A 115,343-nucleotide genomic window follows, 5' to 3' on the forward strand; every position below is an offset into this window, starting at 1 on the left:
GTTGTAGACGCCCTGCGTCTTCGCGTACGTCCAGTTCTCGATGTTGTAGTCGTTGTAGCAGAGCTTGACCGACGGGTCGGCGGCCCGCGCGGTGCGGAACGCCACCTCGATCCAGTCGTTGCCGGTGGACTGCAGGTTCGACGACCGGCGGCCGCCGTTCTCGGCGAACGCCTCGTTGACCACGTCCCAGTAGGCCAGCTTGCCCCGGTAGTGGGCCATCACGCCGTTGATGTGATCGATCATCGCCTGGCGCAGGGCGCTGCCGCTGAGGGTGCCCCAGAACCGGGGCTGCTGGGCGTGCCAGGCCAGGGTATGACCCCGGACCCGCATGCCGTGCTGGACGGCCCAGTTGTAGATCGCGTCACCGGCGGCGAAGGTGAACTGGCCCCGGTTGGGCTCGGTCGCGTCGGGCTTCATCTCGTTGACGGCGGTCATCATGTCGAACTCGCGGTTCGCGATCGTGAGGAACCCCGAGTCGTTGAGGCGGTCGCCGCCCATCGCGGCGCCGAAGTACCGGCCACTGCGTTCGGCGGCGGCCTTCAACGTGGTTCCGGGCGGGCCGCTCAGATCGGCATGGGCCAGGGTGGCCACGGCCACCGAGGCGGTGGCGGCCACCACGGCGACGGCGCCGGCAGCCAACAACCTGAGCCGACCAGGGGTTCGGGATCTCGGCTGGGCAGGAGCTTCGTTCATCTGTGCGCTTCCTTCTTGATGTCGTGCCTGATTGCGTGCGGTGCTTCGCCGGCCTCAGCTCGCGGCGACGATCTTCCAGCGCTGGTTGGCGCTGGTGGAATCGCCGTACTGGCCGGCGCTCGCCCCGTTCGCCGTCCGGCCCATGCCGTCGAGATAGAGGCCGGTGGCCCGGTTCCGCAGCCGTACGTTGTTCGCGTCGGTGACCACCGTCCACTGCTGATTGGCCGAGGTTCCGCCGGTGTACTGGCCGGCGGCGCTGCCGTTGGCGGTCCGGCCCATGCCGTCGAAGTACAGCCCGGTGCCCACATTCCTGATCCGCACGTAGGTGCCCGCATTCTCGACCACCCACTGCTGATTGGGCCCGGTGGCGGCGGACCCCTGGCCGACGTCGGAGCCGGCCGTGGTGCGGCCCAGGCCGTCGGCGTACCGGCCGGTGGCGGCGTTGACGATCCGGACCGTCGTGCTGCCGCCGGTGCCGATTCCCCAGGCGTACTGCAGGCGGTTCAGGCCGGAGGGATTGGTGAGCGTCAGGTTCAGGTTCGATCCGCTGCCGCTGCGCTTGGTCAGGCTGTACCAGTCGCCGTCGCGCAGGCCGGGCCAGTAGACGCTGCCGACGCCGAGTTCACGTAGCTTGCCGCTGACACCCCGGAGGTAGTCGGCGAAGAACGATCCGCTCGGGATGTTGTAGTCGATGGTGTCGTAGGAGACCCCGTTCTTGCTGCCCGGGCCCATCGGGCCGCCCCACTCGGTGGCCACGGTGCGCGAGGCGTAGCCGCCGATCGAGCTCGCGATGTGGTTCGCCCATGAGGTCTCGTCCTCAAAACCGGCGAAGAACGAATAATCGTGTACGGCGAGCAGGGTGTCGTTCAGCCGGCTGTCCTGGCCGACCGCGGGGACGTTCTGGGCGAGCCCGGCGCCGTCCAGGATGATCCGGCCCCGCGGCACGTCGGAGTGCCGCGCGAGCCAGGTGCTGTACATGTTGTTCAGGTCGGTCGTGGAGTAGCCGTACGGTTCGTTGATGATTTCGAAGTAGGCGTTGCTGTTGCCGGCGTACTTGGCGACGACGGTGTCCCACATCCGGTCGTAGGCCGCGGTGTTACCGGGGCGGCCGCCGCTGTAGGCCCAGTACGCCAGGATGACCTTGCCCTTCGTCAGTGCCTGGTCGATCGCGCCGGTGTAGGTGTTCCAGTAGCCGGTGACGGTCGGCTCGTTGATCGGCATCCGGACGGTGTTGGCGCCGGTGATCGAGTAGAGCTGCCCGACCACCCGATCGGCGACGACGGAGGCCGAGGAGTACGTGTCGGCCGAGCCGAGGCCGGACACGTAGAGCACCCCGTTGACGAAGTTGTCCCGCTGGTCGGCCCAGTTCACCCCACGGAACGCCGTGGTGTCGGCCTGCGCCGGCTGCTGGGCCACGACGGCGCCGGTGAGAGCGAGCGCGGCGGCGAGCAGGACCCGCCCCGTACGTCCGAAGATCGACATCTTTCCGTCCCTCATGATCGGATCCACTGCTGGTTGCTGCCGCCGGTGCAGGTCCACAGCTCGACCGCGGAGCCGTTGGCGGTGGCGGCGCTGACCACGTCGAGGCAGAGGTTGGACTGGACCCCGGTGATGGTGCCGTCCGCGTTGATCCGCCATTGCTGGTTGGCCCCGCCGGTGCAGGACCAGATCCGCACCCGGGCGCCGGCCGAGGCGTTCGGGGCGTCGAGGCACTTGTTGCCGTACACGGTCAGCTGGTTGCCGGAGGTTGCCGTCCAGGTCTGGTTGGCGCCGTTGTTGCAGTCCCAGATCTGCACGGTGGCCCCGTCGGCCTGGCTCTGCCCGTTGACGTCCAGGCAGCGGTTCGAGCCGGCGCCGCGGATCGCGCCGGTGGGGCTCGTGCCGCCGCCGAGCGGGGTGATGGTCAGGTTGTCGAACTGGGCGGTCACGCCCTGAGCGGTGGCGTAGCCGATCTGGCCGGCGACCCACGTCGTGTCGCTCACGCTGCCGACGGTGGCGCCGTCGATGGCCGCGGTCAGGGTGCTGCCGTTGAGCGTCAGCGACAGCTTGTGCCAGCGGCCGGTGCCCAGTGCCGACACGGTGCCACTGGCCAGGGTCCGCTGGTTGCCGCTGGTGTTGTTGCTGCGGATCGACCACGAGCCGTTGTCGGCAACGCGCAGGTAATAGGCGTTGAGGTTCTGCGGATTCTCGTGGTTGTAGTTGGTGGCTCGGCCGATCAGCTGGGCGTAGCCCGACTTCTCCAGCATCACGTCGGAGGACACCGTGTAGTTGCGCCAGCTCACATCGCCGAGCAGCGTGAACGGCTCGGCGTGACCGGAGGTCCAGAAGATCGGCGTCTGCTCCGACATCTGGCGTACGCACTGACCGGTACGGCCACCGCCGCAGGTGACCACCTCGAACGAGCCCTGGTGGTCCGACAGGTACTTGGCTTCCCGGCCGGTCGCGTAGCTGTCGAAGTCGTCGGCGTACGGCAGGGCGAGGTTGCCCTGTGCGGGGCTGACCGCGGTGCCCTTGCCCTGGCCGGTGGTGGTGGTGATGCTGTAGACGTAGCCGGGCTGGACGGTCAGCGAGAACGACCCGTTCGACGGGGTGATGTCGGCGCGCTTGACGAAGTGCTCGGCGGTGTTGCTCGACCGGACGTTGGTCGACCACACGTGCACCGTCCCGGTCGACAACCCGCCGGTCACGGAGAACGTGAGGTCCTGCGCCGAACCGGCGTCCATCGTCTCGATGACGGTGCTGTAGTCGCTGTTGTTCGGCGACTTCAGCGAGACGTAGCTGCCGTTGTTGCGGTTACCGCCCAGGTAGCCGGTGGAGCTGTCCAGATAACGCCATCCCGGCGCGGTGAACTGGGTGGTGTGTCCCATGACCCAGGTGTTCTTGCCGATCGAGTAGTAGCCGGACCAGGGTTGCGGCGCCACCGCCACGCCGGTCGTCGACCAGGGGACGTTCGGGGTGATCGCCGCGATGACCGGCCAGTTCAGATAGGCGGTCATCTTGCCGTCGATGTAGTCGCGGTTGATGCCGCGGGCCAGCGCCTGCGCGCCGGCGTTGTAGTCGTCCGAGCCGTTCTCGCTGGCCCACAGCGCCTTGCCGGAGTTCACCGCGTTGGTCGAGCTCGGGCAGGTGGTCTGCGCGCTGCGGTACCCGCAGACGTAGTGGCTGCCGAAGACCGAAACGGCGGCGGCGAACGCGGAGTCGCGCTGCGCGTCGTCCGCGGAGGCCCAGCCGAACTCGTCCGACGCCACGATCTTGACGTTCGGGTAGCCGCGTGAGTTCAGCGCCGAACGCAGGTTCTTGTACCAGTTCAGGTCCCGGCCGCGCTCGTTCCAGCCGCCCAGGTAGTCGATCGTCAGCCCGTGCGACGCGGCGCAGCCGAGCCAGGCGACCAGGTAGTCGATCGAGTCGGTGGACCAGAAGTTGCCGTTGCCGATCCAGCCGGGCGCTCCCCAGGACAACCCGACGAACTTGATGTTGGGATTGCGGGCCTTCGCCTGGCCCATCAGCCACCACTCGTATCCCCGGTCGCAGTTCACCGCGCCCCGGGTGTGCTCGTGACTCGGTTCCGCTCCGGAGGTCGAGTTGGTGTCCCCGCCGATCTCCACCTTCATGATCTGCATCGCCGCGCCGTAGCCCGGCTTGAACAGATAGTCGAGGATGTCGCCGCGCTGCGGTTCCGGGTAGTCGACCAGCAGGCGGCTGTTGCCACCGCCACCACTGATCGCACCGACGCCGTCGAACACCCGGCCGCCGGACGAGCCGTTGATGGTGATCGCCGTCGCGGCCCGAGCGGCGGCCGGGAAGACGACCAGCACGCCGGCGATTGCCAGCAGCAGAGCCGCGGCCCCGGCCCAGCCCCGGGATTGCCACGGCCGGCGGAGCAGGCGGCGGCCCGCAGATGTTGTCATGAATCGGGTTCCTTTCCGTCATGGCCACTGCCATTACCGATACGCAGCGCATATTTCGGCAGTTACGTGGTCGTGAAGTTAGCGTTAACTAAAGCGTCAGTCAAATGACGTATGTCGATGGAAGAGATCCCGTGACCGGCGAATTTTCCGGACATAATTCACCGCCAGAACCGGATAATCTCCGCACATACCACCGAACCGCGAAGCCATCGACAACGGCAAGCGGCTCGACGTATCACTTTTTCGGTGACCAAATAACGGTCATTTTCGCCGAAGATGAAAAGACCTATTGCGCAGCCCGCATCGCCTGTTGTCCGGCGCGGGCCGGAGCGGACGGCAACTCGGTGATGAGGGATTCGTCGGCACCGAACATCCGCAGCAGATCGCCGGCCCGGGCGTCGGCCATCCGGGCCCGCTCCGCGGCGCCCCGCATTCCGCACGCCGCGGAACGCGTAGGTGTCCTCCGGCTGGGCACTCGCTCACCACGCCGGGACACGGTTCGCGACAGTGGCCTCGCCAGGCCCCGGACGGTAAACAAAGTCCGTCCGGCGCCGCCACGTCTGATCGGCCGGCGGATCAGGCACCCGGAGCGCATGGCAGACCATCCTGGGGGTACGACGGTGTCATGCGCATCGGGAACACAGAAGTCCGCTTTCTCGGCGGTCCGGCCGGCTGCCTCACGATGATCGTGCTTTCGGTGCTGGCGTCGGTGGTACTGACCGTGCTGCTCAATTTCGTGCTGTAGGGGAACCACTCGGGGAAGGCCGCACGCATGACGGCGGGAAGGCGGGGTAGACGGCGACAACTACTACGGCTCCTGGAGGAACGGGTGGCAACTCCATCGACGTCACCGCCGCTGCCGGGCCGGCCCCGCAGCGGCCTGACCGACGCCCTCATCGTCCTGGCGGGGACACCGGATGACGGGTCCGACGTGCCGGCTCTGCTGCGGTCGATCACCCAGTTCGCGGCCGATCTGCTGCCACCGGTGAGCTATGCGTCGATGACCACCCACCGGACGGACGGCTATGTCACTGTCGCCATGAGCAGCGAAATGGCGCTTGCCGTCGACGAAGCCCAGTACGCCGAAGACTCAGGTCCCTGCCTCGACGCGCTGCGGACGGCCGAGCCCACCGCCGTGCCGCGGATCGACGCGACCGTGAACTGGCCGGGTTTCCGGGCCGAGGCCTACCGGCTCGGCCTGCGCGCGTCGCTGTCCATCCCGCTGTTCGCCGGCCGTGGGACACCGATCGCGGCCCTCAACCTCTACGGCCACGACACGCACACCATGGGGCCCTTGAGCGCGGCGGTGCTGAGAGCGTTCGAGAGCTCCGGCGAAGGCGAGGACGATCCCGGGCCGGGACCTGACGACCTCGATCCTGGAACACTCGATCTGGTGGACGGGCTGACCGGTGCGCTCGCCGTGCGCTCGAGGATCCAGCTGGCCCTTGGCGTGATCATGGGCACCGAACACACGAGTGGCGACCACGCCTACGCGGTTCTACGCTCGCGGGCCTCGACGACCTCGTTGTCGCTGACCGCCGCCGCCGAGTCGGTCCTGACCCGGGCCGGTGACCGGCCGCACTCCTGACCTCCGCTAGGAGCACCACATGACCGACTCGCAGCCCATGGACCCCATCGACGCCTTCGGGCGGCTCAGCCGGATCAAGCTCGCGGAAACCGATCTCAAAGGCGTCCTGAACGAGGTGGCCGAGCTGGCCAGACGCACCATCCCCGGCGCCGAAGAAGTCTCCGTCACCCTGATCGACAAAAAGGAGGCCCGTACGGCCGCCTACACCGGGCAACTCGCGCTGGACCTCGACGAACTGCAGTACGGCGAGGGGCGCGGACCCTGCATCGACGCCTCGGCCCAGGCCACCACCCTGTCCCTGCCGGACATGAGCACCGAGGGACGCTGGCCGGAATGGGCCGCCCGGGCAACTCGGACCGGCGTCCACAGTTCCCTGTCCATCGGCCTGCCCATGCACGAGCAGATCAGCGGCGCGCTGAATGTCTACGCCACCGAAGCCAAGGCCTTCGACGACGACGCGGTCAGCCTCGGCCAGACGTTCGCCGGTTACGCCGCCGTCGCACTCACCAACGCCCACCTGTACGACGCCCAGACGAACCTCGCCCAGCAGATGCAGACCGCGATGCAGAGCCGCGCCGTCATCGAACAGGCCAAGGGCATCATCATCGGCAGCCGGCACTGCACCGCCGAGGAGGCGTTCGCCATCCTCACCCGGATCTCGCAGGACACCAATCGGAAGCTTCGTGACGTCGCGATCGCCCTGGTCGCGAGCGCCTCGCCGAACATCAAGCCCTGAGCCGCACCGACGCCGTTGATCGGCTACCCCGGCGCCGATCCACGGTCCGAGGGCGGCGGCCCGGCCGCGCGCCGTCTACCCAGTCTCGGTGAGCTGCCGGCGCAGCTTGACCAGGGCGCCGGCGAGGATCCGCGAGATGTGCATCTGCGAGACACCGATCTGCTCGGCGATGGCCGTCTGCGTCAGGTTGCCGTAGAAACGCATCGCGATGATGCGCCGCTCCCGGTCGGTCAGGCAGGCCATGGCCGGAGGCAGGGCGACGTTGAGCTCCACCAGGTCGTAGCCGTCCTCCTGGGCCCCGAGGGTGTCACCCAGCTCGAAGCCCGACTCGTCGCCGATCGGCATGGAAAACGACACCGCACGGTAGGCGTACCCGCTCTCGAGTCCTTCCAGGATCTCTTCCTCGGACGCGTTCAAATGGGCGGCGAGGTCGGCGACCGTCGGTGACCTGCCCAAGGTCTGGCCGAGTTCCAGCTGCGCATGCCCGATCGCCAGGCGCATCTCCTGCAGCCGGCGGGGCGCCCGCACGAACCAGGTCCGGTCTCGGAAGTAACGCTTGATCTCGCCGGTGATGGTCGGAATGGCGAAGCCCACGAACTCGATGCCACGGTCGGCGTCGAACCGGTCGACCGCCTTGATCAGGCCGATGGTCGCCGTCTGGCGCAGATCATCGACCATGTCACCCTGCCGGGCGTAACGACGGGCGAGCCGGTAGGCCATCGGCAGCCAGGCCTCGATGACCTGCTCACGCAGGGACGGCCGGTCCGGGTGGGACGGCGGAAGCGCGGAGAGGGCCAGCGTGAGCCGGCCGGCCCGCTCATCCTCTTCGGTACGGTCGGTCGAGCGCTGTTGCGCAGCGGCTTCCGGCCGGAAGGCGCTGGTGGGAGCGAAGGTCGTGGTCCGCATGGTGTCTCCTCGCGGCGCGGAACGTCACAGGCTGTGACATGCGAGACGACGATGGCGCCCAGAGACCCGGCGGAAGGGGCCGGCGCACCGAGACGTCGTGATCACACGTCGGGGGCTCGGCACCTTCTTGACCGATACCGGGAGGCTAGCCGAAAAGGTGAGCCTTGCCTAGCCGAAAGTATGAGATCACCCGGTCGGAGACTGTCCCAGGAGACCGGGTGCCGTCCTGGGCGGTCGGGTCGGCACCGGCCTTCTGATCGGCGAGGTTTCCGTCCGCGACGGCGGTGGGCTCGCCGCCTTCATCAAGGGGGTTGTTCGCGTCGACACCCCATGGCTGATCGCTCATGCCCGGCGGGTGTCCCGTGGTCACCGTCAATTGTTGGCTAGGCTGATGGGCATGGCTTCCTTCAACGACCAGATCATCGATGCGTTCCGCGCCAACGACGGTGTGGTGGGTCAGCATTGGGAGGGCAAGACGCTCGTCCTGCTGCATCACGTCGGGCGGCGGTCCGGCAAGGAGTACGTCACCCCGCTCGTCGCCGCCCCGGACGGTGCCGCCTACATCGTCTGCGCCAGCCTCGGTGGTGCTCCGGACGACCCGCAGTGGGTCGCCAATCTGGAATCCGCCGACGGCCCGGCCACGATCGAACTCGGTCCGGCCACCTTCGCCGTCGAGTACGAAGTGGTCCGGCCGGACGATCCGCGATGGGCGGATCTGTACAGCATCTGGCGCGACTACTGGCCGGACGCCCGTGAGTACGAGAAGAAGACCGACCGGAAGTTCCCGGTGGTCCGGCTGCAGGTTCCGCCCTCCGCCTGAGGTCACGCCTGGCCGGAAGGCAACGCATGCTCGGAAACGGCCATGGCCCTCGGCGCACTTGTACGTGGGTACGCGTACGGTAAGAGTTGTCGCCCGGGACCCCGGTGGCTGTCTGCCCGCCGCCGTGAACCTCGTTCTGCAGCCGGGGCGAAGTCCTGATCCGCAGGCCACCGATACCTGCTGGTCGGCGTCTGCTTCGCACTCTGCGGGAAGGCTCGCCGAAATGCTCCGAACGGGCCCGGCGGCAAGCAGCAAACCGATCATGGCGAAATTGTCGGAAGGCGTCCTCAATGGAACGCACGTCGTTGACAGGTCTGCTCCTGGAACACCTCTCGCCGGCCCGCGACGCATCCTCACCCACCCATCGACGATGCTCTCCGGCCACCCTCGAGTTCTATTGCCCGGGTGGCATGTCGCATGACCGTTGAGGCGGCAGGCGCCCCGCGCCACCCCGGGCGGCGTCTGCGGCGGCTCGGTTCCGCCATTCGCCGGCACAAGTGGCGCGCGGGTGTCGCCGTCGTCGTGGTGGCGATGATTCGGTCCCGGGCTATGCGCCGAAGGGGACCTTCGCCGATGTGCTGCGAACCGATTACGACAACGCGATGGTTTCGCATCCGTACGCCGAGGATTATGCGAATGCGATGAAGGATCCGGCGTCTCCGACGGGCCGGCACCACGCCGAGCACTACGGCACCAAGCCGTACGAACAGTTCGGGAAACAATTCGAGGCCGGCCTCGAAAGTTGGGACGCCGCCGCGTGGGCGAAGACGTTTCACGACGCCGGAGCGCGCTACGTCGTGATGGTGGCCAAGTATGCCGACGGCTATTCACTGTGGCCGACGGAGGTCGTCAATCCGCACCGATCAAACTGGCACAGTCGGCGCGACCTGGTCGGTGAGCTCGCTGCCGCGGTCCGGAAACAGGGTATGAAATTCGGCGTGTACTACTCCGGCGGTGTGGACTGGACGTTCCAGCGGAAGATCGTCAGGACCCTCGGCGACTACGCCTACCTGCCCTATGGTGACGATTACGCCAACTATGCGCCAGCACAGGTTCGCGAACTCATTCAGCGATACCAGCCGGACCTGCTGTGGAACGACATCATGTGGCCCACCGGACAGAAACGCCTGTCCGCCCTCATGGCCGACTACTACAACACTGTTCCCGACGGGGTTCTCAACGACCGCTGGACCACCACCAGCTTCTGGCATCGCGCGATGGGCCTCAAGCCGATGCGCTGGACCTTCGACACATTCATGAAGCAAGCCATCAAATCAAGACCGGAGCTGACCACCTCCAACATCACGCAACCGTCGGTGCCGCACAGTGACTTCACCACGCCGGAGTACACGCAGTATCCGACCATCCAGAGGAAGAAATGGGAGATGGTACGCGGGATCGGAAACTCGTTCGGCTACAACCGCGAGGAGACCGACGCCGACTACGCCTCCCTGGAACAGCAACTCCTGCCGGACTTCATCACGGCGGTGGCGAAGAACGGCAACCTGCTGCTGAACGTCGGCCCCAGCGGCGGCGAGGGCGTTCTCGTCCCCGAACAACTGAATCGCCTGCGCGGCATCGGCGAATGGCTCCGCACCAGTCACGACGCCATTTACGACACCCGGCCCTGGCGTCAGGCGGCGGCGACCACAACGACCGGCCTGCCGGCGGCCTTCACCCACAAGGACGACACGTTGTACATGACGTTCATCGGCCGGCCCACCGGATCGAGACTCGTCGTCGAAGACCTCACCCTGCGGGGCACCGCCACGACGTTGGCCGACGGCTCCACCGTACGGATGGCGCCGGAGGGCAGGGATACCGCCTTCATCTTCGCCAGCGCGCTCGATGGAGCTTTCTCGCCCGTTGTCCGGGTGCCCGGAGTCGGGCCATAGCGGATGACCGAGGTGGCCCACGGTCTACCGTAGAGCTTCGCCTGGTATGCCGGGTCACCCCGGAAGATGTCGCACGGTGTTGGCGGGCAGCGTTGCGCCGGCCGGCCACTGCCAGGCCCGCCTGCCATCCGGGTGCGCGGCCGTGGGCGGGTGGGCCGATATTCTTCATCCGGTGGTCGCTGCCGGCGAGAAGCCAGGCGGTCAGTGAGTTGGAGTTCCACATCTCGCCGGTACGGCGTTCGTCGCGGCCCCAGACGAGCGCGGGAACGAGCGGTACCAGGCGCAATACCTTCCGTGCCCGAGATGACGAACCGGTGCCCGCCCAGACGCACCTGGAGAGCGGAGTGGTAGAGGTCGCGCACGGGTCGATGCTGGTGACGTGCTTGCAGGGCTTCGAAGATGCGCCCGTTGAGGCGGATGCAACGGCCGCCGGCGCCGAGCGGCAGCCAGTACAGCGTCACGTCGGCGGGCGGCGATGCCTCTTCGCTCATGCGGTGCTCGTCTTCCGGTGGGTGGGAGCGGATGCACCGGAGCGTGCCGGGTGGCGCCGGAACAGCGGCCGGTAGAGGTAAGAGCCGATCGCGGCCAGCAGGGCCGCCATCAGCGCTGATCCGGCGATGACGGTGGCGGAGGCTTCCGGGTCGTTGCGGGCGGTCATGGTGATGGCCATGCCGGTCACCGACGCCCCGATCAGGGTGTAGGCACCGACCAGCGTGTACATCGGTTTGCGGGCCCACTGCCGGTGGCGCAGGGCGCCGATGCCGACGGCGATCGCGGCGGGGACGACGATGCCCAGGTCCATGAATTTGACCAGCCAGAACGCGGTGGGGCTGGACAGGTACTGCACGCCGCTCGGCCGGTCGCGCATCGCGTCGACGAAGTTCGGCAGGTGCAGGCCTACGACGACGAACGCGGCGATGGTCAGCAGCACGACCCCGGCCGTGCGGTCCGCCCGTGCCGAGGTGGCGGGCAGCTCTGCCGCTGGGATGTCGTGCCAAGCCCGGATGGCTAGTGCCGCGGCCAGGACGAACACCGCGAGCATCAGCGGGAAGAACCGCTCGACGTTGCCCGGCCACCGGAGGAATTCGTTGCCGAGGATCAGCTGGGTGTAGGTGTAGACCACCAAGATCGACGGAGCCAGGGCGAGCACCGGTGCGGCCGGATGCCCCCGCCACGCCAGGACGCCGACAGCGACGGTGACCGGTGCGACGACGACGAGCACGGCCGCATCGCCTCCGATGATCTGATTCAGGCTGGTCGGTGAGGTGCGATAGCGCAGCACACCCGACACCAGCGGCCCCAGCACCGCTACGGTCGCCACCGGCCGAAACCGTGCTCGGCGCCGGACTGTGGCAGCGCATCCTGCGCGTCGGCGCGGTTATCTCCGCCGTCACCATCGGCGTCGGCGTATGGGCACACGCCACCGACCGGCCCTGGCAGACCCTGACCTTCCTGGCCCTGGGTCTCACCCTGCTCGCGGTCGCCGTGGGATCGCGTGCCCGGCCCGGCAGCCGGGCCAACCCGATGCTGTTCGCCGCCGTCGGCGCCGCGCTGCTGCTGCAACTCGCCGCGATCTACGCGTCACCGCTGCGTGAGCTGCTCGGCACCGCACCGGTCACCGGCACCGACCTGCTGATCGTCGCCGCCGTCGCCACCCTCGGCTACGTTGCCATCCGCCTCGACCGCCGGATCCATCCGGCGCCGAACAGAGCCCACACCAGCGCGAAGGGGCCCCGCCGATGACCGCGCGAGCCCCGCTCGTACTGGGTTCAGGCCCGGATCCATGGGGACCTGGCGCCCTCCAGCCAGGCATCGCCTTCCCGGTACAGGTGCTCGACGGCGGCTCCGGTGAGTCCGGGCAGCCCGTCCGTCACCGTGAAGCCGGCCTCCTCCTGCAGGTATGCGAGGTGCGCGTAGCCCTCCGGCCACCGCCGAAGCCGAGCCTGGTCGAGGCCGAGCACCGCGTCCGGAGCGACCGGGTCGAGGCGGTCCTTCTCGTAGATCGGCTGAGGGCCCGGGAACCACGTCGCCGTCATGTGGCCGTCGCTGTGCCACAGCGTCGCGTACCGGTCCCACCGGCCGGCGTCGCGCCACACCGCCCAATCCTGAACCGCCTGCCGGATGGCCACGATGTCCTGCGCTTCGGTCATTGCTGAACTCCTCCGGTCGGGAGCCGGGCGACGAGGTGCCGCCAGACGGTGTCGTCGTTCAGACCCCCGCCCAGGTCCGGCAACTCCTGATAGTCCTCCTCCGCGATCGGGACGAGCGGCGCACCGGTGGCGGCGATCTGCAGCGTGAGCTTCGCCAGGTTGTCGACCGCGATCGCTCGGGCGACCGCCTGCGGAACGGAGTCGCCGACCGCGATCAGGCCGTGGCCGGCCAACAGGCAGACCGGCCGGTCCCGCATGGCGTCCAGCATCTGCTGGGCGATTTCCGGCGTACGGACGAGGACCGACCGCCGGTAGGTCGGAATCCCGTCGTGGGCCATCCGGGCGGCCGGGATGTCGAACGCGCCGGCGATGGGCAGCAGCGGCAGCCCGGCGATGGTGCAGGCCACGACCGCGGGTGGGTGGGCGTGGACGACCGCGTTGACGTCCGGGCGCAGGCGGAGGGTCTCGCCGTGCAGCGGATGCTCGACGGGCAACCGATACGGGCTCTCCTCGAGCGGATCACCGGCGAGCGTGGCCGGCACGACCTCCTCGGCCCGGCTGAACTGCAGGCCGAGATCCGCCGGTCCCCGGGCTCGCAGCAGCATGCCCGATCCGTGCCGGGCGCTGATGTGGCCCAGCGTGCCGAACACCAGCCCCTCGTTGGCCAGCACCCGGCATCCGTCGGCGATCAGCCGCCGGGCGGCCTCCGTGCCGGTCATCCGGAGACCCGTTCGCCGAGAAAGGCGATCGTCTCGCTCCATGCGGCGGCCGCCGCCGCCGGCACGAACGACGGCCGTTCGTCGCAGTTGAACCCGTGGCCGCCGTCCGGATAGGTGACCAGGCGCGTGTCGGCCCGCGACCGCTGGAGTGCCTGGCGGAGAGCTTCGATGTCGTCGAGCGGGATGGTCGGGTCCTGCTCGCCGTAGAGGCCCAGCCACGGGCATCCGATCGAGGGCGCGAGCTCTTCGAGGGGCGGCATCCCGAAGCGTCCGGCACTGATACCACCGCCGTAGAAGGTGATGACCGCCCCCAGATCGAAGCGGGTGGCTCCGTGAAGCGCGACGCTGCCGCCCATGCAGAAGCCGAGAACGGCCGTACGGGCGGCGTCGAATCCTTCGTCCCGCAGTGCCGCGAGGGCGGCGGCGATGTCCGACTCCATCTCCCGGATGTCGAGCTTCGCCATGAACGTCATGGCCTCCTCGACGCGGCTGTAGTCGATCACCGGTGCGCCGTCGCGGTGGTAGAGGGCCGGCGCGATCACGGTGTAGCCCTCGGCGGCGAGCCGCCCGCAGATCGACCGGATGTGACCGGTCAGTCCGAAGGCTTCCTGCAGGACGACGACGCCCGCACGGGGTGGGGTGGCGGGGCGGGCGATGACGCCGGGCACGCCGTCCATGACGATGTTCTCGATCTCCATGGCGATCAGGCCAGGTCGAGTTCGACGTCGTGCGGGTGGGCGGACCCGACCTCGCAGCAGTCGACCGAGAGCAGGACCCCGCAGTGCGGGCAGCAGTAGCCGCGCATCTCCAGCAGGGGGTTCATCCGGAGTCCGGGGTCGGCGGAGGTGCCGACGCCGGCGTGGTCGCGCCAGTTCTGCTCCGCCCGGCTGAGCACGTTGCCGCACCGGCATTGCACGAAGTGGGCGCCGTCGCGGTCGCGGACGATCTCGAGGACGTCGCCGAGCGGCGCCACCCGGCTCAGCCGGTAGTCCACCGGCGCGACCCGGTCGGGGCTCGTCACCGGCCAGCTCGTCCGCGCGGCCCGGATGTCGTCACGCCGCCGCTGGGTCGCCGTGGGATCGATGTGTCCCGCGACGAGCACGACGCCGTAGACCGTGGCGGCCTCGCCCGGATCGATCACGCCCTGGTCCAGGTCGTGCCGCAGCGCGTCGACCGGACGATCCAGCGGGTCGCCCCAGCCGGCCCCGGCGGTGCCGCGCCAGACCAGCACGTCGTCGTCCAGCAACGTACGGACCCGCGGTGCCCCGGCACCCTCCAGCCGGTCGCCGGTGAGCGACTCGAGGGCGGGCACGCTGCCCGCGCTCAGCAGGTCGCGCACGTTCGATCCACTCACCACGTACGTCGTGTTCTCCGCACCGGGGTTACCGCCGAACATCCCCATCGAGTCGGGGACATCCCAGGCACCGGCCACCGGCCCGGCCTGCGGCGTTCCCTTGTGCCGGATCAGCAGGGCGCCGAGGCTCTGCCCACCACGCTGGCGGCCGGTCCCACTGGCGCTCGGAGCCAGTTGACGGCTGAGGTAGAGGACCGGGAAGTCCAGTTCGAGGGCTTCGACGTTCGACACCCGTACCCGCTCGATGTTGTGGTGGCCCTGGGTGCTGACGCCGTCATGGTCGGCGTAGGAGCCGCCGCCGGACGCCAGTACGTCGTAGGTCCGGCCGGTGAACCGCTCGCCGTGCTGGTTGACGCCGAACAGGCTCAGCGCGCTGGGCCGCCCGGCCGGTGCCGCCTGCGCCTCGCTCAGGTAGGTGTCGGAGCAGGCCAGCAACTTGGACAGGGCGGTCAGGGTGGCGATCTCGACCTCCCAGACGGCTCCGGCGATGTTGCCGCTGACGGCGGCGGGCGGCCGGGCGTTGCACACCTTGCCCTCCGGGCAGACGACGGTGATCGCCCGGTAGAGCCCCTCGTTCCAGGGGATGTCGTAGGCGATCGTCGGCAGCAGCGCGGCGGAGAGCCCGGCCATGAGCCCGGCCCAGGTGCAGTTGGTGGCGTCCGGCATCTGCTCGGAGGAGCCGGAGTAGTCGAAGGTCAGGTGCTCGCCCTGCTTCCGGACCTCCACGGCGACGACCGGGATCTGATCGGTGCCGGTCCGGTGGTCGAGCCGGCCGACCGCCCGGACGGTGGCGTCCGGCAGTTCGAGCAGGCGGCGGCGCATCCGGTCGGCGGAGCGTTCGATGAGCCGCCGCATGACTCCCATCAGGGTGCCGGTGCCGTACTGGGCGACGAGTTTGTCGAGGCCGTCGGTGGCGGCGTGGTTGGCCGCCATCAGGCCCTTGAGGTCGAGCGCCATCGCGGCCGCGGACCGGGTCTGGGCGAGGATCATGTTCCAGATGTCGGTGCGGACGACACCGCCCTCGACGAGCTTGACCGGGGGCAGCAGCAGCCCTTCCTGGTAGGACTCGGTCGCGTCGAGCCCCATGCTGCCGGCTCGCATGCCACCGATGTCGGCCATGTGCATCATCGCGCCCGACCAGAAGAGGAGTTCGCCGTCGGCGAAGTACGGCGCGACCAGCCCCATGTCGGGTCCGTGCACGGCGCCCTTCCACGGGTTGTTGACGACGAACATGTCACCCGGCCGGATCCCAGGGTTGCCGGAGCAGTCGGCGACCACGTGCCGCACCATCGCCGCCATCGACGAGGAGTGGAACAGGATGGTCCGGCCCATCGTCGCCACCGAGCCGTCGGCCAGGTAGAGGCCGACGTTGTAGTCGGACATCTCGGTGACGTGCTTGGAGCCGGAGATGCTGCTGAGCCGGGCGGCCTGTTCCTCGGTGATGCCGAGCAGGCGGTGCCGGACGACCTCGAAAGCGACGGGGTCGAGTGCTACGGGGTGGTCGTTCACGGCAGGTCCTCCAGGGTGTTGCGCGGGGTGGTCAGCGCCGTACGGGCGAAGCTGAGGTCCCACATGGTCAAGGGGTTGAAGCCGGCCAGATCGGGGCTTTGACGCAGGCGCAGGCGGTGCGCGGTCGCGATGCCGGCGGCGGTGGGGATCGGCTGCGGGGACAGCTCGCGGCGCAGGACCTCCAGGATGCGCGGCAGATCGGCCGCCGGGAAGTGCTCGCCGAGCTGGTCGGCACAGTCCTCCTGCATGATCCGCAGGACGGTCCGCGGCGCCCGGTCGAACAGTGCGGAGGCGTCGAACGCGGCGTCGACGAGCGCCTGCATCGCCGTACGCTTCGACCCGGCCAGGTTTTCGGTGGTCGTCAGGGTCACGTGGCCACCGTCGAAGGCGTACGGCTCGTACGGCAGCTCCACCAGCCCGGCGGCGCGCGCGGGTTCGGCGTACAGCGGGGTCATGAAGCAGGCCTGGCAGGTGCCGTCGGCGACTCGCTGCCAATGACCCCAACGGCCCGTTTCGGCCTCTGCATAGAGGATGACCTCGACCTCGGCGTCCAGCCCGGTGTCGGACAGCCAGAGGCCGGGGAACAGGGTCTGCGGGCCGACCCCCCGCGCGGCCATCCGGGTGCCGGCGAGCTGGCTGATGCCGGTGATCGACGGATCGACGAGGAGCTGTTCGGTCCAGACGCTCGCGGCCGACAGCAGCGTCACGAACGGCACCCCGCGAGCCCGGTAGGTCTGCAGACCCCAGTAGTTCTCGGCGATGACGTCGATCTCCTCGCGTTCCAGGAGATCACCCCATTCCTCGCCGGTGCGGGTGACCTTCGGTCCGAAGGCCCAGCGCCGCAGGTCGAGGGTGAGGTCGCGGCGCCGGGCGCAGCGGGCCAGCACGGCCAGGTAGGGGTATCGGTCGGGGTCGCGGTAGAGAACGGTGAGAGTGTTGGTCATGGCCGGGTCTCATTCCGCCAGGGCGATCACGTCGAGGACGAAATGCGCGTTGCCGCCGGGGGCCGCGTTGGCGTCGGCGACCTGCACGGCCGTACGGGCCGGCGGGTCCTGGTCGAAGTACTCCATCCAGACCTGGTGGAAGGCGGTCCGGTAGTCCAGCCGGGACAGGTAGAGCGTGACCTTGACGACGTGCCGGAGCGTGAGCCCCTCGCCGCGCAGGATCGCCGTGAGGTTCTCGAAGACCTGCCGGGCCTGCTCGGCGGTGTCGTCGGAGATCCGGCCGGTGTCGGGGTCGCGGCCACGCAGCGCGGACAGGAAGATCAGCCCGCCCGCGCGGACTCCGGTGACCATGCCCGGCATCCGGGCCGGGGCGCCGGGATGGTCGGGCACGGTGCGGCGGTTCATCGTTTCTCCGTGAGGAAGTCGGTCACCAGGGCGGCGAACTCCTCGGGGTGTTCGTAGACGACGAAGTGCCCGGTGTCTGCGCCCCAGACGTGGGCGCGGGCGTCGGGAATCAACCGCAGACCATCGAGTACGCCGTGGACCGGGATCATGCGGTCGGCGGCACCCCAGACGATCAGTACGGGAGCGCGCAGGCCGGGCAGCTCGGGCCGCAGGTCGCTGTTGGCCGACATGGCGAACTCCCGCCGGCTCTCCAGGTGACCGGGTGCGGTCGCCGCCCGGAAGCGCGCCGCGACGAACTCGTCCGTCCGCAGTTCCTCGCGGGGCACGAACATCTCGCACATCCGCTGCATGTTCGCGGCCGACGGGTCCTGGGCGAAGGCGATGAGGCTGGCGACGCCGGGCGTCGGCGGGCCGGTCTCCGGAACCGGGCTGTAGGCCTGGATGATCACCCGGTCGGTGCGGTCGGGGTAGGCCAGCCCGAACCGCAGCGCGGCCGCGCTGAACGCCGATGACCCGTACACACTGGCTTTCTCGATGCCCAGCGTGTCGAGGAAGTCCCGCTTGAGCCGGGCCAGGAACACATCCATCGGTACGCCGTCGCGGCTGACGTGTTTCTCCGACTGTCCGAAGCCGGGCAGGTCGAGCAGGATCACCCGGAACCGCTCGGCCAGCGCGTCGACGGCGTACTTCGTGTTGTCCCACGCGTTCGCCCCGGGCCCGCCGCCGTGCGTGCAGAGCAGGACCGGCCCGGAGCCGGCCTCGTGGTAGTGCAGGGTGATGCCGGCGACCTCGGCGAACCGGCCGGTGGCGGTCACTCGCCGACCTTCCAGTAGCCGACGCCCATGTTCATGATGCCCCGGTAGAAGGTCTCGTCGACCAGCCACTCGGGCCGCACCTCTCCGATCAGGCCGAGCAGGGTGATCCACTGCCGCAGCTCGACCTCGCCGTTGTCGAGCAGCTCCTGCGAGGTCAGCTCCGCGAACCGGTCGATGGTGCCGTCGCGCATCCAGCCCAGGACCCTCCGGTCGAAGTCCTCGCTGATGAAACCCATGTCGGCGGCGCCCTGGTACTCCTCGTACGGATAGCCGGAGCTGAAGTGCGACAACCCGCCGGAACCGTAGGCGATGACCCGCCGGCCGGCGGTGTCGCGGTCGAGGCTGGCGCGAAGCGCCCGGCCGAAGGCCAGGCAACGGCCCGGCGGCGGCGCGGGGGTGTGCACGGCGTTGAGGAAGATCAGGACGACCGGAACGGTGGGCTGCAGCTGCGACAGGATCTGCGCGTGGGCGTGCGAGACGAGCCGGTCGCCGTCGAGCTTCGTGGTCTCCACGACGTCGAAGCCGGCGTCGATGGCGTCGACGAGCAACTGCCGGGCCAGGGCCCGGTCGACGGTGTACTCGCCGACGCCGCCGCGTTCGGTGTCCTCGGAGATGAACCGCTCGCCGGTGTAGATGGCGAACTGCGGCACGTTGTCGACGAAGTGCTCGTGCTGGTCGTCGCCGATCAGGATGAGCGCGTCCGGATGGGCGGCGTCCAGGACCTTCTGAAGTTCGGCGAAGCCGTCCAGCAGGCGCTGGTAGCGCTCCTGGTCGTCGGCCAGGGTGGCCTGGCCGAGCTCGTCCGGGATGCGGGGAAGGCGGCCGTGGCGCCGGGAGTAGCGCTGGTAGCTCACCTCGCGCCGCTGGTCCCACTCCTCCGGCGGATAGAAGGTGTACGCGTGCGACGAGGCCATGGCGGCGATCAGCTGGGACATCAGTGCGCTCCGTTCACGGTGCGGGTGGTGATCACGACGTTGCCTTCGTGGTCGGCGACCGCGGACTGGCCGGGGGCGACCACGGCGGTGGTGCCGAAGTATTCGAGGACGGCCGGGCCGGTGATCCTGATCTGCGACGGCAGGGCCTCGCCCCGGTAGACCGCGGTGTCCAGGGCCACGCCGTCGAAGGTGACGGCCCGGCGTCCGAGCAGCGCTCCTTCGAGCGTGTCGGCCTGCTGCGCCGAACTGGACGATCCGTGCGCGGTCGGCGAGGGGATGCGGCCCTCGACCCGGAAGGTGTTGATCTCGATGCCGCCCTCGGGCAGGCTCGTCCCTTCGCCGTAGAGGCGTTCGTAGCGGCGGTGGAAGTCCGCGGCGAGCTCGTCGAACCGCTCGGCCGTGAGCGGGCCGGGCGGGACTCCGATCGGCAGCTCGTGGACCTGGCGCCGGTAGCGGAAGTACAGCAGCCGGTTCGTGGTGATCGCCGGGTCGTCGCGCAGCTCGGTGCGGCAGCGGCGTTCCAGCTCGGCGAAGCGGTCGTTGATCCGGTCGAGGTCGATGTGCTCGGACGGCACCCGGATCATCGGCGGGGTCCGCTGCGGATCGCTGAGCTGCACCGAGCGGTACTGGTCGGAGGACACCGCACCGTACGCGGAGTGCACCGTCGCGGTGTATGGGATGACCACCGTGGAGATGTCGGCCTCCGGCGCGTACGCGTAGGCGTGCGTGGGCCCGGCGCCGCCGTAGGCGAACAACGCGAAGTCCCGCGGGTCGTGCCCCTCCTGGACGGTGGCGCTGCGCACCAGGTCGGCCATCTGGTTGTCGGCGACCTTCCGGATGCCGGCCGCGGCCTCCGGCACGGTCATGTTCAGCGGTTCGGCGACGTGCTTGGCGATGGCCTCCTCGGCGAGATTCCGATAGAGCGGGAACGCGCCGCCGAGGAAGTTGGCCGGGTCGATCACCCCCAGCACCACGTCGGCGTCGGTGACCGTGGGACGGGTGCCGCCCTTGCCGTAACAGGCCGGTCCGGGCACCGCGCCCGCGCTCTCCGGCCCGACGGTGAGGATGCCGTCGCTGTCGACGCCGGCGATGCTGCCGCCGCCGGCACCGATCGCGGTGACCCGGATCTTGGGCACCGCGAGGTGGTAACGGCCCTCGATGCTGCTGGTCGCGGTGAGCGGTTCGCCGTCGACGATCAGCCCGACGTCGAAGCTGGTGCCGCCCATGTCGCCGGTGATGACGTTGCGGTAACCCAGCCGGGCGGCCAGCGCCGCCGAGGCCAGGACTCCCCCGGCCGGACCGGAGGTCAGCATCTCGACGGCGCGCCGGCCGGCCTGACGGGCGTCCATCACGCCGCCGGCCGAGTCCATGACGGTGAAGTCACCGGTGAAGCCGGCGTCGCGCAGCCGCGACTCCAGCAGCTCCACATACCGGCTGATCACCGGGCCGAGGTAGGAGTTGACGATCGTCGTGGCGGTGCGTTCGTACTCGCCGATGACCGGGGCGACGTCGCTCGACGTCGTCACGAACACGTCGGGCCACTCCTGGCGGATGATCTCGGCCGCGGCCAGTTCGTGTTCCGGGTTGACGAACGACCACAGGAAACAGATCGCCATCGAGCGGACGCCGGCGTCCCGCAGTTGCCGGACGGCCGCGCGGACGCCGTCCCGGTCGAGGGCGACGATGGCCTCGCCGGCGAAGTCGTGCCGCTGGTCGATCTCCCGGATATGGGTGCGCTGCACCAGCGGCACCGGGTTGCGGCGGCGGCTGTAGTGACCCGACAGGTCACCGGCCCCGGTCCACGAGCCCATGGACCGCTGAATGAGCAGGGTGTCGCCGGCGCCCCGGGTGGTCAGCAGACCGGTCACCTCACCTTTGCGCTCGATCAGCGCGTTGGTGGCGGCGGTCGTCCCGTGTGCGAAATAGCGCACCGCGGCGGTGAATTCGGCGACGGTCATGTCGTTGGCCCGCGCCGCCGCCTCGAATCCGTGCAGAACACCGAGACTTCGGTCTTCCGGAGTGGTCGGCAATTTGAAAAGCGCGACGTTGGACTGGTCGTCGACGACGACCATATCGGTGAAGGTGCCACCGATGTCGGTCCCGACCGAGAAAGTACGGGCCACTGTCGTTACCTCCAAAAGGGGGGCGGGAATTCAGCGTAAGGAGCCCGTAATCCGCTCTGCAATACGCCGATCCGCCTGGCGGAACGCAAATTTATGGTGCGCGGCTACTCGCCGGAATCGACACCGTATTTGGCCATCACATCGCGCATCTGTCCGCTGATGTGCGTCATCTGCCGCGAATTGCACCGCACCGACGGCGCGACCACCGCGATGACACCGATCGGCCAGCCGGCCTCGAGCACCGGAACACCGATCCCGACGACCCCGAGGTTGAACTCGTCCTGCTCGGTGGCGTAGCCCCGCTCCCGCGACAGCTGCACCTCCTCGGCCAGCCTGGCCCGGTCGGTGATGCTGCGCGGGGTCCGGGCCACCAGGTTCAGCTGGTTGATGATGCGGTTGGCCGTCTCGGCCGGCCAGGCCGACAGCGCGGCCTTGGCGATGCAGCCGCAGGACAGGTGCGAACGCCGGCCGATCGGGGACAGCACGGTGAGCGAGTGCTCGGCGTCGATCCGATCGACGACCAGGACGGTCCGGTCGCGCCAGTCGACCTCCGCGGTCAGGACGGTCTCGCCGGTCAGCCGCGCGATCTCGGTCGCCACCGGTTTGCCGATCTGGAGCAGCGTGGAGGAGTTGCTGGCGAACCGGGCCAGTTCCACCACCCGCATGCCCAGCATGTAGGAGCCGTCCTCGGCCTGCCGCAGGAAGCCGTAGTCGATCATCGAGGTCGCGATCCGGTGCACGCTGGCCTTGGGCAGGCAGGTCGCGTCGGCCAACTCGTGCAGGGCCAGCCGCGGGTGCGCGTCGCTGAACGCGGTCAGGATGTCGAAAGCCCGCTCCACCGCGCGCACGCCGGCCCGGCGTTCCCGGCCCGCACCGCCGAGGTTGGTCATCGCGCCCTCCCCGACGAGATCATGCACCGGACCACAGCTTGGTGTACACGTCCTTGTAGGTTGTCGGCCCGAACCATTCGCCCGACTGCTCGCCGGCGGCGTCGAGGTTCTTGACCTGGTCAATGTTGGTGCGGTCGAAGACCCGCAGCGGGATGGCCGTGTCGGCCGGAACGTCGAGCCCGAGCGCCATCCGCATGATCGAGTCCGCGTTGGCCCAGGCCTGGAAATTGTAGTGCGCGGCCACATCGGCGTAGAGGTAGTTCTTCGCGCGAAGGAGCTGGAGGCCGCCGAGCAGGCCGTTGGTGCTCACTCCCTTGACCTTGCTGAGAAAGCCCGCCTGCTGGACGCCGGCCATCGTCGGCTGAAGAATCGTGTCGAATTCGGTCCACAGGTAGTTGGTATCGGGATTGCGGAGCAACGCGCTGCTGGTGGATGACGGAATGAGCGAGAAGTTCGCGCTCGAAACCTTGTTCACCGTGTTCTGGCAACCGCCGCACGCGGACTGCAGGGTCTTGAACGCGTGGTCCTCGAGGTACGCGATCGTATTCGGCGAATCGGTGAATTCCTGAGTGAGGATCTTGGCGGAACCACCCGAGTCCGCGGCGATCCATTTGGCGGCCATGTTCTGCATCTGAATCGCGTTGCCGGGCTCGTAGGCGAGCAGTTTGTCGTCGGTCTGCCCGGCCGGCCGCAGCTGGTTCACGATCAGGACCGGGATCTTCGCGGTGCGCAGGGCGGCGAACGCGTTGGCGGCCAGGCCGACCGGGAGAGCGTCGGCGATCACGCCCGCCGCGTGGGCGGCCAGCGCCTGGTTCAGGCAGGCCGCCGCGGTCGACGGGTTCGCTCCACCGTCGCACGCCTGCACGGTGACGCCGACCCCCTGGAAGGCCTCGCTCAGCGACTTGCTGACGATCTGGAAGGACTCGGCCTTCAGCGTGATCGGGATGTAGTACACGGTCTTGCCGCGCATCGTGGAGGCGTCGAAGCCCGCCGTGGGTGTCGCGAAGGTGGTGACCTCCGCGCGGGCTGCCTCGACCTCCGCGGACAGCGCGGAGTTCTGGCTCTTGCCGCTCTCCGCCGGCGTGGTCGTGGAGCTGTCCGCGCCGCCGCAGGCGCCGAGCATGGCCAGGGCGGTCACTGCCGCAGCCGCACCGAGGAATCGAGATATCGACATGGGAAGCCTTTCTGAGAGGGGAGCGCTAGACGCGGCGCGAGCCCGCGCGGCGTCCGAGGAAGGTGGAGATGGCGACGGCGACGATGAGCACGCCGCCGTAGAAGACGTTCGCGACCCAGCCCGAGCCGGTGAGCAGCTGCAGGCCGAGAATTCCGGTGGAGAGGAAGTAGACGGCGATCCAGGAGCCGACCGGGTTGAACAGGCCGGGCTGCACGACCGCGGTGCCGAGGAACGCCGCCGCGAACGCCGGGAGCAGATATGTCGCCGATACGGTCGGGTCGAAGCCGCCCAGCGCGGCCGCGGTGAGAACACCGCCGACCCCGCAGAAGGCGCCGGCGGCGAGGAAGCCACCGAACCGGATCCGGTTGACCGGGATCCCGGCCAGGCGGCTGACCTCGTGGCTCGCGCCGACGAACCGCAGATGAGTGCCGAGCGGGGTGAAGGCCAGGACGTAGCTGAAGACCCCGATGGCCACCACTCCGTACCAGAACGAGGCGGGCAGGCCGCCGACGGAGTAGAGGGCGATCTTGGCGAAGTCCGGGTCGAGGCCGGTGACCAGCGTCAGATCCGAGATCCACAGCGCGATGCCGGTCAGGAACGTACTCATGCCGAGCGTGACGACGATGGTGTTGATCTGGCCGAAGACGATCAGGGCGCCGTTGACCGCACCGACGGCCACGGACACGGCCACCGCGGCGAGGCTCGCGGCCCACACGTTCCAGTGCTGATTGACCGCGAGGACGGAGACCAGCATGGCCGACAGGCCGAGGTTCGCGGCGATGGACAGGTCGACGAACTCCCCGATGGTCAGCGTGCACAGCAGCGCCAGCACCAGGAACAGCAGAGTGCCCTGGGAGTTGAGGATGGTCTGGAAGGTGCTGGCCCGCAGGAAGGTCTGCGGCTCGGCCACGCCGTAGACGACGATCAGCAACGCCCAGACACCGATGAGGGCGAACCGGGGCGCCCCGATCCGCAGGCGCCGGGTGAGCGCCGGGGACGACATGGTGTCGGTCATGAGCTTCTCCTGGAGGCACTGGGGTCGAATTCACGGGCGAAGGTGGCGTCGACGATGTCGTCCTGATCGATCTCGCCGGTGAGCTCGACGGCGATCCGGCCGTCCCGGATGACCAGCACCCGGTCGCAGAGGATGGCGAGTTCCTGCGGATCGGACGCGGCGACCAGGAGCGCACTGCCGGTCGCTGCCAGCCGGCGCAGCGCGGCGACGATGTCCTGCCGGGCGCCGACGTCGACGGCCTGGGTCGGCTCGTGCAGCAGCAGGAGTTCCGGCCGGCCGGCCAGCCATTTGGCCAGCAGGACCTTCTGCTGGTTGCCGCCGCTGAGGCTGCCGACCGGCACCTCGGGGTCAGGTGGCCGGATATCGAGCGCACCGACGAATTCGTCGACCTCGGCCGTCTGCCACGCTGTCCCGGTCCACCACGCTCGCCCGACGGCGGTCAGGCGGGGCACCGTGATGTTCTGCCGGACGGACAATCCGAGCGCTAGGCCCTGCTGGACACGGTCCTCGGGGATCAGCGCCACGCCCGCTTTCATCAGGGCAACCGGGCTCGTCTCGGGCAGGGCAAAGGTGCGCGCGCCGATCGTGAGCGTCCCCGATCGGACCGCGGCGGTCCCGGCCAGCAGATACGGAATCCGCTCGTAGCCGGATCCCACCAGGCCGGTGACGCCGACGATCTCGCCACGGCGGATTTCAAGATCAACACCTTCCAGATCCCGTACGCGAACAGCCGTCGCGGAATCGGGCGGATTGCCCGCGTCGCCCTGCTGCCTGGCGACCGAGATCGAACGGCCGAGCATCGCCCGGGTCAGTTCCGCCTCGCTCGTGTCCCCCGTACCGGCACCGGCCAGGACCAGTTCGCCGTCGCGCAGGACGCTCACCCGGTCGGCGTGGTCCAGCACCTCCTCGAGCCGGTGGGAGATCATCAGAACCGAGGCGCCGTCGGCCATGACGCGGCGCAATTGTGCGTAGAAGCGGGTCAACGCGTCGCGGGTGAGCGCCCGCGTCGACTCGTCGAAGACGATCAGCCCGCGCCCGGGCCGGTGATCCTGCAACGCCCGGCCGATCGCGACGGTGGCGCGGTCCTCGGCGCTGAGGTCGCCGACCAGTGCGGTGGGGCGCACCGCGCTGCCCAGCCGGGCCAGGACGGCGGCCGCGGCCTGCCGTTCCGCGCTCCACCGGACCCGGCGGCCGAAGCGCGTCGCCTCGAGCCGGCCCAGCCGCAGGTTCTCGGTGACCGTGCGGCTCTCCACCAGCCCCAGGCTCTGATGCACGACCGACAACCCGTGCCGGCGCCGCTCGGCCGCCGAGATCGGCAGGGCCACCTCGGCCTCGTCGATGAGCATCCGGCTGCCGGCGTCCGGCGCGTGATAACCGGTCAGGATTTTAATCAGCGTCGACTTTCCCGACCCGTTCTGGCCGACCAGGGCATGCAATTCCCCGGGTGCCACTTGTAGATCGACACCACGTAAAGCGCGGAACGGCCCGTAACTCTTCGACACATTCAGCGCGCGCAGCCTCGGCTCAGGTACCAAGGAGACCCCTCACAGGCGTTATTCGGCATGGCGAATTACTCGCCGCGGTCCCGTTGTGCGTCGCGTTCGCCGGAGCGACGACGACGTTTCGGGAACGTTTCGAAGTGTGAACACGGTCACTCCTGCGGTGGGCCGCCCGCAAGGAGTGAACGGGACGGGCGTTCCGCGGTGCGGAACGGAACGGCTAGACGACCGCTCCGCCCGAGACGTGGATGACCTGGCCGGTGATGTGCCGGCTCGCCGGGCGGCACAGATGCGCGACCAGCGAGGCCACCTCGCCGGGTTCGGCGGCCCGGTGGAAGAGGTTGCGTTCGGCGCCGTGCGTCAACAGGTCATCCAGGACTCGCGGATCATCCGGGACCGAATCGGTCATCGTGAGACCCGGCGCGACCGCGTTGACGCTGATGCCGTATCGCGCCAATTCGGCGGCGGTATTACGCGTCAGTCCGCCGATGGCGGCTTTCGTGCACGCGTAAACCGGGCTCCCGCCGCCGGCCGTATAACCGGACGCCGAACTGATGTTGACGATCCGTCCGCCACCGCGTGCGCGCATCGACTCGGCGGCGAATTTGGTGAGAAAAAGCGCGGACCGGAGATTTACGGCGACCAGCTCGTCCCACAACTGATCGGTCACGTCGAACAATCCCGTACGGGAGAACAGACCGACGTTGTTGACCAGAATGTCGATACCGCCGAAGTGGGCCACCACGGTATCGACCGCGGCGGCCGGCGCCTCCCGCTCCGCCAGATCGGCGGTGACGGCGAGGCCGTGACCGCCGGCCCGGCCGATCTCCGCCACGACGGCGGCGGCCCGGTCCGGTGCCCGGTCGACGACCGCGACCGGGCATCCGAACTCCGCCAGGGCCAGGCAGATGGCCTTACCGATCCCGCTGCCGGCCCCGGTCACCAGGGCGACCTTCCCCTCGAGCGATGACACTGACATGCGCCGAACCTCCCGCGTTTCGCGTGCGTTTCCCCGCACTCTGCGGCCCGTCACGGCGCGTTCACCGGCTCCGCGTTCCGCCCCGCGGAACGCCGTCTGTTGCGGGTCCCCGCCCCGCGAGTGCGACAGTCCAGGCATGATCCTTGACGGCGCTCCACCGTCCGCCGCTCTCCGGCAAGCCGCTGATCAGCTGCGGCGAAGTCAGTCGACGCGGATTCCCGGTCCCCCCGTGCGACACCTGCTCCCCGACGCCGCACTGTCCACCGGCTACGCCGTGCAACGGCTGCTGACCGGCGCACGGCTGGCCGACGGGCACCGCGTCGTCGGCCGCAAGATCGGACTGACCTCTCCGGCGGTGCAGGCCCAGCTCGGCGTGGACCAGCCGGACTTCGGTGTGCTGCTCGACGACATGGCCCGCGGGCCGGACGAGCTGATCGACATCACCCAACTGCTGCAGCCGCGGATCGAGGCCGAGATCGCCTTCGTTCTCGACGCGGATCTCGACGCCGACGACGTGGACGCGGCGAGCGCACGAGCCGCCGTCGGCGACGTCGTTCCGGCGCTGGAGATCGTGGACAGCCGGATCGCCGGCTGGGACATCACCCTGGTCGACACCGTCGCCGACAACGCGTCGAGCGGTCTCTACGTGCTGGGTGCCGCCACCGGCCGCCTCGGCCACCGCGACCTGCGCGGGGTGACGATGACGATGGCCGACGGCAACGGCACGACGGTCAGCGCCGGGGACGGTGCCGCGTGTCTCGGCGACCCGGTCGACGCGCTGGTCTGGCTCGCCCGCACGGCGAAGGCGTACGGCGAGCCGTTGCGGGCCGGTGAGGTGATCCTCTCCGGCGCCCTGGGGCCGATGGTGCCGGTCGCACCCGGCTCGTCCTTCACCGCCGACCTGACCGGCCTCGGCACCGTGCGGGCCCGCTTCAGCGAGAGGACGGCCGGATGAGCAAGGTCGCCGTGATCGGCTCGGGCAACATCGGCTCCGACCTCATGCTGAAGATCATCCGTCTTTCCGGCACGCTCCGGATGGGGGCGATGGTCGGCATCGACCCCGACTCGGACGGGCTGGCCCGCGCCCGCCGCATGGGCGTGCCGGCCACCGCCGAGGGCGTCGACGGGCTGATCGCCCTGCCCGGCTTCGAGGAGATCGAGGTGGTCTTCGACGCCACGTCCGCCAAGGCGCATCGGGCCAACGCGGCGAAGCTCGAGCCGTACGGGAAGATCCTGATCGACCTGACGCCGGCCGCCATCGGCCCGTTCGTCGTGCCCGCCGTCAACCTCCGTGACCACCTGGGCGCCCGCAACGTCAACATGGTGACCTGCGGCGGACAGGCGACGATCCCGATCGTGGCCGCCATCTCGCGGGTCGCCCCGGTGCACTACGCGGAGATCGTCGCGTCGATCGCGTCGCGATCGGCCGGACCGGGCACCCGGGCGAACATCGACGAGTTCACCGAGACCACATCCCGGGCCATCGAACGCGTCGGTGGCGCCACCCGCGGCAAGGCGATCATCATCCTGAACCCGGCCGAGCCACCGATGATCATGCGGGACACCGTGCTCTGCCTGACCGGCGACGCGGACCCGGACGCGATCCGTGCCGCGATCGGTGCGATGGTCGCCGAGGTCGCCCGGTACGTGCCGGGCTATCGACTGAAACAGGCCGTCCAGATCGCCGCGGTCCAGGACGACGAACCGCTGCACACCCTGGTCGGTGACGTCCGGCCGGCCTGGAAGGTGTCGACGTTCCTGGAGGTCGAGGGCGCGGCCCACTATCTGCCCGCCTACGCCGGCAACCTCGACATCATGACGTCCGCCGCCCTGCGAACGGGCGAGCTGCTCACGGAGACGGGCCGATGACCGACCAGTACCTCTACCTCCAGGACGTCACCCTCCGGGACGGCATGCACGCCGTACGCCATCGGCTGTCGCCCCGACGCGTCCGCGAGATCGCCGCCGCCCTCGACGCCGCCGGGGTGGACGCGATCGAGGTCGCGCACGGCGACGGCCTGGCCGGCGCCAGCCTCACCTACGGGCCGGGCAGCAGCACCGACTGGGAGTGGCTCACCGCGGCCGCCGAGGTCGTCCGCAGCGCCGTGCTCACCACCCTGCTGCTGCCCGGGATCGGCACGATCGGCGACCTGCGCAGGGCGTACGACCTCGGGGTGCGCTCGGTCCGCATCGCGACCCACGCCACCGAGGCCGACATCGCCGTCCAGCACATCGAGACCGCCCGCGAACTCGGCATGGACGTCGCCGGCTTCCTGATGATGAGCCACCTGGCGCCGCCGGCCGAGCTGGCCGGACAGGCGCTGCTGATGGAGAAGGCCGGCGCCCACTGCGTCTACGTCACCGATTCCGGCGGACGGCTGACCATGAACGACGTCCGCGACCGGGTCCGCGCCTACCGCGCCGTGCTGCGCCCGGAGACCCAGATCGGTATCCACGCGCACGAGAACCTGTCCCTCGCGGTGGCCAACTCGGTGGTCGCCGTCGAGGAAGGCGTGACCCGGGTCGACGCGTCCCTGGCCGGGCAGGGGGCCGGCGCCGGCAACTGCCAGATCGAGGCGTTCGTCGCGGTCGCCGACCTGCACGGGTGGAAGCACGGGTGCGACCTGCTCGCGCTGCAGGACGCGGCCGACGACATCGTGCGCCCGCTGCAGGACCGGCCGATCCGGGTCGACCGCGAAACGCTGACGCTGGGGTACGCCGGCGTCTACTCGAGTTTCCTGCGGCACGCCGAGCGGGCCGCCCGCGACCACGGCCTCGACACCCGGCAGATCCTCATCGAAGCCGGCCGCCGCCGGCTCGTCGGCGGCCAGGAGGACATGCTCGTCGACATCGCGCTGGACCTCCGTTCATCAGCCGGGTAGCCACAGCTCGCCGACCGGCGCGTGGTGCTGCCGACCTCATGGTCGGGCTCATGCGAGTCTGTGACACTGCGGAGGACGGCCCGCCAAGATCCGACGGGCCGGCGGGGAGTGGGGTAACAGTGGCTGACGACGTTCCGATCGCTACGGCCGAAGACGCCGCCAACCATGAGCTGATCTTGGCCTTCGGCCGGTTGCAGGGCGCGGCCAATCGGCTGGAGTACCTGCTGGGCCGGGCGATCGAGCAGGAGTGCGGCATCAGTCATCTGATGTTCGAGGTGCTGTTGATCCTCGGGCGGGCGGGCGACCCCGGCCTGTCGATGGGTGCGATCGCGCAGGAGCAGGTGCTCACCACCGGCGGCGTGACCCGGCTGATCGACCGGATGGCCGCGGCGGACCTGGTGCAGCGGACGGATGACCCCGGTGACCGGCGCGCCCGCCTGGTGCGGCTGACCGACCACGGCGAGAAGGTAGCGGTGCGGGCGGCGCGGATGCACGCCGACAACATCGCTCGGTTCTTCCTCGATCCCATCCCGGCCGGCCATCGCGCCCAGTTCATGGAAGATCTGCGAGTGCTGAGCCGCAGCGCGCGCGACGCCCTCCCCCGGCTGCGCTGAGAAGTCACCGCACCGTCGGCGGCGGGGCCGTGGTGATGGAGCCCCGCCCGTCGTACCGCTGGATCAGGCGTTCGGCCCTGATCAGGGAAGCATGGCGTCGCGGACTTTCGCGGTGTCGACGAATTGTTCGAAGCGCACGATCTGCCCACCACGGACGATGAAGTGGTGGGCGACGCGGACGTCGAGGAGATGACCGGTGGCCTTGTTGACCGCGGTGTAGCGGGCCAGGACGACGACGTTCTCACCGTCGGCGATGTAGGTGTCGTCGTGGGCGACCCAGTCGTCCCATCCGGTGCCCAGCCTCTCCATCACACCGCTGGTGACGCCCTCGGGTGTGCGGTAGGTGCCGGCCAGCGGGAAACCCGCCATCTCGGTCCATTCGACGTCGGGGGCCAGGGTGGCGCGCAGCGCGTCGAGGTCACCGGCGGCCGACGCCAGGTACTGGCGGCGGACCACGTCGGCGGGTGCGGCGCAGCCGGTGAAGTCGGTCATGGTTCAGCCCCAGACCATCTCGCCCTTGGCGACCTTGGCACCGATCTGCGCGGCGATCAGCATGCCGTGTCCGGGGTAACGGCGGATCAGTGCATCGGTCAGGGCAGCCCCGTCGGCGGCCTTGGCCAACTCCTCCTCGAAGGCGACCAGGTAGTCGCGGGTGCCGGTCACGGCACTCAGGTCGGCGGGGGTGCCGGGCAGGCGGTGCCCGGGCACGACCAGCCGGGGTTCCAGCGCGGTGATCTCGTCGAGCTGGGCGATCCAGGCGGCGCGCTGCTCGGGGCGGGCCGTATCGGCGGTCCAGACGTGCTCCTGCTGGAACAGCAGCACACCGCCGAGGACAGCGCGGTGCTCGGCCTGCCACAGGTAGTGGCGGTCGGGCAGCTGCGGCGAGCCGCCCTTGAGCTCGAACCGGTTTCCTTCGAGGGTGAGGTCACCGGCGAGCGGGGCGATCTCCACCAACCGGGTCGGCAGGTTGGCGCCGGCGGCGGCCCACGCGGTGAGCTTCTTGTCGTACGAGTGGGCGATGTGCTCGATGACCGGTGGTGTCGCGACGATCGCGGCGTCCGGGAAGGCGTCGGCGACGACCTCGGCACCGAAGTAGAAGTCCGGGTCGCCGTGGCTGATGACGATCGTGGTGAGTCGTTTGCCGGAGTCGAGCACGGCGGCAGCGAGCCGGTGGCCGTCGGCGCGGGTGAAGCCGGCGTCGACGAGCAGAGCGTCGGTCTCGCCGGTGACCAGGGTGGCCGTCTTGTTCTTGCTGCCGACCGGGAAGTCGAGATCGAAGATGTGGAAGTCGAGCGTGGCCATGGAAATGTCTCCTGGACTCGGGGGTGAGGTTGCCATTTACCTGACAAGACAATAACTGAGGTGTCAGGAGAATGGGAGCGGCTGTGCCCCGCGACACCCGCCGTGCTGCTCGCGGTCGGCCTCCCCGGGCAGATACCAGCTGTGCGTCCCCGCTCGTTTGGCTTCGTACATCGCGGCGTCGGCCAGGCGCAGCGCCTCCTCGGCGTTCTGCCGGTCGAGCTCGCAGACCGCGATGCCAACACTCGTCCGGACGCTCATCGGATGCCCGGCCACGGACTCCGGCTCGCCCAGCCGGTCGATGATGCGCTGGGCCACCGTCACCGCATCGCCGGGATGGCGCACCTCCGGCAGCACGACGACGAACTCGTCGCCGCCGAGCCGGGCGACCGTGTCACCGCCGAGCACGCAGTCGCGCAGCACCCGGGCAGCGTGGAGGAGCAGCTCGTCGCCGACGGCGTGCCCCAGTTCGTCATTGACCCGTTTGAAGCCGTCCAGGTCCAGGTACAGGATCGCGCCGAGGCCGGAGCCCGCTCCCCAGCCGGCCAGGACCTCACGCAAGGCGGCCCGGTTGGCCAGCCCGGTCAGCGGGTCGTGCGCGGCCTCGTACACCAGTTGATCCTGATGTTGTTTGCGCAGCGTGACGTCGCGGTGATTGAAGACGATGCCGGCCACTGCCGGATTGTCGAGCAGGTTACGGGCGGAGACCTCGTGCCAATGCCACGCCCCGTCGCCGTGGCGCAGCCGCAACTCCACGACCTCCCCGGCCGACCCGGACTTGAGTGCGTCCGCCATCGCCTGCGCGATCGGCCGGTCCTCCGGGTGCACGAGGTGGTCGCGGCTGTCCCGGTACTCCTGCTCGGACCAGCCCATCACGTGTTCCACCGCTGAGCTGACGAAGAACGCGGTGCCGGCGGCGTCGGTGATGACGGTGACGTCCTGGGAGTCCTGCAGCACGGTCCGGTAGCGTTCCTCGCTGCGGCGAGCGGCCTGTTCGCTGAGGGCCAAGGCATTCTCCGCGGCGTCCCGTGCCGCGTCGGCCGTACCGAGCGCCCGGATCGCCAGCACGGCGCACAACGCCCCCACGGCGCCGACTGCCTGTGCGGTTCCCGGAGCGAGGTAGGTCTCCAGCAGCCCGGCCGCAAGAGCCGCCTGTCCGGCCGCGATCGCCAGCACCGACAGAGCCGCGATCAGGCGCCACGACCGGGCCAGGGAGCCGGTGACCGTGGCGAACTGCACGAAGCCGATGGCCAGCACCGGTCCCCACCCGGTCAGATACGTGACCCCGCCGCAGTACGCCACCTGCAGGGCAGTGCCGAGGAGACCGGATCGGCCGATCCGGTCGGGCTGACCCTCCCCGGAGGGACGCAACGCCCACTGCAGGAAGAGTGCGCCACCGAGCAGGAACGCGATGAAGAACCAGAGAGCGCCGGGAATTGCCCAGCCCAGCTCATGCAGCGCGGTGAGGCACACCAGACCACAGATGACCTCCAGGCCGCCCAGCAGAGCGGGCCACCGACGACCGGGCCACTTCCGACTCACCGTCACCCCTAGCCTGCCGTCATCCACCTCGTATCCCTATCGGCGGTACTCGCGCCGCATTGAGAAACTTCGCAGTCGGCGAAACGGTCCAGGGCAATATCGCCGGGCACTCACGCCGTCCGGGCCGGCGGCACATAATGATCCCTGGCACGCCACCTCGCGTTGCGGCACCGCGGTGGTGCTGCCGGCACGGACGCGGTTCGACACGGTGAGGAACAGGTGCCAGACCCAGAGCGACCAAGCGGTGCACACGAAGGCGCTGTCGAGCAGGCCTATCTGCTCATCGAGTCGGCGCAGGGTCACCACGACGCCGTACGGGTCGACAGTGCCGGCCGCGAGGCCGTTGCGCACGGGTGGGACGACGTTTGCCTGCTGCTCCATTTCGCACGTTCGCTCGCGTGCCAGGAGGCGGGCGAGGACGATTCCGGCCACGTCGACGCGATGTTCGATGCCGCCGTGCAGCTGGCGGAACCCTCGCTGCTGGCGTTGGCCATGGCGGTGAAAGCCGCCCGCAACGCCCACCGCAGGCGAACGACAACCTCCGGCGAGTCGGCGGCGGCCCTGCTCGTCAATGCCGTGGTGCTGCTCGACGACCACAATCCCGCCACGCCGGTGGTGCATCGGGTGGCGGCACTGATCGAGGTCGGCAACGTTGCACACGAACTCGGGTTCTGGGAGTTGGCGGCGGAGTACTTCACCCACGCCGAGCAGGCGCTGACCGAAGCGCTCGCCGGCAACTGGGCCGCTACGGCACGCCGGCAGTCGCTCGTCGTCACGATCAACCGGTGCGAGCTCAGGCTGGACTGGGCCTGCGCGCTCGCCGGCATCGGCCGGTGGGACCAGGCCGCCGCCCTCGCCCGGCCGGCCCTGGCCGACAGCGACCCGACCGACTCCCGCTGGCCGCCCAGCTGGGTGGCCCAGTATCACGGCCAGATGCACCTGCTCGCGGCTCTGTCCGGAAGCCCGGCGCCCAGGACAGGCCCGGCGAACGTGACGGCGTTGGCAGCAGCGATCCAGGCGGCGCTGGCCGGCGACGCCGTCCGCGCGGCCGAGCTGGCCGAGGGCCCGGCCGAACATGTCGAGGTGCATCTACCGACCTTCACGCACCTCCTCGCGCTGGGCCTCGCCGCGAAACGGCCCGGCACGGCACCGGCCGCGATCCGCTACGGCGAGCAACTGGCCGCCTTGAGATGGAACGACCGGCTGGATCGGATGGCCGGCATGCGCGACGCCATCACCGTCGAACGCCGACGCCGCGACCACGAACAACTGCGCCGCGACCTCGTGGTCGACGAACTGACCGGCCTGGCCAACCGACGCGGCTATCACGCCTATCTCGCGGCCGCCGACGACCACTCCACCGGACCGAACGATGACGTCAGCTACACCGTGATGATGATCGACGTCGACCACTTCAAAGCGGTCAACGACGGCTTCGGCCACGATGTCGGAGACCTCGTCCTCGCTCGCCTCGGCCAGGTCTTCGCCGCACATGTCCGGCAGACCGATCTGGCCGCCCGCCTCGGCGGCGACGAGTTCGTGATCATCCTCGCCGACGTACTCCCCGGCGTGCCCGAGACCCGCGCCCGGCACATCCTCCAGGCGGTCGAAAGCCATCCGTGGAACGACCTGGCGGCCGGCCTGACCGTGTCGGTCAGCATCGGCGTCCACCACGGCAGTCGTAGTGAGCTGCCGGTCCTGCTGTCCGACGCCGACCGGCACCTGTACCAGGCAAAGAACGGTGGTCGCGGTCGGGTCGCCGCCACCACCTGAGCAATCTTGCGGGGGATCACCACGCAGACGCCGGACTCCGATCGAGCCGCCGGGTAGCCGGTCCGGGCGTTGGGCCCCGGCCGTCTCGGTTCGCTTGTCGTCGAAGGACAACCGGCTGCCGAGGCGTTGGCGACCGCTCTCTATCGACATCGGACCATCTGCTGGTCAGATGGTGTTACCGCGCGGTAAGCGCGGGTCCGCAGCGAATCTTCTCCCGTCCCGGAGGTGGCTGATGACCGCACGATCGGCGTCGAGTTCGCGTCGTCCTCGGACAGGCAAGGCAGTCGCCGGTGTGCTCGGCGCCATGCTGCTGCTGTTGCCGCTCGGCGCGGCGTCGCCGGCCGCTGCGGCCGTCCCCCTGCAGCAGGTCATGTTCGTGGGGAACAACTGGGACGGTACCGTCGACGTGATCCACTCAACCGGGGACTTCGCCGGCATCGGGCGACTCGACGTGGTGCCGGACAAGCAACAGCGGCTCTGGGAGATCTATCTGAACCCGGTCGCGCTCGGCTTCTATCTCGGTATCCAGCAGGGACCGGGCGAAGGGCACGACCAGCTGGTCGACGACATGTACGCCACGCCCGAGGGGGACGCGCTCGTCGTCTCCCGGCCCAGCTTCGCCGACGTGGTCTCGATCGATCTGGCGACCGGCGCGATCAAGTGGAGGTTCGCGGTCTCCGGCTACCGCGCCGACCACATGGCGGTCTCGCCGGACGGCACCATGGTGGCGGTCTCCGCCTCCACCTCGAACAAAGTGCATGTGCTGAACATTCGTACCGGTGCGCAGATCGCCGCCCTCGACACCGGGGACAAACCGCACGAGAACATCTTCACCAAAGACGGCCGGTACCTGTGGAACATGTCGATCGGCGAGGTGAACACGGCGCTCGACGACCCGGGGTGGGACTGGACCAAGGGCGACCGGCACATCACGATCGTCGACACCCGCACCTGGAAGGTCGTGAAGACCATCGACATGCGGTCGCGACTGGACGCGTTCGGCCGCTCCGACCTCTCCAACGCCGTCCGGCCGGCGGTCTTCTCGCCGGACGAGTCCAAGCTTTACTTCCAGGTCTCGTTCTTCGCCGGGGTGGTCGAGTACGACGTGGCCACCGACAAGATCACCCGGGTGGCCACCATGCCGACCAGCCCGGGAACCGACCCCGACCGCACCACCTGGGTCAACGACTCCCGGCACCACGGCCTGTCGATGAACCCGGACGGAACGAAGCTCTGTGTCGCCGGGACGATGGACAACCTCGCGATGGTCGTGGATCGGGCCACCCTCACGCCCCGCACGCCGGTTGCGGCGAGCAAGCCGTACTGGGCCACGGTCAGTGGCGACGGCAAGTCCTGTGTGATCTCCGAGTCCGGCGCTGACCAGGTGACGGCGATCGACTTCGCCACCGGCCGGAAGGTCACCTCGGTCGCGGTCGGTCACCACCCCCAGCGCGTCCGGATCGGGCGCATCGCCACCGGATGGACCGCACCCTGAGCAGGCGGGTCAGCCCGCGATCGTCTTCCACGGCGCGGCCTGGGTGCCGGATCAGAGGAAGCCGTCGAGGGCTGCGGTCGGGCGCCGGGAGGCTTCGTCCCACGCGGAACTGTTGTAGGCGGTGAGCGACGGATAGCCTTCCGGCTCCCAGAAGAAGGTGCCCAGGCCGCCGAAGGCCTTGATCCCCGTCACGAACGCCTTCAGCGAGTCACGCACCTGGGTCGGTTTGCCCACCGGTCCGCCGTACTCGACCTGCATGACCGGCTTGCCGTACGTGGTCTGGATGGTCTGCATGTTCGCCAGGATGCCGGGCACGTTGCCGCCCTGGCCGTAGGAGGACAGACCGGTGATGTCCCACCTGCCGCCGTTGGACCGGTAGGCGTTGAGGAAGTTCTGAACGCCGGCCAGGTTCTGCGGTTGAGCCAGGTGCACCAATACCGGCGTGCTCGGGAACACCAGCTTCGACATGTCGTAGGCGGCGTTCAGCAGGCCCGTCATCTGGGCCGGCTTGCTGAGGCTGCCGGTCGGCTGGCAGATGCCCGAGTTCTGCTCGTTACCGATCTTCACCCAGCCCGGCGTCACCCCGTAGTACTTGATGACGTTCAGCGAGTGGTAGACGTAGTCGTTCATCGCCTTCAACATCTGGGCGTACGTCATGCCCGCCCACGCCGCCGGCGGGTTCTGCACACCGGCCGAATTCCACGTATCGCCGAAATGGAACCCGATGAGCACCTGCAAACCCGCGGCCTTGGCCCGCTGGGCCATCTGCGCCGTCTCCTCGATGCTGCAGTGCCCGTTGGTGGGATGGCTGGACGGATTGACCCACGTGCGCAGGCTCACCGCGGTGATGCCATAGTCCTTCAGGATCGACAGCAGGTCCCGCTGAACGCCGTTCTTGTCTTTCCAGACATAGCCATTGGCCTCCAGTTGGGGCAGCCAGCTGACGTCGGCCCCCTTCACAAAAGTCGCCGCCGCGTCGGCCTGGCCGCCCAGCACGGTGGCGCCCGCCGCCAGCGCTCCAGCGCCGGCTGCGGCACCGGCCAGCACGGAGCGACGCCGCAGGCCACCGCTGCTCGTCTGCCTCTTTTCCGACATTTCAGCACCTCATGCTCAGTAGGCGGTTCCCGCCGCAGGACTATCTTTAATGCCGCTTCCGTCCATTACTGCCAAGAAGGCGAAATTGCCGTTCAGAACTGCTCCTGGCGACCCCGGTACGCTACTCGTCAGATCGATGTCAGTCAATGGATCGAAGCGATCCTTCGGTAAGGTCCGGCCGATCTGCCACGTCGACATCATCGTGTACAACGACAACCCGACCTCCCGTCCGGGAGACCCGCGTCGGGCCCTGCCGGCGGTGGGGATTCAGCCATCCCGACCGACGTGTTGCCTGGACCACTATGGGCAGGCGCCAGAGGGCCGTCAGCCGTTCGGACACTATTCATTGGGTTCTGTCATATTCTGAACCTTATTGCTCTATGTCGAGGCGCGCCTGTCGGCGGGGACAGAGGTTTCTCATGGCGCTGATCCTGGTCACTTCCCTGTTTGCGTTGATCTTGCTGTGGGTGTCGTGGCGGTACCTGCAGCGCCGTGATCCGTTGCTGCGGGACGTGATGTGGATGTTCGCGTCGGTGGCGATGCTGTTCGTGATCGGCTTGGTCCGATTGTTCGTCGGTGCGCCACCACGACCACTGATGATCTTCGCGATCGGGTTGTTGCTGGCGAAACCGCTGTTCACGTTGCGGCTGGTGAGCCGGCTGCGTCCACTGCGCTCGTGGTGGTGGCCGACGAGCTTGGTGGCATGGACGTTGAGTGCTGTGCCGGTGTTGGCGTCGGCGACCCGGCCCATTCCACGGCCGGTGGTGTGGCCGGCGGTGGCGGTGTTCTTCGGCGCGGAGGTCCTCGCGGCGTGGCTGCTGGGTACCGCGGCTCGGCGGCGCGGTGGCGCGGCGCGGGTGCGGTTGTGGTGTGCGGCCGCCGGCACCGGTGTGTTCGGTACCGCTTTGCTGATCTCCGCTACCGGTGCCGCGGTGCAGGCCCGACTGCTGGCCGTGGTCTCCGGCCTGCTCTATCTCGCGGCCTTCGTACCGCCCCGCGGGCTGCGGCGGATGTGGGCCGCAGGAGCAACGAATGCGGCCGTGCGCCGGTTGCTGGCCCTACCGGCCAGCGAGGCGGACCAGACGTGGGACAGCTATTGCCACGACGCTACGGCGGTGCTTGGCGCGGACAACGTGGTGGTCCTGATGCCGGCCGCGGATCACCGTGTGCGGGTGGTTGGTGGCGCCGCCCGGCCGGTGGACATGCTCGAATGCACAGCGGCGGGCCTGGACGAACTACTGGCGGCCGATGATCCGATCGACGCGCTGGCCGGCTGGACCCATCCGCCGGTGGTGGCGGTGATGTTCGCTCAGGCCAGCGATACCCGGTTCGTGACCGCGACCGCGGTGGACGCGCCCGGTGAGCGGGGTGCGCTGCTACTGCTCAACCGCTATCGCAGCATTTTCGCCGAGGACGACGTCGAGGCATTCACCGCACTCGCGAGTCATGCCGCAGCCTTGGCCCGGCGGGCGCAGACCTCGGCCGAACGCGAAAGCCTCGCGGCGATCGTCGAATCCTCGCACGATGCCATCATCGGCAAGACCCTCGACGGGGTGATCACCAGCTGGAACGCCGGTGCCGAACAACTCTACGGTTACCAGCGCGACGAGGTACTCGGCCGGCACGCCTCCCTGCTGTTCCCGAACGCGCAGCAGGACGCCGAGGCGCAACTGATCCAGCGCATCACCCGCGGCGAGAACATCGACCAGTATCGCGTGGCGCGCCGCCACAAGGACGGCACCACGATCACCGTGTCGCTGACCTTGTCACCGATCACCGACGCCACCGGCCGGGTCACCGGGGTGGCATCGATCTCCCGGGACATCACCGAACGCCAGCGCGCTGAGGCGATGTTCGAAGGACTACTGGAAGCCGCACCGGACGCGATCATCGGCGTCACCCGCGACGGCGCCATCACACTGATCAACGAGCAGGCGGAACGACTGTTCGGCTACCGGCGGGAGGAACTCATCGGCCAACCGGTCGACGTCCTCGTGCCGCAGCGGCTACGCACCCACCACGTGCAGCACCGCGACGGCTACTCCGCCCATCCGCGTAACCGGCCGATGGGCGCCGGAGCAGCGCTGACCGCCGTGCGTAAGGACGGCACCGAGTTCCCCGCCGAGATCAGCTTGTCCTCGGTCAGCACGGATCGGGGCATGATCGTGACGACCGCTATCCGCGACGTCACGGGCCGACTGATCGCCCAGGCGGAACGCGAGCGGTTGATCGCCCAAGCCGAACGCGACGCCGGCGAACGCCGCCTTCAGCACGCCCGCCGGCTGGAAAGCCTCGGCGAACTCGCCGGCGGGGTAGCCCACGACTTCAACAACATCCTGGCCGTGATCAGCAACTACACCGACATGGTCCTGGACACCCTGAACAGCCCGGTCCTCGAATCGGCCGAACTGGCCGAGGTCCGCAACGACCTGGGCCAGGTCAGCCGGGCCGCCGAACGGGCCGCGCGACTGACGAAACAACTGCTGGCCTTCGGGCGGCGCGACATCACCCAAGCCACCGTCCTCAGCCTCAACTACGTCATCGGTGACGTCGAACAGATGCTGCGCCGCTCCCTGGGTGAACACATCCACCTGATCACCAGCCTCGACCGGCAGCTGTGGCACGTCCACGCCGACGCCAGCCAGATCGAACAGATCCTGCTCAACCTGGCCGTCAACGCCCGCGACGCCATGCCTGGCGGCGGCACCCTGTCCATCGACACCAGCAACGCCGAACTCACCGCCGACGACAGCAGCGGCGGTACCCTCCCGCCCGGTCGCTACGTACGCATGCGGGTCAGCGACACCGGCTCCGGCATGCCACCCGACGTCATCGAACGCGCCTTCGAACCCTTCTACACCACCAAACCCAAAGGCTCCGGCACCGGACTCGGACTGGCCACCGTCTACGGCATCGCCACCGCCGGCGGCGGTGACGTGCGCCTGTACTCCGAAGCGGGCATCGGCACCACCGTCACCGTCGTCCTACCCGCCGTCGACACCCCCGCCCACACCAACCCGGCCAACACCGACACCCCCGCCGGCCCACCCGCCGACCAGCAGCCACCCCACGAAACCATCCTCATGGTCGAGGACGAGGACGACCTGCGCCAGATCACCGGCCGCGTACTGACCCGCGCCGGCTACGACGTACTCACCGCCGCGGGCGGCGCCGAAGCCATCCACCTCGCCCAAACCCACCCAAGCCCCATCGACCTGCTCCTCACCGACGTGATCATGCCCAAAATGCTCGGCAACGAAGTCGCAGCCCGGATCGCCCAGTGCCGCCCGGGCATCCCCGTGCTCTACATGTCCGGCTACGCGGAACCCGTCCTCACCGAGAACGGCACCCTGCCCGACGGCGTCACCATCGTCGAGAAACCCTTCACCAGCCACGAATTGCTCGACCGCATCAGAACCGTCCTGCACCAGACCGCAAAGACCACCGAACGGACATAAGTGGTGCCGACCGGGGAAGAAATGGATGCCAATCGAAGCTTCGAAGTTCTGGTCGGCGGCAACCTTCGCGGATCACCAGGCGACCACGCCCGTACGGATGGGCTGCAGTGTGCCGATCTGCAGAGAAGTCATGGTGATGGCGTTCTTCTCCCCCGCGGGAAACCCTTCCAGCTCGGCGGTCTTCCCGTTGCCCGAGCTCTGCAAGTTGTACCGCAGGCTGTTGCCGACGTGGCAGGCGCTGTCGCCCTTGTCGCAGACGGTCCACTTGATGCCGGCGAACGCGCTCGTGCGGGGCTTGAGCTTGACGGTGATCGCCTCGCCCGGTTGATCGACCATCTCCAGGGGCACGCCGGTGTCCTCGTCGGCCGGATTGATCAGCGCAATCGCGAAGTGTCCCCGGACCTTGCAGGTGTGATCCGAGGAGTTGGTCACCGTGACCAGTCCCAGCCGGTGGTGTCCCACTACGGCCTGAGGCTGGAAGGTCACGTCGAGCGTGACGTCGTTGTTGAGGCAGCCGGGCACCGTGCTCGTCTTGCCGGTCGATCCACCGGAGCCATCGGCTTGGTCCGAGCCACCGGAATCCCCTGAGTCAGCGGTCGCTTCCGGTGTGACCGACGCACCGGCGGCCTGCCCGGGCGACGTCTGACTCGGTGCGGCTGCCGCCGGCGCAGCGGCATCGTTAGCGCACGCCTGCTGGCTCAGCGCCAGACCGACGCCGATCGCGCCGAGAACCACCACGCGCAGATGGCGAGAATTCATCGAAGGCTCCTGATCGAGATATGACGTACCGAAGCGCTTGTTCTCCCCGGCACCGACCACAATGCCCGCCACTGCGCGGCGGCGCGGCGGGTCGATGGTCGACTGGCACAAACGCAGGAGGAGACCGCGCGGGACGGGCGTCGTGGAAATGCTCGACGACTTACCTCTGAACGACCGCGGAGCGCCGGCACGCCGTCGTAAGCGCCTGCGCGGTTGGCGGCTCAGTAGCGGAAACGAGCGAGGTTGGTCTGCAGCGCGCCGGCGACCCGGGCGAGGTCGGCGGAGGTTTGTTCGGTGTTGGCGGCGGCGCTGGTGGTTTCGGCGGCTGACTGGGCCACGCCGCTGACATTGGCGCTGATCTCGGCGGAGCCGGTGGCGACCTCGGCGACGTTGCGGCTCATCTCCGTGGTGGTGGCGGTTTGCTGTTCGACGGCCGCGGCGATAGCGGTCTGGGTGTCGTTGATCTTCTGGATGACCTCGCTGATCGCGATGATCGCGGTTACCGCCGCCTGGGAGTCACCTTGGATGGCCGATACCCGGGTGGAGATGTCCTCGGTGGCGCGGGCGGTTTCCTGGGCGAGGTCTTTGACTTCGGAGGCTACGACGGCGAAGCCTTTGCCCATCTCGCCGGCCCGGGCGGCTTCGATGGTGGCGTTCAGGGCCAGCAGGTTGGTCTGCTCGGCGATGCTGGTGATCAGTTTGACGACGTCGTCGATCTCGGCCGAGGAGGCGCCGAGTTTGTCGAGGATCTGCCGCGCCTCGGCGGTGCTGGTCACCGCGCCGGCAGCGACCTCGGCGGCGTTGGACGTCGAGCGGGCGATCTCGGAGATCGAGGCGCCGATCTGCTCGGAGCCGGCGGCGATCGTGGCGATGTTGACGCTGATCTCCTCGGCCGCGGATGAGGCTCCTTGCGCCTGACCGGCGGAACGTTCGGCGGACTGGTTGACCGACTTCGCTACCGCGGAAAGCTCCTCGGAGGAGGACGCGAGGGTCTCGACGTTGACGCCGATCTCGCGCATCGCCGTGGTGAGCCGTTCGAGGGCGGTGTTGAGCGATCGGCCCATCTGCCCCATCTCGTCCGTGCTGCCCACGTGCAGGCGCTGGTCCATGATGCCTTCGGCGAGCCCGGCCAGCACGGCAACCGTGCGCCCCAGCGGACCGGCGATGGAACGGCTGACCAGCCAAACGATCAATCCGGAAAGTACCACCGCGAGGGCGACGAGCCCGATGATCAGCAACCTTGCCCGGCTCGCTGCCGTTTTTGACTCGGTCAGTGACTGAGCTGCGGCAGCGGATTCGATGTCACCGATCTCGTTGAGCCCGGCCGTCATCCTGGTGATCAGGGCGTCGGCGTTGGCGGTGCGCACTTTCACGAACTGGGTGGTGTTGCCGGCCATCGCCAGTGGAACGAGTTGATCGTCGCGGACCTTCCGGTACGCCTCGAGGCTGTCGGTGACAGCTTTGACCTGTGTTTCCCGGCCGACGATGCCGGTGGCCTGATAGGCCGCCCACTGCTTGTCGAGGTCGGTGTCGAGCTGGTCGATCTGTTGTTGCGCCTTCTGCTTGTTCGTCGCGGAGTCGGCGATGAGCATGTTCAGCAGCTGGAATCTGATGAATGCCATGTCCGTTCGGACGTCGCCTACGTAGTCGATGGCCAGCAGGTTGCTCTGGTACATGTCCTCGGTGCGGTTGTTCGTCTCCTCCAGCCGCAGCACACCGACGACCCCGACGATCACGGTGAAAACACAGACCAGGCTGAAACCGGCGACAAGCTTCCCGGCTACCCGCAGGTTCCGGAACCACGACAACGGCGTCGACCGACCATCAGTTGAACCGTCAGACACGAATTCACCCCTTCGTCGGCGACGCGGCCAAAGCGACGCGTTAAGGCGTTACACCTTCTTGTCGGCCATTACGACGTCCGGCTGAGATCGACGCCAATGGTCGGACAATGACCATTTGTCGTACAACAAGTGAATCGACGGATGCTTGGGGGTAGGCGTTCGCATTGAGGTCAGTCGGGCTCGCGGGCAGCGGCTGCCGACGCCGCGGCGCGGACGAGGGCTGCGACCGATGGGGACGTGCTGTGCGCCGGCCAGGCGAGTAGAAGGTTGATCGAGGGGAGGTCCGTCATCGGTACCGCGGTGAGATCGTCGCGGAGCGGCGTGGTCAGTACCCGGGGTAGGACGGCGACCTTACGTCCGAGAGCGATCAGGTGCATCAGAGTGCTGAGGCTCGGCATCTCGCCGGGTTCGCTGGGCTTGCGGTGCAGGTCTTCCCCGGCGAGGTCGGCCATCTGCAGGCTCGATCGTTGCGCGAGTGGGTGAGACGTGGGCAGGACAGCGACCGGCGCCTCGGTCAACAGGGTTTCGGTGTCGAGCTGGTCCAGATCGTCGGGCGGCGCGTACAGCAGCGCCGCATCCGCCCGTCCTTCGCGCAGTGCACGAGCGCTGTCGGCCTCGAAGATCACCTCGGCCGGCAATACGCCGGGTTCGCGTTCGTACGCGGTGAGGATGGCCGGAAGCAGGCCCCCGTCACCGCCCGGCTTCATGGCCAGCAACAGTCGCGGCTCACGGTTGCCGGCCCGCCGGGTCCGCGCCGCTGCGGCGGAAACCGCCTCCAACACGACGTAGGCCTCGCGGGTCAATATTCGGCCGGCCTCGGTCAGCGCGACCGCGCGGCTGGTCCGCTCGAACAAGGTGACGCCCAGCTTGCGCTCCAGTTGCCGGATCGCCTTGGAAAGTGCGGGCTGGGCGATACCCAGCCGGGTCGCGGCCCGGCCGAAGTGCAGTTCGTCGGCAACTGCCGAGAAGTACGCCAGTTCCCGCGTTTCCAGCCGATCCATTCACACAGGTTATCGATCGCGTCCCGGTCGGTCTTGGACACGTCACCGGAACCGGTGATGAGGTCAATGCCGGCCTGTCGACATGTCCGGCAGCCGACCTCTGTCGAAGGAGACCCACTATGCCCACGATCGCGCTCGTCGCTGCCGGGGCGCGCCTCGGCTTGTCCCTTGGAAGAATCTTCGGCCGTCAAGGCTTTGACGTAGCCCTCATCGCACGCTCGAAGGATCGACTTGGCGAGCTCACCGAGCAACTGACGGCCGAAGGCGTCAAGACGGCGGGCTTCGCCGCAGACGTCACCGATCGGGCCGCCTTGACCGCAGCCCTGCACAACGCTGCGGAACGGCTCGGCGCAATCGGTGTACTGCACTACTCCGCCCCGCCCGCGGGAAACAGCGAAGCCGTCCGCAACACCGGAGCGCTGGACGTCACCGTGGACGACCTCGAGTCTCAGATGGAGAGTGTCTGCTATGGGGCGATCACCGCGACACGCACGGTGCTGCCGGCAATGCTGACGGCCGGCGCCGGGACTCTGCTCTACACCACCGGCGCATCCTCGGTCATACCCGTACCGATGTTCGTCGGCACCGGAATGGCGGGCGCAGCTCTCCGCAAGTGGGTTCTCACCCTCAACGGCGCGCTGGCCGACAAGGGAATCTACGCCGGCCACGTCGCGATCGGCGCATGGATAGCCGGAACCCCGGGCATCCCGGACGACGCCAAGCCCCAACACCCCGATGACCTCGCCCACCTCTACTGGGAACTGCACGCCACCCGGGAACCCGCTGATCGCCTCATCTCCGCCTGATCGATCCCGCCCTTCGTCGCGATGATCAAGGCGTCCCGTCGCCCCTTCAGGGCTGAACCGGCCCAGCTCGTCCCGCTCGGCGTCGTCCGCGGCCGGGTAGTCCCTGAGCGCGCCACCTCCAGGTGGCTCATCGGGCCGCCACCGCGACCAGATCGGCGGTCGCATCCCACAGCCGGGCGGCCATGGCCTGGTCGAGGCCGGCCTTGCCCGGCCGGCGGAGGGCCGGGTGGCCGCGCAGCCCACCGAGACCGTCCGCCCCGATGTACGAGTTGCCGGGCACGTCCTGGGTGGCGGCGTAGAGCACCGACAACGCCCCGATCTCCGCAGCGTTGGTGAGGAACGTGAACCGGTTGATGACGTTCGACCGGGAGTGGGCGGCCAGCGCGGTGCGGGCGATGCCCGGACTGGCGAGCACCGAACGCACCGGGCGGCCGGCGGCGGTCAGACGGCGCTGCAACTCCAGGGAGAACAGCACAACGGCGAGCTTCGAAGCCTCGTACGCGCTCATCCCGTTGTAGCCGCGGGAGCGCCAGTCGAGGTCCGTCAGGTCGATCTTGCCCTGCCGGTGCAGTTGGCTGGTGACGTGGACGACGCGGTCGGTGATGCGGTCGAGCAGCAGGTTCGTCAGCAGGAACGGCCCGGTGTAGTTGGTGGCGGTCTGCAGGTCCAGGCCGTCCCGGGTACGCGCGGCCGGGATGTCCATCACGCCGGCGTTGTTGATCACGATGTCGAGATCACCGGACCAGGAGTCGGCGAACGCCCGCACCGAGCCCAGGTCGGCCACGTCGAGCGCCCGGACTTCGAAGGCGCCGGGCAGACCGGCAAAGGCCCGACGGGCCTTGGTGGTGTCGCGTACGCCCAGCACGACCCGCGCGCCGACCCGGGCGAGTTCGCCCGCCGTGATCAGGCCGAGCCCGCGCCCGGCACCGGTGATCAGCACCGTGCGGCCGGTCAGATCCGGGAGGTCGTTCGCTGTCCATCTGGTCATCGGTTCAGGCTCCTTGTGCTCGACGTCCGAGGCGACCGGTGATCGCCGGGTCAGTCAACCCGCCCGCCACCGGGGCAGGAAGGACACGCAGAACCGCTGAATGGCAGGTCGTGGCTGAGCGTCGCCGGATGGCAGACGATGGCAGCCATGGATCGGACATTCGACCGCTCGTCACTGGGGGCCTTCCTGCGCACCCGGCGTACCGCGCTGCAACCCGAGGACGTCGGGCTGCGCCGCGGGCAACGCCGTCGCGCTGCGGGCTTGCGCCGCGAGGAGGTGGCGGAGCTGTGCACCATGTCCGCCGACTACTTCGCCCGGCTGGAACGCGGCGACGGCCCGCAACCGTCCGAGCAGATGGTCGCCGCCATCGCCCGCGGCCTGCGCCTGACCCCGGACGAACGCGACCACCTGTTCCTGCTCGCCGGCTACCGCAGCACCCGCCGCGACCTGCGATCCCAGCACGTCAGCCCGGGGCTGATGCGGGTGATGGACGGCCTGACCGGCACCACCGCACAGATCATGGGCCCGCTGGGCGAAACGCTGCTGCAGACACCGTCGGCGGTGTCCCTGCTCGGCGACCAGACCAACTACACCGGCAACGCCCGCAGCGCGACCTACCGCTGGTTCACCGATCCGGCCGACCGGGAGCGATACCTGGCCGAGGACCACGACACCCACAGCCGGACCAACGTCGCGTTGCTGAGGTCGGCCGTCACCCGAGACGGCCCGGACTCCGACGCGGCGGACCTGGCCGACGAGCTGCGGCGCACCAACGAGGAATTCGCGGTTCTCTGGGAGCGCCACGAGGTGGGCCTGCGGTTCAGCGACACCAAACGCTTCGTCCACCCTCAGGTCGGCCGGCTCGACATCTACTGCCAGCTCCTGCTCGAACCGGACCAGGGGCAGTCGCTGCTCATCTTCACGGCCACCCCGGGCACCGACAGCCACGAGAAACTCGCGCTACTCACCGTGCTGGGCACGGACCAATTCGCCGCCGACATCGACTGACACCACCGGTCGGCGCGCTGCCCTCGGCATGCCCGGACCCTGCGATGCGACCCGAAGGTCACTCAGGATCGGTCAAGGGTCGGTGGACGAACGGTGCTCGCTGCCGAGACCTGGGCGGCCGCCGGCAGACCGAGCAGGAAGGTGGCCCCGCACGGCTGGTGCGGCCGGTAGGCGACGGTCAAACCACTGGCGGTGGCGAGCTGGTGCACGAGGTACAGGCCGAGGCCGGTACCGCTCTTGGTGGTCGCCACTCCCGAGTCCGCGCGGGCGAAGCGGTCGAACAGGTGGGCGACGAAATCTTCGGGTACGCCTTCGCCGTGGTCGCTGATCTCGATGCTGACGAGGCGGTCGCCGGCGGTGACCGCGATCTCGATCGGTGGCCGGCCGTACTTGGCGGCGTTCCCGATCAGGTTGCCGAGGATCAGCTGGAGGAATGCGGGGTCCGCGACCGCGGTGGTCGGCCCGGTGACCGTGACGTCGGGGGCAGGATCGAGGTCGGCGCCGACGGCCTTCTGCACGGCGACGCCTACGTCGACGAGTTCCGGGTACGCCTTGAGCGCGCCGCAGTCGAGCTGCGCGAGGGTGAGTATCTCGGTGACGAGCGCGTCGGCGCGGTGGCCGGCGGCGGTGATCCGGTACACGTACTCCCGCTGGGTCTTCTCGTCGATCTCCGGCCATTCCTCGAGCAGCGCTTCGGCGTGCAGGACTATCGAGGCCAGCGGCTGGCGCACGTCGTGCCCGAGCATGGCCACGAAGTCGCCCATCTGCCGGTTCGCCTCCTGCAGTTGGCGCCGGCCCCGACGGGTCCGCCCGACCGCGACGACCACGATCAACCCGGCAACGGCCGCGGTGAACACGGCCAACCGACTGGCGGTCTCGGCCGCGGCCACCGGGGAGAACACCGATTGCTCGCTGATCGCCCCGGCCAGCCGCCATTGCGTATGCGTGACCGGGCCGGTGGAGTAGTGCCACCACTGACCGTCCTCCCGGAACCGGCCTTCGCGATGCTCGCGCACGGCCGCGTACATCTCGCCGACATCGGCCTGGTTGGCCGCGATGGTCGTATCGGACTGGTCGATCAACCTCAGCCGTACCTCCTGCGGCGGCAGGGTCCCGGTCAGGTAGCCGGTCAGCGGGCTCCGGGCGGCCTCCACCGAGCCGGCGAAGACCCGCCGACCGGCCGGGGTGTCGAACGGCGCCGCAAAGTTGATCACCGAGATGCCGGCCACCGACGGAGTCACCGACGAGACCGCAGGTTCTCCCAGCCGTACGGCCTGGGCCAGGTGCGGGTACCGGCCGGTGAGGTCCGTGCCGACGGGCAGGCCGCCCGCCGGGAACACCCGCAGCACCCGTCCCCGGTCGTCGAGCAGAACGGCGGCCGGGAAGCCGAAACCCCGGACCACCCGGTCGAAGACGTCCTGCCGGACGGCCGGATCGCTCAGGAAAGCCGAAGCCTGTCGTTGCTGCAGTCCGATCAGCTCGTCGATATAGGCGGACACCATGTTCGCCACCAGCTGGACGCGGAAATCGAACCGCCGCGCCAGCCCGTCGTGGTTCGCCCGCTCGAGCCAGCCGAGCCCGGCCGCGGCGGTTGTCGTCAAGACGAGCCATACGACCAGTGGCAACGCGACCAGCTGCCACGCAGAACGGTTCAAATGGCGCGGAAGCCGCATATCTAGGAGCCTAGCGATGCCCGCCCTGCGACGGCTCAGATTCCCGCGCGGCCGGGATGATCAACCCGATTCCCTGATCGCCTTGATCGCCGCACCAGTGCTCACCAGGTGACCTCACCGGCCTGTCACCGATGCCACGAGCGCAAGCCGCAGGTACGGCATCAAGGTGTGGACGCACGTTCCGGTGAGGTGCGAGTCGTCCTGCCGCACCCGAACACCGCCGACGACCGCGTCGCATGTATCAGGGCCGCAAATGTGGTCATTGAGATCGACCGAGGTGACCTTCGGGGAGGCGATTCTCTTTACCGAGTCGACGGCCGGGTCGCGGTATTCCCAATCCGATCTCGGTGCTGAGCACGCCGCATAGTCGGTCGGGTGGGCTTCGAGGCAGCGGATCGGGTCGGCGTTCGGATACTTGGCAGGATCAGATTTGTCGCCGCCCGCGGGCGCCGGCGCATCATTTATCACCAGAGTCTTGATGCCGGCGTCCCGGAGAGTGGCGTAGGCGGCAGCATAAGCATCTACCGGTTGAAAACCGCCGATGTCAGTCGTGAACCAGCCCTTGAATCGGGACCGGTAGCCGAGGTTCGAGGTGACCACCAGGGTCGGCTTCATCCGGACGATCCTGCTCAGGACCTCTTGCTCCCAGTCGGCGCAACGGGCGAACTGGGACGTGAACATTCGCCGTGGCCACGCCGCGAACGGGCAGCCGGTGGCGTAGTAGGTGATGAGGTGCCAGTGTTCGGCCTCCGCGACTGCCGACAAGGCCTCGAGCATTGCAGGGCATGGGAGTTGCCCGTCAACACCACCGACACCGGTGACGACACATCTCCGGCATCGCACCGCGCTGCCAGGTCGACGATTTCGGAACATACTCCCCTTGCCGGGAACGACCACAGGTCGAACCAGGATCGAGTGCGGCGGCGCCGAAGCAGCCTTCCGCGCTCGCCACCTGCGCCACCAGTTGACGCTGGTAGCGGTCCTGACGGTGGTTCTCCACACCACTCCAAGTCGCGGCAACAGCAAGCACGACCGCCATCCCGGCCGCACCCATCGCGTACGTCGGCACGAGGCGACGCCACCACGCCACGGTGCGTACCGGATCCTCCAGATACCGCTTCGTCAGCGCCGCCAGCACCAGCGTGGCGACGATGATCGCCGCGTCGTCCTTCCAGCCCCGCGCCGAGTGCAGCGCCGCCGGCTCGATCACCAGCAGCGGCCAGTGCCGCATATGCCAGAGGCGCCCGGGCCCGCCCGCCCGGCCGCGTCGCCAGCATTCCCGCGATCACCGGAGCGGCGACGGCCAGCAGACCGCCGGCACCCAGCTCCCACACCCGGGTCGTGGACACGAAATACGCCGACGCCGGAGTAGTACGCGTGTAGGTGACCGACCACCACAGCGACACGCCGACCACGACCAGCAGACCCGGGAAATAGAGCCACCGCCGGTCCCGAAGCCGCCACCCCACCCAGGTCAACACCAGAATGAGTACCGGCCACAGGAGATAGAACTGCTCCTCGACCGCGAGTGACCAATAATGCTGCACCGGGGGGCCAGCTTCCCGGCTCCGAAATAGTCGACGGAATCACCGGCAAGCTGCCAGTTGATCCAATAGGTGGCGGCCGCCCGAATCTGACGAGCGGTATCCGACCATTGCGTTTCCGGCAGCCACCACCACGCCGCTACCGCGGTCGCCGTCAGGACGGCCAACGACGCCGGCAACAGCCGCCGCACCCGCCGCTACTCCCAAGATCAGCTTGCGAACTAAACAGTCAAGATCGATGCACCCTGCCAACCGGGTCGACTGCCGCCCGCTCGTCGCCATAATGCCATTTCGTCCCATTCCAAAAAGGACTACTCAAGCTTTTGCTGGGACTGGGAGCATGCGCCCGAATGGGGGATGCGGCCGGTCACTCCGAACGGCACTATGCCCTTCGATGATCTTGGCGAACGGGGAACGATAATGCGGTGGACTCGGCCACGGCGGTGGGCGGCAGGAGTCGGTGCGATCCTGCTGGCCGCGGGAGCGGTGGCGGTCGTGCAGCCCGCCGCGCAGGCGGCGACCACGATCCGGGTGGACAGCCTCACCCCGTACCAGCTGATCAAACCGGGACCGATCACGGTGAGCGGGACCACCACGGGGTCTCCCGCCGGGGAGACCGTGCGGATCACGCTGGACAACGACCCCACGATCACCGTTCCGGTGGTCAACGGACGCTTCTCCGGCATCCTGGACACCGGACCGCTGGCCGACGGTGTGTACACGATCTACGCCGACGTGCCGGACGGCAACGGCTACCAGTTCAGTGCGGGCACGATCGTCTACGTCGACGAGGTCCGCGACGACATCGTCGTGACCTCCCCCGCGCCCGGCTCGACCGTCACCTCCTTCACCGACGAAGGGCTGGTTATCACCGGGCGGGTGGCGCACCCGGACGTCGTGCCCGAGGTCACCCCGATCGTCGGCGACAAGAGCCTGTACTGGGACAACGCACGGGTCGCCGAGGACGGCACGTTCCGCTTCGTCGTGGACGGCCGGGACGTGGCGCAGGGTCCGCTGCGGATCGCCGTGCTCTCCTCGAACTGCAGCGACCGCACCACCTGCGGCGCGCTCGGCACCTCCGCGGTGACCGTCAAGGCCACCCCCACCGCCGTGGTCACCGCCCCCAAGGCCGGGCAGCTCTTCGGCTGGCCCACCTCTCAGGTGTCGCTCGGCCTGCAGGTGACCAATCCCGGCCCGGCCGACCAGGTCAGCGCGGTCATCGACGGCAAACTACAGGTCACCATGCAGTCGCCGCTCCAGCAGAGCCCCAACCGGAACCTGTACTGGACCCAGGTCTCCGTCAGCACTCCGCTCGGCCAGGGGCGGCACACCCTGCACCTGAACGCCAAGATCCGCGGCGCGACCGTGCCGGTCCCCGACACCACCTTCACCATCGACTTCGCACCGCCCACCATCCCGGTCGTCACGGCGCCGGGCACCGTCCTGGCCACCACCGCCACGGTGACCTGGTCGGCCACCGACGAAGCCGGACCGGTCACCTACGACGTACGGTGGCGCACCACCTCGGCCGTCCAGGCCACCAGCGGGTACGTCTACCCGGCGAACCTGAAGGCGACGACCGCCACCCGCTCGGCGGTGAGCCTGGCCGCCGGCAAGTCGTACTGCTTCTCGGCGCGCGCCCGCGACATCACCGCCAAGACCAACGACTGGTCCACCGAACACTGCACGCTCAGCCCCTTCGACGACCGCTGGCTCACCGTGTCGAAGGCCGGCAAACGCATCACATGGACCGGCTTCTACGCGAACACCGCCACCACCATCCCGGCCAAGGGCAACGCCGCACACACCGGCGTGACCGCCACCCGGGTCGGCATCGTCGCCCGCGCCTGCCCCACCTGCGGAAGCATCACCGTCACGCACGCCGGGGTGAAGCTCGGCACCGTCTCGCTCAAGGCGTCCAAGCCGGTCCGGACGGTGGTCTGGCTGCCCACCGGCAAGCAGCGCACCGGCACCCTGACCCTGACCGCACCGTCCGGCGCCACCCTCGACGCCGTGTACCTACGACGCTGAACAGTCAAGGGGACGCCGATGGTAACGGATCGGTAACGAAGCCCGTGGTGGTGTGCCGTGGCGGTGGACGGGGGCGTGGAAGTCTCGACAATGCCCCCGGCAAGAAGGACCCCAACATGCGAAAGCCCTTGCTCACGGCCATCGCCATCGGCGCCGTAGCCACCGGCCTGTGCGGAGCCCTGGCCACCGCCGCGATCGCCGCCACCGGTAACGAAACCGAGCCGGTGGCCGCTGCCGCACCCGTACAGGCTCAGCAGCGCGTGTCCCACAATGCCGTCACCCAGGCCAAGGCCGGGACGTCGGCGAACAAGGAACTGCTCCGGCTCGAGGCGAAGATCAAGACTGACGGGGTGTGGACCTCGGTACAGGTCGCCGAGATGAACCGACTCGTGAAGCAGTTGAAAGCGGACGGCAAGGCCACGCAGGAACAGCTCACCTGGCTCGCCCTGACGCCCGCCGAGAAGCTCGAAAACGCCGCCCCGGTGGGTCGTAACTGAGTGGAGCACCAGCACACCGGTGACCGGGAACAGCCGGACTTCGACGAGTTCTACCGGTCCGCGTACCCGCGGCTGGTCGGTCAGCTGTTCTCGGTCACCGGCAGTGTCGAGCAGGCCGAGGACGTCGTGCAGGAGGCGTTCATCCGGTCCCTGAGCCGCTGGGCCCGGCCGGGCCGGACCGTGTCGCTCGGCCTCCGCTGGGACGGCGGCGCCCCGCTGAGCCCGACGATGGCGCAACGAAAAGTGCAGCTGAACCCACCGGCCACAGCCCCCACCGCCGGCAGTCGCGACCTGACCACGACGACCGCCCTCGCCACCGGAACCTTCACCGCGAAGGCCACGATCCCCGCCGACGTCACGATCCGCACACCGACCCTGTGGGCACGCTGCCCGGCACCGGACACCACAAACCCGAAGACCCAGTCCGTCCCGATCCAGATCAACAACCCCTGAACAACCTCCTCGTACGCGAGACGAGAAGGTCCGCCATCGACGCCGGCGGACCGGGATACGTCGACGCCGGATCGGCCTCGACTTCGCGGAGATCGAGAAGGTCAAGGCGGGCAAGCGCGCCTTCGATGTGCTCGCCACCGGCAAGATCGCACTCTACGACCACGACGTGCAGGCGAAGGTGAGTCAGCCCGCCAATACGTCTCGTACGTCCAGGCCGGCGAAAAGGTCGTTCTCGGGAAGCGGCGCACCGGTCGTGTCGTGCACCCGGACGAAGGTCTCGGTTCCCATGAGCTGTGCGAAGCGGTCCTTGCCCAGGCTGAGGAAGAGCGCGCCGTCGCTCTGGCTGGCGTGTGCCGCCAGGGCGTCGTATTTCTGGTCGCTCGCGACGCTGGTGTCGACCCAGGTGGTGATCTGGTCGTCCGGAAGCCCGATCGGGGGAAGCTCGGAAACATCGGTCTCGTCCCACCCCACGCCCGCCTCCCGCATCAGCGCCGCGACGTCGCGCATCCACGAATCGGGAACCGTGCTCCAATACACCTTGGCCGGTCGGCCGGACAGCTCGACCGCGGCCATCGTGACGCGGTGGGTCTGGATGTGGTCGGGGTGACCGTAGCCGCCGTTCTCGTCGTAGGTGACGATGACGTCCGGGCGGTATCGGCGGATCAACTCCGCCAGCCGCTGCGCGGCCTCGGCCACCGGGGTGGACCAGAACGATCCCGGTGCCGTGTTGGCGGGCCAGCCCATCATCCCGGAGTCGTGATAGCCCAGCGTCTCGAGGTGGGTGACCTTCAGGACAGCGCAGCTGGCGGCCAATTCCTGCCGGCGCGTGGCCACGACCGCCTCGGGGTTGTGGCCGGCCTCCCCCGGTTTGACGCCGGCCGGGCCGTCTCCGCAGCGGCCGTCGGTGCAGGTCACGACAACGGTGGTCACGCCCTCGGCCGCATAGCGGGCCAGCACGCCGCCGGTGCTGGTGGCCTCGTCATCCGGGTGCGCGTGTACTGCCATCAGGGTCAAGCCACCGTTGTTCACCTCGCCACCCTAGATCGCGGCAGTGGTCCTCGGCGGCGACTACCGGGGTGGCTGTGCCTCAGTACCTGGTGTATTTGGCCCAGTCGTAGGTGGCGGTCAGTTTCGTACCCGGGTAGGTGAAGGGCTTCAGCCAGCCGTCCACGCCGATGCCGGGCCAGAGGTTCATCATGATGCGTTGCGGGTGAGTGGGAAGCGGCCCGCGCGAGCCGTTCTCCTGGTGGACGAGCACTCCGTCGACGAACCAGTTGATGGTGCCGCGGTTCCACCACTCGAAGGCGTAGTTGTGATAGCCGGCCGAGGCGTCGAATCCCAGGTTGATGACGGTCTCGTGGCCGCCGACGCCGTTGGTGAAGTAGTTGAGTTGCACCTGGGTGGTGTTCTTGCCGAGGATCTCCACGTCGATCTCGTCCCAGGGCTGGCCGTCGCTGGGGCCGGTGTAGGTGAAGAAGGACGTCACGGTGCCGGGGTTCTTGACGGCCTTCAGTCGCGCCTCGAAGCGGCCGTACGAGTACAGGTCGGTGGTGCGATATTCGCCGGCGGCGTACGGCTTGCCGGAGCAGCCGCCCGGGCACGACTGGGTGTCCAGGTTGAGGCCCGCGACGCCGCCGTTGATCCAGACGTGGTCAGCGCGCCAGCCGGCGTTGAACATGCTGCCGTTGCTGTAACCGTCGGCCTTGTACCAACGGCTGGTGTCGAAGGCGTTGAAGTTGTCGACGAAGCTGGGGCCGATGGCAGCCTCGGCCGGCACGACACCGGTCGCTGTCACGGCCACGACCGCGCCGAGGATGGCGGCACCCAACGCTTCGAGGGCGCGAGCTCGCGTGATGAGCATTGAGGTCTCCAGTTCCCTCGGGATTAGACCATAAATTGGAAGCGCTTCCGGCCTATATCCATCGATAGATGTGACGAGTCTGTGACGCACAAGTTGCCGCTGTCAAGGTTCTCTGTCCCGTTCATGACGGCTTTCGAAACCTGGTCTTTACATCGACGAGCGTCGGAAGTACCTTTTGGCCGGAAGCGCTTCCAAACGTGCGAGAGCGCTCTCACTCCCCTATTTGGAGGGTCTATGCGGAGGCGAACACTGCTGGGCGCGGCTGCGGCAGCGGCGACGGTAGCGATGTCCGATGCCGGCGCCGCGAGCGCACACGGTCGATCGGATCCGACTCGCTATCTGGGTGTGTTCCGGGAAGGATCTCCCACCACCATCGCCACCGATGTCGAGAACCTCTACGACGTCACCCCCGCGAGCGTGATGTGGTTCGACAGTTGGGCGAGTGGCTTGGCCTTCCCGGTGCACGAGGCCAAGGAGCTGTGGCGGCACGGCGTCATGCCGCACTACACCTGGGAGCCGTGGAACACCGCCCTCGGCCCGAACGACCCCGGTCAGATCCACCTGCGGGACATCATCGACGGCACGTGGGACGCCTACATCAGGGCCCGAGCCGGAGAGTTCGCCGCCGTGCGGCTGCCGATCCTGGTCCGCTGGGGACACGAGTTCAACGGCAACTGGTATCCGTGGGGGATCGCGAACAACAACGCCGACCCTTCGCTGTACGTGCGGGCGTACCGGCACGTCCACGACCTCACCGTGGCCGCCGGCGCGCGAAACGTGCAATGGGTGTGGGCGTACAACAACGGGTCCTCACCGGACGAGGCCTACAACGACCCGGCCGTCGCCTATCCCGGCGACAAATACGTCGACTGGGTCGGTATCGACGGCTACAACTGGGGCTTCGGCCCGTCGTGGGACCCGGCCGGCGACCATTGGGCGAGCTTCGACGCGACCTTCGCCACCGCGTACGCCAAGGCGCGCGCCGTCGCGCCGCGCCGGCCCGTGATGCTCGGCGAGTTCGCGTCCAGCGAGGACGGCGGCGACAAGGCCCAGTGGTTCAGGGACATGACCGCGACGCTGCGCTCGGGCGCGTACCCCGACCTCAAGCTGCTCACCTACTTCGACCTGACCAAGGAAGAGGCGTGGTCGCCGAACTCGTCGCCGGCCGCGCTGGCCGCCTTCACCTCGTGGGTGCGGACGAGGTCCATGAGAGGGTGCGGCGCGGACCTCGCCCGCGTCGCCGCGAACTACGCCCGTTCCCGGCCGGCGGCGTCGCTCTGAGCGGGCGGGTCCGGCCGGTGTCGTCAGGCCGAGTCCCGCACGACCACGTTGGTGGGCAGGATGAACGGTTCGGGCCGCTCGCCGTTGAGCAGTTCGATCAGCATGCGCGTGGCCTCGCGACCCAGCGCCTGCACCGGCTGACGAATCGTGGTGAGCTTCGGATCGGTGTGCATCGCGATGGGCAGGTCGTCGAAACCCATCACCGCCACGTCACCGGGCACCGACCGGCCCGCATCGCGTAACACTCGCAGGGCCCCGGCCGCCATGTTGTCGTTCGCGGCGATCACGGCGTCCAGGTCCGGGTGCGAGCTCAGCAACGCGCGCATCGCGGCGGCGCCGCCGATCTCCATGAAGTCGCCGGGCTCGGTGGCGTACGGCGCGAGCCCGGCCAGCGTCAGCGCCTCGGCATAGCCGCGCCGGCGCTCCCGGCCCACCGCGGTGTCGTCCGGTCCGGTAATCATGGCGATGCGGCGGCGACCACCGCGCAGCAGATGTTCGGTGGCCGCACGCGCCCCGCCCGCGTTGTCCACCTCGACGTAGAAGGGCGGCGTTTCCCGCATCGGCAGCCCGATGAAAACGGTGGGCAGTCCCGACCGCGTCGCGATGTCGATCAGCGGATCGTCGCCGCGCAGTGCTACCAGCATCACCCCGTCGGCACCCCGCGTCTGCAGGAAGGTCTCCAGCCGCTGCTGGCCGTGACCGGTAGTGGCCAGACTCAGCACCAGGTGCAGGTCGGTCTTCTCCAACGCGGTGCAGGCACCGACGATGATCTGCCCGAAGAACGGATCGGCGAACACGCCCGGTCCATCGCCGGAGACCGCCAGCACCACCACACCCGTCTGACGGGTCGCCAGCGTCCGCGCAGCCCGATTCGGCGTATACCCGAGCTCACGGATCGCCTTCTGGACCGCGTCCCGCTTGGCGCGGCTGACGTGCGGGCCGTTGTTGATCACCCGGGATGCCACCGTACGGGACACCTTCGCGCGCGCGGCGACCTCGTCGAGCGTCGGCGGCCGGGACGAGGCCGTTGACGACATGTGCAGCCCTTCCGCTCGAACCGATCGCCGGGCAAGGCGGGTGCCCGGTCGACCTAGCCCAGCGATACTAGGCTAGCCGCGTGCGCGCCGCCCCAGGCGTGCAGACCGAACTCTGGAACGAGACCCAGCGCCTGCTCGAACCCGAGGTCGGGTGACCGAACTCCCGGCCGCTGGTCAGCGGAGCATCAGGGTGCCGCCATCGACGGCGAACACACCTGGCCGGTCAGGAAACGGGCGCCGTCGGAGGCCACCGCCCGTACCGGATCCGGAGCTGGCCCAGGCGGGGCCGGTCCACCCGCCGTAGTCGTCGAAGATCAGCGCGCGCATGGGCTCACGCATACCTCAACCCGCCGTCGATCGCCGACGTCGCGGGCGCGCAGATGTTCGCGACAGCTGCGGTGGGACGCGAGGTGATCTTCATGGACTCGTCGGCGTCCGGCTTCGGTCTGGCGTACGCCACGGGAGCCAAGTTCTGCCGGTGAGATCACCAACCGCCCTCCCCCTTTCGAGGTAGGGAGGACCCCACCTCGGCGTGAGGGGTTGGCCACCTGGCCTTCGGGGGTTTGCTCTGTCGTTGGCGTAGGCGACGGACCGGCAGCATCGTCCCAGTCAGAACGCCCCCGATATTTAGGACAATGACATGAGCATGTGGCACAGCGCCCACCGCGGCGGCAACGACTGCTTCGATCCCGGCCGCGAGCGGTTCGTCGGCTGGGGGCGCGGACACGAGCCGCACCACAACGGCGGCTGGGGCAATCAAGGTTGCGACGAGGGCGGTCGCTGGGGCGGCGTCCAGGACTGCGACGACGGCGGCCGCTGGGGCGGCATCCAGGGCGGCCTCCAGGACTGCCACGACGGCGGTCGCGGTTTGATCAGTTTCGACCACAACTCGTTCCTGGTCTGCCACTGACGACGGGCACGGGTAGCCGCCGGCTTCGGCCGGCGGCTACCGAGCCGCCGACCCGTATCTGATGGAGGTCACGATGACCGTGACGAAGGACCTGGTGGTCCGGGACGACCTGCGGGAAGTTGTCGACCTGGTGTTGCGCGGGGCCGAGGCCAACGCCCGGCACGATCTCGTACGCCGGATGCGCGTGGCCGCGGACGAGGTGGCTGCCGCGCGCCCGGCCGAGCCCATCGCCGAAGCGGTGGTAGGCGCCCTGCAGTCGTTGGAGGTCGACCTTCGTATCCGCCGGGCCGCCTTGGCCGACCCCGGCCGCGCGGCCCGGCTGGCCGCCGAGGCACGGCACGCCGAGGTACGCCTGCGAGAGTTTCAGGAGCGCACCGTCCGGTGGCCGCGAGTGCTCGGCGATGCCTTGGCGGCGACCGATTCGGACATCGAGTTCGCCGTTCACAACTGGCTGCGCGCCCTGCTCGATGAGGGCACCGTGGCGATCGAAACGCAGGGGCTGACGGGCGACGATCTCGATCGCTGGCTGCGAAAGCGCCTGGTGGCCGAGACCGAGGCGGTGCATCGCGCGTTGCGCCTGGCGGCGCGCGGGATCGGTGAGCGGGTTGCCTCCTCGATCGGGCTGAGCGAGCCGGTGCCGCCGGTTTCCCTTGACCTGGAGCCGCCGGCCGAACTGGTGGCCTACATCCACCGCGGTCCGCGGGCCCTGTCCGATCAACAGGCCCTGGCTACCCGGCTGGTCGGTGTTGTCATGCCGACCTACAGCGGCGTCATGCTCGCCCTCTTCCTCCCTCGGCTTCTCGGTATCGAGATGTCGCTGTGGCCGACCGTGATCGGAGCAGCGGCCGGCGCGGTGGGTATGGGCGGGGCCGCCGTGGCCGGGGAGAGGCAACGGCAACGCAGCCGGCGCAATGTGGAGAGCGCCAGTGAGCTGCGGTCGCTGATCGACGCATTCCGGATGGCCGTCAGCAAGCGGGTGCGCGACGGTGTTCGCGCCATCGAGCAGCAAATGCATGCCGGCCTGAACGAGGTGGTGACGAACGAGTCCCGCCGGCTGTCCGGGATGGCCGATGCGGCACGGCGCGCGGCCGGCGAGAGCGAACGGCTGCAGGAGGCCTTGGCCGAGATCGAGTTGGACCTCGCCTCCGTGCATGAGCTGCGGCAGCGTGCTCAGCGGTTCAGTTGGGCCGGCTGACTACCGCGCGCACCGGGTGACCGGCACCCAGCCGTCGACTCGCGTGCCGGCGGCTGGATCCGAGCGCACCTCGACCATGCCGCCCAGGGCCCTGACCCGAGCCGTCATGTTCTGCAGACCTCGGCCCGGGACGTCGGTGTTCGCGGCCATGTCCCAGCCCGGGCCGTCGTCGTGCACACCGAACTCCAGGCGGTCGTCGCCGCGGTTGAGGATGAGTCGGATCGGCGCGCCGGGCGCGTACCTGCGGGCATTGTTCACCGCTTCGAGGCAGCAGAACCAGACGGCCGTCTCGATCGCGGCCGGGAATCGCCGGCCGGCCGGCATACCGACGGGAGTGACGCTCAGGCCCAGTTCGGCCTCCAGCGCCTCGACCAGCCCGAACTGTGCGAGCCGGGGTGGGGTCACGCCCGTCGCCGTACGCATCAGGATGGACTCCGCCTCGTCGAGGCGGGCCGTGAGCCGGTCGAGGTGGGCCTCGGCCGCCTCGGTGCCGGTGCTGACCCGGTGCTCAGCCAGGCCGATCGCCAGTCGCAGCGAGACCAGGTGGTGCTGGGCGCCGTCGTGCAGGTCCCGTTCGATGCGGCGACGTTCGGCATCCATCTCGGCCACCAGCCGCTGGCGCGAGCGAGCAATTTCCGCCGAGTGCGCCCGGACGGCCCGCAGTTGGCGTTCCAGTTCGACCCGCAGGCGGTACGCCTCGAGCACCGTGCCGAGGCTGTCGGCCACGTCAGCCACCAGCCGGGAACGGTAGGTATCCGGCCCCATCGTGGCCGAGCGGTCCACCGTGATCGAGCCAAGCCGTTCGCCACCGCGGGTGATGGGCAGGGTGACCAGGGCTTCGTCCTCGCTCGCACCGGGGCGGGTCCAGGCGTACGTGCGTTCGGACAGCCCGGGTCGCACCACGCTCAGCCGGCACACGTGCGCTCCCAGGCCGCGCCCGACCGCCTCGGTCACGCGGGTCAGATCGGTGGCGTCCAGGGGGCTCGTCCGCGTCATCGCGCCGATGCGCGCCAGCACGCTGTAGGGCGTCGGCCGACGCCCGTAGAGCAGGCGGTTCAGACGACGCTCGACGCGAACATGGACAGGACGCAGGAGTACGGCCACCGGCACCGCCGCGACCGGGGCGGACACCACCGTGTGCAGGACCACGAACAGGCCACCCATCAGAACGGTGACCAGAGCAACGACCAGGACCGTGCCGAGCCGGCGTTGGACGGCCTGCAATGACGCGCGCCGGCTCGCGGTGATCGCGACCGTGACCGGTACGAGATGGCTGAACCAGACCAGCGGCGCCGGATCCCGTACGGCCGGGAAGGGGACGAAGACCAGCAGCAGCACCGCCATGATCACGGCCGCGCTGACCAGGATGCCGAAGAGCAGGCGGATCCGTGCACGCTCGATCGCCGTCAGGTCGTCACGTCCCCGGTGCCGCAGGAACACCAGGGCCAGGGCCGGCAGCACCGCACCGAAGAGCGCGACCTGGCTCAGCGTCGGCGGGAACGCCGCTGCGACGGCCGCACCGAGCGCGGCGATCGCCCCGACCGTCACCACGATCTCGTCGCGGCCGGGGCCGCGTGGTCCACCGGTCGGTGGGTAGGACAACAGCGCGCAGGCGAAGGCGCCCAGGGAAACCGCCGGGAGAATGAAGTCACCGGTGATCACCGGGCCGAGGTCTGATCCGGCGCCGGCCAGCAGGGCGAGAGCGAACGGCCGCATCGAGCGATCCCGGTGCCCGGAGATCAGGATCGCGGCGCCGAGGACGAGTGTGAGCAGCCCGCAGCCGAGCTTCGTCATGGTCCCGGCGCCGGGATGGTCGTGACCCGAGGCGAGCAGGAAAATCTCGATCAGGAGACGGCCGAACGCCAGCAACCCACAGATCAAGCCCATGCTTCCGTACGCGACACGGAGAACACGCGAAGTCACGGCAGCGACTCCCTCGCCGTGTCCGGCCGATCGGGCAGCCAGGCATACAGGCGCAGCCCGCCTCGTTTCCCGTCGGCACACTCGACCGCACCGCCCAAAGCCGTAAGCCTTTCGACGTCGTCGACCAGGGCGGCGCGCATCTGTTCCGCGGTCACCGGCGGCGACGGGTCCTCGATGAGGATCCGCACCCGGGTGTTGCCGTGGGTCACCCGCACCCGGATCTCCCCGGCGGCCGGCTGCGCGGCGAGCACCTCCAGAGCGGCCGCTGTCACCTGGTACGCGGCCGACTCGACCGCCCACCCCGCCCGCGCGTGGAGATCGCCGGTGAGCCGGACCGGCCGGTCCAGGTCGGCCACCAGTTCCTCGAGTGCCGCGGCCGGTCCCTGACCGCGCAGCACGGTGGGATAGACGCCGCGGGCGATGACCCGGAACCGATCGATCAACTGGTCCAACTCCGCGCGGGCCAGCCTGAGGGCGGGCCCGGCGCCGTGACCGCCGAGGGTGGCCCGGGCCGCGGTCAGGTGCGTGCGCAGGGCGTCCAGACGTCCGGAGGTGGCGCGAGACAACTGGGTCAGCAGCCGGCGCCGCTCCACCTCGCGCGCCCGGCCGAGCCGGCGCCGGAAATCATGCAACTCCCGCACCAGCCGGTCGGCCCGGCGTACGTGTTCGGTCAGTTCATTGTTGAGAGTGGCCCTCCGCAGCAGCAGTGCGGTGCCGTGGGCGATGTCGTTCAGCAGCATTCGGTCCTGCGCCGTGACCGGTGACTCGGGCTTCTCGATCGCCAGCACAGCACGCAGTTCGCCCGCGTCCAGCAGCGGTACGGCGTGTGCGATCCCCGGGCGGGACAGCAGCGCCGGCAGACTCGCCGTGCTCTCCGGGCGGCCGGACCGACCGATGGGATACGAAGCGATGACGGCCGGCCGATCGCCGTCGGCCAGCCAGATGGTAGACCGCTGGGCCCCGGTGCCGTCGGCAAGAGCCTTGGCCAACCCGGGCAGGGCCTCGCGCAGCGACGGTGACCGCAGATGACGAACCGCCTCCGCCAACGCCGAATACGGGGTGACCACGCGGCGCCGGGTGATCCGCTCCGCAGCCGTGACGACGGCTTTACGCAGCCGGGTGAGCAGAACGGTCGCGCCGGCGATCACCGCGAACGGCAACACGAGAGCGACCGGGCGGCTCGCCCCGGCCCAGCCGGCCACCGCGGCGGTGGCCACCAGCAGAAGAAACGTCACGCCGGCCGGCAGAATCGTCCGCACGAGCCTGGTGACCGGATCAGCCAATTTCCTGTGCTGACCTCAGGAAAGTCAATACGGCCAGCACGCGTCGGTGTTGCTCGGCGGCGTCCGACGGCAGCCCGAGCTTCAGGAAGATGCTGGAGATGTGTTTCTCGATGCTCTTGGCCGCCACGAACAGCAGATTGGCGATGCCCGCGTTGGAGCGGCCCTCGGACATCAGTCGCAGCACGTCCATCTCGCGTTCCGACAGGGTAGCCAGCATGTCGCGCCGGCTGCTGCTCGGCCGTTCGACCAGCCGCTGAGCCAGCACCGGCTCGATGACGATCTCGCCGTCGCGAATGCGGGTGAGGGTGTCGCTGAGAACTTCGACGCTGCCCACCTTCTCCTTCAAGCGGTACCCGATCGCCTCGGTGCCGATGTGCAGCACGCGCAGCAGATAGTGGGTCTCGGCATAGTGTGAGAGAAACAGCAGGCCCAGTTCCGGGTGATCGGCCCGCAGCCGCTCGGCTGTGGACAGGCCACCGTCGGGTTCGGGCGGCATCTTGATGTCGAGAATGGCCACGTCGGCCGGCTCGGTCGTCAGCAGCTCGACCAGGGTGTCTCCGTCCGCGGTGCAGCCGACGACCTCATGCCCGGCCGCCTCGAGCAGCAACACCAGGCCATTGCGGAACAACGCCCCGTCGTCCGCCAGCGCTACTCGCACGGAATCCTCACTTTGATTGTTCCGATCAGGCCGCCGCGGACCTCGGCCACACCGCCTACCCATTGGACTCGGTCGCGGACGGCGCCGATCTGGCCAGTATCGACATTGCCGACGTCCAGCGCCAACCCGTCGGCGTCCCGGCGGATGACGACGTCCACCGTTCGAGTGGCGGGCTGCAGCGCGGCGAGAACCGCGAGAACGGCGAAATAGGCCACTCCCTCCACCGCCGGGTCGAAGCGGCCGCCGTCGGCGTCGACCCGTAGCGAGGCGTTGCTCGCCAGCTCGCGCAGGGCCGGTCCGAGACCGGCTTCATGCAGCAGCGGCGGATAGATCCGATCGGCGACCGCGCGCAGTTCCTGCTGGATGAGGTGCAGCTGGTTCTGCAGTTCTTCGATGTCGTGCGGCAGACCGCCGACGTCACAGCGCGCTTTCTGGGCGAGCAGACCGAGGCGCAGCGCCAGGGCCGCGATCCGCAGGGCCGGGCCGTCGTGCAGCTGACGCTCGAGATCACGGCGCCGACTCCAGTGCTCGTCCGCCCGGCGCCGGGCGGAGTGAGCGGCGTTGTACGTGTCGAGCGTCATGACGTCATTCTCCGGTGGTAGGCCGTTGTCGTCAGTGGGGCCAGCCCTACCAGTGGGAAGGTTCCTTGGGGAGGAAGGCTGTGGGCTACGACCTCGGCGTCGATCTGGGTACCACCTTCGTGGCGGCCGCGATCGCGCGCGGCGGCCACGTGGAGATGTGCGCGCTGAGTAACCGAGCGGCGGTCGCTCCAGCGGTCGTGTGCCTGGACCACGACTCGAAGCTGATCTTCGGCGAGGCCGCCGAGCGGCGCGCGCTGAGCGATCCCAGCCGGGTCGAGCGCTGGTTCAAGCGGCGACTGGGTGATCCGACCCCGGTGGTCCTCGGCGGGGTCGCGCACCAGGTGACCGAGCTGATGGCCGAGCAGTTGCGCGACGTGCTCGACACCGTCACCAGGGAGGAGGGCGGGCCACCGGACCGGGTCGCGCTGACCCACCCGGCCGGCTGGGGCCCGTACCGGCGGGAGCTCTTCGAGGAGATCCCACGGCTGGCCGGCCTGCGCGACTACGTGGTGCTGACCGAACCGGAGGCCGCCGCCACCTACTACGGTGCGAACCACCCCCTGGCCGACGGCGGCACCTTCGCGGTGTACGACCTGGGCGGCGGCACCTTCGACGCCACCGTGCTGCACAAGCGCAACGGCGTGGTCGAGGTGGTGGGCGAGCCGGAGGGGATCGAACGCCTGGGCGGAACCGACTTCGACGAAGCGATCATCCAGTGGATCAACCACCGGCACGGCGGAGCGCTGGCCGAGCTCGACCTGTTCGAACCCGAGTCGGTGGCGGCCCTGGCAAGGTTGCGGCAGGAGTGCGTCCGGGCCAAGGAAACGCTGTCGGTCGACACCGAGACGAGCATTCCCGTCCGGCTGTTCAACCGTCAGTTCTTCGCCCAGCTCTCCCGCCACACCCTGGAGTCCATGATCCGTGCCCCGATCGAGTCGACGATCGGCGCCCTGGTCCGCGCGGTGCACACGGCCCGGGTAGAGGTGGACGAACTCTCTGCGATCCTGCTGGTCGGCGGCTCGTCCCGCATCCCGCTGATCGGGCAGATGATCACCGAGGAGTCAGGCCGCCCGGTCCTGACCGACGCCCACCCGAAATACGCGGTGGCACTAGGCGCGGCAGCGGTAGCGGCGACAGGTGTTCGGCCGGCCATCGCCGCCGGTGGTGTCCTGGTCGCGAGCGCTGGCTCGGAGAAAGCCGCAGCCACGCCGACCGGGCACGCACGACCGCAGTCGCCGGCCCTTCGAGGCGTCTCCCGCCCGGCACCCCCCGGTCGGATCTCCGAGAAAGCCCCACCCCCGCGCCGAGGTGGCCGATGGAAAATGGCAGCGGCCGTCCTGGCCCTCCTGGTCCTGGTCGGCGTCCTGGCCCTACTACTGACCGGATACGCCACCCGGCAGACACCGGCGAAGAACAGCCAGAGGTCCGCGGCAGCCACCGTCCCTCGATTCGGACGTCGCTGTCGCGGTATCGGCCGGCATCGTGCTCGGCGCTCGACTGGATTTCAGACGTTGGCCTTGGGAACGAAGCGGCACCGCCAGCCCTCGCCCGGCTCGAACGACCGGACGATTGAGTGCCCGTCCGTCTGGGCGTGCCGCCTTCGGCACATCCGCAACAAGCGCTCCAGCCCGCGGCTCCCCCGGTAGCGGTCTGGACCTCGGCCTCGCGGTGGCTGTCACGCTGAAGCCCCGTCGCCGTTGGTGGACGGGCCGGCGAGTTCAGGTCATGGTTGTCGTCGCGGTACGTTCTGGGATGACTCGTGGGCCGGTGGCGGCGTTGAGTGTTTGGGACGGTGACACGCCGAACCGCGCACGGTAGGCGCCCGCGAAACGCCCGAGATGACGGAATCCCCAGCGGTGTGCGACGTCTACCACCGTCACCTGGTCGGGGTCCGCCTGCCGAAGCTCCTCGTGGGCGCGGTCAAGGCGGACTTGACGCAGGTACGCGGTCGGCGAAATGCCGACGTATCGCTGGAAGCCGGCCTGCAGTGACCGTTCGCTGACGCGGGTGATGTCGGCGAGTTTGGCGATGGTGATCGGCTGCTCGGGCTGGCTGTGCAGGACGTCGATCGCCTGTCGTATCGCGCGGGGTGCCGGGTAGGGCCCGCCGGTCGTGGTCAACCGGTCTCGATAAGGGTGGTCGCTGGCCAGCAGCAGGCCGCGCAGAAGCATCTCCTGAACGGGCTCGGCGAGCAGCGGGTTCTGCGCCAGGCCGCGGTTCTCGTCGAGAGCGTCCGCGGCGAACACCCGGACCATGTTGGTCCAGGTGCGGCCCGGCCCCTGGGACAGGTCCAGCCGGCGGCCGAGCGGAATCGGGGAGCCGACGGGGGTGTCGAGCATGCGGGCCAGCTGCGTCTCGAGGGCTTCGCGGTCGATCTTGACAGCTAATAATCGGCAGTCACCGGTCAACCGGTGCAGAACCGTGTCGCCGGCCGGCTGGAACACCGCTGCGCTGGTGGCGGTGGCCACCCGGGGTTCGTCCCGGCCCTGCTGCCAATCGAGCCGGCCGGACAGGAGCACGTCGACGTGGTACGCGCCCAGCTCGGACAGCCTCAGTTTGAGGTCCGTGCCGAAGCGCATGTCACCGATGGTGACCGGGCCGATCTGGGTGACCCGGAGCTCGGTGTCAAGGCTCCTGGACGGTTCCAGCATGTCGATGAAATTGGAGTAGAAGTGCCGGGCGAGCACCAACCGCGTCTCATCCAGGTCGGCGCTGCGCAGTGTGACCGCCCGGTCCCCTCCATCACTATCATTCCGGGGCAAATGCCATCACCTCACCCTCACTCTAATCGGTACCAGGAGGGGTGGTCTCCTTCCCCGCGGGTGTGGCTGCCAGCTCGGCTATCCGGATACCGAAGGCCCGATCCGTCCCCCGCAGTGAACTGTTTCCCAAGCTGGGGTTAGCTCCGTCATCTTCTACGGCGCGCTCGCATAGTCAGGGCAGTAAGCGGATGCCCGCCGGGCAGAACGAACTTTTCGTTCGAAAGAAGGACTGTATGGCCACCATGACCCTCTCTGCAGACACACGCACAGGCACAGGGATCGGGACTGGCACCGGGCCTCGGCGACCGTCCTTCGCTGATCTGAGCGTCAGCGTGAAAGTCCTCGCCGCGGTCGGAACCGCTGCCCTGGTCGCGTTGATCGTGGGGATTCTGGGACTGCTGTCATTACGTGACGCCAGCAACGCGGCTCAGCTGATTTCCCGTAGCAACGTCGCGAGCATCAAAGCAGTCGGGCAGCTGAAGGCCGTCATATTGCAGGTCCGAGTGGACACTGCGAACCAGGCGTTGTCGGTCGATGAGGCATCGAGGACGAAGTTCGCCGACTCCTTCACGGCCGACCTGCAGGCGTACACGACGGCGATGGCCGCCTACCGGGCCAGCAACCCGGCGTCGGACGCCGCCCTGATCGACCAGATGCAGACCGACTGGGACACCTACGCCGACATCGCCACCAACAAGCTGATCCCGGCCGGGAACCGCAGTGCCCTGGTCGAGTGGGCGAAGATCCGCGACAGCGAGGCGCTGCCCATCCTGAAGAAGTTGTTCGAAGCCCTGGCCACCATGGACGGCCTGGAGACCGCGGACGCCGCGAAGAACGCCGCCGCCGCGAAGTCAGGTTATGAGTCCAGCCGGACCACCTCGATCATCACCCTGACCGTCGGCCTCGTTCTCGCGCTGGCGATCGGTGTCATCGTTGCCCGTAAGATCGTGCAGTCGCTGACCAAAGTCACCTACGTGTGCGACGGACTCGCCGACGGCGACCTGACCCGCCACACCGGCCTCGACACCCGCGACGAACCCGGCCGGATGGCCCGTGCCCTGGACACTGCTCTCGGGCGGCTACGCCAGACGATCACCACCATCGAGGGATCCGCTACCTCACTGGCCGGCGCATCCGAGCAGATGAGCAGCACCGCGGCGAACATCGCCGCCTCGGCGGAGCAAACCTCGGCGCAGGCCCTCGCGGTCTCCGCTGCCGCGGAAGAGGTTTCCCGCAGCGTCGAAACGGTGTCCTCCGGTAGCGAGGAGATGGGGGCGTCGATCCGGGAGATCTCCCAGAACGCCGCCGAAGCCGCCCGGGTCGCCTCCGAAGCCGTCACCATCACCGCCAACACCTCAGCCACCATGAACAAACTCGGCGAATCCTCCGCCGAGATCGGCAACGTCATCAAAGTCATCACCGCGATCGCCGAGCAGACCAACCTCCTCGCCCTGAACGCCACCATCGAAGCGGCTCGCGCCGGGGAAATGGGTAAAGGCTTCGCCGTGGTCGCCTCCGAGGTCAAGGATCTGGCCCAGGAGACCGCCCGAGCCACCGAGGACATCTCCCGCCGTGTCCAAGCCATCCAGGCCGACACCAGCGGCGCGGTCACCGCGATCGACGAGATCTCCACGGTGATCGAGCGGATCAGCGAGTTCCAGACCACCATCGCCTCAGCCGTGGAGGAACAGACCGCCACCACCGCGGAGATGAACCGCAGCGTCAGCGAAGCAGCCGGCGGTGCCGGGGAGATCGCGCAGAACATCACCGGCGTCGCCGAAGCCGCCCGGATGACCAGCCAGGGCGTCACCGAAACCCAGCAGGCCACCACCGAACTCGCCCGCATGTCCACCGAACTCAGCAGCCTGGTCGCCGCCTTCCGCGTCTGACCACTACCGGGTGGCCCGGGAACCTCACCCCCAGGCCAGGTAGCGACCGCCGCAGCCGGCTACTCGCGACTGGACTGGGCCTCGATCCGCCATTGGACAGCGGCAGAATATCCGGATGGCTGTCGTCATCGCCGGACCTGTCTTTCATGCCCGGTCGGCGATGAGTGCCCGCGGGGTGTAGAGGCCTTGGCGGAGTGCTCGCAGCGTGGCTGCGATACGGGTGGGGACACCACGACGATCCCGCGTAGGTGGCCCGGAGGAGGTCCGCCACCGCTGAGCACGGCAATCCGCCGCACGCTGTCGGGGCCGTCGGCCGCGGGCAGGGGAACGTGACGAAGTCGTGGCGCGCGGCCAGTGTGCCGACGCCACGGTGAGCACCGCCGAACCGCAAGTCAGCAGTGGGTGTCCCGGCATCCAGGGGGACGCGCCTCAGCAGGCGTGGCACATACGGCCGAAGCGAGAGCCTGGACCGCGGCCAGGGTCCGCGAGACCGTTCCGAGTTCGGCCAGGAAGATCCACGGCCGGCGTCAAGTCACCCATCCCGTTTCGGGGCTTGGGCGGTTTCTTCACGCTCTGGACTTGTCTTCAGGGCGACGGTGACGGTTGTTCCATGGTCGGCAGTAATGTCGACGTGGTCCGAGATCTGGCGCACTATCCACAGCCCACGCCCACCCGGTGTGGACAGCGGCACCGGGCGCAGGCCGGCATCATCCGGCTGGGCCATGCCGGGACCGTCATCGGTGACCTGCAGGTGCACTGCCCCGTCGCTGCGCCACATTTGCAGCCGGCCGGTTCCGCCGCCGTGCCGGATGGCGTTGGTGGCCAGTCCGGTGGCGATCAGCGTAATCGCGTTGAGGCGCCCGTCGGGCAACCCGAGCTGGGCGGCATGGGCAGCCACCGCGGCGCGTAACGCGTACAGGCCCTGCCGGTCGAAATCCTGGGCCAGGGTGACTTCATATGGGGGCTGCGCCGGTACGCCGCTGTGCGGCGACCGGGTTTCCTCCGCGCCTCGCTCTGAAGTCATCGGGTCGTCTGTACCCGTAGTTGGTCCGCCTCATCCGCGCCGACGAGCCGCAGCGTTTCGGCTACCGTCCCCGTGCAGGTGATGATCATGTGCCGATTGGCGGGCAGACTGAGTGCCGCTTTGGCGACGGTGGTCGCCGCGGTGATGTGGAGGAACCGGAGTTTGCTCAGGTTTACGTGAATGTCGGTGTCGAGGCGCAACGCTTCGCCCAGCGCCTGCTGCAACGGTTCCAGCCGGGTGTAGTCCAGTTCCCCGGCGACGCGGATGCCCGGCGGGCGATGCCGTCATCGTACCTGACCTGCACATTTGCCAACTCGCTTGCCTCAGCGTCGCTCTCTCAGCGATCCATCCGACCGGGCAGGTCCCGCATCCGCCATCGTCGGATGCGGCCCACCAGCCAGCACCGGCTTCGACTCAGCCGATAACCTCCAGCAGCCCGTCGGCATGGCAGTCGACAGTCGGCGGGCACCAGCACGCCAATGCACGCCGGGCAATTTCTTGCGGGCCAGCTCGATCAACTCGGGCTGCTCGTGCAGCCACTGACGGTAGAGGCGCAACGCCTCCGTCCGGCCGTACACGCGGGCGCTATAGAGGTTGGCCCACGGCGATCGCCGCAGCCCGAAGCCCTGCCGCCCCACACAGACTGCCCCCGGCGGGATCACCGGATGGTACAGATCACCGGACACCCGCACGCGCGCCGAGCGTGGGGCGGGATTCGAACTCACGGCAGCACGCTACGACCCACGCTGAGTTGTAGAGGTGCCGCCGTCGACCTACCGAAGCACTACCAGTCTCGACTAGCGCCAAGCTGATCTTAGTCGGGGCGACGTCCCCACGCCGAGATCAGCGGTGCGAGGGTGAGATCGAGCTCGCCGGCGCCGACGGCCGCGACGTGCGCGTCGATCTCGGCGTCATCGGCCAACCGGGCGGCGACCAGCTCGGCGCGGACCTGCCGCATCGTCGCGATCTCCAGACGGTTCAAGACTGCCCCGCCGACCGGGAAGCTGCCCGCCGCCGCGACGTCGACCAGGCCGGCCTCTCGCAACGTCCTGGGCAGCGTACGGCCGTAGCGCATGTCGGCGCCGCGGCGTGTCATCAACTCGCGGAACGCGCGCCGCAGCCGGTTGGCTCGCCGCTGCGCCGGGCCGCTTTCGTCGAGGCAGACCAACGGCTGCAGCTCGGTGTCGGCGTCCTCCACCAGTAGCCAGCCGCCGGGTCGCAGCGCCGCCACCATCGTCGCCAGTGCTCGAACGCGGTCGGGCACATGGACGAGGACGAGCCGGGCGTGCACCAGGTCAAACGGCCCCGGCGGCGGATCCGCGACGATGTCGTGCCGGCGTACCTCATAGGTCCCATGCGGGTCCAGCCACGTTGGATTGATGTCCGTAGCCAGGACGTACCCGGTGGGTCCGACGGCCGCGGCGAGCGCCTCGGGGATGCTGCGACCTCCGGCCCCTACCTCCCAGCAGCGCCATCCCGGCCCCACCCCCAGACGGCCGAAGTGCCCCCGGGTCACGCCGTCGAACAGCGCGGACAGCGCGACGAACCGCTCGCCTGCCTCGGCCTGCGCGTTGTCGAGGAGGTAGCGATGATCAGGTGCGGACCCCAATACGCCCGACGAGCCGGCAGCCTCCGCGGGCGGGCTCGCGGTGGTGGCCGAGCCGGGTTCGGGGTCGGGGTCGGGGTCGCGAGCCCACGGCGAGGAGTTCACAGCCACATCTTCACCTACGCCCCCGTTACCTTTTGATCGTCCCCAGCCGGGGAATGCTCGGTCGCCCGGTTCGGTATGACTTACCGCCCCTGTCGTTCGCACCGCGGCCTACGCCAGTCAGCCGTCCCGCCTGGGCCCACGCGGTCTGGAAGTGGCCCCGCACGTGGCTGCGGAGCGTCCGCCCCCCGTCGGCCGAGGCCTTGGGCGGGCGGAACCACTGCGGCGGCCGGCTTCGCCGGGTCGCGGATTCGTCAGCTCCGCGACCATCGCTGGTTCGTGGCGGCGGTGCATGTCCACAGCAGGACGGCCGTGCCGTTGGCGGTCAGGTTGTGGTCGACGTCCAGGCAGAGGCCGGACTGGTTGCCCCGGATGGTGCCGTCGGCGTCGAACGTCCACTGCTGGTTGGTGCCGCCGTTGCAGTCCCAGAGCTGAACCTTGGCCCCGGCGATGGCGCCGACCGGCGCGTCGAGGCATTTACCCAGCGACTGCAGAGCCGAGCCGGACGAGGTCCATTGCTGGTTGCCGGCGGTGCCGCAGTCCCAGATGACGGGCTGGGTGCCGTTGCTGGTGTTGCTGTTCGGCACGTCGAGACAGCGCCCGGACGACGCGCTGACCAGCCGGTTCGACGTCGGGGTGGGCGGGTTGCCGGTGGTGCCGCCGCTGACCCGGTAAACGACCGTGCCGTGCGAGGGCACGCTCGCGCTGATCGTCCCGCTCGTCGTCGTGGTCGCCCCGGTCCACGCGTCGACCAGGGTGAACGACGACCCGCTCTTGCCGATCGCGGCGGCCGTGGTCGAGATGGTCCGGGTGCTGCCCGACTGGTTGAACAGGGCCACCGCGACGTCGTCGTTGGACAGCCGCTTGGCCAGCACCCGCTGGTTGCTGTCGGCGACGATCGAGCGGGCCTGGATGCCGAGGGTGTCCTGGTTGATCGCGATCAACCGGGAGTTCTTCAGGATCGTCTGCGTGGCCGCGTTCATATTGCGGATGTCGTTGCCGGCGATCAGCGGGGACGCCATGATCGCCCACAGAGCGAAGTGCGACCGCATCTCGGTGTCGCTCAGCGTTCCCCGGCCGACCTCCATCATGTCGGGGTCGGGGAAGGCACCCGGGCGGGCATAGCCGGCCAGCGGCACGTTCACGTCGACGATGTTCTTGATGCCCATCGGGTAGCCGTTGGTCTGCCCGGTGTCCCAGGCGAGCTGAATGTCCTCGGTGGTGCGCCAGATGTTGGCGACGTCGCCCCAGTCCCGCTGCGGGCCGGTCTTCGCGTGGACACTGTTGGAGTTGATGCTGTAAAGGATCGGCCGGCCGGTGGCCGCGAGCGCGTCGCGCATCTTGGCGAACGTGGCGACCTGGTCGTTGATGCTGCCGCTGGGCGAGCACCAGTCGTACTTCAGGTAGTCGACCCCCCAGGCGGCGAACTGGCGGGCGTCCTGGGACTCGTGGCCCAGGCTGCCGGTGGCGCCGGGGTACGAGTTGAAGTACTGCCCGCACGTCTTGTCGAGCGGTGCCTCGTAGAGCCCGAACTTCAGCCCTTTGCCGTGCAGATAGTCACCGAGGGCCTTCATGCCGCTCGGGAAGCGCGTGGGGTCACCCTGCAGGTTGCCGGCCGAGTCGCGATTGGGGTTGAACCAGCAGTCGTCGACCACGACGTACTGGTAGCCGGCGTCCCGCATGCCGGTGCTGACGATGGCGTCGGCCATCTGCCGGATCAGGGTCTCGTTGATGTTGCAGCCGAAGGTGTTCCAGCTGTTCCAGCCCATCGGCGGCGTACGGCCGACCCCGTTGTCGAGCGCCTGCGCGGGCGACCCGCCGGCGACGGTCAGGCCTGCGGACACCAGGAGCAGTGCCGCGGCGAACACGGTCCTCAGAAGTTTCATGGTCATCGCCTCGTCCAGAGCTGGTTGGCGGCCGCGGTGCAGGTCCAGAGAATCACCGGCGTGCCGTTGGCGGTGGCTCGGCCGGAGACGTCCAGGCAAAGACCGGATTGCGTGTTGCTGATCGTGCCGTCGGACCGCAGCGACCATTGCTGGTTCGCGGCGCCGGTGCAGTCCCAGAGTTGGGCCTTGGCACCGGCCGTGGCACCGGTCGGGGAATCCAGGCACTTGCCCACTGCCCGCAGGGTCTGTCCGTCGTACGTCCAGAGCTGGTTGGCGGCGCCGCTGCAGTCCCAGATGATCGGCTGAACCCCGTTGGTGGCGCTGCCGTTCGGCACGTCGAGGCAGCGCCCGGACGCGGTGCCGACCAGGGCCTGCCCACCGCTGCCGGTGCCGGGGTCGCCGATGCTGCCGGAGACCGCCCGCAGTGCGCTGTACCAGGTGGCGGCCATCTTGTCGTATCCGCCGGCGGTCGGGTGGATGCCGTCGATCAGGTCGCTCGTGGTCAGCGCGCTGTGCATGTCGACCAGGTGCACCTTTTTGCCGGCGGTGGCCTTGCTCTGCACCATTGCCGGGATCGTGGCGTTGAAGGTGCGCGCGGCCGACTCCTGGCCGGCGTTGGCCAGCGGAATGATGGTGGCCACGAACACGTCGGCGGTGGGTGCCGCGGCGGTGATGTGGTCGATCAGGGTGGACAGCCGGCCCGGCGCGCCGGAGACGTTGTAGTTCTGCAGGATGTCGTTCGTGCCGATGTGCAGAAGCACGGTGCGGGGCGTGAAACGGCCCAGCCATCCGCTGATGTTGGCGTCGATCTGGTCGATCCGCCACCCGGGGTGGCCTTCATGGTCGTGGTCGCCGAGCGACGACGGGCCGTTGAACTGGCTGCCGACCAGGTCGATCCGGTATCCGCCGGCCGCGAGCCGCTGCCACAACCCGATCCGGTAGCCGCCGGGGACCTGCGTGCCCTCGGTGATCGAGTCGCCCAGCGGCATGACCCGGACCCCGCCGTTCGACTCCGCAGCGGCGACACCGGGCGGCAGGGCGATACCGGTTGCCGCGATCAGGGCGCCGAAAACCGCGGCTGCCAGCCATCTTCTTCGTCCGCGCACGTGCGAGTCTCCTTCGTCCTCGGCATTGGCACCACTACGACGGATGCGAGACCGCATGTGAACGGGAACAGGATGGATATCCGCAGCTCGTAGCGCCTTCGGGAGTGGCCGCTCCCGGATGAATGGGAACGTTCACAAACGAATATCGAAGAGGTTGCCAGAATATTTCCGACCAATCAAGTGACGATCATCAATTATTTGGCACGGTGGAGAAATCGGCTCGCACCGACCTCCACGGGAGTCGGCAGATAACTGTTTTTCGGTCGCCGATCCGGTCAATACATTCAACAAGATCTATGTAATGGTGGAGGTTCCCGGCCCGGTTCCGTCGAATCGAGGAGGAGTCCCATGCCGTCTTCCGCTCATCGCCGGCGGTTCGCCGCGGTGATCGTCACCGCCGCCCTGGGCGGCACCGTCGCCGTGACGGGCGTGCAGCCGGCCGCGGCCGCCGCGCCGTGGCTCACGGTCGCGGACGGGTTCGCGTCGTTCCGGATCCCGGCCGCCGACATCCAGAGCACCATGGGCACCGTGTCGTCGGTGGTCGTCGAGGCCAACTTCGGTCCGTCGTCCACGGTTTCGGAGCTGGGCCTGGTGCGTTCCGGCGACGCCTGGGCGTCGGTGATCGGCCCATTGCCGTCCGGGCTCTACCGCTACCGGCTACGCGGCGACGACACCAAGATCGTCGGTGATCCCACGAACACCGCGACGGTCACCTCGGATCCGACCTGGCGGACCGTGTTCATCCCGGGCGACTCCGCACGACTGCTCGCCGACGTGCCCGCGGGTCAGGGCGGGACGATGGCGACCCTCACCTACCCCGGCGGCTCGGCCAACGTGTGGACCCCGCCCGGGTACGACGCGCACCGCGCCCGGCCCTACCCGGTGCTGTATCTGCGGCCCGGCGAGGGCGGGGGCTATGCCGACTGGGCCGAGCTCGGGCGCGCCCGGCAGATCCTGGACAACCTCTACCTGCAGGGCCGGATGGAGCCGATGGTGGTCGCGATGGGAGGCGACCTGAGGGATCTGGCCCGCGCCGTCGACGCCGGCTACCACGTCGCCCGCGATCCCGCCCACCAGGCGCTCGCCGGGGTGTCGTCGGCCGGTGCCGAGGCCGTGCGGGTCGCGTTGACCCGGCCGGGCGAGTTCGCCTACATCGGGTCGTTCGCCGGCACCTATCCCGACGGCGCCCTTCGTGCGGACCCGCGGGCCGTCAACGCCCGCACCAGGCTGCTGCGCCTGTACACCGGCAACGTCACCGACCCGGCCTACGACCCCACCTACCGGCTGCTGCGACGCATGAAGCAGGCCGGCATCCGGTACCAGTTCGACGGGGTCAACCCCGATGGCGGCCACAACTGGACGGCGTGGCAGGAAGACCTGGCCGACTTCGTGCCCCGGCTCTTCCGCGCCGTCCCCGGCCACGGCCCGAGCGCGGGTCATCTGCCCCTGCGGCACGAGTTCACGCCGCCGGCGCCCGGCACGACCCCGACACCATGGCTCACCAGGCTCGCCAACGGCGACACCTTCGTCACGGTCGAGACCGGAACCGCGTTCGCCGCGGCCGAGCACGTCACCCTCTGGGGCAACTGGGCGCCCGGCGGCAGTTGGGTCAACGTCCCGATGATCCGGGCCGGCGACCGGTGGCGAGTAACCGTGGGGCCGATCAAGCCCTGGTTCTACTACTACAAGTTCATCGTCGACCGCGTCTCGCAGAAGGACACCGCGAACCCGGCGAGCATCACCTCCGAGCCGACCTGGAGCACCTTCCTGGTACCCGGCGAGCGGTCCCGTCTGCTCGCCGACGTACCGTACGGCCAGGGCGGCACGGTCGAGACGCTCACCTACGACAGCACCGTCGCCGGGGAGCGGCGATCGGCGCACGTGTGGACGCCGCCCGGCTACGACCCGCACCGCCGGGCGCCCTATCCGGTGCTCTACCTGCAGCACGGCGGCGGCCAGAACTACACCGACTGGGTCGAGATGGGCCGCGCCAAGCAGATCCTCGACAACGAGTACCGCGACGGCCGGCTCGTCCCGATGGTGGTGGTGATGGGCAACGGCAACGTCCCCGACTTCACCCGGGAACTGCGGGAAAACATCGTTCCGGCTGCCCGCGCCCGCTTCCACATCGCCCATGATCCGGCCCGGCAGGCGCTCGCCGGACTGTCGATGGGCGGATTCCAGACGTACGCCGTACTCAAGGACCACCCCGGCGAGTTCGCCTACATCGGCACGTTCTCGGCGGCGATCGGCTCACCCGGCGGCGGGGTCGATCCCACCGGTTACGACGCCGAGGCCATCAACAATGGCACCAAGCTGATCCGGGTGTACGTGGGCAACGTGACCGACTTCGTGCAGCCCTTCGCGATGGCGACCATGGCGGCGTTCGACCGGATCGGCGTGCGGTACGAGTTCGCCGGCGTCACCGAGGGCCCGCACGGCTGGGATGTCTGGCAGAAAAATCTGATCGACTTCGCGCCCCGGCTGTTCCGCTCCGAGACGAGCACCCGGTGATGCCGACCCGGGCCGGTCGGGCAGCCGCCGTCCTGACGGTCACCGCGCTGGTCGCCGCGGCCGCGGCCCTCGCGCCGCGGGCCGCGTCCGCGGCTGACAACCCGTATCAACGCGGCCCGGACCCCACCGTGGCGAGCGTGGCGGCGACCCGCGGCACGTTCGCGACCGCGCAACTGACCGTGCCGGCCGGAAACGGGTTCGGCGGCGGATACGTCTACTACCCCACCGACACCAGCCAGGGCACCTGGGGCGCGGTGGCGATCGTGCCCGGCTACTCCGCGCGGTTCGCCGACGAGGAAGCGTGGATGGGGCCGTGGCTGGCGTCCTTCGGATTCGTGGTCATCGGCGTCGAGACCATCACCCGGACGGACGGGGCCGACGCTCGCGCCACCCAGCTGCTGGCCGCCCTCGACTATCTGGTGGGGCAGAGCCCGGTACGCGATCGGGTCGATCCGGCACGGCTCGCGGTGATGGGCCATTCGGCGGGTGGCGCCGGGACGATCATCGCCGCCGAGCGACGGCCGTCGTTGCGGGCCGCGGTCGGACTCGCGCCGGGCACACCGGGCAGCCTGAGCCTGGCCACCGATCGGGTGCCGATGATGGTCATCGGCGGGCAGACCGATCCGACGGTCACGCCGTCGTACCTCGACAACCTGTACGCCACCGTGCCCGCCGCCACGCCCAGCGACTTCGTGCAGATCGCCGGCGCCGACCACCTGTTCTTCACCCGCGCGAACAACACCGAGATGAAGGTCCTGATCCCCTGGCTCAAGATCTTCCTGGACAGCGACACCCGGTACACGTCGCTGCTGTGCCCGTCGCTCGCCGACCCCAGCGGGATCTCCCTGTACCGCAGCAAATGCCCGTACGTCCCGCCCGGAACCACGTCGCCGTCGCCTTCGTCGCCATCGCCGTCGTCGCCCGGCCCGCCGGTTCCGGTCGCCGCGTGCACCGCGACCTACCGGACGGTCAACGCCTGGCCGGGCGGCTTCCAGGGCGAGGTCGTCGTGACCGCGGGCGGCACCGCGATCACCGGATGGACCGTCCGATGGACCCTCGGCAGCGGTCAGACCATCTCGCAGCTGTGGAACGGCAACCTGACCACCAGCGGCTCGGCCGTGACCGTAGACAGCGCGGCCTACAACGGGTCGGTGCCGCCCGCCGGCTCGGTCGTCTTCGGTTTCCTGGCCACCGGTTCCCCGACGACCCCGGCCCCGGTCTGCGCCAGCCCGTGAGCACGGGACGCCGGACCGCGGGAGCGGGTGCCGCGGCCCGGCGGCACCCGTCCGATCCAGGTGGCTACCGCAGCGACCACTGCTGGTTGCCCTGGCCGCCGGCGACGCAGGCGTAGGCCTGCAGCCCGGTCCCGTTGCCGGTGCCCTGACCGATGGCGTCGAGGCACTTGCCGGACCCGGTGTTGACCAGGTTGCCGTTGCCCGACAACGTCCACTTCTGCCCGGCAGCGCCGTTGCAGTTCCACAGGTTCACAGCGGTGCCGTCACTGCCGACGTTGAGACACTTGCCGCTCTGCGGATTCACCAGGCTGTTGCCGGTGTAGTTCCAGACCTGGTTCCACTGCCCGGTGCAGTCGTACAGCTGCAGCCGGGTACCGTCGGCGGTGCCGTAACCGGTGATGTCCGCGCACCGGCCACTGGCCGCGCCCCGGAGAGCGCCGGTGCTCGGCGGCGACGGCGTGACCGTCGGAGTGGGGCTGACCGTGGTCGACGACGACGGCGCGCCGGCCGGAATCAGCGAACATTTCGCGCTGTACCGGGCAACCCGGGTGGTGTCCTGCAAGGCCGGGCACATCAGCGGGCTGTACCTGGTGTCGCCGTCGACGAAGATCTTCAGCCACGGGATCTGGGTGCGCAGTTCGATGTCGTTGGCTTTGGTCCAGAAGAGGTGGTCGGCCCCGCTGTACTGCACGTACGCGCCGGGGGTGCCGGAGTTCAGCGGCGGATAGAGGCCGTCGAGGTAGGACGGGGTCACCACCGTGTCGTTCTGGCCGCCCTGGATCAACGTCGGCACCCGGTCGTTGCTCAGGTTCCCGGACGGGAAGTAGGGTGCGAGACCGATCGCGGCTTTCAGCGACGGGCGCTGGGTGGCCGCGTAGAGGGCACCGCCGCCGCCCATGGAGTGGCCGATCACGGAAAGACGGCTCGGGTCGACGCGGTCGCGTACGGAGCTCTTCTGCGTCAGGTAGTCGAGGGCGGCCAGCAACTGGGTGCCGCGGGCGGTGTCCCAGTCGGTGGTGCTGTTGGTCTCGACCCCGATCACGACGAACCCGAACGAGGCCAGCCGCGGACCCATCCAGGCTTCCTCGTCGGCGAATTTGGCGGTGTAGCCGGGCACAATGGCCACCGCACCCCAGGTGCCCTGGCTGGTGTCGGTCGGGTAGTAGATCGTGCCGCCGTTGAAGCCGTTGCCCGGCGAGACATTGACCTGCGCGGTGGCGAACGGCCCATAGGTGGCGGCGACGCTGGCCACGGTGGGGTCCGGGCCACGCTGGTACGGGTTGTCGGCGGCGGAGGCCGATCGCGTGGCGACCACTGTGGCGGCGACCGCCACGCCGATCGCGACCGACGCGCGCAGCATGCTCCGCCGCCGTCCGGCCGGACCGGTTCGTGGCCGCGCCGGACCCCCGTTACCGGCGGGCGCCTGGCCGATGTCCGATTCATTCATCGTGGGAGTCCTCTGCTATCGAGACGGGTAGCCGTTGCGGCCGGCGAGGCTTCGCCGGCCGCAACGGCTTTGCAGAAGCCGATCAGCGCTGGAGGGTGAGCAGACCCGGACGCCACGGCAGGTTGTTGTAGTCGCCGCCGGCGTTGGGGTCTTTGCCCTGGTAGAGCAACTGCATGTGGCACGGATCGATGGTCTTGGTCTGATCCGGGTTGGTCCGCACCAGATCACCGTGGCTGATGTCGTTGGTCCAGCTGGCTCCGCTGTTAGCCTTGCCCGCGAACGGGTTGCTCTCGGTCGCCGCCTGCGGGGTCCAGGAACCGCTGAGGCTGCTGGAGGTGAACGAGCGGAAGTAGCGGCCGTTCGCGCCGATCGCCTCGACGATCATCAGGTACTGGTTCTGACCCTGCACCTTGTACACCTCGACCGCTTCGAACAGGTTGTTCGTCGAGTCGCTCATGATCGTCGTGTACGACGAGCCGAAGCTGCCCGGAAAGTTCCCGATCGGCATGCTGGCCCGGTAGATCTTGCCGTTGTCGCCGGCGAAGAACAGATACATGTTCTGGCCATCGCCGATCAACGTCTGGTCGATGACACCGTACGGGGCGTCGGAGATCGTCCCGGTGAACAGCGTCTGCACGCTCGACCAGCCGTTCGCGTTGGTAGGATCCGAGGAGGTCTTGTAACTGAACGACGTCGGGCCCCACTGATAGGCCAGCACCCAAATGTTCTTCGGCGCGAAGTACAACAACGTCGGCGCGACCGTGCCCTGACTCATCCCGTTCTGACTGGCCGAGGCCATATCCGACCAGTTGGTGAACAGACCGAAGTTCATCGAACCGTACGACCCGTTGGCCACGTTCGACGCGTACACCAGATGCTGGCCGTTGTAGACGACATTGGTGAAGTCCTTCAGCGACGTCCAGCCGTTCTTCGGACTGGCCAGCGAACCGGTCGACGTCCACCGGTACGACGACGGCAGCGGGCACGAGCTCCCGCCGCTGTTCGACGGGGACGGGGTCGGCGATGTCGTCGGCGAGGTGGTCGGCGAGGTGGTCGGGCCCACCCCGCCGGTGCACTCGACGCCGTTGAGCGTGAAGCTGGACGGGCTGGGGTTGCTGCCGGTCCACGAACCGTTGAAGCCGAACGACACGGTGCCGTTCGTCGCGATCGAGCCGTTGTAGCCGGCGTTCTTCGCGGTCACCGCCGCGCCGCTCTGGGTCACGGTCGCGTTCCACGCCTGCGTCACGGTCTGCCCGGCGCCGTAGGACCAGGTGAGCGTCCAGCCGGACAGCGCGTCACCGAGGTTGGTGATCGACACGTTGGCGCCGAAGCCGCCCTGCCACTGCGACGAGACGGCGTAGTTCACCGAGCATCCGGCGGCGGCGGCGTGCGCGGGCATCGCCACGACGACCGCCGCCGCCAGCAGACCGAGGCCGCCCGAGAGCAGGCCGACGGTGACTGGTTTGGATCTGGTCATGGGTTTCTCCTGAGGGGGACGGGGACTCAGCCGACGCCGCAGGCGGCGCCGTTGAGGGTGAAGCCGGACGGCGGGCCGGAGTTACCGGTGTGTGTCGCCTGGAAGCCGATGCTGACCGAGCCGCCGGCCGGAAGCGCGGCGTTGTAGGACACGTTGGCCGCGGTCACCGCACCGGAGCTGGGCGTGTAGGTGGCGTTCCAGCCCGAGGTGATCGTCTGCCCGGCGGGCAGCGTGAAGCCCAGCGACCAGCCGTTGACGGCCGTGGCCGACGTGTTGGTGATCGTGATGCTCTCGGTCAGGCCGGTGTTCCAGGCGCTGATCGTGGCCGCGACCCGGCACGCACCCGAGCCGGCCGGCGGCGAGCTCGACGGCGGGGTCGAGGGTGAGGTCGGCGGCGAGGACGGCGGGGTCGAGGTGCTGTCGAGGCCGAGGAACGAGATCGCGTACGCCAGCTGGCCGGACATCGGCAGTGCGTGGCCCACGCCGGCGATGCTGATGCCCTCCACCGTGGCCCGGGTGCTCGTGGTGCCGTACCGGGTGCGCGTCCACGAGGACTGGGGATGGTCGGTGAACGCGGGGGTCTGGCTCAGCCCGTGCAGGGCGGTCCACTGTTTGATCTCCTCGCCGAAGTTCGGATAGGAGAGCGTGGTGTCGGTGGTGCCGTGCCACAGCTGCATGCGCGGGTAGCTGCCGCTGTATCCGGGGTACATCGCGCGGGCCTGGCTCGCCCACTGGTCGGCGGTCTTGATCAGGCGCCCGCCGGAGCAGGTGCTGTTCCACAGCGAGCCGTCGGTGGTCGCGAAGCAGCCGGCCGGGACGCCGGAGAACGCCGAGGCGGCCGAGAACACGTCCGGGTACTCGGCGGCGAGCACGTTCGTCATCATCGCGCCCGAGGAGAAGCCGCTGACCACGATGCGGGCCGGGTCGACGTTGTAGTGCGAGCGGGCCCAGGCCACCATCGACATGATGCCGGTGGAGTCGCCGCCGCCGTCGCGCTTGAGGGCCTGCGGCGTCGAGACGTCGAAGCAGCTTCCGCTCCGGGTGGCCTCGGGCAGCACGATGACGTAGCCGTAGCGGTCGGCCGCGGTGACGTAGTCGTGGCCGTTGCCGTTGAAGATGCCGCCGGCCGAACCGCTGCAGTAGTGCACGAGCAGCAGCAGGGCCGGTTTCGGGGCGACGTTGTTCGGCACGTAGACGTACATGTTGAGGTTGGTCGGGTTGTTGCCGAAGCCGGTCACCCGGGTCAGCGCCGCCGCGGCGGCGGGCCGCGCCAGCAGCAGCACCGAGGCCGCGATCAGGGGAAGCATGGCCATCGAGAGGACGAGGCGTAGGTACCTTCGCACCACGGCTCCTTTCCGCGATTCCGGGGAACCGCAATCGCGTTACGTTAGCGTTAACAAACGTAAGGCGGACATTACGGGAGCGCTCCCAGACATTCAAGAAGATAACTACGTTTAAACGCCCATCCACCGTATAACAGTTTTTTAGCAATGGATTTCGGTAACTGCCGCCGGGCGCACTTATCGAACTTCATCATTGACAACGGCCGATGTGCGCGACCTCGTCGAGGAAAACGTTTCCGCGTGGCGTATGTCGCCCGACGGTCTGCCCAGCTGCGCGATCGGCTGGGTTGACCGGCCTTACACCGATGAACAGCCCGTGGCAGGACACCGACTCCGGCCGGAATTTCGGCTGGCGTTGCCGGCAGGCCACCCTCAACGGTCAGCAGGCGTTCGTCGTGGAATACGTCGTCTGCGTCTACTGCCGGATCGGGTGGGTTGACAAGCCGTACACCATCGAGCACTACCAGCGCAGCATCTGAAAGACGAAAACTCTCTCCTGCGCGTCACCCCGTGGCCGACTTCGCCCGCGTGCTCTGAGGCGTCCGCCTAGGTCTGTCCGGGGCACTGACCTGCGTCCCGACCGTGCCGGTTCGACAAGACCGGTGCCGGACCGAGCCGGCCAAGCGTCGGCTGTCCGGGAACGCCCGCGGTTCAGTGTCGACGTTCACGAGCCGGCCTTCCGTGTAAACGTGAGGTGGGTGACGCCGCTGGGCGACGAGACCGCCTCGACGTCGTAGGCATCCTCGAGGGCCTCCAAGCCGTCCCAGATGCGGACGCCGCGGCCGAGCACGATCGGGACCTGGACCAGATGCATGTGGTCGACGAGCCCGGCGGCGAGAAAGTCGCGTACGACGGTGGGGCCGCCGCCGATCCGGACGTCCCGGCCCTCGGCTGCTTCGCGGGCCGTCTCGAGCGCCTCGGCCGGGGCCGCGGCGAGGAAGTGGAACGTGGTGCCGCCCTCCATCTCGATCGACGGCCGAGGACGGTGAGTCAGAACGAAGGTCGGTGTGTGGAACGGCGGGTTCGGGCCCCACCAACCCTTCCAGGCCGTGTCGTCCTGCCAGCCGGGCGGGCCGAACTTGTTGGCGCCCATGATCTCGGCGCCGATGCCGTGACTGTGGCGCTCGGCGAAGGCGTTGTCGACGCCGGCGGTTCCGCCCGCGTCCCAGAACCGGGTACCGAACATCCACTCGTGCAGACGCTCGCCCGCATGGCCGAACGGTGCGTCGGCGGACTGCGGCTCGCCCGTGCCGAAGCCGTCGAGGGAGATGGACAGGTTGTGGATCCGTGTAAGTGACATCCGCGCTCCTTGATTGGTGATGCGCTGTGCAACCGGGTCTGGGGAGATTGACCAGAGCGACCGGAGATTCTCATCGGCCGCCGAGGTCGGAATGCGCGACGCCAGTACCTACCGGACGTGAGACCTACTGTCATTGCCGATCAGCGCACCGAGTACGCCGTTCGTTTCATGATCCTCTGTTTGGGCACGCCCAACGACGTCGTCGGCGCTCCTCCTGAAGTATGAGTCCGAAGATCCCTCCACCGACGGAGGCGTCGGCTATCGCCGGTTGCCTAGGGTGAGCGGCATGATCGATGGCGGCCTCACCACACCGGCCGCATAAGTGAGGAGCGGGCAGGCCACGGACGGCGGTACGTGAGCGCGACGAGCTTGCGGTGCGCGACCTCGGCCCGTTCGAAGTTACGTCGGTGAGCTACCGGTGATGGGATCCGATCGGCTGCGCGTTGTCTCTGTCGGGCGGCACGACGGTGTCCAGCAACTGCCGGACGACCCGCGGCGCGCTTTGCCCACGTAGGTGAACCGGCTATGCCGGGCGTCTCACAGAGTGCAACGTGACTGAAGTTCAACGACGAACCCGAGACTTCCGCATATCGACAGGGCGTCGTAAGGCGCGGCCAAGGGAGACATTGTGACCGGCACGTACACCTTCGACATCTTCAGCACCCTCGACGGCTTCGCCAACCACAGCGGCGACTGGGGCGGCTACTGGGATAAGCAGGGCCCCGAGTTCCTCGCACATCGCGCCGCCGCCTACCGCGATCCCCTGCGCATGGTGCTCGGAGCGACGACATACACGTCGAACGCGCCGTTCCTCACGCCCGGCTTCGACCGCGGCCTGTTCGACGAATGGATCACGCGCATGTTCGACTCCCCCGTCACGGTGCTCTCCAACCGCCTGACCGAACCGCTCCCATGGCCGGACACGACCATCGAGGCCGGCGACCCGGTCGAGGTGGTCACCCGCCTCAAGGCCGAATCCGACGTGCCGCTGCGCTCCCACGGCAGCCTGACACTCAACCGGACACTGCTGAACGCCGGCCTGATCGACGCCATCGAGGTGACGGTCTTCCCGGTGATCTCCGGCACGACCGGCGTGGACCGCGTCTTCGACGGCGCGGACGACTTCGACCTCGAACTGCTCGACGCCCGGACCTTCGACGGCCACACCCAGGTGCTGACCTACCGGCCGACCCGGCACAGGTGATCCGCCTGCTCCGCCTCGACCGAGCAGTTGCTGGCCTTCGCCGTCGCCTCGGGGCCTCAAATTTGGCCCACATCCGGTTGCTGCTCCTGCTGCGGAAGCCAATGAACGACCCCTCTACCTGACGATCCGGGGCGGCGCCAGACTGACGGATCGTGATCTGGATAGAACGCGGGGCGTCCGAACAACATGCGATCTTGAGCCCCAGGCGACCGGGTCGCGCCGATGGGAGTGCTAGGTACGAAGGTAGGAAGCGCCGTTGAGGTCGACGATGCCGCCGGATGCCCATTCCGCGTGGGGTGACGCCAGCCAGTGCACCGCGGCTGCGACTTCCTCGACCCGTCCGGTCCGCTGGAACGGGCTCTGGGAGCTCATTTGCGAGGCGAGCGGTGACTTCCGGACGAGTTCGGTGTCGATAGGTCCGGGAGCTACCGTGGTGACGGCGATGCCGGACGGTGCCAGCGCGATCGCCAGCGACTGACCCAGCGCGTTGAGTCCGGCTTTGCTCGCGCCGTATGCGGGTGCGTCCGGCATGCCGCGGAAGGCGCCCCGGGACGAGATGTTGATGATTCGGCCCCCGCCGGCGGTACGCATGTGCTGAGCGGCGCACCAGATGACGTTGGCTGTGCCGGTGAGGTTGGTGTCGAGGACACGTCCCCACCGCTGCTGCCACTCGTCGTACGAGCAGTCCAGTAGGTCGTGTGGCACGTAGTCGGCGGCATTGTTGACGAGCACATCGAGTCCGCCGAGTAACTCCGCGGCGCTGTCGACGGCGACGCGTACGGCCCCGGGGTCGCGCAGGTCGGCCGCCACCGCTACATGGCCCCGTCCCGGAAGCGAATCTCGCAGTTGAGCGGCGAGAGCCTGGGAGGTCCGGTAGTGGATGGCCACGCGGTCACCGCCCGCGGCGAAGGCCTCCACTACCGCGGCGCCGATGCCTCGGGACCCACCGGTCACCAGAACTCGTCGAATCGTCATGTACCAGGTCTTTCTGCTGGTGCGGCCGGGTGTAAGCCGATCAGATCTTCCGCGATGCGGACGGGGCGCCGGTGCGGGTGTACGCGCGCAGGTGTGCGTCGCGCGTCGGCGGATTGCCGAACTGGCGCCGGTAGTCGCGGCTGAACTGTGCGGGGCTTTGGTAGCCGACGCGGCGGCTGATCCCGGCGATGTCGGCGGGGTCGGCGGCCAGCAGGAGCCGGGCCTGTTGCAGCCGGATCTGTTTTTGGAACTGGATGGGGCTCATCGCGGTGACGGTCTGGAAGTTGCGGTGGAAGGCGGAGGTGCTCATGCCTGCCTGCTGGGCCAGCTCCTCGACCCGGAAGGGCTGCGCGTAGTCGTCGCGGATCCGTTGGACAGCGCGGGCGATGTGGCTCAGGCTGCTGTCGGGAAAGCCGAACTGGCGTACGGTGGCGCCCTGCTCGCCGGTGATGAGCCGCCAGATGATCTCGCGTTTGATCAGGGGGGCGAGCACGGGGATGTCACGCGGCCGGTCGAGCAGGCGCAGCAGCCGGACCGCGGCTTCGACGAGCTCAGCCGGCGCGGTGCTCACGGCCAGTCCCGGCGCCGTGTCCGGGTCGAGAGCCGCCGGTTCGTCCGCGCCGGCCTGCAGCAGCACCTCGGCGATGGCGGACGGATGCAGGGTCAGCCCGAATCCGAGGCCGGGCTCCTGCGGGCTCGCCTTCTCGAAGTAGGCAGTGACGGGCAGGTCGACCGAGGCGATGAGGTACTGCCCGGCCCGGTACTCGTACAGATGTTTGCCGAGCGCGAAGCGTTTGGTCCCCTGGGCGACGAGCGCCAGCACTTTGCCGTACGTGGTGGGAACCGGCGGTTGAGGCCGTTCGGCTCGGAAGATGCGCAGGTCCTCGATCGGCGTGCTGAGGTCGGGCCGAGCATGGCGGGCGAGCAGATCGCGCAACTCGTCGAGCGACATGTCCTCGATTGAAACATCCGGGTCAAGATCACCGCCCGTGCCGCGCGACGGTGAGCCGGCGAAGCGCGCGTCGGCCACCGGGCGGCGCCCGGCGGTTAGGTCATTCGACAGATGCACGCTCACCGGGCCTGCTCAAGCATGGAACTCGTGACTTCTTCCGAAGGCGAGCGCCTCCTGCCGCCGGGGCCCGCGCTGCGGACGCGTGAGGTCCGCGACCGTGCCCTGTTCGACCTGGACGACGGTCCGGTCACGCCGTCGAACCACGCGGATCTGATGGCGGTGACGCGGTTGCTGGATGCGCTGCTCGCGAGCCTGCTCGTGTCCTCGCTGCAGTACGAGCAGCACGCGCTGGCCATCCGCGCGCCGTCCGCCCGGCCGTTCGCGGATTTCCTGTTCGCCTGCGCCGATCGCGACCGTGGTGACGCGCGCCGGCTGGCGGAGCGGATCCGGCAGCTCGGCTTCGTCGGCGAATACGATCCGCAGTATCTCGGCGTGCGGTCGCGGCTGACCTTCCGGGCGTACCCCGGGGAGCACCCCGCGGCCATCGTGACGCAGAACCTCGTCGGGGTACGGATCCTGGTGCAGACGTTGCAGGAGGCGGTGCGCTGGCTCGGCACCGATGATCCCACCACCCGGCGTCTGCTGGAACGGCTGCTGGAGGAGAAGGAGACGCAGGCCGACGGGCTCACCGCGCAGCCCTTTCCGCAGGAGGTGGCGACATCGCATCCCGCAGCCCGGACCGAGAGGTGATCCCCAGCTTCGGGAAGATCCGGTACAGGTGTGCACCCACCGTACGGTGCGACAGGTACAGGCGTTCCGCGATCTGCTTGTTCGTCATGCCGCCGGCCGCCAGTTGCGCGATCTGCAGCTCTTGAGCGGTCAACGCGGACAGGTCGGCCGGCCGCCCTTGGGCCGGCAGGAGCCCTGAGGCGCGCAACTCGCCCTCCGCCCGGGCACACCACGGCTCGGCCGCCATGGCCGCGAAGGCGTCCCGCGCCGTGCGCAGGTGCAGACGCGCCCGCGCCGAGGAGCGGTCACGGCGTAGTTTCTCCCCGAGGGCCAGCCGGACCCGGGACCCGTCGAACAGCCACCGTTCCGTCGCCGGATCGGCCAGCAGGCTCTCCACCCGGGTCACCGAATCGTCGGCGCCGGTGACGATGGCCTCGGCGCCGGCCTGGATCAGCGCCATGCGCGGTGACAGGGCCCCCACATCCGCGTCCCGCATCGCCTGGACGTGCGCCCGGGCGTCGACGGTGCGTCCGGTCCGGACGGCGGCCTCGACCAGGTCGAACATGACCCAGGTGCAGTGCGGCACATGCGGGGCCAGGACGCCGGGAGGGCTCATGGCGGCGGCGTGCCCGAAAGCAGCGTCGAAGTCACCCTGACCCTGGGCGGCGAGTACGCGGGGATGGTGCGCGAACAACGCCGCGGCCGACACGCCGCGCGGTAGCGCCCAGTACGTGATCTCATCGGCGAGCGCGTATGCCTCGTCGAACCGGCCCCGACCGGCGGCGATGATTGCCCGGTTGTACCGGAAGTACCACGCGAAGAACGGGAAACCGCTGGTGTCGCAGATCTGTTGTCCCTCGTCGGCGAGTTCTGCGGCTTCGTCCCACCGCCCGGTCAGATAGTCGTCGAGGCACAGGTGCATCAGGGCGCCGAGGTGCCGGCGGGCTGCTCCACCGTGGCGGCCCTGTTCGATCAGCCGCCAGGACGGCTCTCGGCAGTCGCCGAGCCGGTCGAGATAGACCGAGGCCGTCCCGACGCGTACGACGCGGGTGGGATCCGCATCTTCGGACAGCGTCCGCAGGACCGCCTCGATCCGGGGCAGGGCGGCCCGGCCGGTACGTACCGGATCGACGAAACTGTCGCTCGCCAGCGCGAGCACCTCGGGTGGCTCGGGCCGGAGTCTGCGCAGAGCGGAGAAGAACGGCGCCCAGTGTGCCGGCGTGCTGCCGTACCAGCACAGCAGGAGCAGGGTGTGCATGGCCTCGATGAGCGCGGGATCGTCCGCACGATACCCGTGGTCGCCGGTCTCGATGGCGCCAGTGAGCAGCCGGTGCGCCGTCCTCACGTCGCCTTCTCCATTGATCATGAGGAAGGCGGCCGCGCTGGCGGCGAGCAGCGACCCGGACGAGTCCGGGGCCGCCCGGCGCGCGTCGCTGAGCAGGGTCCGGGCATCGTCGGCGCCACCGCTGGCCTCGGCGCCGATGTAGGCCGCCTCGGCGAGCCGCCGACCCCGGCCGGCGCCGGTGGTGCTCAGCTCCGCGGCGCGGACCAGGGCGGCGATCGCGGCCAGCGCGTCGCCGCGCAGCATGACCCGGTGCGCCGCCTCCTGCAGCAGTTCGGCTACCGCCTCGTCCGGACCGGTGGCGGCCGTCGCCAGGTGCCATGCGCGACGTTCCCGGTCCCCGGCCAGGGCATCGGCGAGGGCGACGTGCGCGCTGCGGCGCTCCTCGTGGGTGGACATGGCCACGATCGCCGATCGGATCAGCGGATGCCGGAACGCGATGCGCGCGGTGGCGTCGTCCACCCGGACCAGCTGTTCCAGCTCCGCAGGCGCCAGGTCGGCCAGGCCCGACCCCTCGGGCAGGGCGGCCCGTAGCACCCGGACATCACCGGTGCCCTCGAAGGCCGCGAGCAGCAATACCCGTCTGGTCCGGTCGGGCAACCCGGTGAGGCGGGACGCGAAGACAGCCTGCAGCCGGTCGCTGAGGGGCACCACATCGTGCTGCACCGCACTCCGCTGCGCGGAGCCGAGGAGCGTGGCGGGCAGCTCGATCAACGCGAGCGGGTTGCCCTGCGCCAGCTCGAGCAGGCGCCGCCGTACCCTGATCGGCATCTGGGGTTGCCGGCTCTGGATCAGCCGCGCGGCGGCCTCGTCGCCGAGCGGCTCGACGACCTGCTCGGACAGCCCGCGCATGTCGAGGAAACCAACGGTTCCGGTACGGGCCGCCACCAGTAGCCCGGCCCTGCGGCCCGGCAGTCGCCGGGCGATGAAGCCGAGCACCACGGCGCTCGCCCGGTCGATCCAGTGCACGTCGTCCATCATCAGCACGACGGGAGCGTCGGCCGCGAGCTCGGTGACGAGCAGCAGCGCGGCGTTGCACACGAGCAGGACGTCCGGCGGGGCGCCGACGCCGAAACCGAGCGCCACCGACAGAGCCTCCCGCGGGCCGGGCGGAAGACGATCGAGATCCGCGTGCATCGGCAGCAGCAGCTGGTTGAGCGCGGAGTAGCTGACGTCGGCCTCGAACTCCGATCCGGATGCCCGCAGCACCCGCATTCCCCTGGAGGCGGCGAGTTCCGACGCGGCGGCCATCAGCGAGCTCTTGCCGACGCCGGGTTCGCCGCAGATCAGCCGGACGTCGCCCTCCTGACTTACGGCGTCAAGGAAACCGGATATCCGGGCCAGCTCGTCGCGGCGTCCGAACAATTCGTTACCGGTCAACCCCTACCTCACGCGCCTGTCGCCGTCCCGGCGAAGTGGATGTTCGGCAGGCTACAACGGGAAGCCGGCCGCCGGCCGCGCCGCGGGACGGGCGAGCACGATCGGTCAAGAGATCGGGAGCTTCCGTCAAGAGCCGGCCCCTGCCCGGGCCGGCGCTGCAGGACCGTTCTCGACGGCGGCGATCTCGGCCAGGACGGACAGCGCGGTCTCGTCGAGCGACGCTCCGCCGAGGTCGAGCCCGGCCGGACCGACGAGGCGGTGCAGACCCGCCGCGCCGGCCAGCTGGTGCAAATGGGAATTGCGGTGAAGATTCATTCAATCAGTCCGCAGGCCGGACAATTTTGACTGTTTCTCTCGAATGGTTGCCGGATTCTGGCCGCCCGTATCGGATCGTCTCGCCGGTGATCAGGACGGTCAGGACGAGAACCAGGGCCGCCAGCGCAGCGGTCGGCGGCAGCCGGACGGCGACGGGAGCGGCTGCGAGAAGAACGCCGGCCGTGACCAGGCGGGGCAGGCTCAGCGTGCGATGCATGCGGTGTTCGAACAGCAGGTGCCCGGCCAGGTAGAGCGTCGGGCCGCCGAACAGCGGCAGCGCGTAGTAGAGCCCCAACGGTGCGAACTCGGCCGCGTGCGCCACCACGCCCTCGACGCCCAGCGCGGTGAGCACGATGCCGGCGACGAGCGGGAAGTGTCCGTACGTGTAGGCGTCGACGGCCAGGCTCACCCGGGCCCGGCCGTCCACCTCGCCGAGGCGGCGTTCGGCCGCCGGCGACACCGCGTCGAAGTAGAGCCACCACAGGCACACCGCGGCGCCGACGCCGAGGGTGGCGGCGAGCAGCAACGGCACCCCCGTCGGCTGGCCGGCGGCGCCGGCGCCGATCGCCATGACCGACTCGCCGAGGGCCAGGATGATGAACAGGCCATGCCGCTCGGTCAGGTGCGCCGGGCTGTGCAGCCGCCAGTCGCCGTGCCGGGCGGTGAGGTAGATGCCGGCCCAGTCGACCAGCAGGGCGAGAGCGAACAGCGTCACCTGGGCCCAGCCGCCCAGCAGCGCCCCGCTCACCAGCAGGGCCGCGCCGGCCAGCAGGGGCAGCCAGGTGATCGCTATCTGGTGACGCAGCCCTGCGTCACCGGTCGCGGCGACGGCGTAGACCGCGAGGTGCACCCACCGCACGAGAAGGTAGGCGCACACCAGCACCAACGGGCCGGACAGCCCGCCGGGCGCATCCCGCCAGGCCTCGGGAATCGCCAGGCCGACCACGAAGATCGCCGCCATCGCCACGACCATTCCGCTCCGCAACAGACCCCGGTTCGCCCGGGAGTGGTTGCCCAGCCAGGTGTAACCGGACCAGGTACCCCACAGCAGGGCGAGCATGATCAAGCCCTGCAGGACGCCGTACGCGCTGTGCTCGTGCGCCAGGAAGGCGGTGATCTGAGTGGTCGCGAAGACGAAGACCAGATCGAAGAACAGTTCGAACGGCGTCGCCCGATGACCCTCGCCGGCCGGGTGTATTCCGCGTCGCTCTGTCATGCCCGTCGCTCCCTTCCCGCGGAACGGGCCGCTAGGCCGCAACGAGGTCATGCAAGCGGGCCGGTATGCGGGGCCGGCGGCAGAAGTAGACGAACGCGGGTGGCATGTTGGCCCACACCGTCCGGCTGGTGACGACCTCCTCGAACCGGGCGCTCAGTGACTGCCGGAGCCGGAGGGCGGGCGGCGCCCAACGGGAGAAGGTGTAGGCGAACGTGGTGAAGGCGCCGTCCGGGGCAAGGGCGCCGGTGACCGCGGCCAGCAGGTCATCCTGCGTGCTCGCACCGAACGCCGCCCACGGCAACCCGCTCACGATGACGTCCGCCTGCCGATGACCACCGTGCGCCAGCAGGTCGGGAAGCCGGCGCGCGTCGGCGACGGCGACGTCGACCCGCGGAAACCTCGCGGCCAAAGGACCGGCGAATCGTTCGTTGATCTCGATCGCGAGGTGGCGACCGCGACCGGCGAGCCGACTCTGGACGGCAGCGGTGAACGCGCCGGTGCCGGGCCCGAGCTCGACCACCAGCGGGTCGCCGTCGCGGGGCACGGGCGCCGTGACGAGATCGGCCAGCCGGGCACCGCTGGGAGCGACGGCGGCGACGGTGAGCGGATCGCGCAGGAACTCGCGCAGGAACGAGACGCTCATCGCCGCACTCCCTGCTTCGCCTCAAGGCCCGTGCCAAGCAGTACCCGGGAGGGCCACTCCGCGCTCGTGCCGGTGTTCTCCGGCGCTAGCCGGTACTCCACGGTGACCACGACGGTGCGGAACCGGTCGAGCCATTCCAGCGGTATGTCGATCTGGGCGAGCAACTCGCGGTCGAGTTCGGGTACGCGCGGCAAGCCGGCGAGGAGCGTGCCGAGCTCCGGGTCGAAAGGCGTACGGGTCGGTGTCATGGCGGAGTCCTGTCGTCGTAGGTGGAGGGATGCGGCCGGCGGGTGCGTCGTTCAGACGGCGGCCTTGCCGCCGATCGGCATTTCGTCGGTGTATGCCGGTTCGCCGTCGAGCAGCGGCTGCAACTGGGCGACCAGGGGTTGCGCCTCGGCGGTCGCAAAGAACCGGCGGTGCGCCTCCGGCGTGGCCCAGCCCTCGACGAGCTCGTCACCCTTGCCGGGCCGGGCGGTCATGGCGGCGTGAAAGCCATGGTTGATGGGCACGGGGGTGATCTCCCTGTCGTGGGTTTGTCACCGCTGATCGGTGACATCTCCACTCTTGGTGCCACCCCGTTGATCTCCATCAGTCATGCGACTCCAACGATTTCCACGATCGGCAACCGGTGACCTAACCGGTCCCGCCGGCACGCGGGACGTGGGCCGAGCCGCCAAGCCGGCGTCACCTGAGTCATCGGTGCAGCAAAGGCGCTCAGGTCACCAGCGCAGGCTGTCTCCGCCAGCGGAGTCGGATGACGGATGTGGCGGGGACGCGGGGCGCGGAGGGTGAATTTGGCATCCCGATGGCGCGGTCGACGGATAACGCACGCCGCGTGGATCCCCATAGATCCGGAAGCGCATCGAACGGCACTACCCGGCTGCCCGTTCACCGCCATCGGCGGGTGAGGTCGTCGGCGACCGCCGACCGCACTCGCCCTCGGCGCCGCCGTCACACTCCGTATCTCCTGGGCGCGGGTACCTAGCGAACCGGAGGCTCGTTTCTCCTTGATCAAACAGGCGGCAGAGGCCATCAGCCAGCGCGGGGCGCACCCGCAACCTGCCAGGTCCCGGCCCCCGACGGCAGCCCGTGTCCCCGGGCCCGCGGAAATCAAACTCGCCGACACGGAGATCGAGGTCGCCGCCATCCGGTCGCTCGCCACGATGGTCACCGGCCAGTTGGTGGACGAAGTCGTCGCCGACCCCGGAGCGCTCGCCCGGCGGCTCGTCGGCGACAGTCAGATCCGCTGGCTCGGCCCGGCGAAAGGTGTCGTGCACATGGCCGCGGGCGGCCTGGTCAACGCGGTCTGGGACCTCGCCGCCCGGCGCGCGGGCCAGCCGTTGTGGAAACTGCTGGCCGCCCTGAGCCCGGAGCAGGTCGTCGCCCAGATCGACTGGCGCTACCTGCGCGACGCGCTCACCGAGGACGAGGCGCTGGCCCTGCTGCGGCACGCGGCCGGCGGCAGGGCCGAGCGCGAGCGCATCCTGCTCGACGAGGGCTACCCGGCCTACACCACCACCCCCGGCTGGCTGGGCTACGACGACGAGAAGCTCGCCCGGCTGTGCGCGCAGGCGGTCGGCGACGGCTACCGGCTGATCAAGCTGAAGGTCGGCGCGGACCTCCGCGACGACGTACGGCGGCTGGCGATCGCCCGGCGCGAGGTCGGCCCGGACGTGCGCATCGCCGTCGACGCCAACCAGATCTGGGGTGTGCCCGAGGCGATCGACTGGATGCGTTGGCGCCGTTCGACCCGTACTGGATCGAGGAGCCGACATCACCGGACGACATCCTCGGGCACGCCGCGATCCGCGCGGCATTGGCCCCGATGAAGGTCGCCACCGGCGAGCACGTGCACAACGCGGTCATGTTCAAGCAACTGCTGCTGGCCGGCGCCGTCGACGTCGTCCAGATCGACGCCTGCCGCGTCGGCGGTGTCAACGAGAACCTCGCGATCCTGCTGCTCGCGGCGAAATTCGGGGTCCCCGTCTGCCTCCATGCGGGCGGTGTCGGCCTCTGCGAGCTCGTCCAGCATCTGGCCATGTTCGACTTCGTCGCGGTCAGCGGCACGGCCGAGGACCGCGCCATTGAGTACGTCGACCACCTGCACGAGCACTTCACCGCCCCCGTACGCATCGACAACGGTCGGTACGTGGCGCCTCGCACGGCGGGAGTGAGCGCCGAGATGCGCCCGGAGACCCTGACCGCGTACCGGTATCCCGACGGTCCACGATGGACCGATTCATCAGATGCATAGGGCTTGGCAGGGCGAGATCACCCCATTGACCGGCACATCCTCGCGGCCTAACGTCAGATGTCTACAAAGTGTCGTCGGTCACATCCCCGTAAAATCCCCCGGCGGCGACGTCCCGGGAGCGCATCCCCTTCACCGCATCAGGGAAGGACTCCGGTGAACCGCAGAATTCTGGTCAGTCTGGCGGTCGTCACGACGCTCGGTGCCTCGTCTTCCATGGCGGCGTGCAATCGTGACTCGCCGGCGGCCGATGGCGCCGGCGCCGCCGCCCCCGTGGTCGGCGTGGACTATCCGAGGTCCGACACCGACTTCTGGAACTCCTACATCAAGTACGTTCCCCGGTCCGCCCAGGAGCTCGGCGTCCAGCTCAAGACCACGAACTCGCAGAACGACGTGGCCACGCTGATCTCCAACGTGCAGACGTTCGTGAGCCAGGGCGTCAAGGGCGTGGTGATGGCCCCGCAGGACACCGCCGCCATCGCACCGACTCTCCAGCAACTCGCCACCAAGAAGGTTCCGGTCGTCACCATCGACACCCGACCCGACACCGAATCGGTCTACATGGTCGTGCGGGCCGACAACCGCGCGTACGGCGTGAAGGCCTGCCAGTTCCTGGGTACCAAGCTCGCCGGCAAGGGCAAGGTGGTCATGCTCCAGGGCGATCTCGCGTCGATCAACGGCCGGGACCGCACCGAGGCCTTCAACGACTGCATGAAGAAGAACTTCCCCGGCATCACGGTCTTCGGCGAGGTGACCGACTGGAAGGGCGACGTCGCGGCGTCCAAGCTGCAGACGCGCCTGGCTTCCGACCCGGACGTCAAGGGCGTCTACATGGAGTCGTCCTTCGCGCTCTCCGGCACCAAGCAGGTGCTCAGGCAGAAGGGCCGGCTGGTGCCCCCGAGCGACCCGAAGCACGTCTTCATCGTCTCCAACGACGGAATCCCCGAGGAGCTCAAGGACATCAAGGCCGGCCTGATCGACGCGACGGTCAGCCAGCCAGCCGACCAGTACGCGAAGTACGGCCTCTTCTACGTCAAGGCCGCCATCGACGGCAAGACCTTCCAGCTCGGGCCGACCGACCATGACAGCACGATCATCAAGGTGCGCGACGGCGTGCTCGAGGATCAGCTCTCCGCGCCCCTGGTCACCGCGGACGGCGCGACGATCGGCGGTGAGAAGACGGCGAAGTACGACGACACGTCGCTGTGGGGCAACAACTCATGACGAACGAGGAACAGGCCACAGTCGTCGAGGCCACCGGGATCTGCAAACGCTTCGGGCCCACCGTCGCGCTCGACCGCGCCGGGATCGCGGTGCGAGTCGGCGAGACCCACGCGCTCGTCGGCCGCAACGGCGCCGGTAAATCGACGCTGGTCAGCCTGCTGACCGGATTGCAGGCGCCGGACACCGGCCGGATCACCTTCGCCGGCCGGCCGGCCCCGCCGCTCGGTGACCGGGACGCCTGGCGGCGGCAGGTGGCATGCGTCTACCAGAAGTCCACGATCATCCCGACCCTGACCGTCGCGGAGAACCTGTTCCTCAACCGGCACGACCGCGGCGCCGGAGGGCTCATCCGGTGGGGCGCGTTGCGCCGCTCCGCACGCGAGCTGCTGGCGACCTGGTCGGTGGAGGTGGACGTGGACCGGCCGGCGTCGGAGCTCACCGTCGAGCAGCGACAGTTCGTCGAGATCGCCCGCGCGCTGTCGTTCGGGGCCCGCTTCATCATCCTCGACGAGCCGACCGCCCAGCTCGACGGCACCGGCATCACCCGGCTCTTCGACCGCATCGCCGCTCTGCGCGCCCAGGGCGTGACCTTCCTGTTCATCAGCCACCACCTGCAGGAGATCGAGGAGATCTGCGACGTGGTGACCGTCTTCCGGGACGCCCGGCACATCGTCACCGCCCCCGTGGCCGAACTCGACCGCGGGGCCATCGTGGCCGCGATGACCGGTGAGGACATCAGCCTCACCGGCGACACGCACCGGGCGCCACCGGCCACCGACGCCGCCGTCCGTGTCGTCGTCCGGGATCTGGTGACCGCCTCGGGCGCTCAAGCATCGTTCGAGGCCCGCGCCGGCGAGGTGATCGGGCTCGCCGGCGGGGGCGCCAGCGGCAAGTTCGAGGTGGCCGAGGCCGTGGTGGGCCTGGCCAGGCCGACCGCGGGGACGGTCACCGTCGACGGCCGTACGCTGCGGCGAGGCAGCGTGCCGGACGCGCTCGCCGCCGGTGTGGGTCTCGTCCCGCAGGACCGGCACCGGCAGGGCCTGGTGCCACTGCTGTCCGTCGCCGAGAACGTCACCATGACCGTCCCCGACCGGATCGGCCGGCGCGGTCTCCTCTCGCCGGCACGCCGCGACGCCTTCGCCCGCCGGTTCATCACGGACCTCGCCATCAAGGCGTCGGGCCCGCAAGTGCCCGTCTCCGACCTCTCCGGAGGCAACCAGCAGAAGGTCGTCATGGCCCGCGCCCTAGCCGGTGACCCCAAGCTGCTGGTCCTCATCACCCCGACCGCCGGCGTGGACGTGCGCTCCAAGCAGACCCTGCTCGGCGTGGTCGAGCAGGTGCGCGGGCGCGGCAGTGTCGTGCTGGTCGTCTCCGACGAGCTCGACGACCTGCGCGTCTGCGATCGGGTCCTGGTGATGGTCCGCGGCCGCGTCGTTCGCGACATACCGTCCGGCTGGCGGGACAACGACCTGGTAGCCGCCATGGAAGGGGTCGATCTCGACCATGTCTGACACGCTGTCGAGCACCACCGCTCCCGCCGGGGCCCCGGCACCCCCGCCGGTCGCCCGCCGGACCGTCGCGCTGGCCCACCTGCGTGATCTCGCACTGGTGCCGGCCATCATCGCCGTCGGCATCGTCGGGTTCATCGTCAGTCCGGTGTTCCTGCAGGCTGACAACATCATCAACGTGCTGCAGAGCATGTCGGAGATCGCCATCGTCGTGCTCGCCGAGACCCTCGTGCTGATCACCGGGAAGATGGACCTGTCGCTGGAGTCGACCTTCGGCCTGGCGCCGGGCATCGCGGCCTGGCTGATCGTCGATCCGGCGGTGACGCACGGCCTCGGCGTGCACGCGGTCCCGGGTGCCCTGGCCGTCCCGCTGGTGCTCCTGGCCGGCGCCCTGATCGGCGCGTTCAACGGCTTGCTGATCGTGCGCTTCGGGCTCAACGGCTTCATCGTCACGCTGGGCATGCTCATCGTCCTGCGCGGCCTGCTCACCGGCATCTCCGGCGGCAAGACCTTCTTCGCCCTGCCGGGGTCCATGACCTACCTCGGCTCCACTTCGTGGCTGGGCGTGCCCGCGTCGATCTGGATCACCCTGGCCCTGTTCGCCGTGGCCGTCGTGGTCCTCGGCTACACCCGGGCCGGCCGTTCGCTGTACGCGATCGGCGGCAACGTCGACGCCGCCCGGGCGGCCGGCATCCGCACCGACCGGGTCGTGTGGCTCACCCTGATCATCGCCAGCACACTGGCCGCGCTCGCGGGTCTGCTCATCAGCGGACGGCTCGCCTCGGTCACGGCGGCGCAGGGCGACGGGGCGATCTTCCAGGTGTTCGCCGCGGCGGTCATCGGCGGAGTCAGCCTCAACGGCGGTAAGGGCACCGTCTTCGGGGCCTTCACCGGCGTACTCCTGCTTTTCATGATCATTAATGTGCTGACGCTGGCCGGCGTCCCGGCACAGTGGACCAACTTCCTCAACGGTGCGGTCATCCTCGTCGCGCTGGTCGTCTCCCGGATCACCGGTGGCAAGGCGCAAATCTGACCGCTCCCCTACATCTGATGAATCATCGTCGCTCCCGCCGGCGCGGTGCCTCGTCGCCGGCCGGCGGTCGCGGCGCGGCGGCCAGCACCGTACGCAGCCATGACTCCGACGTGTTCACGTGGATCAGCGCGCTCGCCTGGGCCAGCAGTGGGTCGCGCTCGCGCAGGGCCAGGTAAATCGCCTCGTGCTCGTTGAGCGTGACGTGCGCGGAGCCGCCTTCGATCAGCCCCCGCCAGACCCGCGCCCGCAGCGTCTGCCCGGACAGGCCGTCGAGCAGGGAGGTCAGCGTCTCGTTACCGGTCACCGCGATGACCGTGCGGTGAAAGGCGGCGTCGTACCGGATGAGCCGCTCGGCGTCGTCCGCCGCTCCCCGCATCTCCTCGAGGATCTCCCCGAGCCGCTCCACGTCGGCGTCGGTGATGCGCAGGGCGGCGACACCCGTGGCCACCGGCTCCAGCATTCGGCGTACCTCCATGACCTCCAGCAGGGTGTCGTCGCGAAGCAGCTCGACGGCGACGCCGAGGCCCTCCAGCAGCAGTCGCGGGGCCAAGCTCGTCACGTAGGTGCCGTCGCCGCGGCGCACGTCGAGCACGCGAGCCGCCTCCAGCACCTTCACCGCCTCGCGAACACCGCTGCGGGACAGGCCCATCTCCTGCGACAGCTGCTGCTCGGTGGGCAGCCGGGCGCCCGGGGGCAACTCCCCCGACTGGATCAACCCCCGGATCTTCGAGATCGCCTCGTCGGTCAGCGCCACCGGATCCTCCCGCAAGCCATGAGGCCAATCATCTTATCTTTGGGCGCGCTCATCCTCGACAACACGCTGGCCTTCAGACAGCGGGCATCGCTGCGGACGAGCAGCGGTCCGCCCCGGGCGGACCGCTCGACCTGCCGGAGCGGGCGGCGGCGACGCGCTGGGCCGACGGCCGCACATCGTGGACGCCGATGTGCTCGTCGAATACCACCATCCGCACTTCGGCCGCTGGCCGGCGGTCACCACCCGCCGCCACGGCGCGGGCCGGGTCACCTGCGTCGGCACGGTACCCGGACGCGACTTCGCCCAAGCCCTCGCCGCATGGCTCGCGCCGGTGCCGACCGGCGGATGGCGCCACCTCCCGGCCTCCGTCACGGCCACCACCGCCACCTCCCGGACGGGCGCCGGGTCCACGTCGTGCACAACTGGAGCTGAGAACCCGTCGCGGTCGAGCCGCCGGCGCCGCTGACCGACGCCCTGACCGGCGCCGCGGTCGCACCGGGCACAGCGGTGCACCTCGGCGCGTGGGACGTGCGCGTCTTCGCGTCGGCCGCAACCGAAGCTTCTGGCTGACCCGCCGCGGGTGAATCGCGGATCAACGAAGCCTCAGGTGAGCAATTTCCCGCTCGCGCTGGACATCCTCGGCGGCGCGCTGGCCTTGGTGGTGACGACGGGCGAGCCGCTCAAGGCCGGAGCGCGGGCGGTGAGCACGCAACTGGGCGCCGGCGTACTGTTCGGCATCGGTAATCTGCTGCAGCTCACGCTGCCGGGCCGGGCCGGTACCGGGCCCGGCTTCACCATCGCCCAGCTCAGTCTCGCCGTGAACGCCGCGATCGGCATCTGCGTGTTCCAGATCCCACCACCGGGCACGCGCAAGGCGCGCCGGGTGCTCGCCGGAATAGTGATTGCCGGCATCGCCGGCTGCACCATCGCCGCCAGCTGCGAAAGCCGGCGATCCAGCAGGTGACTGCCCGGGCGATGGCGACACAGAGACACGCCCGGGTGCTGCCGGCACCCGAGCGTGAGTCCCTCGTCCCGCTGTTCGCCGGGAAGGTCACCAGACCACGAGGCCCTCCATGCCGGAGCCGCACACCGCGGGGATCTGGACGAGCACTTGCCCGGGCACTACTGAGGGCTCGGGTAGTTCCGTCACCCGCAACACCTCGGGCCCGACCCAGTGCGCTCGCGACCACCGCCAACACTCGTCCACCATGGGCTGTTGCGCCGGGTTCGAAGCCTGGCGAGGCTTCGAACCCGGGCTGATCAACGGAGGATGCAGGTAACGGCTGGTACGGCGTTGGCGGTGTCGTCCTGGCTGGCGAGGAAGCCGTAGGTGGCGGAGCCGCCCGGGGGTAGAACGCCGTTGTAACTGACGTTGGACGCCGTCACGGTGGTGCCGCTCTGGGTCAGGTCGGCGTTCCAGGACTGACTGACCCGCTGGCCGTCGGCGAAGGTGAAGTCGGTCCGCCAGCCGGTGGACGTGGCAACCGCGTTGTTGGTGACGGTGACCTCGCCCTGAAATCCGCCGGTCCAGGTGGAGGTGATCTTGTAGGTGGCGCTGCAGCCACCGGCCGGTGCCGACGGGCTCGGCGACGGGCTGACGGTCGGGCTCGGGCTGACGGTCGGGGTCGGGGTGGGCGTCGGGTCGGTCGGCGGCGTCCCGTTGTAGACCTGCAGGTTGTCGAACTGGGCGGTCTCACCCTGGCTGGTGCCGAAACCGACCTGCCCGGCCCCGAAGGCCGAGTCGGTGACCGTGCCCACCGTGGTGCCGTCGATGACGGCCGCAATGGTGCTGCCGTTGAAGGTCAGTTTCAGGTTGTGCCAGCGGCCGGTGCCGAGGGCCGCGGTGGTGCCACTGCGCAGGGTGGTGAGCTGGCCGCTGGTGTTGTTGCGCAGGATCGACCAGGCGCCGGTGTCCTGGGCGCGCAGGAAGTATCCGTTGAACCGGTTGATCGGGTCCAGGTTCGTTGTGCCGACCCGGCCCTCGAGCTGCGCGTAGCCGGAGTTCTCCAACATGACGTCGGCGGAGAGGGTGTAGTTGTTCCAGTTGAGGTTCCCGCCGTACGTGTTGGGCTCGGACAGGGTTTTCCAGGTGATCGGCGCCTGGGGCGAGGCCTGCCGCAGGCACATCCCGGAACGGCCGCCGCCGCAGGCAGTCGTCTCGAACGCGCCCTGCATGTCCTGCAGGTAGCGGGGGAACCGGCCGGCGGCGTACGACTCGAAGTTGTCGGTGTAGGGCAGCGCCAGCGAGCCCTGCCCGGGGCTGGTGGCCGTACCCTTGCCCTGCCCGGTCGTGGTGGTGACGGTGTATATGGAGCCGGGCTGGACGGTCAGCGAGAAGGTGCCGCTGGACGGGGTGATGTCGGCGCCGCGCACGAAGTGGTCGGCGGTGTTGCTGGAGTTGAGGTTCGTCCGCCACACGTGGACCGGCCCGGTGGACAGTCCACCACCGACGGTGAAGTTCATCTGCTGGGCGCTGGTGGCGTCCACGGTTTCGATGACCGTGCTGTAGTCGGTGTTGTTCGGCGACTTGAGTGAGACGTAGCTGCCGTTGTTGCGGTTGCCGCCGATGAGGCCGCTCGACCGGTCGAGATACTTCCATCCGGGCGCGGTGAACTGGGTGGTGTGTGCCAGGGTCCAGGTGTCCTTGCCGACCGCGTACCAGCCGGACCACGGCTGGTTGGCCAGGATGAGCCCGACCGTCGCCCACGGGAGGTTCGGCGTGATCGCCGCGATGAGATCCCAGTTGAGGTACGCGGTCATCCGCCCGTCGACGTACCCCCGGTTGATGCCGCGGGCCAGCGGTTTGGCGCCGTCGTTGTAGTCCTGCGATCCGCCCTCGCTGTTCCAGAGCGTCTCGCCGGAGTTGGTGGCGTTCGCGGGCACCGTGCAGGTGCTCTGCGCGCTGAGGTAGCCGCAGACGTAGTGTGCCGACAGGACGTCGATCGCCGACTTGAGCGCGTTGTTGTTCACCACCGTGTTGGCCGGGCTCCAGTCGCCGGGCCAGGAATCACCGTAGATGATCTTCATGGCGCTGTAGCCGTTGCTGTTCAACGCGTTCCGCAGGCTGATCGTCCAGTTGGCGTCGTACTTCTTCTCGTTCTGCCCGGCGGTCAGGTAATCGATCGTCAGGTTGTGCTGTTTGGCGCAGCCCAGCCAGGACAGCAGATAGTTGATCATGTCGGTGGACAGGATGTTGCCGTTGCCGATCCAGCCGGGCGCGCCCCACGGCAGGCCCACCAGCTTGATGTTCGGGTTGCGGGCCTTGGCCTGCTCCATGATCCACCACTCGTAGCCGCGGTTGCAGTTGAGATCACCGCGGAAGTGCGCGTGGCTGGGCTCGGCGCCGCTGGTCGAGTTGGTGTCGCCGCCGATCTCGACCTTCAGGATCTGCAGCGCCGCCCCGTAGTTCGGCTTGAACAGGTAGTCGAGGATCTGGCTGCGCTGCGCCTCGGGATAGTCGAACAGCAGCCGGCTGTTGCCGCCGCCACCGCTGACCGCGCCGACGCCGTCGAAGGTGCGGCCGCCCGACGATCCGTCGATGGTGACCGCGGTGGCGGCCGCGGCCGGCGCGCTCAACGCCATCACGCCGCCGGCGGCAAGTAGAAGACCGGCCAGGCCCGTCCCGAGGGTGCGCCGCCCGGGTTTGGGGAACCTCATGAAAAGCTCCTAGCTGCAGGTGGTGCCGTTGAGGGTGAAGGTGGTGGGGTTGGTGTCGCTGCCGGCCCAGGTGCCCTGGAACCCGAACTGCACGGTGCCGCCGGGTGCGATGGCGGCGTTGTAGGTGACGTTGGTGGCGGTCACCGCCGCGCCGGACTGGGTCACCGTGGCGTTCCAGGCGTTGGTGACCTTCTGGTCGCCCGGGAAGGACCAAGCCAGCCGCCAGCCGCTGATCGCGGTGGTGCCGGTGTTGGTGACGGTCACGTTCGCGGTTAATCCGCCGGACCATTCGTTCTTCGCGTACGTGACTTGGCACGTCCCGCCGTTGCCGCCGGTGGTGCTGACCGTCCAGGTGAACGAGGCCGAGCCGGAGGCGCCGGTGGAATCGGTCGCCGATACGGTCACGGCGAAGGTGCCGGCCGTCGTCGGCGTCCCGGTGATCAGGCCCGACGACGTGTTGATCGACAGGCCGGCAGGCAACCCGGTGGCCGCGTACGTCGGAGCCTGCCCGGTCGCCGAGATCTGCAGACCGGTGATCGCGGTGCCGACGGTGCTGGACTGGCTGCCCGGGTCGGTGACCGACACGGTGCCGCGCGACACGCCGCTCTGGCTGACCACCTGCTGCGCGGCGGCCGGCCAGTTCGAGCCGGAGACCTGCACGTTGCCGGTCAGCGTGTTGTTGTGCGGCGAGCCGGTGGCCACGTTGGTGACGCCGCCGTTGTACCAGTTGTTCCGGAACGCGTTGTCGTCGGTGTGGTTGTTGCCGTTGGCGTTGGTGAAGGCCCAGACCCCGGAGTCCTGCACGACGTTGTTGGTGAGGGTGACGTAGCGGGAGCCCTCGTCCAGGTACAACCCGACGGTGCGCTGGTTGTCGTAGATGTAGTTGCCGGTGAACGTCGCGCCCGGGTTCGCGGACAGGTTGTAGAGGCTGCCCCCGTCGTGGAACAACTTCTTGGTGCCGTGGATCTTGTTGCCGCTGACAACGGTGTTCTTCAGCGTCGTGGGCGTGCTGTAGATCGGCTGGTAGTTGTACGTTCCCCGGTTGGCGTAGTCCTGGCTGCCACCCGGGTCGTTCATGCCCCAGCCCCAGCCCACGTCGATGCCGTCGTAGGGCAGGCCGGATACCTCGTTGTGCTCGATGACGGCATGCGTGACGTACGTGGACAGGATCCCGGCCATGTCCTTGTAGTCCTTGGCCACGTCCGAGACGACGTTGTTGCTGATCGTGATGTTCTGGTTCGTCATCGCGGGGTTGCTCGGGTGGTGGGCGTTGGGCTGCACCCCGCCGGCCACGACTCCCGCGCCGGAGACATCGGTGAAGGTGCTGCCGGTGACGGTGATCCCGGACGCGCCGAGCCCGGTGCCGGAGCCGGTCGCGTTGTCGTCGTTGCCGATGCCGAGCGCGACCTGCCCGAGATGGGCGAACGTGTCGCCGCTGAACGTGATGCCGATGGCGGCGGAGACCTGCACCGCGGCCGGCGCCTGGCGCCAACTGTTGCGGGTCGCCTCGAACTGCTGACAGCCCGACTGGCAGGAGGTGAGGAAGTTCGACGGCTGCTGGTACGCCTGGGCGAGGAACGTGCCGGACTGCTGGTCGGCGTACCCGATGCTGCTGCTCGGGGTCAGCCACGTGGTGTGCGCGAACGTGATGCCCGCGAACGTGAGGTCGTGCGCGGGAGCGCTGTAGCCACCGGAGACCTGCAGCAGCGAGGTCAGCCGAGGGAGTTCGACGTCGTGACTGTCCGGGTTCCACCCGGCGGGTGCCTTGTAGTACAACTGCCCGGCTTGCGGATCGAGGTACCACTGACCGGACTTCTTCAGGAACGAGTACGAGTTCTGCAGTTGCAGGCCGCCGCCGGCGAACGGGCTGGCGAGGGTGTCGTACCCCCAGTTGTTGTTGTTCCACGCCGGCTGCTGCATCGTTATCGTGCTGCCGGAGATGGACTGGACCGGGGAGAAGCGGTCGGTGAACGAGTTCTGGCTCTCCAGCTCGATCCGGTTCTGGGCGGGCAGGCCGGCCAGGTAGTTCAGCGCCGAGTTGACGATCGTCATCCCGGTCGTGGTGAACCGCACGTCGCTGCGGTTGATCCCGATCGCGGCGCGCGGCGCGAGCGCGCCGTCGACGTAGAGCTGGCGGGAGTCGGCGCCGGTCGGCACCGCAGCGGCGTAGATGTTGTTAGCCGCGTCGTGCACGCTCCACCCGGTGACCTGCCGGCCGCCGGACAGCACCGGGGCGGCGCCGGGCACGGCCTGCCAGATCACGCGATAGCCGTTGGTGCCGGAGTCGGCGGCACCCAGCGACATCGGCGCGGCCAGGCGGTAGACGCCGCCGGCCAGCCGCACGACGACGTCCCCGGTCATCGTGCCGGTCAGCGCGCGTACCGCGGTCTGTGCCTGCGGCAGCGAGCAGGGTGCCGCCGAGGAGCAGTCCGTGCCGCTGCCGGTGGGGGAGACGAACAGCGTGCTCATCGTCGCCGCGTGCGACCTTGCCGGGGCGGCCGCGACGAGCCCGAGGGCGGCGATCGCGGTGAGCGCCGCCCTCGTGGCCACAGTCTTACGGATCATGAAGGACTTCTTTCCGAGAGGACAGGGCGGAACGTCAGTGGTAGGCGGCGGTGACGATGCTGGCCTGGACGGCGTTCTCGGTCGCGTCGCTGGGGAAGCCGGCGGTGATGGCGCCCTCGAAGAACTCACCCTGACCACTGACGCTGTTGTCGCCACCGGTGCCCAGCAGTAGCGAACTGTCGGTCTTCATCGGCGAATATCCCTTGGGCAAGGCGCCGGAGTACGGCGTGGTCAATCCGCCACTGGCCGCATTGCCGTACTTGAGGGTGAAGTTGCTGGTGCCGTTGTTCTTCTCCCACGCCGAGACGAAGGGGAAATGCACGCCGGAGTTGTTCGGGTCCTTGTTGGAGCCGCTGGCGGTGTGGTACATGCCGTTCTCCAGGTCGGCTTCGACCCACGGACCGCTGCCCACGCAGTTCTTGAACCAGCACGCCGTGCCCCACTCGATCGCGTTCATCGTCGCGTTGCCGGTGTCGGTGTGCGTGTTCTCGCCGCTGCCGTAGTCGAAACAGCACCACTGGTTTACGTAGTTCGACGACGTGATCATGTAGATGCCCTCGGGCTGCGAGCCGGTCGGGGCGTTCTTAGCGTGGTCGACCCGATAGCCGACTCCCTGGGTGACCTTCACGCCGTACACCTTGTGGCCGCCGACGGTGACCGGCAGCGCCTTCGCGTCCGCACCCACGTCCGCGCCGTTGGGGCCGGGTCCCTTCCAGTAGCCGCCCCACGAGATCGGCAGATCGTTGTGATTGGTGCTCTGGTCATAGATCTTCGTGATGGTGCACGACGTGTTCGCGCAGAACGAGTCCTGCGTTGCCGCGTTGGCGACGCCGTCGGCCGACAGCAGACCCACATTGGTGTACGCCCTGTCGGACGCCCGCTGCACCTGGTAAAGCGGCCCGTTGTAGGACGCGAACAGTGCTCGGGTCGTGCTGTGCGCGCCGATGCACGGCGTACCACCGGCGGCGTAGATGTCACAGGCCTGCTGCGCCGGCGGCGGTGTCGTCGGACCGCTACCGGTCGGCGACGGGCTCTGGTCGGTCGGGGTGACGCTCGGCGAGCCGGTCACCTGGCCGCTGCAGGGAATGCCGTTGAGGGTGAAGCCGCCGGGGACCGGGTTGGCGATGTTGTTCCACGCGCCGTTGAACCCGAACGAGACCGTCCCACCGGCCGGGATGCTGCCGTTGTAGGCCGCACTGGTGACCGTCACGGCCGAGCCCAGCTGCGAGTAGGAACCGTTCCACAGCTGGGTCACGGTCTGCCCGGCGCCGAACGACCAGGACACCTGCCAGCCATTGATCGCATCACCGAGGTCGTGCACGGCCACTGAGGCGCCGAAGCCGTCCGGCCACTGCGAACTGATCGCGTACGTCACCTCGCACCCCACCGCGGCGTGCGCGGCAGTTGCGGTGACGACACCGGCGGCGGACAGAGCAGACGCGGTGGCAGCTGCCACCACCCACCGACGTTTCATGAGGACCTCCTAGCGAGCAGGACGGACCCGCTTTCGCGCGTTCGGACGGGACGGCCGGGCACCGCGGGATGCGCTCGGCTCACCGGTAGAGCGGATATTTCCCGTCCTGCTGGGAGCGCTCCCAGTCAGCTGATGTCATATTGCCAGGAGATTTCCAAGTATTCAATAGAGTCGATCAATTTTGGTTTACCGGCGATCAATCGGAGATGTGCCGGGACAGGGGCTGGTGAGCATCCGGCGTCGAACCGATTCGACATGCTTGCGGGTCCTGCTCCCAGGCGGATCTGTTGATCCGTTACCTCGACGCCAGCGGCAGGGTCGCGAGCGGGGACGCCGACCAGCTCGGAGCCTGGACTGATCGATGACCGTCACTTGACATGCATCACACGTATGACCTATGTTTCAGTCACGTTGCGCTTCGTAGGGTCGAACCGATTCGCGGCCAAATCGGGACGTCAATCGGCGAGAGTAGGCAAATAGGAACTGGCAACCTGGTGTCTGACGGAATTGGCGTGACGCCCGCACGCATTTTTCGGCCGGTTTTTCTTCGTGCCGGGTTCGCATTCTTTGCGGCGCTATTCACCCAACTGAACCTGGAGGCACCGCGCATCGTTTTCGATCTCTTGGCCGGCGGGCGAGGATGTTCGCCGTCAGCGCCAGCGTGCTGCTGTCCGGCGCCGTGGGCGTGACCGGGCAGGCGAGCCAAGCCACCGGCGGAGCGAAACGGGCCGTTGATCCGGTGCGTGCCGCTGTCGCCGAGGCCGGCGTCCGATCGGCCGACCTGCTCTGGAATGACCCGGTCATCACTCGCCTTCCCCGCACGGCCGAAGGCATCAACGCTCTCGGCATCCTGGTTCGCGAACTGCCGAAGGTCCAGCAGTTGCCGCGACGCCTCGACCGCCTCCGAGCCGACCTGACCGAACTGCAGAAACGAGCCCGACTGGCCCAGAAGGCAGCCAGCATCAGAGCCTGCGACAAGCTCATCGAGGAATCATCGCGTCCATTGGCAAGACGCAGAACCGGCCCGGTGGGGCTTCCCGTGAGTGCTGCCGTCCTCGCGCTCTACTGGACACCACCCTTGCCTCTGACGTCTACACCCCGGATGGTCGTTCGAACTGCGGGTCTACGAATGGGACTTCCGGGGACGGGCGGGCCGCTCCGGCATCGGCCATGATGAGCTTCGATGCGTCGGCGGGCAGCGCCCGCGTCAGGATCGCGTGCAGCCGGTCGAGGACCTCTGCATGGCCGGGCTGGTGGTCGTGGCCCTGGATGCCGGGTCCGATATAGGCACGCTTCGGGATATCCGGGTCGGCGGCCTGGGCGGCGAGCTCGTCGACGGATGCGTGCGAGTCGGGCAAGCCCGTTTGACGAGCCAGCCGGATCGGGCGTGGATCAGTTCCGTGATCGGCTGCTGGTCGTGAGGGCGCGCGGACCGCACGTGCAGGGCGGTGGTCGGGTGCTCGGCGCACCGAGCATGGTCGCTGCAAGGCGACGAGCCAGGGACATGGTCCCTCCGGATTTCGCTGCGTGGCCAGCACTGTTACCCGGCCGGTAACGCTATGGGAGGCAGTCATAAACCCATGTCGATAGGGCGGCCACACCCCGGCCGCCCGTCCGCGTCGTGTCCCAACTCGTGCCACCGGAGGTGTGGCGCGGCGAATACACGACCCGTACCGCTTGGCGCACTACGAACGCAATCCGGCGGTGTCCGAGGAATTGATCCGCTGGGTTGCCATCAACCAGATGCTGGGCCGCCTCAACCGCGGCGGTCCGGCCCGCCGCCAGGAACGCCGGCAAGCCGGACCAGCAGCCCTTTAAAAAGAACCAGTCAGGCACGCGATACTAGGAGATGGTCACTGAGTCGATGTTGGCGGCGCCGACTGCGGTGGTGCCGGTGACCCGGATGGTGTTGGTGCCCGCGGTCAACGGGACCGAGATGGATGCGGTGGACCAGGTGTCCCAGTTGGCGGTGGTCGGGAAGTTCAGAGTGCCGCGCGAGGTGCCGTTGACCGAGATGGTCGCCGGCCGCGCCACGGTTGTCCCGTCGGCGTACCGGAAGGTCAGGGTCTTGGTGCCGGCGGCGGTCGCGGTGACCGGGATGTCGATGTACCCGCCGACCGCATTGGCCGGGTTGGCGAAGCCGGTGCCGGTGAAGCCGAGGTGGTTGGAGTCGAACGTGCCACCGGCGGACAGGGTGCCGGTCTCCGCCTCGACCACCGTGCCACCCGGCGGTGTGGTCGGGGGTGTGGTGGGCGTGCCCATGCTGGTGCCGAGGCTGTCCAGGGCCTTCTGGACCAGGGCCTGGGTGTTGGTGTTGAGGTTGGCGTTGCTGCCGTTCACGACCCAGGACGAGCCGGAGAACATCACCACGGTCACACCGTTGTCGACACCACCGGTGGTGCCGCTGCTGGGGATGCCGAGCAGCTGGGCCGCCTTGACCGACGCCTCGCCCAGTTCGCGGGAGTCGTTGTCCGAGGTGGTCTGGCTGTTCGCGGTCTGCGTGTCGCCGAAGATCGAGCCGATGACCTTGCCGTTGTAGAACATCAGCGCGAACTGCCGCCCCGTCATGCCGCGCTCCTTGAAGAAGAAATGCGGGCAGGGGGACGTACGATCCCAGCAGTCATCGCCCAGCACGTAGAACGGCACCCGGTGCGCGCCGAGGGCCTGGCCGTTGCTGTCCGACCAGGTCGTCTCGCCTTGGTGATCGGGATCAGGGTCGGAGTCGCTGCCGTCCGTGTCGATGGCCATGCCCGAGGAGTAGGCGTAGACGCCCGTCGCGACCTGGTACACGTTCACGTTCTGGGCCCGGGTCATGGTGTTGATGTGCGGCTTGGAGTTGACCTTCTTCGCGGTCGTCATGTTCGCCTGGACGCCGGCCAGGATCTCGGCGGGCGTGAACGAGGCTGCGGCCGGCGCGGCGACTGAGTCCGGGCCGGCAGTGGTCTGCGTCGTGGCGGCATCGGCGGTCTTGATGGCGAGCGGGGCGGCTAGGACGAGAGCCGCGGCGGCTGCCACGGCGAAGCGCGTACGGGGCGTGGACATGGGCGGGGGCCCTTTCCGTCAATAGTTAGTAAGTCTTATTAACGGATACCGGTCCCCGCTCACATGGGTAACAATCTTTAGAAAAATTTAAGACTATGGATGAGTCGGCGTTCGCCACCTTGACGGGGAGCCGATCTTCAGGCTCGTGGATCAGTCCGGGTAGTGCGCCTGTCAGCCGCGGTCCCGCCGGCCGACTCCTCGATCTCAGCGACGGCCGAGATCGCCGCCGCGGTTCCGGAACTGAGATGTCTGTCGATCTTTCTATGACGTCCGGTAGCGTCTCCCCTGTTGATACTTATTCACATATGTGGATGTCACCCATGTGTAGAACTAGGAGTCAGGGATGCTTCCTTCCGTCACGGCTGCGTTCGTCGCCAGAGTGGCAGTCGGTGCCGTGCTGATCACAGCGGCGCCGTCATCCGGCCATGTCACGCGTGGTCCGGCGGTGACCGGCACCTACAGCACCGGGAGCAACGCGGCCTGGAAACCGTTGCCCACCGTGCACCTGCAACGCGGCCGGCCCGCGGCGGACGCCACGGTCGTCATCGACCCGAGCCAGGTCCGCCAGCGATACACCGGACTCGGTATGTCGCTGGACGAGACCGCGGTATCCAACCTGTGGAAGCTGACGCCGCAGAACCGGGAGAAGGCGATCAAGCTGTTGGCCGACCCGAGGACCGGTGCCGGACTGGACCGGTTCCGGCTGACCATCGGCAGCCCGGACGTGATCGAGCACCTGCCGTTCGCCTCGTACGACGACAACCTTCCGGCCGGAGTCACCGCCGACCCCGAGCTGACGTACTTCTCCATCCAGCGCGACATCGACCAGCACATCGTGGACACCGCGCGGCTGATCCTGAAGTACAACCCCCGGGCCACGTTCTTCGCCTCGGCGTGGAGCGCACCGGCCTGGATGAAGACCAACAACCTGTTCCGCGGTGAGTCGGACGGCAAAGGCCACCAACTCGGCAAGCTGCGCGACGAGTACATCGACGTGTTCGCGCGGTACTACGTCAAGTACCTCCAGGCGTACGCGCGGCAGGGCATCCACATCGACGCCATCACCATGCTCAACGAGCCGACCATCGACGTGATCTACCCGGGCATGGACATCACCTGGCAGCAGCAACAGATCCTCGCCAAGGCGATCAAGCGCGAATTCAAGGCGGCCCACCTACCGACCCAACTGTGGGTGTTCGACTACAACTTCGCCAACTGGAAGGACCCGAACCCCAACGCCAAGAATCTGTACCGGATCTTCGACGACCCGGGCGCGCGGGCGGCGTCGGACGCAATCGCGTTCCACCCGTACTCGGGAAATCCGGTGGTGATGCGCGACGCGGCGGCGGAATACCACCTTCCGGTGCACATGACCGAGACCAGCGACCTGCAGCCGGACACGATGCTGAACTTCTTCCGGTTGAACGCCGGCTCGTACATCCTCTGGGCGCAGGTCACCGACCAGGACGGCGGCACACTGCACTGGACGCACTCGCGGGACAACAACATCGACTGGGACGAGGTCGGCCGCACCACGAAGTGGCCGGACCGCATGGTGAAGGTCAACACCGAGACCAGGACCTTTTCCGTACGCGACGAGCTGTACCAGATCGGTCAGATCTCCCGGTACCTCGACCAGGGCGACGTACGCATCGAGTCGTCCGGGCCCAACGGTGGCGTCAGCAACATCGCGTTCCGGGACCAGCACGACAACTGGGTGACCGTGGTCCGCAACAGCAACGCGGCGGCCACCCGGGTCCGGGTTGTGCTCGACGGCCGCTCATTCACAGAGATGGTGCCGGCCGGCGCAGTCGCCACCTTCCGCTGGCACGCCGACGTCTCGCCCGACCCGCACAACCACGCACCGACCCTGGCCGCCGTACCGGACCTCACCGCCGACCAGTTCAGCCCGCTTCAGGTCGAACTGCACGGCGCCGACGCCGACCGGGACCGCCTGACCTACTACACCTCCGATGCCCCGGACGGCGTCACCGTCGACCCGGACACCGGCCGGCTCACGATCAGCGCAACCACCTCCGGCATCCGGAACTTCACCGTGACCGTCACCGACAACACCGCAAGCACGTCGGTTCCGGTACACCTGACCGTCCGACCCCATGCCGCGGCACTGGGCGAACTGATCGAGGCCGAGTCGTACGCCGGACAGAGCGGTTGGACCGAGGGCAGCACGCAGTTCGTGGAGAACGTCCCGGCCGCGAGCGGCGGCCACGACGTCGGGTACACCGCGGCCGGCCGCTGGCTGACCTACCGCGTCGACGTCCCGGCGGCCGGCCGCTACGACCTCGAACTCCGCGTCGCCAACGGATCCGGCTCGACCGCACCGGACGCGGTGTCACTGCGAGACACAGCGGATAAAACGTTGGCCATCGTTTCAGTACCGGCCACCGGCGGCTGGACCACCTACCAGTCGATACACACGCCGGTCGACCTGGTCGTCGGCGACCAACTGGTCAAAATCTTCTGCGAGACCGGCAACTTCAACCTGGACTACCTGCGGATCTCCTGACCCGACGGCCGAGCTCCGGCGCCATGCCCGGCGCGGAGAAGTCCTTCTTCGGTCTTGGGTGGTGGTACGCGGTCCATCGGCGACGTCTCGATCTCTTCCTCGCCGACGAGCCACATGAAGGTCACGTTCGCACACCAGCGATCAGGCAGATTGCAGAGAGGAACACCTGGTCAACGCCATCTTCACGAGACGCTACGCGCACCGGAAGACCGACGCCGCACTCCCCCACTTACCGGCAAGATGAACGCGATAAACAACGACTCGGCAAACCGTACGCGCGTTCGGGCAAAAATGCGTGTCACGGAGAACCGGAAGCATTCACGGCAGGAAATGTGAAAGGCCAGCTAAGCTGGCCTTTCACAAAGTCGGGCTGACAGGATTTGAACCTGCGACCCCTTGACCCCCAGGACATGAAAGGCCCAGCGACGTGCTCACAAACGTTTTACCAGGTCACCGAAAAGCATACCAGCCCGAGTAAAGGTGTCGCTACCAACCACCTCCCGACGGACCTATCGCAACGCCCCTACCAGCAGGTTTGCCGCTCTACTTCCCCCAGCGGTGTTCTCACGAGCGCTTAGCAGTGTTTTACCGGCGCTCGAGCAGACTAATTTAGACCAGCGAGCGGCGTGCTAACCCGATATGGGAGAGAACCCTTGACTCGGCAACCGATTCCCCGCGACAAGGTCTTCTTTCGAAAAGGTACTTTCCGTCAATCCTTATCAGGGATCGATCGCGTTTTGACAATTCTCAGGAACCTCCTTTACTCGAAATCCGTCGACGCTCAACCGGGCTTGCGACAGAACCATCGCCGCCCCCGCAGGCGGGCGAGTTTCGGAATCCTTCTGTGCCGCGCCTGCGGTGCGTACCACCGGATAAAAACGTTCCGGGCCTCAGCCGGTGCGCATCTCCGCAGAGGTACCCGCCTCAGGGAGAAGACTTGTGGTGCAGCCTGCCCAGTTCCGCAGCGTCCTTGGCTGAACTTCCGGTGCTGTCATCAGTTCGGCGATCCGGTCCGTCGCCTGAAGACGCCGGGCCGCGCTGAGCCTGGCGTAGTAGCGCATGAGCGTGGCCGGATCATGACCGAGACGCTCGGCGACCTCGTGGACGCCATAGCCGGCGTCCAGCAGAGTCGACGCGATCAGATGCCGAATCTGATGCGGGCCGATCGGCCGGACGTTCGCAGCCTCGGCCAGCTGGTTGAACCGGTCGCTGAGGTTGTCTGGTCGGACCGGCTGGCCCCAACGGCCGGCGAACACATACCGGGACGCCGGCCCTGCTCCGAGCGGCCCGAGCAGGTCGAGTGTCGCCGGGTCGAGGACCAGCGTGCGGACACCGTTGTGCGACTTCGGCGGCTTTACCCGAACCCGGCTCCCCGGATCCTCGACCACCAGCTGCCGCCGCACCGTCAACGTGCCCTGCACCGGCTCCAGATCACCGCAGCGTAGACCGCACAGCTCGCCACGCCGTAGACCAGTCACCAGCAGCAATCGCCACAACGGATCAGACGATCATCGCCGACGTGGTCTCCGAAGCTTCGGGCCTCTGCGAGCGACCACACCGGTCGTTCGTTGTCGCTCTCGCGCGGCTTACGCGCACCCAAGGTCCGGCCGACCTGCTCCGCGAACGCCTTCGCCAACACCAGATTCAGCGTTCGCAGGGTGGTACGGGAGTAGCCGCACCCTTCCAGCTCCCGGTAGGCGCGTTCGACCATCCGGGCACTGAGCCGAGACGCTCGCACACCGCCCACGTATGGGTAGATCAGACCGAACAGCCACCGGTAGCCGTACACCGTGTTCGGCTCGAGTTCCTGCTCCCGAGACAGAACCCAGCCATCACAGATGTTCTGCACGCTGTCCCTGAGCCGCGGTTTCGGACGCCGAGCGTCCCGCTGCCGACACAACCGGCTGTACTCGGTTTTCGCCGCCTTCTCCGTGGTGAAGCTGGACCGCCGGGCCTGCACCCGAATCCCTTCGTGGTCACGGCCCATCTCCAGCCGGAACCCGAACCGCCCTGTCACCGGATCTTGAACAATCGCTTCGGTATCGGACACTGGTCCGCACCTCCGCTCCCGTCATGGCTCCCAGATGAGAGGAACCTTCACCTTGACCAACGACCTGGCCGGAGAGAAGCAACCCGTACGCGTCGATATCACTCGATCAGGTAGCGACCGGAACGCACAGACAGGCGGGGGTAGCCGAAGATCGCCAGAATGATTCACGGCGTGAGCAGGCGACTAGCTGTATCGCCGCTTCGACACTGCCCTCATCGAGCCTCAACTGCGCCTTTGTCGATCCAGCGCCGCCTGGCGAATCC

The 115,343-nt window shown here is 68.8% G+C and carries 99 protein-coding genes, 1 tRNA gene and 1 pseudogene; 33 read left to right on the plus strand and 68 right to left on the minus strand.

Features of this window, described 5'->3' with window-relative positions:
• From Ato02nite_RS08810 to Ato02nite_RS08825, 4 genes are all read right to left on the minus strand, one after another.
• The coding region (locus Ato02nite_RS08810) for an endo-1,4-beta-xylanase (RefSeq protein ID WP_438873025.1) at positions 1 to 639 on the minus strand (639 nt) is incomplete at its 3' end.
• 108 nt (positions 640 to 747) lie between these two features.
• Positions 748 to 2,190, minus strand: coding sequence for an RICIN domain-containing protein (locus Ato02nite_RS08815; RefSeq protein WP_246606330.1), 1,443 nt, complete (start codon positions 2,188 to 2,190; stop codon positions 748 to 750).
• A complete protein-coding gene (locus Ato02nite_RS08820; RefSeq protein WP_213005926.1) occupies positions 2,187 to 4,601 on the minus strand; it encodes a ricin-type beta-trefoil lectin domain protein in 2,415 nt (804 codons plus the stop codon). The genes Ato02nite_RS08815 and Ato02nite_RS08820 overlap by 4 nt, the downstream gene beginning before the upstream one ends.
• Positions 4,602 to 4,887: 286 nt before the next feature.
• Positions 4,888 to 5,034, minus strand: coding sequence for a hypothetical protein (locus Ato02nite_RS08825; RefSeq protein ID WP_213005927.1), 147 nt, complete (start codon positions 5,032 to 5,034; stop codon positions 4,888 to 4,890).
• 396 nt (positions 5,035 to 5,430) lie between these two features.
• Here Ato02nite_RS08825 and Ato02nite_RS08830 point away from each other — a divergent pair, with 396 nt between their 5' ends.
• Together Ato02nite_RS08830 and Ato02nite_RS08835 are read left to right on the plus strand one after the other, a co-directional pair.
• On the plus strand, positions 5,431 to 6,189 hold the full coding sequence (locus Ato02nite_RS08830; protein WP_213005928.1) for a GAF and ANTAR domain-containing protein: 759 nt from the start codon (positions 5,431 to 5,433) through the stop codon (positions 6,187 to 6,189).
• A 19-nt stretch (positions 6,190 to 6,208) separates the two neighbouring features.
• A complete protein-coding gene (locus Ato02nite_RS08835; RefSeq protein WP_246606332.1) occupies positions 6,209 to 6,925 on the plus strand; it encodes a GAF and ANTAR domain-containing protein in 717 nt (238 codons plus the stop codon).
• A 75-nt stretch (positions 6,926 to 7,000) separates the two neighbouring features.
• Here Ato02nite_RS08835 and Ato02nite_RS08840 read toward each other — a convergent pair whose 3' ends face one another.
• Positions 7,001 to 7,831: a SigB/SigF/SigG family RNA polymerase sigma factor gene (locus Ato02nite_RS08840; protein WP_213005929.1), complete on the minus strand. Its 831-nt coding sequence runs from the start codon at positions 7,829 to 7,831 to the stop codon at positions 7,001 to 7,003.
• A gap of 397 nt (positions 7,832 to 8,228) precedes the next feature.
• Between Ato02nite_RS08840 and Ato02nite_RS08845 the strand changes: the two genes are divergently transcribed.
• Both Ato02nite_RS08845 and Ato02nite_RS08850 read left to right on the plus strand, forming a co-directional pair.
• Positions 8,229 to 8,651 (plus strand): nitroreductase/quinone reductase family protein, encoded by a 423-nt coding sequence (locus tag Ato02nite_RS08845; RefSeq protein ID WP_213005930.1) that lies wholly within the window; start codon positions 8,229 to 8,231, stop codon positions 8,649 to 8,651.
• 575 nt (positions 8,652 to 9,226) lie between these two features.
• Positions 9,227 to 10,546 (plus strand): alpha-L-fucosidase, encoded by a 1,320-nt coding sequence (locus Ato02nite_RS08850; protein WP_213005931.1) that lies wholly within the window; start codon positions 9,227 to 9,229, stop codon positions 10,544 to 10,546.
• Between the two features lie 487 nt (positions 10,547 to 11,033).
• On the opposite strand, the gene Ato02nite_RS08855 is transcribed toward Ato02nite_RS08850, so the two are convergent.
• Entirely contained in the window at positions 11,034 to 11,867 is an 834-nt protein-coding gene (locus Ato02nite_RS08855; RefSeq protein WP_213006046.1) for a hypothetical protein, read from the minus strand.
• 11 nt (positions 11,868 to 11,878) lie between these two features.
• Between Ato02nite_RS08855 and Ato02nite_RS08860 the strand changes: the two genes are divergently transcribed.
• Positions 11,879 to 12,289 (plus strand): cation transporting ATPase C-terminal domain-containing protein, encoded by a 411-nt coding sequence (locus Ato02nite_RS08860; RefSeq protein WP_246606334.1) that lies wholly within the window; start codon positions 11,879 to 11,881, stop codon positions 12,287 to 12,289.
• 26 nt (positions 12,290 to 12,315) lie between these two features.
• On the opposite strand, the gene Ato02nite_RS08865 is transcribed toward Ato02nite_RS08860, so the two are convergent.
• The 14 genes from Ato02nite_RS08865 to Ato02nite_RS08930 all read right to left on the minus strand — a co-directional run bounded on the left by Ato02nite_RS08865 (position 12,316) and on the right by Ato02nite_RS08930 (position 27,057).
• Positions 12,316 to 12,696: a nuclear transport factor 2 family protein gene (locus tag Ato02nite_RS08865; RefSeq protein WP_213005933.1), complete on the minus strand. Its 381-nt coding sequence runs from the start codon at positions 12,694 to 12,696 to the stop codon at positions 12,316 to 12,318.
• On the minus strand, positions 12,693 to 13,415 hold the full coding sequence (gene phtC / locus Ato02nite_RS08870) for a 3,4-dihydroxyphthalate decarboxylase (protein ID WP_213005934.1): 723 nt from the start codon (positions 13,413 to 13,415) through the stop codon (positions 12,693 to 12,695). The genes Ato02nite_RS08865 and phtC overlap by 4 nt, the downstream gene beginning before the upstream one ends.
• Positions 13,412 to 14,113, minus strand: a complete 702-nt coding sequence (locus Ato02nite_RS08875) for a dienelactone hydrolase family protein (protein WP_213005935.1) — start codon at positions 14,111 to 14,113, stop codon at positions 13,412 to 13,414. Before Ato02nite_RS08875 ends, phtC begins: the two co-directional genes overlap by 4 nt.
• A gap of 5 nt (positions 14,114 to 14,118) precedes the next feature.
• Positions 14,119 to 16,278: a hydantoinase B/oxoprolinase family protein gene (locus Ato02nite_RS08880; RefSeq protein ID WP_213005936.1), complete on the minus strand. Its 2,160-nt coding sequence runs from the start codon at positions 16,276 to 16,278 to the stop codon at positions 14,119 to 14,121.
• Positions 16,275 to 17,222: a substrate-binding domain-containing protein gene (locus tag Ato02nite_RS08885; RefSeq protein WP_213005937.1), complete on the minus strand. Its 948-nt coding sequence runs from the start codon at positions 17,220 to 17,222 to the stop codon at positions 16,275 to 16,277. The genes Ato02nite_RS08880 and Ato02nite_RS08885 overlap by 4 nt, the downstream gene beginning before the upstream one ends.
• A 9-nt stretch (positions 17,223 to 17,231) precedes the next feature.
• The gene (locus tag Ato02nite_RS08890) at positions 17,232 to 17,627 is read right to left on the minus strand and encodes a RidA family protein (RefSeq protein ID WP_213005938.1); all 396 of its coding nucleotides are present in this window, start codon (positions 17,625 to 17,627) and stop codon (positions 17,232 to 17,234) included.
• The gene (locus Ato02nite_RS08895; RefSeq protein WP_213005939.1) at positions 17,624 to 18,442 is read right to left on the minus strand and encodes an alpha/beta fold hydrolase; all 819 of its coding nucleotides are present in this window, start codon (positions 18,440 to 18,442) and stop codon (positions 17,624 to 17,626) included. Before Ato02nite_RS08895 ends, Ato02nite_RS08890 begins: the two co-directional genes overlap by 4 nt.
• Positions 18,439 to 19,377, minus strand: a complete 939-nt coding sequence (locus Ato02nite_RS08900) for a DODA-type extradiol aromatic ring-opening family dioxygenase (RefSeq protein ID WP_213005940.1) — start codon at positions 19,375 to 19,377, stop codon at positions 18,439 to 18,441. The genes Ato02nite_RS08895 and Ato02nite_RS08900 overlap by 4 nt, the downstream gene beginning before the upstream one ends.
• Positions 19,377 to 21,500 carry a hydantoinase/oxoprolinase family protein gene (locus Ato02nite_RS08905; RefSeq protein ID WP_213005941.1) on the minus strand — a complete coding sequence of 708 codons (2,124 nt, stop codon included), beginning with the start codon at positions 21,498 to 21,500 and terminating at the stop codon, positions 19,377 to 19,379. The genes Ato02nite_RS08900 and Ato02nite_RS08905 overlap by 1 nt, the downstream gene beginning before the upstream one ends.
• A 104-nt stretch (positions 21,501 to 21,604) precedes the next feature.
• Positions 21,605 to 22,417 carry an IclR family transcriptional regulator gene (locus Ato02nite_RS08910; RefSeq protein ID WP_213005942.1) on the minus strand — a complete coding sequence of 271 codons (813 nt, stop codon included), beginning with the start codon at positions 22,415 to 22,417 and terminating at the stop codon, positions 21,605 to 21,607.
• The gene (locus Ato02nite_RS08915) at positions 22,410 to 23,564 is read right to left on the minus strand and encodes a sugar ABC transporter substrate-binding protein (RefSeq protein ID WP_213005943.1); all 1,155 of its coding nucleotides are present in this window, start codon (positions 23,562 to 23,564) and stop codon (positions 22,410 to 22,412) included. Before Ato02nite_RS08915 ends, Ato02nite_RS08910 begins: the two co-directional genes overlap by 8 nt.
• A gap of 25 nt (positions 23,565 to 23,589) precedes the next feature.
• Positions 23,590 to 24,579, minus strand: a complete 990-nt coding sequence (locus Ato02nite_RS08920) for an ABC transporter permease (protein WP_213005944.1) — start codon at positions 24,577 to 24,579, stop codon at positions 23,590 to 23,592.
• Positions 24,576 to 26,081, minus strand: a complete 1,506-nt coding sequence (locus tag Ato02nite_RS08925; protein WP_281419709.1) for a sugar ABC transporter ATP-binding protein — start codon at positions 26,079 to 26,081, stop codon at positions 24,576 to 24,578. The genes Ato02nite_RS08920 and Ato02nite_RS08925 overlap by 4 nt, the downstream gene beginning before the upstream one ends.
• Before the next feature lie 217 nt (positions 26,082 to 26,298).
• Positions 26,299 to 27,057, minus strand: a complete 759-nt coding sequence (locus tag Ato02nite_RS08930) for an SDR family NAD(P)-dependent oxidoreductase (RefSeq protein ID WP_213005946.1) — start codon at positions 27,055 to 27,057, stop codon at positions 26,299 to 26,301.
• Positions 27,058 to 27,193: 136 nt separating this feature from the next.
• On the opposite strand from Ato02nite_RS08930, the gene Ato02nite_RS08935 reads away from it, so the two are divergent.
• The 4 genes from Ato02nite_RS08935 (at position 27,194) to Ato02nite_RS08950 (ending at position 30,553) form a co-directional block, all read left to right on the plus strand.
• Positions 27,194 to 28,012 carry a 2-keto-4-pentenoate hydratase gene (locus tag Ato02nite_RS08935; protein WP_213005947.1) on the plus strand — a complete coding sequence of 273 codons (819 nt, stop codon included), beginning with the start codon at positions 27,194 to 27,196 and terminating at the stop codon, positions 28,010 to 28,012.
• Complete coding sequence (locus Ato02nite_RS08940; protein WP_213005948.1) at positions 28,009 to 28,926, plus strand: acetaldehyde dehydrogenase (acetylating); 918 nt, start codon at positions 28,009 to 28,011, stop codon at positions 28,924 to 28,926. Before Ato02nite_RS08935 ends, Ato02nite_RS08940 begins: the two co-directional genes overlap by 4 nt.
• The gene (dmpG, locus tag Ato02nite_RS08945) at positions 28,923 to 29,939 is read left to right on the plus strand and encodes a 4-hydroxy-2-oxovalerate aldolase (RefSeq protein ID WP_213005949.1); all 1,017 of its coding nucleotides are present in this window, start codon (positions 28,923 to 28,925) and stop codon (positions 29,937 to 29,939) included. The genes Ato02nite_RS08940 and dmpG overlap by 4 nt, the downstream gene beginning before the upstream one ends.
• 119 nt (positions 29,940 to 30,058) lie before the next feature.
• Positions 30,059 to 30,553 (plus strand): MarR family winged helix-turn-helix transcriptional regulator, encoded by a 495-nt coding sequence (locus tag Ato02nite_RS08950; RefSeq protein ID WP_213005950.1) that lies wholly within the window; start codon positions 30,059 to 30,061, stop codon positions 30,551 to 30,553.
• 81 nt (positions 30,554 to 30,634) lie between these two features.
• Here the strand turns inward: Ato02nite_RS08950 and Ato02nite_RS08955 are convergent, their stop codons facing one another.
• The 3 genes from Ato02nite_RS08955 to Ato02nite_RS08965 all read right to left on the minus strand — a co-directional run bounded on the left by Ato02nite_RS08955 (position 30,635) and on the right by Ato02nite_RS08965 (position 33,394).
• The gene (locus Ato02nite_RS08955) at positions 30,635 to 31,045 is read right to left on the minus strand and encodes a nuclear transport factor 2 family protein (RefSeq protein ID WP_213005951.1); all 411 of its coding nucleotides are present in this window, start codon (positions 31,043 to 31,045) and stop codon (positions 30,635 to 30,637) included.
• A 3-nt stretch (positions 31,046 to 31,048) separates the two neighbouring features.
• The gene (locus Ato02nite_RS08960) at positions 31,049 to 31,855 is read right to left on the minus strand and encodes an MBL fold metallo-hydrolase (protein WP_213005952.1); all 807 of its coding nucleotides are present in this window, start codon (positions 31,853 to 31,855) and stop codon (positions 31,049 to 31,051) included.
• Between the two features lie 63 nt (positions 31,856 to 31,918).
• Positions 31,919 to 33,394, minus strand: a complete 1,476-nt coding sequence (locus Ato02nite_RS08965) for a sensor domain-containing diguanylate cyclase (protein ID WP_213005953.1) — start codon at positions 33,392 to 33,394, stop codon at positions 31,919 to 31,921.
• 219 nt (positions 33,395 to 33,613) lie between these two features.
• Here Ato02nite_RS08965 and Ato02nite_RS08970 point away from each other — a divergent pair, with 219 nt between their 5' ends.
• Complete coding sequence (locus Ato02nite_RS08970; RefSeq protein ID WP_213005954.1) at positions 33,614 to 35,167, plus strand: GGDEF domain-containing protein; 1,554 nt, start codon at positions 33,614 to 33,616, stop codon at positions 35,165 to 35,167.
• A gap of 232 nt (positions 35,168 to 35,399) precedes the next feature.
• On the plus strand, positions 35,400 to 36,662 hold the full coding sequence (locus tag Ato02nite_RS08975; protein WP_213005955.1) for a YncE family protein: 1,263 nt from the start codon (positions 35,400 to 35,402) through the stop codon (positions 36,660 to 36,662).
• 51 nt (positions 36,663 to 36,713) lie between these two features.
• On the opposite strand, the gene Ato02nite_RS08980 is transcribed toward Ato02nite_RS08975, so the two are convergent.
• Positions 36,714 to 37,709, minus strand: a complete 996-nt coding sequence (locus tag Ato02nite_RS08980) for a glycosyl hydrolase 53 family protein (protein WP_246606343.1) — start codon at positions 37,707 to 37,709, stop codon at positions 36,714 to 36,716.
• Positions 37,710 to 38,209: 500 nt separating this feature from the next.
• On the opposite strand from Ato02nite_RS08980, the gene Ato02nite_RS08985 reads away from it, so the two are divergent.
• Positions 38,210 to 41,215: a PAS domain-containing hybrid sensor histidine kinase/response regulator gene (locus Ato02nite_RS08985; RefSeq protein WP_246606353.1), complete on the plus strand. Its 3,006-nt coding sequence runs from the start codon at positions 38,210 to 38,212 to the stop codon at positions 41,213 to 41,215.
• 72 nt (positions 41,216 to 41,287) lie between these two features.
• Here the strand turns inward: Ato02nite_RS08985 and Ato02nite_RS08990 are convergent, their stop codons facing one another.
• The 3 genes from Ato02nite_RS08990 to Ato02nite_RS09000 all read right to left on the minus strand — a co-directional run bounded on the left by Ato02nite_RS08990 (position 41,288) and on the right by Ato02nite_RS09000 (position 44,819).
• Positions 41,288 to 42,085 (minus strand): DUF4232 domain-containing protein, encoded by a 798-nt coding sequence (locus Ato02nite_RS08990; RefSeq protein ID WP_213005957.1) that lies wholly within the window; start codon positions 42,083 to 42,085, stop codon positions 41,288 to 41,290.
• A 110-nt stretch (positions 42,086 to 42,195) separates the two neighbouring features.
• On the minus strand, positions 42,196 to 43,782 hold the full coding sequence (locus tag Ato02nite_RS08995) for a methyl-accepting chemotaxis protein (protein ID WP_213005958.1): 1,587 nt from the start codon (positions 43,780 to 43,782) through the stop codon (positions 42,196 to 42,198).
• A 206-nt stretch (positions 43,783 to 43,988) separates the two neighbouring features.
• Complete coding sequence (locus Ato02nite_RS09000) at positions 43,989 to 44,819, minus strand: LysR family transcriptional regulator (protein WP_213005959.1); 831 nt, start codon at positions 44,817 to 44,819, stop codon at positions 43,989 to 43,991.
• Between the two features lie 119 nt (positions 44,820 to 44,938).
• Here Ato02nite_RS09000 and Ato02nite_RS09005 point away from each other — a divergent pair, with 119 nt between their 5' ends.
• Positions 44,939 to 45,625, plus strand: a complete 687-nt coding sequence (locus Ato02nite_RS09005) for an SDR family NAD(P)-dependent oxidoreductase (RefSeq protein WP_213005960.1) — start codon at positions 44,939 to 44,941, stop codon at positions 45,623 to 45,625.
• A 127-nt stretch (positions 45,626 to 45,752) separates the two neighbouring features.
• On the opposite strand, the gene Ato02nite_RS09010 is transcribed toward Ato02nite_RS09005, so the two are convergent.
• The gene (locus tag Ato02nite_RS09010; RefSeq protein ID WP_246606362.1) at positions 45,753 to 46,613 is read right to left on the minus strand and encodes an SDR family NAD(P)-dependent oxidoreductase; all 861 of its coding nucleotides are present in this window, start codon (positions 46,611 to 46,613) and stop codon (positions 45,753 to 45,755) included.
• Positions 46,614 to 46,760: 147 nt separating this feature from the next.
• On the opposite strand from Ato02nite_RS09010, the gene Ato02nite_RS09015 reads away from it, so the two are divergent.
• Entirely contained in the window at positions 46,761 to 47,621 is an 861-nt protein-coding gene (locus tag Ato02nite_RS09015; protein WP_213005961.1) for a helix-turn-helix transcriptional regulator, read from the plus strand.
• A gap of 62 nt (positions 47,622 to 47,683) precedes the next feature.
• Here the strand turns inward: Ato02nite_RS09015 and Ato02nite_RS09020 are convergent, their stop codons facing one another.
• The 3 genes from Ato02nite_RS09020 to Ato02nite_RS09030 all read right to left on the minus strand — a co-directional run bounded on the left by Ato02nite_RS09020 (position 47,684) and on the right by Ato02nite_RS09030 (position 50,525).
• Positions 47,684 to 49,222 carry a sensor histidine kinase gene (locus Ato02nite_RS09020; protein ID WP_213005962.1) on the minus strand — a complete coding sequence of 513 codons (1,539 nt, stop codon included), beginning with the start codon at positions 49,220 to 49,222 and terminating at the stop codon, positions 47,684 to 47,686.
• 186 nt (positions 49,223 to 49,408) lie between these two features.
• Complete coding sequence (locus tag Ato02nite_RS09025; RefSeq protein WP_213005963.1) at positions 49,409 to 50,071, minus strand: SGNH hydrolase domain-containing protein; 663 nt, start codon at positions 50,069 to 50,071, stop codon at positions 49,409 to 49,411.
• A 22-nt stretch (positions 50,072 to 50,093) separates the two neighbouring features.
• The gene (locus tag Ato02nite_RS09030; RefSeq protein ID WP_213005964.1) at positions 50,094 to 50,525 is read right to left on the minus strand and encodes a hypothetical protein; all 432 of its coding nucleotides are present in this window, start codon (positions 50,523 to 50,525) and stop codon (positions 50,094 to 50,096) included.
• Between the two features lie 733 nt (positions 50,526 to 51,258).
• On the opposite strand from Ato02nite_RS09030, the gene Ato02nite_RS09035 reads away from it, so the two are divergent.
• From Ato02nite_RS09035 to Ato02nite_RS09045, 3 genes are all read left to right on the plus strand, one after another.
• Entirely contained in the window at positions 51,259 to 52,869 is a 1,611-nt protein-coding gene (locus tag Ato02nite_RS09035; protein WP_213005965.1) for a hypothetical protein, read from the plus strand.
• Positions 52,870 to 52,997: 128 nt separating this feature from the next.
• Positions 52,998 to 53,366, plus strand: a complete 369-nt coding sequence (locus Ato02nite_RS09040; RefSeq protein WP_213005966.1) for a hypothetical protein — start codon at positions 52,998 to 53,000, stop codon at positions 53,364 to 53,366.
• Positions 53,367 to 53,819, plus strand: a complete 453-nt coding sequence (locus tag Ato02nite_RS09045; RefSeq protein ID WP_213005967.1) for a sigma factor — start codon at positions 53,367 to 53,369, stop codon at positions 53,817 to 53,819.
• Between the two features lie 183 nt (positions 53,820 to 54,002).
• Here the strand turns inward: Ato02nite_RS09045 and Ato02nite_RS09050 are convergent, their stop codons facing one another.
• Together Ato02nite_RS09050 and bglS are read right to left on the minus strand one after the other, a co-directional pair.
• The gene (locus Ato02nite_RS09050; RefSeq protein ID WP_246606385.1) at positions 54,003 to 54,824 is read right to left on the minus strand and encodes a PIG-L family deacetylase; all 822 of its coding nucleotides are present in this window, start codon (positions 54,822 to 54,824) and stop codon (positions 54,003 to 54,005) included.
• A gap of 82 nt (positions 54,825 to 54,906) precedes the next feature.
• Positions 54,907 to 55,680 carry a beta-glucanase gene (gene bglS, locus Ato02nite_RS09055; protein WP_213005969.1) on the minus strand — a complete coding sequence of 258 codons (774 nt, stop codon included), beginning with the start codon at positions 55,678 to 55,680 and terminating at the stop codon, positions 54,907 to 54,909.
• Positions 55,681 to 56,025: 345 nt separating this feature from the next.
• On the opposite strand from bglS, the gene Ato02nite_RS09060 reads away from it, so the two are divergent.
• On the plus strand, positions 56,026 to 56,961 hold the full coding sequence (locus Ato02nite_RS09060; RefSeq protein WP_213005970.1) for a glycoside hydrolase family 26 protein: 936 nt from the start codon (positions 56,026 to 56,028) through the stop codon (positions 56,959 to 56,961).
• A 23-nt stretch (positions 56,962 to 56,984) separates the two neighbouring features.
• Here the strand turns inward: Ato02nite_RS09060 and Ato02nite_RS09065 are convergent, their stop codons facing one another.
• The 3 genes from Ato02nite_RS09065 to Ato02nite_RS52470 all read right to left on the minus strand — a co-directional run bounded on the left by Ato02nite_RS09065 (position 56,985) and on the right by Ato02nite_RS52470 (position 58,458).
• Positions 56,985 to 57,998, minus strand: a complete 1,014-nt coding sequence (locus tag Ato02nite_RS09065) for a LacI family DNA-binding transcriptional regulator (RefSeq protein ID WP_213005971.1) — start codon at positions 57,996 to 57,998, stop codon at positions 56,985 to 56,987.
• Positions 57,999 to 58,172: 174 nt separating this feature from the next.
• Positions 58,173 to 58,337 carry a hypothetical protein gene (locus Ato02nite_RS09070; protein ID WP_213005972.1) on the minus strand — a complete coding sequence of 55 codons (165 nt, stop codon included), beginning with the start codon at positions 58,335 to 58,337 and terminating at the stop codon, positions 58,173 to 58,175.
• Entirely contained in the window at positions 58,330 to 58,458 is a 129-nt protein-coding gene (locus Ato02nite_RS52470) for a hypothetical protein (RefSeq protein WP_281419710.1), read from the minus strand. The genes Ato02nite_RS09070 and Ato02nite_RS52470 overlap by 8 nt, the downstream gene beginning before the upstream one ends.
• Before the next feature lie 180 nt (positions 58,459 to 58,638).
• Between Ato02nite_RS52470 and Ato02nite_RS09075 the strand changes: the two genes are divergently transcribed.
• Positions 58,639 to 58,908: a hypothetical protein gene (locus Ato02nite_RS09075; RefSeq protein ID WP_213005973.1), complete on the plus strand. Its 270-nt coding sequence runs from the start codon at positions 58,639 to 58,641 to the stop codon at positions 58,906 to 58,908.
• 73 nt (positions 58,909 to 58,981) lie between these two features.
• Complete coding sequence (locus Ato02nite_RS09080; RefSeq protein WP_213005974.1) at positions 58,982 to 60,103, plus strand: hypothetical protein; 1,122 nt, start codon at positions 58,982 to 58,984, stop codon at positions 60,101 to 60,103.
• Here Ato02nite_RS09080 and Ato02nite_RS09085 read toward each other — a convergent pair whose 3' ends face one another.
• From Ato02nite_RS09085 to Ato02nite_RS09100, 4 genes are read right to left on the minus strand one after another with little or no spacing between them, the layout of a single operon-like run.
• Entirely contained in the window at positions 60,104 to 62,026 is a 1,923-nt protein-coding gene (locus Ato02nite_RS09085; protein WP_213005975.1) for a sensor histidine kinase, read from the minus strand.
• On the minus strand, positions 62,023 to 63,261 hold the full coding sequence (locus Ato02nite_RS09090) for a sensor histidine kinase (RefSeq protein WP_213005976.1): 1,239 nt from the start codon (positions 63,259 to 63,261) through the stop codon (positions 62,023 to 62,025). The genes Ato02nite_RS09085 and Ato02nite_RS09090 overlap by 4 nt, the downstream gene beginning before the upstream one ends.
• Before the next feature lie 40 nt (positions 63,262 to 63,301).
• Complete coding sequence (locus tag Ato02nite_RS09095; RefSeq protein WP_213005977.1) at positions 63,302 to 63,967, minus strand: response regulator transcription factor; 666 nt, start codon at positions 63,965 to 63,967, stop codon at positions 63,302 to 63,304.
• Complete coding sequence (locus Ato02nite_RS09100) at positions 63,958 to 64,548, minus strand: histidine kinase (protein WP_213005978.1); 591 nt, start codon at positions 64,546 to 64,548, stop codon at positions 63,958 to 63,960. The genes Ato02nite_RS09095 and Ato02nite_RS09100 overlap by 10 nt, the downstream gene beginning before the upstream one ends.
• An 80-nt stretch (positions 64,549 to 64,628) precedes the next feature.
• On the opposite strand from Ato02nite_RS09100, the gene Ato02nite_RS09105 reads away from it, so the two are divergent.
• Entirely contained in the window at positions 64,629 to 66,194 is a 1,566-nt protein-coding gene (locus Ato02nite_RS09105) for an Hsp70 family protein (protein ID WP_213005979.1), read from the plus strand.
• A gap of 72 nt (positions 66,195 to 66,266) precedes the next feature.
• Here the strand turns inward: Ato02nite_RS09105 and Ato02nite_RS09110 are convergent, their stop codons facing one another.
• Positions 66,267 to 67,310 (minus strand): AraC family transcriptional regulator, encoded by a 1,044-nt coding sequence (locus Ato02nite_RS09110; RefSeq protein ID WP_213005980.1) that lies wholly within the window; start codon positions 67,308 to 67,310, stop codon positions 66,267 to 66,269.
• Positions 67,311 to 67,552: 242 nt separating this feature from the next.
• On the opposite strand from Ato02nite_RS09110, the gene Ato02nite_RS09115 reads away from it, so the two are divergent.
• The gene (locus Ato02nite_RS09115) at positions 67,553 to 69,199 is read left to right on the plus strand and encodes a methyl-accepting chemotaxis protein (RefSeq protein ID WP_213006036.1); all 1,647 of its coding nucleotides are present in this window, start codon (positions 67,553 to 67,555) and stop codon (positions 69,197 to 69,199) included.
• A 532-nt stretch (positions 69,200 to 69,731) separates the two neighbouring features.
• On the opposite strand, the gene Ato02nite_RS09120 is transcribed toward Ato02nite_RS09115, so the two are convergent.
• The 6 genes from Ato02nite_RS09120 to Ato02nite_RS09145 form a co-directional block, all read right to left on the minus strand.
• Entirely contained in the window at positions 69,732 to 70,223 is a 492-nt protein-coding gene (locus Ato02nite_RS09120) for an ATP-binding protein (protein ID WP_213005981.1), read from the minus strand.
• Positions 70,220 to 70,447 carry a hypothetical protein gene (locus tag Ato02nite_RS09125; protein WP_213005982.1) on the minus strand — a complete coding sequence of 76 codons (228 nt, stop codon included), beginning with the start codon at positions 70,445 to 70,447 and terminating at the stop codon, positions 70,220 to 70,222. Before Ato02nite_RS09125 ends, Ato02nite_RS09120 begins: the two co-directional genes overlap by 4 nt.
• Positions 70,448 to 70,546: 99 nt before the next feature.
• Complete coding sequence (locus tag Ato02nite_RS53210; RefSeq protein WP_438873026.1) at positions 70,547 to 70,948, minus strand: DUF4326 domain-containing protein; 402 nt, start codon at positions 70,946 to 70,948, stop codon at positions 70,547 to 70,549.
• Between the two features lie 89 nt (positions 70,949 to 71,037).
• The gene (locus Ato02nite_RS09135) at positions 71,038 to 71,940 is read right to left on the minus strand and encodes a methyltransferase domain-containing protein (RefSeq protein ID WP_246606387.1); all 903 of its coding nucleotides are present in this window, start codon (positions 71,938 to 71,940) and stop codon (positions 71,038 to 71,040) included.
• A gap of 245 nt (positions 71,941 to 72,185) precedes the next feature.
• Complete coding sequence (locus Ato02nite_RS09140; protein ID WP_213005983.1) at positions 72,186 to 73,823, minus strand: glycoside hydrolase family 27 protein; 1,638 nt, start codon at positions 73,821 to 73,823, stop codon at positions 72,186 to 72,188.
• Positions 73,820 to 74,923 (minus strand): ricin-type beta-trefoil lectin domain protein, encoded by a 1,104-nt coding sequence (locus Ato02nite_RS09145; protein ID WP_246606389.1) that lies wholly within the window; start codon positions 74,921 to 74,923, stop codon positions 73,820 to 73,822. The genes Ato02nite_RS09140 and Ato02nite_RS09145 overlap by 4 nt, the downstream gene beginning before the upstream one ends.
• A gap of 348 nt (positions 74,924 to 75,271) precedes the next feature.
• Between Ato02nite_RS09145 and Ato02nite_RS09150 the strand changes: the two genes are divergently transcribed.
• The gene (locus Ato02nite_RS09150; protein WP_213005985.1) at positions 75,272 to 77,437 is read left to right on the plus strand and encodes an alpha/beta hydrolase; all 2,166 of its coding nucleotides are present in this window, start codon (positions 75,272 to 75,274) and stop codon (positions 77,435 to 77,437) included.
• Positions 77,437 to 78,672 (plus strand): poly(ethylene terephthalate) hydrolase family protein, encoded by a 1,236-nt coding sequence (locus Ato02nite_RS09155; protein ID WP_213006038.1) that lies wholly within the window; start codon positions 77,437 to 77,439, stop codon positions 78,670 to 78,672. The genes Ato02nite_RS09150 and Ato02nite_RS09155 overlap by 1 nt, the downstream gene beginning before the upstream one ends.
• Positions 78,673 to 78,736: 64 nt before the next feature.
• Here the strand turns inward: Ato02nite_RS09155 and Ato02nite_RS09160 are convergent, their stop codons facing one another.
• The 3 genes from Ato02nite_RS09160 to Ato02nite_RS09170 form a co-directional block, all read right to left on the minus strand.
• A complete protein-coding gene (locus Ato02nite_RS09160) occupies positions 78,737 to 80,032 on the minus strand; it encodes a poly(ethylene terephthalate) hydrolase family protein (protein ID WP_213005986.1) in 1,296 nt (431 codons plus the stop codon).
• Positions 80,033 to 80,201: 169 nt separating this feature from the next.
• Positions 80,202 to 81,596 (minus strand): non-reducing end alpha-L-arabinofuranosidase family hydrolase, encoded by a 1,395-nt coding sequence (locus tag Ato02nite_RS09165; RefSeq protein WP_213005987.1) that lies wholly within the window; start codon positions 81,594 to 81,596, stop codon positions 80,202 to 80,204.
• A 26-nt stretch (positions 81,597 to 81,622) separates the two neighbouring features.
• Positions 81,623 to 82,909: an extracellular catalytic domain type 1 short-chain-length polyhydroxyalkanoate depolymerase gene (locus Ato02nite_RS09170; RefSeq protein ID WP_438873027.1), complete on the minus strand. Its 1,287-nt coding sequence runs from the start codon at positions 82,907 to 82,909 to the stop codon at positions 81,623 to 81,625.
• 335 nt (positions 82,910 to 83,244) lie between these two features.
• Between Ato02nite_RS09170 and Ato02nite_RS09175 the strand changes: the two genes are divergently transcribed.
• Positions 83,245 to 83,418, plus strand: a complete 174-nt coding sequence (locus tag Ato02nite_RS09175) for a hypothetical protein (protein ID WP_213005988.1) — start codon at positions 83,245 to 83,247, stop codon at positions 83,416 to 83,418.
• Between the two features lie 185 nt (positions 83,419 to 83,603).
• On the opposite strand, the gene Ato02nite_RS09180 is transcribed toward Ato02nite_RS09175, so the two are convergent.
• The gene (locus Ato02nite_RS09180) at positions 83,604 to 84,239 is read right to left on the minus strand and encodes a dihydrofolate reductase family protein (protein ID WP_213005989.1); all 636 of its coding nucleotides are present in this window, start codon (positions 84,237 to 84,239) and stop codon (positions 83,604 to 83,606) included.
• A gap of 628 nt (positions 84,240 to 84,867) precedes the next feature.
• On the opposite strand from Ato02nite_RS09180, the gene Ato02nite_RS09185 reads away from it, so the two are divergent.
• Positions 84,868 to 85,443, plus strand: a complete 576-nt coding sequence (locus Ato02nite_RS09185) for a dihydrofolate reductase family protein (protein ID WP_213005990.1) — start codon at positions 84,868 to 84,870, stop codon at positions 85,441 to 85,443.
• Between the two features lie 231 nt (positions 85,444 to 85,674).
• On the opposite strand, the gene Ato02nite_RS09190 is transcribed toward Ato02nite_RS09185, so the two are convergent.
• Positions 85,675 to 86,418 carry an SDR family NAD(P)-dependent oxidoreductase gene (locus tag Ato02nite_RS09190; protein WP_213005991.1) on the minus strand — a complete coding sequence of 248 codons (744 nt, stop codon included), beginning with the start codon at positions 86,416 to 86,418 and terminating at the stop codon, positions 85,675 to 85,677.
• Between the two features lie 40 nt (positions 86,419 to 86,458).
• Entirely contained in the window at positions 86,459 to 87,493 is a 1,035-nt protein-coding gene (locus Ato02nite_RS09195; protein WP_246606391.1) for an AraC family transcriptional regulator, read from the minus strand.
• A gap of 15 nt (positions 87,494 to 87,508) precedes the next feature.
• Here Ato02nite_RS09195 and Ato02nite_RS09200 point away from each other — a divergent pair, with 15 nt between their 5' ends.
• Positions 87,509 to 88,120, plus strand: coding sequence for a ferritin-like domain-containing protein (locus Ato02nite_RS09200; protein ID WP_213005992.1), 612 nt, complete (start codon positions 87,509 to 87,511; stop codon positions 88,118 to 88,120).
• Here the strand turns inward: Ato02nite_RS09200 and Ato02nite_RS09205 are convergent.
• The 6 genes from Ato02nite_RS09205 to Ato02nite_RS09230 all read right to left on the minus strand — a co-directional run bounded on the left by Ato02nite_RS09205 (position 88,056) and on the right by Ato02nite_RS09230 (position 93,504).
• On the minus strand, positions 88,056 to 90,821 hold the full coding sequence (locus tag Ato02nite_RS09205) for a helix-turn-helix transcriptional regulator (protein ID WP_213005993.1): 2,766 nt from the start codon (positions 90,819 to 90,821) through the stop codon (positions 88,056 to 88,058). The genes Ato02nite_RS09200 and Ato02nite_RS09205 overlap by 65 nt on opposite strands.
• 126 nt (positions 90,822 to 90,947) lie before the next feature.
• Entirely contained in the window at positions 90,948 to 91,136 is a 189-nt protein-coding gene (locus Ato02nite_RS09210) for a hypothetical protein (RefSeq protein WP_213005994.1), read from the minus strand.
• 4 nt (positions 91,137 to 91,140) lie between these two features.
• Positions 91,141 to 92,352 carry a low temperature requirement protein A gene (locus Ato02nite_RS09215; protein WP_213005995.1) on the minus strand — a complete coding sequence of 404 codons (1,212 nt, stop codon included), beginning with the start codon at positions 92,350 to 92,352 and terminating at the stop codon, positions 91,141 to 91,143.
• A 31-nt stretch (positions 92,353 to 92,383) separates the two neighbouring features.
• Complete coding sequence (locus Ato02nite_RS09220) at positions 92,384 to 92,995, minus strand: class I SAM-dependent methyltransferase (RefSeq protein WP_213005996.1); 612 nt, start codon at positions 92,993 to 92,995, stop codon at positions 92,384 to 92,386.
• Positions 92,992 to 93,243 (minus strand): hypothetical protein, encoded by a 252-nt coding sequence (locus Ato02nite_RS09225; RefSeq protein WP_213005997.1) that lies wholly within the window; start codon positions 93,241 to 93,243, stop codon positions 92,992 to 92,994. Before Ato02nite_RS09225 ends, Ato02nite_RS09220 begins: the two co-directional genes overlap by 4 nt.
• Before the next feature lie 51 nt (positions 93,244 to 93,294).
• On the minus strand, positions 93,295 to 93,504 hold the full coding sequence (locus tag Ato02nite_RS09230) for an NIPSNAP family protein (RefSeq protein WP_213005998.1): 210 nt from the start codon (positions 93,502 to 93,504) through the stop codon (positions 93,295 to 93,297).
• 768 nt (positions 93,505 to 94,272) lie between these two features.
• On the opposite strand from Ato02nite_RS09230, the pseudogene Ato02nite_RS09235 reads away from it, so the two are divergent.
• The 4 genes and pseudogenes from Ato02nite_RS09235 to Ato02nite_RS09250 all read left to right on the plus strand — a co-directional run bounded on the left by Ato02nite_RS09235 (position 94,273) and on the right by Ato02nite_RS09250 (position 99,011).
• Positions 94,273 to 95,249 (plus strand): annotated as a pseudogene (locus Ato02nite_RS09235) (enolase C-terminal domain-like protein).
• Between the two features lie 153 nt (positions 95,250 to 95,402).
• Positions 95,403 to 96,470, plus strand: a complete 1,068-nt coding sequence (locus Ato02nite_RS09240) for a sugar ABC transporter substrate-binding protein (RefSeq protein ID WP_246606392.1) — start codon at positions 95,403 to 95,405, stop codon at positions 96,468 to 96,470.
• Complete coding sequence (locus Ato02nite_RS09245) at positions 96,467 to 97,981, plus strand: sugar ABC transporter ATP-binding protein (RefSeq protein ID WP_213005999.1); 1,515 nt, start codon at positions 96,467 to 96,469, stop codon at positions 97,979 to 97,981. The genes Ato02nite_RS09240 and Ato02nite_RS09245 overlap by 4 nt, the downstream gene beginning before the upstream one ends.
• Positions 97,974 to 99,011 (plus strand): ABC transporter permease, encoded by a 1,038-nt coding sequence (locus Ato02nite_RS09250; RefSeq protein ID WP_213006000.1) that lies wholly within the window; start codon positions 97,974 to 97,976, stop codon positions 99,009 to 99,011. The genes Ato02nite_RS09245 and Ato02nite_RS09250 overlap by 8 nt, the downstream gene beginning before the upstream one ends.
• Before the next feature lie 22 nt (positions 99,012 to 99,033).
• On the opposite strand, the gene Ato02nite_RS09255 is transcribed toward Ato02nite_RS09250, so the two are convergent.
• On the minus strand, positions 99,034 to 99,780 hold the full coding sequence (locus Ato02nite_RS09255) for a FadR/GntR family transcriptional regulator (RefSeq protein ID WP_246606393.1): 747 nt from the start codon (positions 99,778 to 99,780) through the stop codon (positions 99,034 to 99,036).
• Between the two features lie 592 nt (positions 99,781 to 100,372).
• On the opposite strand from Ato02nite_RS09255, the gene Ato02nite_RS09260 reads away from it, so the two are divergent.
• The gene (locus Ato02nite_RS09260) at positions 100,373 to 100,729 is read left to right on the plus strand and encodes a hypothetical protein (protein WP_213006001.1); all 357 of its coding nucleotides are present in this window, start codon (positions 100,373 to 100,375) and stop codon (positions 100,727 to 100,729) included.
• A 296-nt stretch (positions 100,730 to 101,025) separates the two neighbouring features.
• Here the strand turns inward: Ato02nite_RS09260 and Ato02nite_RS09265 are convergent, their stop codons facing one another.
• The 5 genes from Ato02nite_RS09265 to Ato02nite_RS09285 all read right to left on the minus strand — a co-directional run bounded on the left by Ato02nite_RS09265 (position 101,026) and on the right by Ato02nite_RS09285 (position 110,503).
• Complete coding sequence (locus tag Ato02nite_RS09265; RefSeq protein WP_213006002.1) at positions 101,026 to 103,422, minus strand: cellulose binding domain-containing protein; 2,397 nt, start codon at positions 103,420 to 103,422, stop codon at positions 101,026 to 101,028.
• Positions 103,423 to 103,431: 9 nt separating this feature from the next.
• A complete protein-coding gene (locus tag Ato02nite_RS52475) occupies positions 103,432 to 105,987 on the minus strand; it encodes a cellulose binding domain-containing protein (protein WP_213006003.1) in 2,556 nt (851 codons plus the stop codon).
• A gap of 34 nt (positions 105,988 to 106,021) precedes the next feature.
• Complete coding sequence (locus Ato02nite_RS09275; RefSeq protein WP_213006004.1) at positions 106,022 to 107,461, minus strand: arabinofuranosidase catalytic domain-containing protein; 1,440 nt, start codon at positions 107,459 to 107,461, stop codon at positions 106,022 to 106,024.
• 1,091 nt (positions 107,462 to 108,552) lie between these two features.
• A complete protein-coding gene (locus Ato02nite_RS09280; RefSeq protein ID WP_213006005.1) occupies positions 108,553 to 108,819 on the minus strand; it encodes a hypothetical protein in 267 nt (88 codons plus the stop codon).
• A 484-nt stretch (positions 108,820 to 109,303) separates the two neighbouring features.
• A complete protein-coding gene (locus tag Ato02nite_RS09285) occupies positions 109,304 to 110,503 on the minus strand; it encodes a glycoside hydrolase family 75 protein (protein WP_213006006.1) in 1,200 nt (399 codons plus the stop codon).
• A gap of 445 nt (positions 110,504 to 110,948) precedes the next feature.
• Here Ato02nite_RS09285 and Ato02nite_RS09290 point away from each other — a divergent pair, with 445 nt between their 5' ends.
• Complete coding sequence (locus Ato02nite_RS09290) at positions 110,949 to 113,030, plus strand: carbohydrate-binding protein (protein ID WP_246606394.1); 2,082 nt, start codon at positions 110,949 to 110,951, stop codon at positions 113,028 to 113,030.
• 365 nt (positions 113,031 to 113,395) lie between these two features.
• Here the strand turns inward: Ato02nite_RS09290 and Ato02nite_RS09295 are convergent.
• The 3 genes from Ato02nite_RS09295 to Ato02nite_RS51455 all read right to left on the minus strand — a co-directional run bounded on the left by Ato02nite_RS09295 (position 113,396) and on the right by Ato02nite_RS51455 (position 115,080).
• Positions 113,396 to 113,503: transfer RNA gene (locus Ato02nite_RS09295), tRNA-OTHER, on the minus strand.
• A gap of 417 nt (positions 113,504 to 113,920) precedes the next feature.
• Positions 113,921 to 114,508: a site-specific integrase gene (locus Ato02nite_RS51450; RefSeq protein WP_246606399.1), complete on the minus strand. Its 588-nt coding sequence runs from the start codon at positions 114,506 to 114,508 to the stop codon at positions 113,921 to 113,923.
• Complete coding sequence (locus Ato02nite_RS51455; protein WP_246606395.1) at positions 114,505 to 115,080, minus strand: hypothetical protein; 576 nt, start codon at positions 115,078 to 115,080, stop codon at positions 114,505 to 114,507. Before Ato02nite_RS51455 ends, Ato02nite_RS51450 begins: the two co-directional genes overlap by 4 nt.
• Positions 115,081 to 115,343 lie beyond the last annotated feature (263 nt).

The sequence above is a fragment of the Paractinoplanes toevensis genome, from assembly GCF_018332695.1.
Lineage (GTDB): Bacteria > Actinomycetota > Actinomycetes > Mycobacteriales > Micromonosporaceae > Actinoplanes > Actinoplanes toevensis.

Coding starts and splice junctions, on each gene's coding strand:
- Ato02nite_RS09080 (WP_213005974.1), top strand. CDS start 58,982: ATGACCGTGACGAAGGACCTGGTGGTCCGGGACGACCTGCGGGAAGTT.
- Ato02nite_RS09245 (WP_213005999.1), top strand. CDS start 96,467: ATGACGAACGAGGAACAGGCCACAGTCGTCGAGGCCACCGGGATCTGC.
- Ato02nite_RS09165 (WP_213005987.1), bottom strand. CDS start 81,596: ATGACCAGATCCAAACCAGTCACCGTCGGCCTGCTCTCGGGCGGCCTC.
- Ato02nite_RS08865 (WP_213005933.1), bottom strand. CDS start 12,696: ATGACCGAAGCGCAGGACATCGTGGCCATCCGGCAGGCGGTTCAGGAT.
- Ato02nite_RS09140 (WP_213005983.1), bottom strand. CDS start 73,823: ATGACCATGAAACTTCTGAGGACCGTGTTCGCCGCGGCACTGCTCCTG.
- Ato02nite_RS08900 (WP_213005940.1), bottom strand. CDS start 19,377: ATGTCCCAGCTGATCGCCGCCATGGCCTCGTCGCACGCGTACACCTTC.
- bglS (WP_213005969.1), bottom strand. CDS start 55,680: ATGCTCATCACGCGAGCTCGCGCCCTCGAAGCGTTGGGTGCCGCCATC.
- Ato02nite_RS08955 (WP_213005951.1), bottom strand. CDS start 31,045: ATGACCGACTTCACCGGCTGCGCCGCACCCGCCGACGTGGTCCGCCGC.
- Ato02nite_RS08960 (WP_213005952.1), bottom strand. CDS start 31,855: ATGGCCACGCTCGACTTCCACATCTTCGATCTCGACTTCCCGGTCGGC.
- Ato02nite_RS09285 (WP_213006006.1), bottom strand. CDS start 110,503: ATGTCCACGCCCCGTACGCGCTTCGCCGTGGCAGCCGCCGCGGCTCTC.
- Ato02nite_RS08820 (WP_213005926.1), bottom strand. CDS start 4,601: ATGACAACATCTGCGGGCCGCCGCCTGCTCCGCCGGCCGTGGCAATCC.
- Ato02nite_RS52475 (WP_213006003.1), bottom strand. CDS start 105,987: ATGATCCGTAAGACTGTGGCCACGAGGGCGGCGCTCACCGCGATCGCC.
- Ato02nite_RS09000 (WP_213005959.1), bottom strand. CDS start 44,819: ATGGATCGGCTGGAAACGCGGGAACTGGCGTACTTCTCGGCAGTTGCC.
- Ato02nite_RS08915 (WP_213005943.1), bottom strand. CDS start 23,564: ATGTCGATATCTCGATTCCTCGGTGCGGCTGCGGCAGTGACCGCCCTG.
- Ato02nite_RS08890 (WP_213005938.1), bottom strand. CDS start 17,627: ATGAACCGCCGCACCGTGCCCGACCATCCCGGCGCCCCGGCCCGGATG.
- Ato02nite_RS09075 (WP_213005973.1), top strand. CDS start 58,639: ATGAGCATGTGGCACAGCGCCCACCGCGGCGGCAACGACTGCTTCGAT.
- Ato02nite_RS09015 (WP_213005961.1), top strand. CDS start 46,761: ATGGATCGGACATTCGACCGCTCGTCACTGGGGGCCTTCCTGCGCACC.
- Ato02nite_RS09050 (WP_246606385.1), bottom strand. CDS start 54,824: ATGGCAGTACACGCGCACCCGGATGACGAGGCCACCAGCACCGGCGGC.
- Ato02nite_RS09200 (WP_213005992.1), top strand. CDS start 87,509: ATGGAACTCGTGACTTCTTCCGAAGGCGAGCGCCTCCTGCCGCCGGGG.
- Ato02nite_RS09155 (WP_213006038.1), top strand. CDS start 77,437: ATGCCGACCCGGGCCGGTCGGGCAGCCGCCGTCCTGACGGTCACCGCG.
- Ato02nite_RS09250 (WP_213006000.1), top strand. CDS start 97,974: ATGTCTGACACGCTGTCGAGCACCACCGCTCCCGCCGGGGCCCCGGCA.
- Ato02nite_RS09225 (WP_213005997.1), bottom strand. CDS start 93,243: ATGACACCGACCCGTACGCCTTTCGACCCGGAGCTCGGCACGCTCCTC.
- Ato02nite_RS08930 (WP_213005946.1), bottom strand. CDS start 27,057: ATGTCAGTGTCATCGCTCGAGGGGAAGGTCGCCCTGGTGACCGGGGCC.
- phtC (WP_213005934.1), bottom strand. CDS start 13,415: ATGACCGGCACGGAGGCCGCCCGGCGGCTGATCGCCGACGGATGCCGG.
- Ato02nite_RS09005 (WP_213005960.1), top strand. CDS start 44,939: ATGCCCACGATCGCGCTCGTCGCTGCCGGGGCGCGCCTCGGCTTGTCC.
- Ato02nite_RS09115 (WP_213006036.1), top strand. CDS start 67,553: ATGACCCTCTCTGCAGACACACGCACAGGCACAGGGATCGGGACTGGC.
- Ato02nite_RS08875 (WP_213005935.1), bottom strand. CDS start 14,113: ATGGAGATCGAGAACATCGTCATGGACGGCGTGCCCGGCGTCATCGCC.
- Ato02nite_RS08920 (WP_213005944.1), bottom strand. CDS start 24,579: ATGACCGACACCATGTCGTCCCCGGCGCTCACCCGGCGCCTGCGGATC.
- Ato02nite_RS09265 (WP_213006002.1), bottom strand. CDS start 103,422: ATGAGGTTCCCCAAACCCGGGCGGCGCACCCTCGGGACGGGCCTGGCC.
- Ato02nite_RS08845 (WP_213005930.1), top strand. CDS start 8,229: ATGGCTTCCTTCAACGACCAGATCATCGATGCGTTCCGCGCCAACGAC.
- Ato02nite_RS09150 (WP_213005985.1), top strand. CDS start 75,272: ATGCCGTCTTCCGCTCATCGCCGGCGGTTCGCCGCGGTGATCGTCACC.
- Ato02nite_RS08975 (WP_213005955.1), top strand. CDS start 35,400: ATGACCGCACGATCGGCGTCGAGTTCGCGTCGTCCTCGGACAGGCAAG.
- Ato02nite_RS09070 (WP_213005972.1), bottom strand. CDS start 58,337: ATGCGTGAGCCCATGCGCGCGCTGATCTTCGACGACTACGGCGGGTGG.
- Ato02nite_RS08825 (WP_213005927.1), bottom strand. CDS start 5,034: ATGCGGGGCGCCGCGGAGCGGGCCCGGATGGCCGACGCCCGGGCCGGC.
- dmpG (WP_213005949.1), top strand. CDS start 28,923: ATGACCGACCAGTACCTCTACCTCCAGGACGTCACCCTCCGGGACGGC.
- Ato02nite_RS09190 (WP_213005991.1), bottom strand. CDS start 86,418: ATGACGATTCGACGAGTTCTGGTGACCGGTGGGTCCCGAGGCATCGGC.
- Ato02nite_RS09065 (WP_213005971.1), bottom strand. CDS start 57,998: ATGTCGTCAACGGCCTCGTCCCGGCCGCCGACGCTCGACGAGGTCGCC.
- Ato02nite_RS09210 (WP_213005994.1), bottom strand. CDS start 91,136: ATGAATCTTCACCGCAATTCCCATTTGCACCAGCTGGCCGGCGCGGCG.
- Ato02nite_RS09120 (WP_213005981.1), bottom strand. CDS start 70,223: ATGACTTCAGAGCGAGGCGCGGAGGAAACCCGGTCGCCGCACAGCGGC.
- Ato02nite_RS09220 (WP_213005996.1), bottom strand. CDS start 92,995: ATGAGCGTCTCGTTCCTGCGCGAGTTCCTGCGCGATCCGCTCACCGTC.
- Ato02nite_RS09170 (WP_438873027.1), bottom strand. CDS start 82,909: ATGGCCATGCTTCCCCTGATCGCGGCCTCGGTGCTGCTGCTGGCGCGG.
- Ato02nite_RS09180 (WP_213005989.1), bottom strand. CDS start 84,239: ATGTCACTTACACGGATCCACAACCTGTCCATCTCCCTCGACGGCTTC.
- Ato02nite_RS08935 (WP_213005947.1), top strand. CDS start 27,194: ATGATCCTTGACGGCGCTCCACCGTCCGCCGCTCTCCGGCAAGCCGCT.
- Ato02nite_RS09275 (WP_213006004.1), bottom strand. CDS start 107,461: ATGAAACGTCGGTGGGTGGTGGCAGCTGCCACCGCGTCTGCTCTGTCC.
- Ato02nite_RS09175 (WP_213005988.1), top strand. CDS start 83,245: ATGAACAGCCCGTGGCAGGACACCGACTCCGGCCGGAATTTCGGCTGG.
- Ato02nite_RS09025 (WP_213005963.1), bottom strand. CDS start 50,071: ATGCTCGAGGCCTTGTCGGCAGTCGCGGAGGCCGAACACTGGCACCTC.
- Ato02nite_RS09215 (WP_213005995.1), bottom strand. CDS start 92,352: ATGACAGAGCGACGCGGAATACACCCGGCCGGCGAGGGTCATCGGGCG.
- Ato02nite_RS08940 (WP_213005948.1), top strand. CDS start 28,009: ATGAGCAAGGTCGCCGTGATCGGCTCGGGCAACATCGGCTCCGACCTC.
- Ato02nite_RS09030 (WP_213005964.1), bottom strand. CDS start 50,525: ATGCGGCACTGGCCGCTGCTGGTGATCGAGCCGGCGGCGCTGCACTCG.
- Ato02nite_RS08840 (WP_213005929.1), bottom strand. CDS start 7,831: ATGCGGACCACGACCTTCGCTCCCACCAGCGCCTTCCGGCCGGAAGCC.
- Ato02nite_RS09100 (WP_213005978.1), bottom strand. CDS start 64,548: ATGACGCTCGACACGTACAACGCCGCTCACTCCGCCCGGCGCCGGGCG.
- Ato02nite_RS09160 (WP_213005986.1), bottom strand. CDS start 80,032: ATGCTGCGCGCGTCGGTCGCGATCGGCGTGGCGGTCGCCGCCACAGTG.
- Ato02nite_RS08815 (WP_246606330.1), bottom strand. CDS start 2,190: ATGAGGGACGGAAAGATGTCGATCTTCGGACGTACGGGGCGGGTCCTG.
- Ato02nite_RS09035 (WP_213005965.1), top strand. CDS start 51,259: ATGCGGTGGACTCGGCCACGGCGGTGGGCGGCAGGAGTCGGTGCGATC.
- Ato02nite_RS09010 (WP_246606362.1), bottom strand. CDS start 46,613: ATGACCAGATGGACAGCGAACGACCTCCCGGATCTGACCGGCCGCACG.
- Ato02nite_RS08885 (WP_213005937.1), bottom strand. CDS start 17,222: ATGACCAACACTCTCACCGTTCTCTACCGCGACCCCGACCGATACCCC.
- Ato02nite_RS08835 (WP_246606332.1), top strand. CDS start 6,209: ATGACCGACTCGCAGCCCATGGACCCCATCGACGCCTTCGGGCGGCTC.